General features: G+C 68.9%; 97 protein-coding genes, 5 tRNA genes, 2 pseudogenes and 1 riboswitch (2 of these 105 running past the window's edge). Of the genes and pseudogenes, 44 read left to right on the forward strand and 60 right to left on the reverse strand.

The genetic code is table 11. The annotated features are described in order from the left end of the window. Positions 1–747: the 3' portion of a serpin family protein gene (locus AC1DGE_RS14530; RefSeq protein ID WP_476917669.1), read on the forward strand. The gene continues 528 nt to the left of window position 1, outside the view; only the last 747 of its 1,275 coding nucleotides appear in the window; its start codon lies off the left edge, out of view; it ends in the stop codon at positions 745–747. 98 nt (positions 748–845) lie between these two features. On the opposite strand, the gene AC1DGE_RS14535 is transcribed toward AC1DGE_RS14530, so the two are convergent. Beyond that, positions 846–1,709, reverse strand: a complete 864-nt coding sequence (locus tag AC1DGE_RS14535; RefSeq protein ID WP_476917670.1) for a hydroxymethylpyrimidine/phosphomethylpyrimidine kinase — start codon at positions 1,707–1,709, stop codon at positions 846–848. Positions 1,710–1,851: 142 nt separating this feature from the next. Between AC1DGE_RS14535 and AC1DGE_RS14540 the strand changes: the two genes are divergently transcribed. Beyond that, the gene (locus AC1DGE_RS14540) at positions 1,852–3,243 is read left to right on the forward strand and encodes an MFS transporter (protein WP_476917671.1); all 1,392 of its coding nucleotides are present in this window, start codon (positions 1,852–1,854) and stop codon (positions 3,241–3,243) included. A gap of 184 nt (positions 3,244–3,427) precedes the next feature. After that, positions 3,428–4,126 (forward strand): queuosine precursor transporter, encoded by a 699-nt coding sequence (locus tag AC1DGE_RS14545; RefSeq protein WP_476892858.1) that lies wholly within the window; start codon positions 3,428–3,430, stop codon positions 4,124–4,126. A gap of 59 nt (positions 4,127–4,185) precedes the next feature. Here the strand turns inward: AC1DGE_RS14545 and AC1DGE_RS14550 are convergent, their stop codons facing one another. The 7 genes from AC1DGE_RS14550 to AC1DGE_RS14580 form a co-directional block, all read right to left on the reverse strand. Continuing rightward, positions 4,186–5,148: a type IV toxin-antitoxin system AbiEi family antitoxin domain-containing protein gene (locus tag AC1DGE_RS14550; RefSeq protein ID WP_476917672.1), complete on the reverse strand. Its 963-nt coding sequence runs from the start codon at positions 5,146–5,148 to the stop codon at positions 4,186–4,188. 166 nt (positions 5,149–5,314) lie between these two features. Next, a complete protein-coding gene (locus AC1DGE_RS14555; protein WP_441418956.1) occupies positions 5,315–6,064 on the reverse strand; it encodes a dienelactone hydrolase family protein in 750 nt (249 codons plus the stop codon). 123 nt (positions 6,065–6,187) lie between these two features. Continuing rightward, positions 6,188–7,486, reverse strand: a complete 1,299-nt coding sequence (tgt, locus tag AC1DGE_RS14560; protein WP_476892856.1) for a tRNA guanosine(34) transglycosylase Tgt — start codon at positions 7,484–7,486, stop codon at positions 6,188–6,190. Positions 7,487–7,519: 33 nt separating this feature from the next. Further along, complete coding sequence (locus tag AC1DGE_RS14565) at positions 7,520–8,245, reverse strand: SRPBCC family protein (RefSeq protein WP_476892855.1); 726 nt, start codon at positions 8,243–8,245, stop codon at positions 7,520–7,522. A gap of 90 nt (positions 8,246–8,335) precedes the next feature. Next, positions 8,336–9,403, reverse strand: coding sequence for a DUF6707 family protein (locus tag AC1DGE_RS14570; RefSeq protein ID WP_476892854.1), 1,068 nt, complete (start codon positions 9,401–9,403; stop codon positions 8,336–8,338). A 121-nt stretch (positions 9,404–9,524) separates the two neighbouring features. Continuing rightward, positions 9,525–10,061, reverse strand: a complete 537-nt coding sequence (locus AC1DGE_RS14575; RefSeq protein ID WP_476917673.1) for an NUDIX hydrolase family protein — start codon at positions 10,059–10,061, stop codon at positions 9,525–9,527. 46 nt (positions 10,062–10,107) lie between these two features. Next, positions 10,108–10,905 (reverse strand): VOC family protein, encoded by a 798-nt coding sequence (locus tag AC1DGE_RS14580; RefSeq protein WP_476892853.1) that lies wholly within the window; start codon positions 10,903–10,905, stop codon positions 10,108–10,110. Positions 10,906–10,948: 43 nt separating this feature from the next. Here AC1DGE_RS14580 and AC1DGE_RS14585 point away from each other — a divergent pair, with 43 nt between their 5' ends. Beyond that, positions 10,949–11,566: a YdeI/OmpD-associated family protein gene (locus AC1DGE_RS14585; RefSeq protein WP_476908999.1), complete on the forward strand. Its 618-nt coding sequence runs from the start codon at positions 10,949–10,951 to the stop codon at positions 11,564–11,566. A gap of 41 nt (positions 11,567–11,607) precedes the next feature. After that, positions 11,608–12,423 (forward strand): phosphatase PAP2 family protein, encoded by an 816-nt coding sequence (locus tag AC1DGE_RS14590; protein ID WP_476892851.1) that lies wholly within the window; start codon positions 11,608–11,610, stop codon positions 12,421–12,423. On the opposite strand, the gene AC1DGE_RS14595 is transcribed toward AC1DGE_RS14590, so the two are convergent. The 5 genes from AC1DGE_RS14595 to AC1DGE_RS14615 all read right to left on the reverse strand — a co-directional run bounded on the left by AC1DGE_RS14595 (position 12,420) and on the right by AC1DGE_RS14615 (position 19,792). Then, positions 12,420–14,339, reverse strand: a complete 1,920-nt coding sequence (locus tag AC1DGE_RS14595) for a glycogen debranching N-terminal domain-containing protein (RefSeq protein ID WP_476917674.1) — start codon at positions 14,337–14,339, stop codon at positions 12,420–12,422. The two genes, AC1DGE_RS14590 and AC1DGE_RS14595, sit on opposite strands and share 4 nt — an antisense overlap. 121 nt (positions 14,340–14,460) lie before the next feature. Next, positions 14,461–15,636, reverse strand: a complete 1,176-nt coding sequence (locus AC1DGE_RS14600) for an ABC transporter ATP-binding protein (RefSeq protein ID WP_441418964.1) — start codon at positions 15,634–15,636, stop codon at positions 14,461–14,463. Then, a complete protein-coding gene (locus AC1DGE_RS14605) occupies positions 15,633–17,225 on the reverse strand; it encodes an ABC transporter permease (protein WP_476917675.1) in 1,593 nt (530 codons plus the stop codon). Before AC1DGE_RS14605 ends, AC1DGE_RS14600 begins: the two co-directional genes overlap by 4 nt. A 3-nt stretch (positions 17,226–17,228) precedes the next feature. Next, positions 17,229–18,281, reverse strand: a complete 1,053-nt coding sequence (locus AC1DGE_RS14610) for an iron ABC transporter substrate-binding protein (protein WP_441418966.1) — start codon at positions 18,279–18,281, stop codon at positions 17,229–17,231. A gap of 164 nt (positions 18,282–18,445) precedes the next feature. Next, positions 18,446–19,792 (reverse strand): glycoside hydrolase family 76 protein, encoded by a 1,347-nt coding sequence (locus tag AC1DGE_RS14615; RefSeq protein ID WP_476917676.1) that lies wholly within the window; start codon positions 19,790–19,792, stop codon positions 18,446–18,448. Positions 19,793–19,951: 159 nt separating this feature from the next. Here AC1DGE_RS14615 and AC1DGE_RS14620 point away from each other — a divergent pair, with 159 nt between their 5' ends. Next, positions 19,952–20,776, forward strand: coding sequence for an SDR family NAD(P)-dependent oxidoreductase (locus AC1DGE_RS14620; protein WP_441418968.1), 825 nt, complete (start codon positions 19,952–19,954; stop codon positions 20,774–20,776). A gap of 80 nt (positions 20,777–20,856) precedes the next feature. After that, a complete protein-coding gene (locus AC1DGE_RS14625) occupies positions 20,857–21,990 on the forward strand; it encodes an acyl-CoA dehydrogenase family protein (RefSeq protein WP_441419057.1) in 1,134 nt (377 codons plus the stop codon). Between the two features lie 14 nt (positions 21,991–22,004). Here AC1DGE_RS14625 and AC1DGE_RS14630 read toward each other — a convergent pair whose 3' ends face one another. After that, positions 22,005–22,832 carry a DUF1684 domain-containing protein gene (locus AC1DGE_RS14630; RefSeq protein WP_441418969.1) on the reverse strand — a complete coding sequence of 276 codons (828 nt, stop codon included), beginning with the start codon at positions 22,830–22,832 and terminating at the stop codon, positions 22,005–22,007. A 79-nt stretch (positions 22,833–22,911) separates the two neighbouring features. Beyond that, the gene (locus AC1DGE_RS14635; protein ID WP_476917677.1) at positions 22,912–23,547 is read right to left on the reverse strand and encodes a TetR/AcrR family transcriptional regulator; all 636 of its coding nucleotides are present in this window, start codon (positions 23,545–23,547) and stop codon (positions 22,912–22,914) included. 209 nt (positions 23,548–23,756) lie between these two features. On the opposite strand from AC1DGE_RS14635, the gene AC1DGE_RS14640 reads away from it, so the two are divergent. From AC1DGE_RS14640 to AC1DGE_RS14650, 3 genes are all read left to right on the forward strand, one after another. Continuing rightward, positions 23,757–24,437 carry an NADPH-dependent F420 reductase gene (locus tag AC1DGE_RS14640; RefSeq protein ID WP_441418971.1) on the forward strand — a complete coding sequence of 227 codons (681 nt, stop codon included), beginning with the start codon at positions 23,757–23,759 and terminating at the stop codon, positions 24,435–24,437. Between the two features lie 242 nt (positions 24,438–24,679). After that, on the forward strand, positions 24,680–27,499 hold the full coding sequence (gene ppc / locus AC1DGE_RS14645; RefSeq protein WP_476917678.1) for a phosphoenolpyruvate carboxylase: 2,820 nt from the start codon (positions 24,680–24,682) through the stop codon (positions 27,497–27,499). Positions 27,500–27,541: 42 nt separating this feature from the next. After that, positions 27,542–27,847, forward strand: coding sequence for a hypothetical protein (locus tag AC1DGE_RS14650; protein WP_476917679.1), 306 nt, complete (start codon positions 27,542–27,544; stop codon positions 27,845–27,847). Between the two features lie 78 nt (positions 27,848–27,925). Here AC1DGE_RS14650 and AC1DGE_RS14655 read toward each other — a convergent pair whose 3' ends face one another. Beyond that, positions 27,926–28,570 carry a DedA family protein gene (locus AC1DGE_RS14655; protein ID WP_441418973.1) on the reverse strand — a complete coding sequence of 215 codons (645 nt, stop codon included), beginning with the start codon at positions 28,568–28,570 and terminating at the stop codon, positions 27,926–27,928. Between the two features lie 43 nt (positions 28,571–28,613). Continuing rightward, complete coding sequence (locus tag AC1DGE_RS14660; protein ID WP_476917722.1) at positions 28,614–29,549, reverse strand: pseudouridine synthase; 936 nt, start codon at positions 29,547–29,549, stop codon at positions 28,614–28,616. A gap of 183 nt (positions 29,550–29,732) precedes the next feature. On the opposite strand from AC1DGE_RS14660, the gene AC1DGE_RS14665 reads away from it, so the two are divergent. Next, a complete protein-coding gene (locus AC1DGE_RS14665) occupies positions 29,733–30,425 on the forward strand; it encodes a helix-turn-helix domain-containing protein (protein WP_476917680.1) in 693 nt (230 codons plus the stop codon). Further along, a pseudogene (locus AC1DGE_RS14670) lies at positions 30,418–31,092 on the forward strand (SRPBCC family protein); the annotation flags it as partial. The gene AC1DGE_RS14665 and the pseudogene AC1DGE_RS14670, both read left to right, overlap by 8 nt. Positions 31,093–31,118: 26 nt before the next feature. Here AC1DGE_RS14670 and yczR read toward each other — a convergent pair. After that, positions 31,119–32,639: a MocR-like transcription factor YczR gene (gene yczR, locus AC1DGE_RS14675; protein WP_476892842.1), complete on the reverse strand. Its 1,521-nt coding sequence runs from the start codon at positions 32,637–32,639 to the stop codon at positions 31,119–31,121. 61 nt (positions 32,640–32,700) lie between these two features. Here yczR and yczE point away from each other — a divergent pair, with 61 nt between their 5' ends. Then, positions 32,701–33,381 (forward strand): membrane protein YczE, encoded by a 681-nt coding sequence (gene yczE, locus AC1DGE_RS14680; RefSeq protein ID WP_476917681.1) that lies wholly within the window; start codon positions 32,701–32,703, stop codon positions 33,379–33,381. A gap of 43 nt (positions 33,382–33,424) precedes the next feature. Here yczE and AC1DGE_RS14685 read toward each other — a convergent pair whose 3' ends face one another. The 7 genes from AC1DGE_RS14685 to AC1DGE_RS14715 form a co-directional block, all read right to left on the reverse strand. Then, positions 33,425–34,261, reverse strand: coding sequence for a DNA-formamidopyrimidine glycosylase family protein (locus AC1DGE_RS14685; RefSeq protein WP_441418978.1), 837 nt, complete (start codon positions 34,259–34,261; stop codon positions 33,425–33,427). Then, positions 34,254–39,323, reverse strand: coding sequence for an Lhr family helicase (locus AC1DGE_RS14690; protein ID WP_476917682.1), 5,070 nt, complete (start codon positions 39,321–39,323; stop codon positions 34,254–34,256). Before AC1DGE_RS14690 ends, AC1DGE_RS14685 begins: the two co-directional genes overlap by 8 nt. 94 nt (positions 39,324–39,417) lie before the next feature. Beyond that, the gene (locus tag AC1DGE_RS14695; protein ID WP_476892839.1) at positions 39,418–40,080 is read right to left on the reverse strand and encodes a DUF4232 domain-containing protein; all 663 of its coding nucleotides are present in this window, start codon (positions 40,078–40,080) and stop codon (positions 39,418–39,420) included. Between the two features lie 103 nt (positions 40,081–40,183). Continuing rightward, complete coding sequence (locus AC1DGE_RS14700) at positions 40,184–40,861, reverse strand: YcnI family copper-binding membrane protein (RefSeq protein WP_476917723.1); 678 nt, start codon at positions 40,859–40,861, stop codon at positions 40,184–40,186. 222 nt (positions 40,862–41,083) lie between these two features. After that, positions 41,084–41,746 (reverse strand): hypothetical protein, encoded by a 663-nt coding sequence (locus tag AC1DGE_RS14705; RefSeq protein WP_476917683.1) that lies wholly within the window; start codon positions 41,744–41,746, stop codon positions 41,084–41,086. Between the two features lie 186 nt (positions 41,747–41,932). Beyond that, entirely contained in the window at positions 41,933–44,335 is a 2,403-nt protein-coding gene (gene ppsA, locus AC1DGE_RS14710; RefSeq protein ID WP_476917684.1) for a phosphoenolpyruvate synthase, read from the reverse strand. Positions 44,336–44,479: 144 nt separating this feature from the next. Then, positions 44,480–45,298, reverse strand: coding sequence for a pyruvate, water dikinase regulatory protein (locus tag AC1DGE_RS14715; RefSeq protein ID WP_441418983.1), 819 nt, complete (start codon positions 45,296–45,298; stop codon positions 44,480–44,482). 117 nt (positions 45,299–45,415) lie between these two features. Between AC1DGE_RS14715 and AC1DGE_RS14720 the strand changes: the two genes are divergently transcribed. Continuing rightward, complete coding sequence (locus AC1DGE_RS14720; protein WP_069950597.1) at positions 45,416–45,619, forward strand: hypothetical protein; 204 nt, start codon at positions 45,416–45,418, stop codon at positions 45,617–45,619. Positions 45,620–45,638: 19 nt separating this feature from the next. Here AC1DGE_RS14720 and AC1DGE_RS14725 read toward each other — a convergent pair whose 3' ends face one another. After that, complete coding sequence (locus tag AC1DGE_RS14725; protein WP_441418984.1) at positions 45,639–46,106, reverse strand: universal stress protein; 468 nt, start codon at positions 46,104–46,106, stop codon at positions 45,639–45,641. A 156-nt stretch (positions 46,107–46,262) separates the two neighbouring features. On the opposite strand from AC1DGE_RS14725, the gene AC1DGE_RS14730 reads away from it, so the two are divergent. Next, entirely contained in the window at positions 46,263–47,117 is an 855-nt protein-coding gene (locus tag AC1DGE_RS14730) for a carbohydrate kinase family protein (protein WP_441418985.1), read from the forward strand. A gap of 57 nt (positions 47,118–47,174) precedes the next feature. On the opposite strand, the gene AC1DGE_RS14735 is transcribed toward AC1DGE_RS14730, so the two are convergent. Beyond that, positions 47,175–47,795 (reverse strand): hypothetical protein, encoded by a 621-nt coding sequence (locus tag AC1DGE_RS14735; protein ID WP_476917685.1) that lies wholly within the window; start codon positions 47,793–47,795, stop codon positions 47,175–47,177. A 434-nt stretch (positions 47,796–48,229) separates the two neighbouring features. Here AC1DGE_RS14735 and AC1DGE_RS14740 point away from each other — a divergent pair, with 434 nt between their 5' ends. Then, complete coding sequence (locus AC1DGE_RS14740) at positions 48,230–48,376, forward strand: lmo0937 family membrane protein (protein ID WP_441418987.1); 147 nt, start codon at positions 48,230–48,232, stop codon at positions 48,374–48,376. Between the two features lie 200 nt (positions 48,377–48,576). Here the strand turns inward: AC1DGE_RS14740 and AC1DGE_RS14745 are convergent, their stop codons facing one another. Together AC1DGE_RS14745 and AC1DGE_RS14750 are read right to left on the reverse strand one after the other, a co-directional pair. Continuing rightward, positions 48,577–49,326: a polysaccharide deacetylase family protein gene (locus AC1DGE_RS14745; RefSeq protein WP_476917686.1), complete on the reverse strand. Its 750-nt coding sequence runs from the start codon at positions 49,324–49,326 to the stop codon at positions 48,577–48,579. A gap of 323 nt (positions 49,327–49,649) precedes the next feature. Then, positions 49,650–49,739, reverse strand: a tRNA-Ser gene (locus AC1DGE_RS14750). Positions 49,740–49,876: 137 nt separating this feature from the next. Between AC1DGE_RS14750 and AC1DGE_RS14755 the strand changes: the two genes are divergently transcribed. The 4 genes from AC1DGE_RS14755 (at position 49,877) to AC1DGE_RS14770 (ending at position 53,713) form a co-directional block, all read left to right on the forward strand. Further along, positions 49,877–50,902, forward strand: a complete 1,026-nt coding sequence (locus AC1DGE_RS14755; RefSeq protein ID WP_476917687.1) for a zinc-dependent alcohol dehydrogenase — start codon at positions 49,877–49,879, stop codon at positions 50,900–50,902. A gap of 3 nt (positions 50,903–50,905) precedes the next feature. Beyond that, a complete protein-coding gene (locus AC1DGE_RS14760; RefSeq protein ID WP_441418990.1) occupies positions 50,906–51,304 on the forward strand; it encodes a 6-pyruvoyl trahydropterin synthase family protein in 399 nt (132 codons plus the stop codon). Positions 51,305–51,311: 7 nt separating this feature from the next. After that, on the forward strand, positions 51,312–52,391 hold the full coding sequence (locus AC1DGE_RS14765) for a glycosyltransferase (RefSeq protein WP_476917688.1): 1,080 nt from the start codon (positions 51,312–51,314) through the stop codon (positions 52,389–52,391). 80 nt (positions 52,392–52,471) lie between these two features. After that, positions 52,472–53,713, forward strand: a complete 1,242-nt coding sequence (locus AC1DGE_RS14770; RefSeq protein ID WP_476917689.1) for a DNA glycosylase AlkZ-like family protein — start codon at positions 52,472–52,474, stop codon at positions 53,711–53,713. A 58-nt stretch (positions 53,714–53,771) separates the two neighbouring features. On the opposite strand, the gene AC1DGE_RS14775 is transcribed toward AC1DGE_RS14770, so the two are convergent. Next, positions 53,772–54,275, reverse strand: coding sequence for a nucleoside deaminase (locus AC1DGE_RS14775; RefSeq protein ID WP_476917690.1), 504 nt, complete (start codon positions 54,273–54,275; stop codon positions 53,772–53,774). A 99-nt stretch (positions 54,276–54,374) separates the two neighbouring features. Between AC1DGE_RS14775 and AC1DGE_RS14780 the strand changes: the two genes are divergently transcribed. The 3 genes from AC1DGE_RS14780 to AC1DGE_RS14790 all read left to right on the forward strand — a co-directional run bounded on the left by AC1DGE_RS14780 (position 54,375) and on the right by AC1DGE_RS14790 (position 56,324). Continuing rightward, positions 54,375–55,190, forward strand: a complete 816-nt coding sequence (locus tag AC1DGE_RS14780; protein WP_441419060.1) for a phosphatase PAP2 family protein — start codon at positions 54,375–54,377, stop codon at positions 55,188–55,190. A gap of 24 nt (positions 55,191–55,214) precedes the next feature. After that, positions 55,215–55,850, forward strand: a complete 636-nt coding sequence (upp, locus tag AC1DGE_RS14785) for a uracil phosphoribosyltransferase (protein WP_476917691.1) — start codon at positions 55,215–55,217, stop codon at positions 55,848–55,850. A gap of 96 nt (positions 55,851–55,946) precedes the next feature. Then, entirely contained in the window at positions 55,947–56,324 is a 378-nt protein-coding gene (locus tag AC1DGE_RS14790) for a VOC family protein (protein ID WP_476917692.1), read from the forward strand. Between the two features lie 120 nt (positions 56,325–56,444). Here AC1DGE_RS14790 and AC1DGE_RS14795 read toward each other — a convergent pair whose 3' ends face one another. The 5 genes from AC1DGE_RS14795 to AC1DGE_RS14815 form a co-directional block, all read right to left on the reverse strand. Further along, complete coding sequence (locus AC1DGE_RS14795) at positions 56,445–57,167, reverse strand: aggregation-promoting factor C-terminal-like domain-containing protein (RefSeq protein WP_476909022.1); 723 nt, start codon at positions 57,165–57,167, stop codon at positions 56,445–56,447. Then, a riboswitch (cyclic di-AMP (ydaO/yuaA leader) is annotated at positions 57,166–57,346 on the reverse strand. (Overlaps the previous gene by 2 nt.) A gap of 212 nt (positions 57,347–57,558) precedes the next feature. Continuing rightward, positions 57,559–59,595, reverse strand: a complete 2,037-nt coding sequence (locus AC1DGE_RS14800; protein WP_476892827.1) for a glycosyltransferase family 39 protein — start codon at positions 59,593–59,595, stop codon at positions 57,559–57,561. Next, positions 59,596–61,029, reverse strand: coding sequence for a bifunctional glycosyltransferase family 2/GtrA family protein (locus AC1DGE_RS14805; RefSeq protein WP_476892826.1), 1,434 nt, complete (start codon positions 61,027–61,029; stop codon positions 59,596–59,598). A 112-nt stretch (positions 61,030–61,141) separates the two neighbouring features. Then, positions 61,142–62,686 carry a HAMP domain-containing sensor histidine kinase gene (locus AC1DGE_RS14810; protein WP_476892825.1) on the reverse strand — a complete coding sequence of 515 codons (1,545 nt, stop codon included), beginning with the start codon at positions 62,684–62,686 and terminating at the stop codon, positions 61,142–61,144. A 21-nt stretch (positions 62,687–62,707) separates the two neighbouring features. Further along, entirely contained in the window at positions 62,708–63,448 is a 741-nt protein-coding gene (locus tag AC1DGE_RS14815) for a response regulator transcription factor (RefSeq protein WP_476892824.1), read from the reverse strand. A 244-nt stretch (positions 63,449–63,692) separates the two neighbouring features. On the opposite strand from AC1DGE_RS14815, the gene AC1DGE_RS14820 reads away from it, so the two are divergent. From AC1DGE_RS14820 to AC1DGE_RS14845, 6 genes and pseudogenes are all read left to right on the forward strand, one after another. After that, complete coding sequence (locus AC1DGE_RS14820) at positions 63,693–64,544, forward strand: hypothetical protein (protein ID WP_476892823.1); 852 nt, start codon at positions 63,693–63,695, stop codon at positions 64,542–64,544. Between the two features lie 550 nt (positions 64,545–65,094). Continuing rightward, positions 65,095–65,961: a winged helix-turn-helix domain-containing protein gene (locus AC1DGE_RS14825; protein WP_441419001.1), complete on the forward strand. Its 867-nt coding sequence runs from the start codon at positions 65,095–65,097 to the stop codon at positions 65,959–65,961. Between the two features lie 321 nt (positions 65,962–66,282). After that, positions 66,283–66,486, forward strand: a complete 204-nt coding sequence (locus AC1DGE_RS14830; RefSeq protein ID WP_146335814.1) for a dodecin family protein — start codon at positions 66,283–66,285, stop codon at positions 66,484–66,486. A gap of 57 nt (positions 66,487–66,543) precedes the next feature. Further along, on the forward strand, positions 66,544–67,071 hold the full coding sequence (locus AC1DGE_RS14835) for a SixA phosphatase family protein (protein ID WP_138767460.1): 528 nt from the start codon (positions 66,544–66,546) through the stop codon (positions 67,069–67,071). A 115-nt stretch (positions 67,072–67,186) separates the two neighbouring features. Continuing rightward, complete coding sequence (locus AC1DGE_RS14840) at positions 67,187–67,729, forward strand: hypothetical protein (RefSeq protein ID WP_476917693.1); 543 nt, start codon at positions 67,187–67,189, stop codon at positions 67,727–67,729. 30 nt (positions 67,730–67,759) lie between these two features. Further along, positions 67,760–68,629: pseudogene (locus AC1DGE_RS14845) on the forward strand (EamA family transporter); the annotation flags it as partial. A 725-nt stretch (positions 68,630–69,354) separates the two neighbouring features. Here AC1DGE_RS14845 and AC1DGE_RS14850 read toward each other — a convergent pair. From AC1DGE_RS14850 to AC1DGE_RS14865, 4 genes are all read right to left on the reverse strand, one after another. Next, positions 69,355–69,996, reverse strand: a complete 642-nt coding sequence (locus tag AC1DGE_RS14850; RefSeq protein WP_476917694.1) for a TetR/AcrR family transcriptional regulator — start codon at positions 69,994–69,996, stop codon at positions 69,355–69,357. Next, positions 69,993–72,038 (reverse strand): YhgE/Pip family protein, encoded by a 2,046-nt coding sequence (locus tag AC1DGE_RS14855; protein WP_476917695.1) that lies wholly within the window; start codon positions 72,036–72,038, stop codon positions 69,993–69,995. Before AC1DGE_RS14855 ends, AC1DGE_RS14850 begins: the two co-directional genes overlap by 4 nt. Continuing rightward, positions 72,035–72,712, reverse strand: a complete 678-nt coding sequence (locus tag AC1DGE_RS14860) for an ABC transporter ATP-binding protein (protein ID WP_476892819.1) — start codon at positions 72,710–72,712, stop codon at positions 72,035–72,037. Before AC1DGE_RS14860 ends, AC1DGE_RS14855 begins: the two co-directional genes overlap by 4 nt. Before the next feature lie 130 nt (positions 72,713–72,842). Beyond that, complete coding sequence (locus tag AC1DGE_RS14865; protein WP_476909033.1) at positions 72,843–74,300, reverse strand: dihydrolipoyl dehydrogenase family protein; 1,458 nt, start codon at positions 74,298–74,300, stop codon at positions 72,843–72,845. A 100-nt stretch (positions 74,301–74,400) separates the two neighbouring features. On the opposite strand from AC1DGE_RS14865, the gene AC1DGE_RS14870 reads away from it, so the two are divergent. Beyond that, positions 74,401–75,207, forward strand: coding sequence for a FadR/GntR family transcriptional regulator (locus AC1DGE_RS14870; protein ID WP_476917696.1), 807 nt, complete (start codon positions 74,401–74,403; stop codon positions 75,205–75,207). Between the two features lie 151 nt (positions 75,208–75,358). Here AC1DGE_RS14870 and AC1DGE_RS14875 read toward each other — a convergent pair. After that, positions 75,359–75,432 (reverse strand) — tRNA-Arg (locus AC1DGE_RS14875). Positions 75,433–75,710: 278 nt separating this feature from the next. Here AC1DGE_RS14875 and AC1DGE_RS14880 point away from each other — a divergent pair. After that, positions 75,711–77,543 carry a phosphoenolpyruvate carboxykinase (GTP) gene (locus AC1DGE_RS14880; protein WP_476917697.1) on the forward strand — a complete coding sequence of 611 codons (1,833 nt, stop codon included), beginning with the start codon at positions 75,711–75,713 and terminating at the stop codon, positions 77,541–77,543. Positions 77,544–77,911: 368 nt separating this feature from the next. Further along, positions 77,912–79,351, forward strand: coding sequence for an FAD-binding oxidoreductase (locus tag AC1DGE_RS14885; protein WP_441419010.1), 1,440 nt, complete (start codon positions 77,912–77,914; stop codon positions 79,349–79,351). Here AC1DGE_RS14885 and AC1DGE_RS14890 read toward each other — a convergent pair. From AC1DGE_RS14890 to AC1DGE_RS14905, 4 genes are all read right to left on the reverse strand, one after another. Then, positions 79,312–80,472: a globin domain-containing protein gene (locus AC1DGE_RS14890; RefSeq protein ID WP_476917698.1), complete on the reverse strand. Its 1,161-nt coding sequence runs from the start codon at positions 80,470–80,472 to the stop codon at positions 79,312–79,314. The two genes, AC1DGE_RS14885 and AC1DGE_RS14890, sit on opposite strands and share 40 nt — an antisense overlap. Positions 80,473–80,667: 195 nt before the next feature. Continuing rightward, complete coding sequence (locus tag AC1DGE_RS14895; protein ID WP_441419012.1) at positions 80,668–81,117, reverse strand: RrF2 family transcriptional regulator; 450 nt, start codon at positions 81,115–81,117, stop codon at positions 80,668–80,670. A 14-nt stretch (positions 81,118–81,131) separates the two neighbouring features. Then, complete coding sequence (locus AC1DGE_RS14900) at positions 81,132–81,641, reverse strand: hypothetical protein (RefSeq protein WP_476917699.1); 510 nt, start codon at positions 81,639–81,641, stop codon at positions 81,132–81,134. Between the two features lie 5 nt (positions 81,642–81,646). Next, positions 81,647–83,065, reverse strand: coding sequence for a phosphomannomutase/phosphoglucomutase (locus AC1DGE_RS14905; protein ID WP_441419014.1), 1,419 nt, complete (start codon positions 83,063–83,065; stop codon positions 81,647–81,649). 123 nt (positions 83,066–83,188) lie between these two features. Between AC1DGE_RS14905 and AC1DGE_RS14910 the strand changes: the two genes are divergently transcribed. Further along, the gene (locus AC1DGE_RS14910) at positions 83,189–85,378 is read left to right on the forward strand and encodes a RecQ family ATP-dependent DNA helicase (protein WP_476917700.1); all 2,190 of its coding nucleotides are present in this window, start codon (positions 83,189–83,191) and stop codon (positions 85,376–85,378) included. 77 nt (positions 85,379–85,455) lie between these two features. On the opposite strand, the gene AC1DGE_RS14915 is transcribed toward AC1DGE_RS14910, so the two are convergent. The 3 genes from AC1DGE_RS14915 to AC1DGE_RS14925 all read right to left on the reverse strand — a co-directional run bounded on the left by AC1DGE_RS14915 (position 85,456) and on the right by AC1DGE_RS14925 (position 89,697). Continuing rightward, positions 85,456–87,108 (reverse strand): phytoene desaturase family protein, encoded by a 1,653-nt coding sequence (locus AC1DGE_RS14915; RefSeq protein WP_476917701.1) that lies wholly within the window; start codon positions 87,106–87,108, stop codon positions 85,456–85,458. Between the two features lie 119 nt (positions 87,109–87,227). Beyond that, positions 87,228–87,315 (reverse strand) — tRNA-Ser (locus AC1DGE_RS14920). 141 nt (positions 87,316–87,456) lie between these two features. Further along, the gene (locus AC1DGE_RS14925) at positions 87,457–89,697 is read right to left on the reverse strand and encodes a prolyl oligopeptidase family serine peptidase (RefSeq protein ID WP_476917702.1); all 2,241 of its coding nucleotides are present in this window, start codon (positions 89,695–89,697) and stop codon (positions 87,457–87,459) included. A gap of 74 nt (positions 89,698–89,771) precedes the next feature. Between AC1DGE_RS14925 and AC1DGE_RS14930 the strand changes: the two genes are divergently transcribed. Beyond that, the gene (locus AC1DGE_RS14930; RefSeq protein ID WP_476917703.1) at positions 89,772–91,736 is read left to right on the forward strand and encodes an FAD/NAD(P)-binding protein; all 1,965 of its coding nucleotides are present in this window, start codon (positions 89,772–89,774) and stop codon (positions 91,734–91,736) included. A gap of 245 nt (positions 91,737–91,981) precedes the next feature. Here the strand turns inward: AC1DGE_RS14930 and AC1DGE_RS14935 are convergent, their stop codons facing one another. The 5 genes from AC1DGE_RS14935 to AC1DGE_RS14955 form a co-directional block, all read right to left on the reverse strand. Continuing rightward, a complete protein-coding gene (locus AC1DGE_RS14935; RefSeq protein WP_476917704.1) occupies positions 91,982–96,517 on the reverse strand; it encodes an ExeM/NucH family extracellular endonuclease in 4,536 nt (1,511 codons plus the stop codon). A 401-nt stretch (positions 96,518–96,918) separates the two neighbouring features. After that, complete coding sequence (locus tag AC1DGE_RS14940) at positions 96,919–97,320, reverse strand: VOC family protein (RefSeq protein WP_441419020.1); 402 nt, start codon at positions 97,318–97,320, stop codon at positions 96,919–96,921. Positions 97,321–97,330: 10 nt separating this feature from the next. After that, a complete protein-coding gene (locus AC1DGE_RS14945) occupies positions 97,331–97,768 on the reverse strand; it encodes a helix-turn-helix transcriptional regulator (protein WP_441419021.1) in 438 nt (145 codons plus the stop codon). A gap of 74 nt (positions 97,769–97,842) precedes the next feature. Beyond that, positions 97,843–98,073: a zinc-ribbon domain-containing protein gene (locus AC1DGE_RS14950; protein ID WP_441419022.1), complete on the reverse strand. Its 231-nt coding sequence runs from the start codon at positions 98,071–98,073 to the stop codon at positions 97,843–97,845. Positions 98,074–98,096: 23 nt separating this feature from the next. Further along, the gene (locus AC1DGE_RS14955; protein ID WP_441419023.1) at positions 98,097–98,789 is read right to left on the reverse strand and encodes a TetR/AcrR family transcriptional regulator C-terminal domain-containing protein; all 693 of its coding nucleotides are present in this window, start codon (positions 98,787–98,789) and stop codon (positions 98,097–98,099) included. A gap of 230 nt (positions 98,790–99,019) precedes the next feature. On the opposite strand from AC1DGE_RS14955, the gene AC1DGE_RS14960 reads away from it, so the two are divergent. Both AC1DGE_RS14960 and AC1DGE_RS14965 read left to right on the forward strand, forming a co-directional pair. Then, positions 99,020–99,277 (forward strand): hypothetical protein, encoded by a 258-nt coding sequence (locus AC1DGE_RS14960; protein ID WP_441419024.1) that lies wholly within the window; start codon positions 99,020–99,022, stop codon positions 99,275–99,277. Positions 99,278–99,282: 5 nt separating this feature from the next. Continuing rightward, the gene (locus AC1DGE_RS14965; RefSeq protein WP_441419025.1) at positions 99,283–99,519 is read left to right on the forward strand and encodes a hypothetical protein; all 237 of its coding nucleotides are present in this window, start codon (positions 99,283–99,285) and stop codon (positions 99,517–99,519) included. A gap of 66 nt (positions 99,520–99,585) precedes the next feature. Here the strand turns inward: AC1DGE_RS14965 and AC1DGE_RS14970 are convergent. After that, a tRNA-Ser gene (locus AC1DGE_RS14970) sits at positions 99,586–99,673 on the reverse strand. A 157-nt stretch (positions 99,674–99,830) separates the two neighbouring features. On the opposite strand from AC1DGE_RS14970, the gene AC1DGE_RS14975 reads away from it, so the two are divergent. The 7 genes from AC1DGE_RS14975 (at position 99,831) to AC1DGE_RS15005 (ending at position 106,327) form a co-directional block, all read left to right on the forward strand. Beyond that, positions 99,831–100,814, forward strand: a complete 984-nt coding sequence (locus AC1DGE_RS14975; RefSeq protein WP_441419026.1) for an NAD(P)H-quinone oxidoreductase — start codon at positions 99,831–99,833, stop codon at positions 100,812–100,814. Between the two features lie 141 nt (positions 100,815–100,955). Continuing rightward, a complete protein-coding gene (locus tag AC1DGE_RS14980; protein ID WP_476892805.1) occupies positions 100,956–101,489 on the forward strand; it encodes a PadR family transcriptional regulator in 534 nt (177 codons plus the stop codon). A 174-nt stretch (positions 101,490–101,663) separates the two neighbouring features. After that, positions 101,664–103,955: a carbon starvation CstA family protein gene (locus AC1DGE_RS14985; RefSeq protein WP_476893029.1), complete on the forward strand. Its 2,292-nt coding sequence runs from the start codon at positions 101,664–101,666 to the stop codon at positions 103,953–103,955. Between the two features lie 11 nt (positions 103,956–103,966). Continuing rightward, positions 103,967–104,158, forward strand: coding sequence for a YbdD/YjiX family protein (locus AC1DGE_RS14990; RefSeq protein ID WP_476917705.1), 192 nt, complete (start codon positions 103,967–103,969; stop codon positions 104,156–104,158). Positions 104,159–104,221: 63 nt separating this feature from the next. Beyond that, entirely contained in the window at positions 104,222–104,890 is a 669-nt protein-coding gene (locus AC1DGE_RS14995) for a bacterial proteasome activator family protein (protein ID WP_441419028.1), read from the forward strand. A gap of 7 nt (positions 104,891–104,897) precedes the next feature. After that, positions 104,898–105,353 carry a hypothetical protein gene (locus AC1DGE_RS15000; protein ID WP_441419029.1) on the forward strand — a complete coding sequence of 152 codons (456 nt, stop codon included), beginning with the start codon at positions 104,898–104,900 and terminating at the stop codon, positions 105,351–105,353. 128 nt (positions 105,354–105,481) lie between these two features. Next, positions 105,482–106,327 (forward strand): aldo/keto reductase, encoded by an 846-nt coding sequence (locus AC1DGE_RS15005; RefSeq protein WP_476917706.1) that lies wholly within the window; start codon positions 105,482–105,484, stop codon positions 106,325–106,327. Positions 106,328–106,448: 121 nt separating this feature from the next. Here AC1DGE_RS15005 and AC1DGE_RS15010 read toward each other — a convergent pair whose 3' ends face one another. The 3 genes from AC1DGE_RS15010 to AC1DGE_RS15020 form a co-directional block, all read right to left on the reverse strand. After that, entirely contained in the window at positions 106,449–107,528 is a 1,080-nt protein-coding gene (locus tag AC1DGE_RS15010; protein WP_476917707.1) for a TRAP transporter substrate-binding protein, read from the reverse strand. Positions 107,529–107,702: 174 nt separating this feature from the next. After that, positions 107,703–107,942: a hypothetical protein gene (locus AC1DGE_RS15015; protein WP_441419032.1), complete on the reverse strand. Its 240-nt coding sequence runs from the start codon at positions 107,940–107,942 to the stop codon at positions 107,703–107,705. A 36-nt stretch (positions 107,943–107,978) separates the two neighbouring features. Beyond that, positions 107,979–108,944, reverse strand: coding sequence for a hypothetical protein (locus AC1DGE_RS15020; RefSeq protein ID WP_476917708.1), 966 nt, complete (start codon positions 108,942–108,944; stop codon positions 107,979–107,981). 70 nt (positions 108,945–109,014) lie between these two features. On the opposite strand from AC1DGE_RS15020, the gene AC1DGE_RS15025 reads away from it, so the two are divergent. Continuing rightward, the gene (locus AC1DGE_RS15025) at positions 109,015–109,488 is read left to right on the forward strand and encodes a hypothetical protein (protein ID WP_476917709.1); all 474 of its coding nucleotides are present in this window, start codon (positions 109,015–109,017) and stop codon (positions 109,486–109,488) included. A gap of 47 nt (positions 109,489–109,535) precedes the next feature. On the opposite strand, the gene AC1DGE_RS15030 is transcribed toward AC1DGE_RS15025, so the two are convergent. The 4 genes from AC1DGE_RS15030 to AC1DGE_RS15045 form a co-directional block, all read right to left on the reverse strand. Beyond that, the gene (locus AC1DGE_RS15030; RefSeq protein WP_476917710.1) at positions 109,536–110,834 is read right to left on the reverse strand and encodes an MFS transporter; all 1,299 of its coding nucleotides are present in this window, start codon (positions 110,832–110,834) and stop codon (positions 109,536–109,538) included. Positions 110,835–111,085: 251 nt separating this feature from the next. After that, positions 111,086–111,158, reverse strand: a tRNA-Thr gene (locus AC1DGE_RS15035). Between the two features lie 103 nt (positions 111,159–111,261). Further along, positions 111,262–112,845 (reverse strand): alpha/beta hydrolase, encoded by a 1,584-nt coding sequence (locus tag AC1DGE_RS15040; RefSeq protein WP_476917711.1) that lies wholly within the window; start codon positions 112,843–112,845, stop codon positions 111,262–111,264. 61 nt (positions 112,846–112,906) lie between these two features. After that, positions 112,907–113,360: the 3' end of a DNA polymerase III subunit delta' gene (locus AC1DGE_RS15045; RefSeq protein WP_175323756.1), read on the reverse strand. Its footprint extends 689 nt past the window's final position; only the last 454 of its 1,143 coding nucleotides appear in the window; its start codon lies beyond the right edge, outside the window; the stop codon is at positions 112,907–112,909.

Raw genomic sequence — 113,360 nt, forward strand, 5'->3', positions numbered from 1 at the left:
CCGGTGGACTTTCAGGATGAGGACACCACTAAGCCGGCAATCGACGCCTGGGTGAACAAGAACACCGGAGGCCGGATCAAGAAAGCGCCTGCGGAGTACAGCAAATACAACACCTTCAGCGTGCTCAACTCGGTGTACTTCGCGTCTGCCTGGAAGGTGCCCTTCGACCCGGCGGACACCGCAGACCGTCCCTTCACGACGGCGGCCGGCCGGCAGGTATCGGTACCCACCATGTCCGGCGTCCAGGATCTCCCCTTTGCCCAGGGAAACGGCTGGCAGGCCGTCGATCTTCCCTATGCCGAGGGCTTCGTGATGCGCCTGGTACTGCCGGATTCCGGAGCTCCCGGCACCGGGGTGCCATACCTTGCCGAGGCTGCGCGGGCCCTTGACGCGGCCGCCCCGTCGCCCACCCAGCTTTCCCTCCCGCAGTGGAACCAGAAGAGCATTTTCGAGTTGCGCGAGGTCTTCGCCAGCCTCGGCCTGCGGGAGACGCTCCAAACCGAGACGGACTTCAACTCAATCCAGCGTGGCCTCAAGATCACGCAGGCCGGCCAGTCCGCCAACATCACCGTGGCGGAAAAGGGCACGATTGCCGCCGCCGTGTCCCAAGTCAACGCGGAGGCGGTGAGCGGCGCCGCTTTCACGCACACGATCCGTTTTGACCGGCCGTTCGTCTACGAAATCGTCCACGTCGAGACCGGGCTGCCGCTGTTCATGGGCCGGGTGTCCGACCCCAGCCAATCATGAGGCGCTCGCTCAGATTCTGCCGGTCAATATCGACCGACTCCTCAATCAGTGAGGGAGCGGCTGTTCGGTAGCCGCCGGACCTGAGGGAGCGTCGTCGGCTAGCGCGGGCCGCCCTGCCAGAGTGCGTCGAACGGCGCGCCCGAGGCCACCCGGTTCCGGATCCCCGCAGTGACAAAGTCTTTCGCCGTGCGGGCGGCCTCCAGCGGCGTCGCGCCCTTGGCAAGCTCCGCGGTCACGGCGGCGGCCAGCGAACAGCCGGCGCCGGAAACGGCGACCTCGCCCACCTTCGGGGCGGAGAGGACCTCCAGCGTCTCGCCGTCGTAGTAGACGTCGACGGCGTCGGGCCCGGCCAGGCGCACGCCGCCCTTGGCGAGCACCGCGGCGCCGCTGAGTTCGTGGATGCGGACGGCCGCGGCCTTGAGCGAGTCGACGTCGGTGATCTCCAGCCCGGAGAGCGACTCGGCCTCAAAGTGGTTCGGTGTGACGAAGGTGGCCAGCGGCAGGATCTGTGCCTTGAGCGCCTGGTCGGTGTCCAGGGCGTGGCCCGGCTCCTGGCCCTTGCAGATCAGCACCGGGTCCAGCACCACGTTCCGGAACGCAGAGTCGGCCAGCGCCGACGCCACCGTGGAAATCGTCGCCGGGCTGCCCAGCATGCCGATCTTCACCGTGTCCAGCACGGACGGCGCGCCGGACGCGGCGCCGTACGCCGCCGTCGTCGCCTCCAGCTGGTCGGCGATGACCTGCTGGTCCACCGCGACGAAGCGGTGGCTCCAATTGTCTTTCGGGTCGAAGGAGACGATGCAGGTCAGGTTCGCGATGCCGAAGACGCCGAGTTCCTGGAAGGTCTTCAGGTCCGCCTGCGCGCCGGCGCCGCCGGTGGCCTCGGAGCCGGCGATGGTCAGGGCGACGGCGGGGTAGGCGCTGGCGTCGGAGGTCACGTTGTCCACGGCGTAAGAAATCATGGACCCATCCTGCCACTCGGGGAAAACGGGCCGCATTGTGCGTATGACCAATATGACCAAAACCCGAGTGTTCTGGATCACGGGAACTAAGGTGGCGGACGGTGTTGCTCTCTTGCGACGCCGGATCCAGGAAGGTTCATTGATGAGCACCCAACTGTCCGAAGCGGCCCAGACCCGAAAAGCCGTCGGCAACATCCTCAAAGGCTCGGCCGGCAACCTCGTCGAGTGGTACGACCTCTACGTCTACACAGTCTTCGCGGCTTACTTCCAGTCGCACTTCTTCAATTCCAAGGACGAGCTCCAGGCCGGCCTTGAGGCGATGGCGGTCTTTTCGACGTCGTTCCTGATGCGCCCGATCGGCGCCTGGTTCTTCGGCCGCTATGCGGACCGCAAGGGCCGCAAGGCCGCGCTGACGCTGAGCGTGACGATGATGTCCGCCGGTTCCTTCGCCATTGCGGTGCTCCCCACCCAGCAGCAAATCGGCCTGTGGGCAATGATCCTGCTGGTCCTCATCCGCGTGATCCAGGGTTTCTCGGTGGGCGGCGAGTATGGCACCAGCGCCACCTACATGTCCGAGGCTGCAACCACCAAACGCCGCGGCTTCTTCTCCAGCTTCCAGTACGTCACGCTGATCGGCGGCCAGATGCTGGCCCTGCTGGTCCTGGTCATCCTGCAGAACGTTATGCCCAAGGGCGACCTGGGCGAGTGGGGCTGGCGGATCCCGTTCGCGATCGGCGGCGTCGCGGCCCTCGTGGTGCTCTGGCTCCGGCGTTCCATGGAGGAGACCGTCTCGGCCGAACAGATCGAGGCCGCAAAGGCCCCCGCGGTGGCCGGTCAGGCGCAGCCGGGCACCATGAAGCTGCTGTTCACCAGTTACTGGAAGCCGCTGATGATCTGCATCGGCATCACGCTCGGCGGCACGGTGGCGTTCTACACGTACACGAACTTCATCCTGAAGTTCATGAATGACACCTCGGGCATCGCCAAGACAGACACCTCGGTGATCAACTTCTGGGCGCTGTTCATCTTTATGCTGCTCCAGCCGGTCTACGGCATCATCTCGGACAAGGTGGGCCGCAAGCCGCTCCTGCTCTGGTTCGGCATCACCGGCGTCCTGTTCACCTGGCCGCTGCTTTCCGCCCTGGCCGGCACCAAGGATCCGCTCACGGCGTTCCTGCTGATGATGGGCGGCCTGCTGATCGTGGGCGGCTACACGTCCATCAACGCCCTGGTGAAGGCCGAGCTGTTCCCCGCGTCCATCCGCGCCCTCGGCGTCGGGCTGGGCTACGCGATCGCCAACTCGCTCTTCGGCGGCACCGTCCCGCTGATCGGCGCGGCGCTGCAGAAGGCCGGCCAGGAAGAACTGTTCTTCACCTACGTCACGGTGGCCATCGCCATCTCGCTGCTGGTCTACATCTTCGCGCTGAAGAACAAGAAGTCCACGCACCTGGACCACGAACAGGGCCACGCCTGGGAGCCCGCGGATGCCCGTGAGGACGACGGCAAGGATCTCGTGGACGCCTCGCGCCGTTAGGGTTCCGAACGCTGCCCTGGCGCCGTTTCGACGGTTCCCTGCCGATTCGATGCTACGCAGCGTCTTGTCCGCAGGGACGGGTCCGGGCCCCGTGCCGCAGGAACCCCCAGTGCTAATACAGCCGGCCGACCCGCCCGTTCACGCGAACCGGGCCGCCGAGCGAACCACTACGAATGGAACGCCCATGACTTCCGCCAAGACCTTTCCGGCTGCCGCCCCGCCGAAGTTCGCCTCGATCGGTTCCCCATACTTCGGCATCATGCTGGCCGTGATGGCCGTGGTGCTGATCCTGTCCAACATCGGCGCCTCCAAGGGCGTGGCGATCGGCCCGATCATCACCGACGGCGGGTTCTTCCTCTTCCCGCTGGCCTACATCCTGGGCGATGTCATCAGCGAGGTCTACGGCTTCAAAGTGGCGCGCAAGGCGATCATCACCAGCTTCGCACTGTCAGCTTTCGCGTCCCTCTGCTACTGGGTCATCATCGCGCTGCCCGGCTTCGATGACGAGTATGGGGCCGCCAAGCAGTCCGCGCTGGAAGGCGCCCTGGGCCCGGTCCCACAGATCGTGCTCGCCTCCCTGCTGGCCTTTTTCGCCGGTCAGACGATCAATTCCTGGATCCTGGTAAGGATGAAGGCCCGGACGGGGGAGAAGTCCCTGTGGGCCCGCATCATGGGGTCCTCCGTGGCCGGCGAGTTCGTGGACACGCTGATCTTCTGCAGCATCGCTGCCTCCGTGATTGGAATTACCGACGCTGCGATGTTCGTGAACTACGTCCTCGTTGGATTCCTCTACAAGACCCTTGTGGAGTTCGCCTTCGTGCCGCTGACCACGCTCGCCATTGGCTGGGTGAAGAAGCGCGAACCCAGCTACGGGACTGTCTAGCTCCGCCCGCAACATCCGCCGTTTCGACGGTTCCGTGCCCACTCGACGCTGAGAAGCGTCTAGCCGACAGCGGACCGTCGAAACGGCGCGGAATCAGCCCCGGCGCCGCGGTTCAGCGCCCGCAGGACCCGGTATTTGAACTCCACCTCGTTGAACAGGTGCTTCCACTCGATTCGGAGGAACGTCCAGCCCTGCTCCGTCAGCGCCTTCTCGCGCTGCCGCTCCGCGAATAGGACCTCTCCGGTGGGCCGGTAGTCGAAGTACTTGCTCTTGCCGTCGAACTCGAGGGCAACCTTGCGCTCGGGCCAGGCTAGGTCCAGCCGGTATTCCCCGAGCGGCGTCAGAACGCTGTACTGCAGCTCGGGCGGCGCAATCCCGATCCGGTGCAGCAGTTCCCTCGTCAGGCTCTCTCCGGCTGATTCGGAGCGAGGGTCGGCCAACTCGAGGGCCCGGCGCAGCGCCACCACTCCGTTACGCCCGGCTAGGGCACCACACTGGGCGCGGATCATGCCGAGATCCGCCCCCAGGCGGGCCGCATGATCGATCAGGATCACAGCCTGCGGCACGGTGAACATCAGGCAGCAATCCACGACCGTGCGTTCCAGGGACGTGCACGGCAATCCGTCCACGAAGCACATCTCGCGGCTTGTCACCCGCCTGGTGTGGGCGACGACGTCGCGCCCGTGCGAAATCCGCGAGGGGCAGCCGTTCTGCGTCAGGTGCACGCGGTAATCGACCCTCCACAGCTGGAGTTCATGGAGGCTGGCACCTGAGATGTGGCTGTACACGAAGCCTCCCGCCGACGTCGTCAGCGTTCCGAGCGCATGCGCCGAAATCAGCTGCCGACGTCGGGCCGGGGCATCAAGGCCCCGCCACCACTGCCCGCGGGCGTAGCAGCCACGGCGCAGCCGGACGAGGGTTCCGTCCCGGACGTGCCTGGCAATGGCCCGGGAATTTCGTCCGGATGCCAAAAGCTGGTCCGTGCGCCAGAGGGTCCCGTCATCGGGAAGTTTGGTGGGCATGGGACCAGCTTTGGCCAACCGCCCGGCTCGCTCCAGAGCGCCGTGGGGGTATGTGGACAATGCCGTTTCGACGGTTCCCTGCGGTAAGGCTGCTTGGTTACATCGAACACGCAGGGAACCATCGAAACGGCCAGGACCATCGAAACGGCGAAGGCCGGGCGGTCCGTCAGGCCTTGAGCGTCCCGTCGAGGAGCTCGCGAAGCTCGCGGAAATGCCGTTCGGTGGCCTCCGGGTGGAACGCAGAGGTGTCCGCCATCGAATAGCCGTGGGGTGCCCCCGCGTAGACCTCGTTGGCAGCCTTCAGGCCCGCCGCGTCCAGGGCCGCACCGAGACGGGCAACGGCGTCGGTATCCATGCTCCGATCATGATCGGCGTGGCCGAAGACGAACCGGGCACGGGCGTTGCCGAGTCCCAGGTGGGGGCTGTCGGGCTCGTCGGTCGCCAGGCCGCCGCCGTGGAAGCCGCCGCAGGCAGCCACAGCGTCCGGGTGTGCGGTGGCGGTGCGGACAGCAAGCCGGGCGCCCATGCAGTAGCCGGTGACGCCGACCGGGCCGGGGGCGACGCCGTCCAGACCGCCCAAGGCCGCCAGCCACGCGTCGATGTCCGGCAGGGCTTTGTCCGTGGTGAGGCGGCCGACCCGCGGGAAGGCGGCCGCGCCTGCCGCCTCCCGGCCTTCCGGCGTGGTCATGTCCAGGTCCGGGGCCAGCTCGGCAACCGTTCCTTCGCGGTAGAAGACGTTCGGAGCCAGGACGACGTAGCCCCAGTCGGCGATGCGCTGCGCCATGTCCTGGATGCGGGGGCGCAGGCCGAAGGCGTCCATGTACAGGATGACGCCCGGGAACGGGCCCTCACCGGTGGAGGGGCGGGCCACCAGGGCCTCGGCTGTGCCGTCTGCGGCGGGAATCTCGATAAACATCCGGCCAGCCTATCCGACGCCATTTAGACGGTTCCCTGCGCGTTCGACGTTTACCCGCGTCGAACGCGCGGGGAACCGTCGAAGCGGCCGAAGGAGAGACGGGGGCGCGGCCGGAGCGGGAGCCTAGGAGTAATACCGGCCCAGGGTCTCGGCCTTGAATTCGAAGAAGGTCCCGGCCTCGATGGCGAGGCGGGCGTCGTCGACCATTTTCACCACGAAGCGCTCGTTGTGGATCGAGATCAGGGTGGCCGAGACCATCTCCTTGGCCTTGAACAGGTGATGGATATAGGCCCGCGAGTAGTTCAGGCAGGCGTAGCAGTCGCAGCCTTCCTGCAGCGGACCAAAATCGCGTTTGTACATGGCGCCGGAGAGGTTGTACCGGCCGGTGGGGTGGTAGAACGCCGAGTTGCGGGCCACCCGGGTGGGGGAGACGCAGTCGAAGGTGTCCGCGCCGTTTTCGATCGCGGTGAAAATGTCGTCGGGCTCGGAGATGCCCAGCAGGTGCCGCGGCTTGTTCTCCGGCAGTTCCTCGTTGCACCAGCGCACGATCGTGCCCAGGTTTTCCTTCTCCAGCGCCCCGCCGATGCCGAAGCCGTCGAAGTTCATGGCGCCGAGGTCCCGGCAGGCCTTGCGGCGCAGGTCCTCGTACTGGGCGCCCTGGATCACGCCGAACAGCGCCTGGTAGGGTTTCCCGGCACGCTCGGAGGTGAGCCGGAAGTGCTCGGTGATGCAGCGTTCGGCCCAGCGGCGGGTGCGCTCCAGGGACTCCTCTTGGTAGCCGCGGGAGTTCTGCAGCGTGGTCAGCTCGTCGAAGGCGAACATGATGTCCGCGCCGATCTGGTGCTGGACGTTCATCGAGATCTCGGGGCTGAACCGGTGCCGGTCGCCGTTGAGGTGGCTCTTGAACCAGACGCCCTCCTCGTCCACGTGGGCCAGGCGTTCCTTGCCGGGCGCGACGGCGTCGTCCGGGCCGGAGTGGTCCACCGACTTCATGTCGATGACCTTCTTGAACCCGGACCCCAGGCTCATCACCTGGAAGCCGCCCGAGTCCGTGAACGTGGGGCCGCGCCAGTTCATGAAGGCGCCCAGCCCGCCGGCCTCGTCCAGGACGTCCGCGCCGGGCTGCAGGTACAGGTGGTAGGCGTTGGCCAGCACGGCCTGCGCGCCGAGATCGGCGACGGCCTCGGGCAGCACGGACTTCACCGTGGCCTTGGTTCCGACGGCGATGAACGCCGGCGTCTGGATCTCCCCGTGCGGGGTGGCGATGGTGCCGGTGCGGCCCAGGAATTCCCCGCCGTTCGCCGCCACCTGCGCGCCCGACGGCGCACACGTTTCGCTCAAGCGCTTGCCCACCCGGAAGGAAAACTCGGATTGCCGGGCAGGCAGCGGGGCGGAGGGGGCGGGTTCAGGATTCGCTGGCACCGTTCAAGTGTGCCAGCTAACACCGCGGAACCCTTAGTGCAGCGGGTCCGATGTGGGGTAGTTCTCAGCGCGCCAGCTGTCCCAGTAGTTGCGGATGGCCTCCATCTGGTGGGCGCCGAGCTCGTAGGTGGAGACGATCACCAGGGAGCCGCCGTCGGGCCGGACCTCGGGGATGGCGGGCTGGTCCGCCACGATGACGAGGCCGTCGCCGTGTTCGGCGTACCCGTGCACGGTCAGGCCCACCTGGTGGTTGCTCCGGAACCAGACCTTCCCGGCAATCTCCTCCCCGGTGGCCAGGGTCAGCGAGTACGGCTCGCCCGGCGCGGGCACATCGGCCAGGCCCAGCTTGTCGATCGCGGAGCCACCCGTCCCGGGCACCGAGAAGAAGAACGTCCGCCGGTTGCCGTGCGGGTGGCGCTCGAGGGCGAAACGGAGCTGGTGCAAAAAGGTCAGCCAGCCCTGGGTGATGTCCTCGTCCCAGGCCGCCCACTCCGAATTGTGGTCGATCGCCGCGCGCGTCACGCTGACCTCCGTGCCGGCGGGGACCGGTTTGAGGGTGAAGATGTCGCCGCCGTCGACGACGAGCGACGAGTGGTCCGCGCTCTCGACCACGTTGGGGCTGAAGTAGATCGCGTTGATCTCGGCGGCCTGGTCGTCGGCCTCCCAGCCGTGCCACTGGGCCACCTTCGCGGGTTCGCGCAGCATCGTCCAGACCTGCGGCGCGTCAGAGTTGATCACCACGCTGAGATTGTTCGTCATGGGGCTGAATTTACCCCGCCCGGCCCTGCCCGGGTAGGGCCAAACGCCCACCGATCGGCGTCCCGGGCGGGCCGCGTTCCGCCGGCGCGCTCAGCCGCGGACGGACTCGAGTTCGTTGCTGATCCGGCGTTCTATTTCCGGGCCTCCGATGGTCTGCGAGCCGCCGTGCGCGCGCAGGAAGAGGAGCGCCTCAAGCCGCAGCAAACGCCACTCCCGCTCCGCATCCGGGTTGGCGTTGTCGATGGCGCGGAAGATTTCCTTGTCGTACAGGTTTGGCTCGTTGAGTGAGCGCTGGCGCACCTTGGCGTTTATCCGCGACTTAAACGGGTCCGTCTCCATGGCGTCCGGCGCCCGCAGGAACTTCTCATAGACGGCCGCGCGTTCGTCTTCCCCGCGCTGGCGGCAAATGTAGCTGGCCAGCGCCAGAGACGCTTCCACCGACGCCCAGCGGCCCGGGTTCCCGTCGAAGGGCAACACGTTGAGCAGGTCCGCGACGGCGAGGGCGTTGTCGGCGTCCTTGAGCACGACGAACAGTTCATGCGCCAGATCGCTGAGGTCCTTGAGGCAGCTGCCGGACTTGGTGTTGATGCCCTTGGTGAGCCGGTCGCTAAGCAACAACACGCCCAGCGCATCGGGGTGCGCCTCGGCCGCGGCCTCCACTACGGACTCCGGAGTTCCCTCCGCGATCGGGATCAAGGCCAGGTCCGCCTCGCTCGGTCCACTGACGGCCGGCGGAACCACCGGCGGCGGCGGGACGACGACGGCGGACGGCGACGTCGGGCTGCCGTCCTCCGCGGGACGGGGCGGGACCACCTGCAGTTCCGGGCCGGCGTCGTCCGCGGAGGGAGCGGCGGGTTCGCCGGAGGCGGTCTCCGGAGCATCGTCGTCCTGGCGGCCGGCGTCGTCCACAGGGGACAGCTCCGCGGCCTCGGTCGGGGCGTCCCGGACCCGGACCACGGAGCCGGCGGCGATCCGCAGCACTCCGCCCCCGGTGAGGGTGGCGCGGACGATGGCGGGGGAACCGAAATCGTCGTTGTCGACGTCCACACGCTGGATTTCGGCGGTGCGCGTGGCGTCGGGCAGGAGCAGCAGATCCCCGGTCTGCAGAGATCCCGCCTGCCGTTCGCTGTAGTTCAGTGAGGCTGTGGGGTGGGTCATCTGGAGTCCTTAACTTCTCTTTCGGTCCGCTCAACAGTCTACAAAGACCGGCGCGCGAAGTCGGGGACGCCGGGGCGGCCCGGTCGTCCCGGGGGCGGTCCAGCTGCTCCGGGCAGACTCCCTAGTGGCCGACGCCCGCGAACGCCAGTGCCTGGCGGATCAGGGCGCCGCGGCCGCCGCTGAACTCCAGCTGCACGTCCGAGCTCATCACTTCCTCCGGGGTCATCCAGGTCAGTTCCAGGGCGTCCTGCCGCGGAGAGCATTCGCCGGTGACGGGGATGATGTAGGCCAGGGCGGCGTGCTGCCGGTCGTCGGTGAAGCCGGTGTGGGACGGGGACGGGAAGTATTCGGCCACCGTGAAAGGGACCGGGCTGATCGGCAGTTGCGGGAAGGCGAGCGGGCCAAGGTCCTTTTCCATGTGGCGCAACAGGGCCGCCCGGATGGTCTCGCGGTACAGCACCCGGCCGGAAACCAGGGACCGGATCATGGTGCCGTCCTCGTCGGCCTGCAGCAGGGTGCCGACCTCGTTCACGAACCCGAGCGGGTCAAGCCGGACCGGAACGGCCTCGACGTAGACCATGGGAAGCCGGCCGCGGGCCTCGAAGAGATCCTCGTCGGAAAGCCAGCCGGGATTGGGGTCGGGGGTGCGAACGTTCATGGTTAAGTTCTACCCCATCCGCGTTCCCCGGGCGTGGTCACCCTGTCTATTCGGACCCGGGGGCCGCGGCGATCCACAGGGCGTGGGGGTGGGCGGCACTGCCGTCCGCATCGGGGTTGCCCACGTGCAGCAGCGGCAGGGCGGCCTCCTCGACCGCCGCAACGTCATGCCCCGCCTCGGCGAGCCGCTCGCGCAGAGCGTCGAGGTCGCCGTCGTATTCGAAGGCCAGCCCGGCGCTCCCGGCGCCCGCCGCGGTTCCGGCAGCGGCGCCGACCATCAGGACGCCGCCGTTTTTCGCCGTGAACGCCTCCGTTTCGACGATGTCGGGGTCGGCGTAGCCGACACCGGGTGCGCCCGGCACCGGGCGGGGGCGGGCGCCGATGTCGCGCAGGGTCTGGGTCGCCGCCCGCGGATCCTGCGCGAACCAGACGCCGACGACGGCGAGACCCGGCTCCGCCTCCGCAGACGTGGACCAGGTGCCGTCGGACGCGCGCACGGCGGGATCTGCCAGGAAGCTGAACCCATCCGGCGAAGAGACCCGGCACGAGGAACCGTGGTCGGCGTCGATGAGCTCCGCCGTGGTGCCGCCGGCGGCACCGGTCGCGGCACCGGCTTCGTTGGTCCGGCGGGCAAATTCCGCCAGGTCGCCGACCTCGACGCCGAAGGAGGTGGTGCCGTCCTCCGCGGACCCCGCCTCGGCGAAGTGCAGTGCCAGGCGTCCCGCGCCGGCGTCGAACTCCCGCCAGGTGGGCTCGTCGGCGGTCTTTACCATGCCCAGGTCGGTCAGCAGCCGCTCCCACTGATCGAGCCGGGAGGTGAAATGGATGGGGCGGACACGCAGCATTGGTATCTCCCTGATGGTTCGGGGCCGGGAGCACAATGGTGCCATGGCTGCTGAGCTAAGGGAACTGCTGGTGAAAGACGCCGCCGAGTGGCGCGCGTGGCTGGAACAGCACCACGCGGAGAGCCCCGGGGTGTGGCTGGTACTGCACAAGAAGGGCGGCTCGGTTACCGAACTGGACTACGAGGCCGCCCTGCAGGAGGCGCTGTGCTTTGGCTGGATCGACGGGCAGGGCAGGCGCCGGGATGCCGAGACGTCCTTCCAGCGGATGACCCGTCGGGGGCCGAAAAGCGTCTGGTCGGCGCGGAACGTGGAGCGCGTCGGGCGCCTCGAAGCGGCCGGCCGGATGGCCCCCGCCGGGCGCGCTGCCGTCGACAGCGCCAAGGCCGACGGACGCTGGGAGGCGGCCTATGCGGGCCAGGCCGCAGCCGAGGTGCCGGAGGACCTGGCCGCGGCGATCGCGGCGGACCCCCGGGCGCAGGCGATGTTTGAGGTCCTGACGTCGGTGAACCGGTTCGCGCTGATCTACCGGACCAACTCGGTCAAGCAGGCCGCCACCCGGGAGCGGAAGATCGCCGGCTTCGTGGACATGCTCGCACGCTTTGAAACGCCGTACCCGCAAAGCCGGCGGCCGGATCCCGGACCTTCAGCGACTTCCCGGTAACCGTCCGGGAGCCCGACAGCCTGGGGTGGGAAAATAGCCCAATGCCTACCACCCAAAGCGGGCCCTCGCGCGCCGCCGCCCCCACCCAGCGTTCGCAGCGCACGCTGTTCTTTGCCGCCGCAGGCCTGTTGGTGGCCGGCGAGGCCGTGTTCTGGCTCATGCTGGCCGCAGTCCAGACGGACTCGGGGCTCGCGTTGCTCGACGGCGGAGTCCATGACGCCCTGGTGGAGGACCGGTCGCCCCTCGCCACAGGAATCCTGGCTGCCGTCAGCACGGTCACCTCGCCAAGCTGGATGACGGTCATCGGGGGCCTGCTCGCGCTCGGCTGGGCGGTCTGGAAGCGCGAAATCTGGCGGCCGGCGTTGCTCCTCGGAGCCATGGCGGCCGCCTTCGGCGTGTCCACCCTGATCAAACACGAGGTCGCGCGCGGCAGGCCCTCGGCTACGGACTTCCTGATGGGCCCCGACGATGCCCTGTCCTTCCCCTCCGGGCACACCTTTGGTACCGGCGTCTTCCTGCTGGTGCTGGTGTACCTGCTGCTGGGCAGCGCCGGCGCCCGCACGGCGCGGCGTTCGACGGCGGTGCTGGCCTTCTCGGGGGCCGCCCTCGGCACGTTGCTGGTCGCGTTCAGCCGGCTCTACCTCGGCTACCACTGGCTGACGGACGTGGTCGCCTCGCTGGGCCTGGCGGTGGCCGTCACCGGCGTCGTGGTCCTGGTCGATGGCCTGCGCGGCGCCCGGACGGCGGACCCCCGGATGGCGGACCCGGACCAGGCGCCGGCCGCGCCGGCACTTCCGGCCTACCCGGCACTTCAGGCCGAGCCGGGTCTGCCGGCCCGGGCGGAGCAGAGGCCCTAGAACGCTACGCCGAGCGCCTGGGCGAGCACCACCGCGGAGGCTGAGGACCACGCCTGCGGGTGGCAGGAGGCCGGATACGGCACCGCGCGCCCCGACTCGGCCGCGGTGACGCCGGCGAAGAGCTCCGGGAGCCGGTGCCCGAACGACCCCGCGGCGCTCAGCAGGCCCTCGGCCAGCACCCGTGCCTCGGCGGTGAATCCCTCGCTGAGCAGGCCCCTGATCGCGATGGCGGTGTCGTGGCTCCAGACCGAGCCGCAGTGGTAGCTGAAGGGCCAGAATCCCGCCGCGCGCCGGGACAGGGTGTGCAGGCCGTAGCCGGAGAACAGCTCCGGGCTGAGCAGCCGGTCCGCCACGAGCCGCGCCTCCGCGGCGTCCAGGATCCCGGTGCCCAGCAGGTGGCCCATGTTGGAGCCCGGGATGTCCAGCGGTTCGCCGTGGCCGTCGAGCGCCATGGCGGGGAACCGGCCGCCGTCGTCCTGAACCCAAAAGCGCTCGCGGAAGTTGTGTTTCAGCGCCTCGCCGAAGTCGCGCAGCTCCTGGGCCCCGGGTTCGCCGTACGAGTCGAACAGTTCTGCCGTCCCCACGGCTGCCTGGTAGGCGTAGCCCTGCACCTCGGAGAGTGCGATCGGGCCGTCGGCCTGGCGGCCGTCGCGGAACTGCATGGCGTCCCGGGAGTCCTTCCAGCCCTGGTTGCTCAGCCCGTGGCCGGAGGTGTCCTGGTAGCTGAGGAACCCGCCGTTGCCGGAGTCTGCACCGGCCATCCCGGCGGCCAGCAGCCACTGCGCGGCGCGGGCGGCGTTCGGCAGCAGGGCGCGGACCGCGGCGTCGTCGGTGCCGGCGCGGCCCAGCTCGCCGAGCAGGCACAGCCACAACGGGGTGGAGTCCACGGCGCCGAAGTACACCGGCGGCAGCCGCAGGGCCTGGCTTTCCAGCACCAGTTCCTTGGCCCGCAGTTCGTGCAGGATCTTGCCCGGCTCCTCGGCCGCTGCAGGGTCCGTTTTGGTGCCCTGGTAAGCGGCAAGGGCGCGCAGGGTCCCGGCGGCAAGGGCGGCGTCGAACGGCAGCAGCAGCCGGGCCGCCCAGAGCGAGTCCCGGCCGAACAGGGTGAAGTACCAGGGCGCCCCGGCGGCGAGGAACGGCGCCTCAGGGGCTTTCCGGGTGGCCAGCCGGAGCCCGTCGAGCTCGTCGAGGGCATTGTCCAGGAGCAGGCCGAGGTCCCCCTCCGGCTCGGTCCGGACCCGGCGGGCGGGCGGCGGCGCGGCCACCACGATGTCCTCGGTGTCGGCCAGCACGGCCTGCCACTCGGCTTCCAGCGGCCTGCCGCGGCCGGCGGTCCCGCGCCAGATCAGCCGTTCGCCGCGGGCCACCCTGCCGGGCGCGGAAACGGTCAGGGTCTTGCCGCCCTCGCTCCAGCGCAGCGAGGAATCATCCGCCGCCGCGGGCTGCAAGGGTTCGCGGTAGCGGCCGAGCCGGATGGCCGCCATGTCGGTGAAGTCCGCAGCCAGCCGCACCTCAACCTCCGCGTCCAGGGCCTCCAGCGAGGTGCTCAGCCGCAGCGAGACGCGGACAGCGCCGGGCGTGACGGTCCAGGTCTGCACAAGTTCGACGGCGGGATCCTCGGTGGGGCCCTCGATGCCGCGCACGAGTCCGCGGACGCGGAGCACCCCGCCGGGGGAGGCCTCGACCGTGGCCGGTTCCGGGGCGAAGCCGTTGACGGTCACCTCGGCCCGACACAGCATCCGGGTGTCGCCATGCAAGAGCCCGGTGAACCAGTCGCCGGCGCCTGTGGCGGTGGCTGTACCTGCGGCGCTCTCGCCGGATGCATCGCCGGCCAGCCGGCCGTCGGCGTCGAGCCACAACTGGGTGGGGGCGGCCACGGAACAGTGCTGACGGTGGAGTGCTGGCTGAACAGTCATGCGCCCCAGCCTATGCCGGAAGGCCGGGGCGGACCTAGGCCCGCCCGCGGTGCCGCCCGCCTGCAGGTCCGCCCGTCTGCAGGTCCGCCCGTCTGCGGGCACGCCGCCCGGCCGGCGGGGCTCAGTCCTGCGTGGTGTCCTCCATCGGGAAGGCCACGGCCTCACCCACCACCCTCAGGCACAGTTCGGTGCCGGGCCGGGCGATCGACGCGTTCCAGTGCCGGATGGTGATGATCTCGCCGCCGCCGGGGTAGCGGTGGTCGGCAACGGCGCCCTCGGCCAGGACCGGAGGAACGGCCAGCTTGAGCCGTACCGTGGTCTCCGGGCCGAAGTAGTCCGTGTCCACCACGGTGCCGCGGATGGGGCCGTCCTCCGCGATCCGGATCTGCTCGGGCCGGAGCATGAGCTGCACCCGTCCCTGTGCCGGCGGCCGGCGGACCGGAATGCCGCCCAGCGAGCAGGTGGCCAGGGAACCCTCCATCCAGGCGTCGAGGATCACGGCGTCGCCCAGGAACTCCGCGGTGGCCCGGTCCGCCGGGCGCGTGTAGACCACAAACGGGTTGCCGATCTGGGCGAGCTTGCCGCCGCGCATCACGGCGACCTGGTCCGCGAAGGAGAGCGCCTCGGCCTGGTCGTGGGTGACCAGGATGGTGGTCACGCCGGCGTCGTGGAGCACCTTGCCGACCGCGCGGCGGGTGGCGACGCGCAGCCCGGCGTCGAGCGCGGAGAACGGTTCGTCCAGCAGCATCAGCTCGGGCTCGCGGGCCAGGGCGCGGGCCAGCGCGACGCGCTGCTGCTGGCCGCCGGAGAGCTGGTGCGGCCGCCGCTTGGCCATGGCCGGGTCCAGGGCGACCATCTCGAGCAGCTCCGCGACGCGGGCCTTGACTCCGCGGTGGCCGCCGGGGAGCTTGCCGGCGTCCAGTCCGAAGGAGATGTTCTGGCCCACGGTCAGGTGCGGGAAGAGGGCGCCGTCCTGGGCCACGTAGCCGACGTGCCGCTTGTGCGCGGGCACCCAGAGGCCGTCGCCGGCTACCTTGCGGCCATCGAGGGAGATGCTGCCGGTGTCGGGGTGCTCAAAGCCGGCGATCAACCGCAGCAAGGTGGTCTTGCCCGAGCCGGAGGGGCCCACGATCGCCGTCGTGCCGCCCTTCGCGACGGAGAGGTTGACGCCCTTGAGGACGGCCTGGGAACCGAAGTTCTTGGTGACGGCCTCGACTTCCAGGTGGCTGTTGGTGCTGGGCGCCACGGAGGGTGCGATCCGGGGTTCCGGAAGCCGGGAGGGGTTTTGTTCGGTCACTGTCCCGCTGCTTTCTTGGACTGCTGGAAAAGAAGGTAGGTCATCGGCGCCGAGATCAGGATCATCAGCAGGGCGTAGGGGGCGGCCCCGGCGTAGTCGATTTCGCTGCTCTTGCTCCAGAACTCGGTGGCCAGGGTGCGCGTCCCGTTGGGGGAGAGCAGCAGGGTGGCCGTCAGTTCGTTCACGATCCCAAGGAACACCAGGGCAGCGCCGCCGGCCGCGGCCGGAGCCGTGAGCCGCAGGGTAACCCGGAGGAAGGCCAGCAGCGGAGGCTTGCCGAGGGCCTGGGCCGCTTCGTCGAGCTCCTTGGGGGCCTGCGAAAGCCCGGAGCGGATGTTCACCAGCGCCCGGGGCACGAACAGCAGGACGTAGGCGGAGATCAGCAGTGCCGTGGTCTGGTAGAGGTCCGGTGCCAGCCGGATGCTCACGGTGACGAAGGCCAGGCCGACGACGATCCCGGGCATGGAGCTGGTGACGTAGTTGGAGAGCTCCAGGGCCTTGCTGAACCAGCCGGGATGCCGCACGGCGAGGTACGCCATCGGGAACGCGACCACGGTGGTGGCCAGGGCGCCGGCCAGGCCGTAGCCGAGGGTCTGCAGCAGCGCGGGCAGGAACTCATCGGCGGCCCAGATGTCCGGCCCGCCGGCGAAGATCCAGCGCAGCACGAACGTCAGCGGAAGCCCGAAAGCCAGCGCGGTCAGGGCCAGCAGGGACAGCTGCGCGGGCAGCTGGTAGGCGTGCAGCGGCAGGCGCAGTGCGCGGGCCTGGGCGCCGGAGCCCACCCGGGCGTAGCGGGCGGTGCCGCGGCTGCGGACCTCCACGAGGAGCAGGATCAGGCAGAGGAACACCAGCACGCTGGCCAGCATGTTCCCGGCCGTCCCGTTGAAGGTGGACTGGTACTGGACCATGATCGCGGTGGTGAAGGTGTCGAAACGGATCATCGCGAAGGCGCCGTACTCGGCCAGCAGGTGCAGTGAGACCAGCAGCGCGCCGCCGGTCATCGCGATCCGCAGCTGCGGCAGCACCACACGGAAGAAGGCGCGCCACGCCCCAAGGCCCAGGGAGGCGGCGGACTGCTCGATGGCGGGGTCCAGGCGGCTGAGCGTCGCGGCGGCGGGGATGTAGACCAGCGGGAAGTAGGACAGGGTGGCGATCAGCACGCCGGACCAGAGCCCGCCCATCGATGGCACGGCAGAGACCCAGGCGTAGCTGTTGACGAAGGCCGGAACCGCGAGCGGCGCCGCGAGCAGCACGGCCCACCACTTGTGTCCCTTGAGGTTGGTGCGTTCCACCAGCCACGCGCCGCCCACGCCCAGGATCAGGCAGAGCGGCACGGTGATCAGCGTGAGCAGCACGGTGTTGAGCAGGAGCTCGCCTACCCGGGCGCGGAAGATCAGGCCGACGGCTGTGTCCCAGCCGGTGGAGACTGTCATGACCGCCACGTAGCCGAGCGGGATCAGCGAAAACAGGGCGATCAGGACCGCCAGGATGGCCACCACGGAAACGCCGAAAGGCGGGCGGGGGCGTTTGCCCCTGCCCGCCGTCGGCGTGCTTCCGGTGGTTCCGGGAGCCGTTAGCGTTTTTGTCACTGCTTAGAGCAGGCCTGCCTTGGTCATCAGGTCGGTGACCTTGGCGGAGTTCAGCTTGGCCGGATCGACCTTGGGTGCCTGCAGTTCCTTGAGCGGAACCAGTTTGTCGTTGGACGGGACGTCCGAGCCGACGGCGTACTCAAAGGACGTGCCCTTTTGCAGCACTTCCTGGCCCTTCTTGCCGGTGATGAACTTCAGGAAGGCCTGGGCGGCCGCCGCATTCTTCGAGGACTTGAGCACGCCGCCGCCGGAGACGGACACGAACGCGCCGGGGTCCTGGTTCTTGAAGTAGTGCGGCGTGACGTTCTTGGAGTTCTCGCCGGTCTTGGCCTGGTCGCCGTAGTAGTAGTAGTGGTAGATCAGGGCGGCGTCCACCTCGCCGGCGTTGACGGCCTTCATGGCAGTGCTGTTGCCCTTGTACGCCTTGTAGTTCTCCTTCATGCCCTTGAGCCATTCCTCAGTGGCGGCCTCGCCCTTGAGTTCGAGCAGGGCGGAGACGATCGCCTGGAAGTCGGCGCCGGACGGCGATGCCGCCCACTTGCCCTTCCACTCGGGCTTGGCCAGGTCCAGCATGGACTTGGGCAGCTTGTCCTGGCTCAGCTTGGCCTTGTCATAGACCAGCACGGTGGAGCGGGCGGCGATGCCGGTCCACTTGTTCGTCGAGGGCCGGAACTCGGCCGGAACCTGGTCGACGGTGGCCTTGTCCACGTCCGCGAACAGCCCGGCGTTTTCCACCTGGGCCATGGCGGGGGAGTTCTCGGTGAGGAACACATCGGCGCGGGAGGCCGCGCCTTCCTGGATGATCTGGTTGGACATTTCGGTGTCGTCGCCCTGGCGCAGGGTGACCTTGATGCCCGTTTCCGCGGTGAAGGCGTCAACCCATTCCTTGGTCAGGGATTCGTGCTGGGCGTTGTAGACCGTAATCTCGCCGGCCGGCTTGCCGTCGGCTCCGGTGGTGCTGCCGGAGGTCGATGCGCCGGAGCCACAGGCTGCGAGGCTGAGGGCGGCGGTGGCGGCGAGGGCGATGCCTGCCAGCGCATTATTGCGGATCTTCATGAGGCTACTTTCTGCAAGGAAAAGGTCGTAGGTGCCTAACCTCCGTGAGCGGGAAGTTAGGGCATGCTCACTACGAAAAACTGTAGGTTAGCCAAACCTAAGCAACCAAGCCGAGAGCGCCTTAAGTGAGGAGGATCACACCAATTACGAAACTATTGCGTGACCTAATTCCCTGTGGAGGCTTCCTGGGCCGCTGTGGCGCTCGGCGCGGCGTCGCCCGCGTGGGTGGCGCCGGCCTCTGGGGTGGCAACGGCCGGAGCGCCAGCGTCTTCGGCCGCGGACTCTCCGCCGGACTCCTCGGCGGAGGGCTTCCCGACGGCGGGCAGCCTCCCGGCGATCGACGCCGCTGCCTCCATGACCATCCAGGCCTGCAGCTGCGTGGACAGTTCGACGGCGGACCCCGCCGGGTAGCTCCGGCGCGCCGGCAGCTCGGGGCGGGCCGAGAAGACCAGCCGTGCCCCGTTGCGTGCCAGCGGCTCCTGCGCCGCCACCAGGCGGCGGCCCTCCCAGAACGCCTCCGCGGTATCCGTCACCAGCAGGGCCGCCTCGGCCCGGGTCTCGGCGGACAGCCGTTCATCGACGGCCGCCAGGGCCAGGTAGCGGATGAGGACACCGGTGAAGAGGCCGCCGTCGCCGGTTCCCTCGGACCGGAGCACCGTGGCCTTGCGCCCCAGCAGCGGGGCCTGGACCGTGAGGCTGCGCCCCACCGCCGCGACCAGCGCAGCCGCCCGTTCCAGGTTCGCCTCACCGCCCAGCTCCAGCAGCGCACCCAGGACCGGGCCCTGGTTGTAGGTGTAGATGGCGCTTTCCAGCACCAGCTCTCCGCCGGGGGCGATCCGGAGGCCGTCCCGGTACATGCCCTGTTCCGGGTCGTAGAGCTTGGCGTCGAGCCAGTCGAGCAGGGCCTGTGCCTTGGCCGACTGACCGGTCCGGGCGTAGTACAAGGCGATCGGGGCCGTGGCCGGGGTGTTTTTGAAGTCGCGCTTCTTGCTCCAGAACGTGCCCCCGCCCAGGTCGTCGGTCGAGGCCGAGTCGAACTGGAGGGTGAGGCTCTTGAGGACCTTGGCGTTGCGGCGCCTGCCGGAGGTCTTGCGGGTGTCTTCGGCGAGCTTCTCCAGCCGCAGGGTGGCGAGGGCCAGCCAAGCCATGTCGTCGTAGTAGCTGTTGACGACGGTCAGGAAATTGCGCAGCCGGATGCCGGTGACCAGCCGGGAAGCCAGCTTGCCGGCGCTGGGCAGGTTGTCGCCGTCGAACTTGGCCGGGGTGTGGCCCTCGACGCCGAGTTCGCGGCGGCCGGTGTCCACGAGGCAGTCCACATAGTGTGCCTGCCACCAGTAGTGCCACGGCCGGGCCAGGTTCTTGAGCCTGCCGGAGGGGCGGGAAATCGCGGCGATGTGGGTGCCGGGCAGGAAGAAGAGGCGCTGCCCGAACAGCCGGGTCACCGAACGCGCGGCCTCATCGGCGCGGAAAGACCAATTCGGGGCGGGGGAATGGGCAGGTGCTGCGGTCATGGTTCAAGCCTAGTGGCGGCGGCGGCTCCGGCGCGGAATCTCAGGGCCGAGGTGCGCAATGTTTGCATTCCAGTTAACCTGAACTAACTAATGTTCCCTGGTGCCAGTGGGCTGCGCGCAGCTCACGGCCGGGTTCCGGTTCCACATCAAGGAGGATGCATGGACGTCTTGGGTACTGTCGCACTGATCACCGGCGGCGCTTCCGGTCTGGGGGCCGCGACGGCCCGGCGGCTGTTCGATGCCGGCGCGTCCGTGGTGCTGGTGGACCTGCCGGCCTCGGCCGGGGACGCCTTAGCCGCCGAGCTCAACGCGTCTGCCGACGGCGGCGCTGCGGGCGGCGGTGCGCCGGTACCGGCGAACCGTGCCGTCTTTGTCCCGGCGGACGTCACCAGCGAGGAGCAGGTGCAGGCCGCCGTCGACGCCGCCGTCGCCCTTGGGCCGCTGCGGATCGTGGTGAACTGCGCCGGCATCGCCACGCCGGGCAAGGTGCTGGGCCGGGACGGTGTGCTGCCTCTGGAGACCTTCAGCCGGGTCATCCAGATCAACCTCATCGGCACCTTCAACGTCATCCGCCTGGCCGCCGCGGCGATGGCCGCCACCGAGCCAGTTGCAACCGAGCTGGGCGGCGAGGAGCGCGGCGTCATCATCAACACCGCCTCTGTCGCTGCGTTCGACGGACAGATCGGCCAGCCGGCCTACTCGGCTTCCAAGGGCGCCGTCGCCGCCATGACGCTGCCGATCGCCCGCGAACTGGCGCGCTCGCTGATCCGCGTCGTCACGATCGCGCCCGGCATCTTCGAAACCCCCATGATGGCCGGGCTGCCGCAGGAGGCGCAGGACTCGCTGGGTGCGCAGGTGCCGCACCCGTCCCGGCTCGGCCGGCCCGCCGAGTACGCGAACCTCGCCGCGCATATCGTGGACAACGCCATGCTTAACGGTGAGACCATCCGGCTCGACGGCGCCATCCGGATGGGACCGAAGTGACCCTCGACGTGGGCACTTCCGCTGCCGCGGACCCGGCAGTGTCCGGGCTGCCGACTGCCGATTTCTTTGACTTTGAGTCGATGCTGAGCGCTGCCGAACAGGCGAAACTGGCCGAACTCCGGGAGTTCCTGGCCCGCGAGGTGGCGCCGTTCGCCACCCAGTGGTGGAACGACGCCGAGTTCCCGGCGCATATCCTGCCCAAGCTGGCGGCGCTGGAGCTCAGCGCACCGGCCCAGCGCGGCTACAGCAACCTGTTCGCCGGCCTGGTCATCGCCGAGATGACCCGGGTGGACACCTCGCTGGCGACCTTCTTCCTGGTCCACCATGACCTGTTCGTGGAGTCGCTCTACGGCTTTGGTTCCGAGGAGCAGAAGGCCCGGCTGCTGAAGGACGCGGCCGATCTGCGCACCACCGGGGCCTTCGCACTGACCGAGCCGGACCACGGCTCCGACGTGGCCGGCGGGATGGAGACCACAGCGCGGCGCGTGTCCGGCGGGGACAGCGGCGACCACTGGGTGCTCAACGGTGCCAAGCGCTGGATCGGCAACGGGACGTTCTGCGACTACATGCTGGTCTGGGCCCGCGACGAGGCCGACGGCGGCATCCGCGGCTTCATTGTCGACGCCACGCTGCCCGGCGTGCGCCGGAGCAGGATCGAAAACAAGATCGCGCTGCGGACCGTGCAGAACGCCGACATCGTGTTCACCGACGTGCAGGTGGCCGAGGCCGACCGGTTCGCCGGGATCAACAGTTTCGAGGACACCAACGAGCTGCTGCGGGGTTCGCGGATCATGGTCGCCTGGCAGGGCGTGGGGCAACAGCTTGCCGCGTTCGACGTCGCCCGGCAGTACGCCGTCGAACGCCGCCAGTTCGGGCGGCCGCTGGCCAAGTTCCAGCTGGTCCAGCAGCAGCTGGTGACCATGCTCGGGAACGCGGTGGCCAGCATGGGCATGATGGTCCGGATTGCCCAGCTGCAGGATGCGGGCGCGGCCGACATGCCCCAGGTGGCGCTGGCGAAGTCCTATGTGAGCGCCCGGATGCGCGAAAGCGTGGCGATGGGCCGGTCCCTGCTGGGCGGCAACGGGATCGTCACCGACTACCGGATGGCGAAGATCTTCGCCGATGCCGAGGCGATCTATACCTATGAGGGCTCGTACGAGATCAACACCCTGATCGTGGGCCGCGCCGTGACCGGGGTGTCCGCGATCGTCTAGCCAGCCGGGCCCTGCTAGGCGAAGGGCTGCTTTTCGCCGGCCTCGATCCGGTAGTCCAGGCTGTTGTTCTTCACCGGCATGGGGCAGGTGCCGTACGGGGTGAAGGCGCTGGGGTAGTTGATGGCCCGGTTGAAGTCCAGGATCACGGTGTTGTCCGGCCGCGGCCGGGCCGTGGAGACCTTGCGCCATTCGTCCGTCGTGTCTCCATTGGTCTCGTCGTGGAACGTGACGGTGAGGGCGCCGAGTTTCTCCTCCTCGGCCTGCAGGTGGCACTCATGCTCCTGGCCGGGGAGCCGGAACACGAGCTCGCCGACGGAACGGTGCACGCCGTCCACCAGCGGGTTGGCGGTCCCGATGGGCACGTCCACCGGCTCGGGATAGGGCGTAAACCGCGCCTCGATGACCAGGTCCGGCCGGTAATCAAAGGTGGGTACGCCGTCGAACCCGGTGAACACCGGCGACTTCGAATCCCGGGTGCGCAGCGCGTATCTGTTGGCCCGCATGGCGAGCTCCACCCTGACCTGCCGGCCGTCCGTTCCGCCGAACTGGACCCACAGCAGCGACTCTTCATTGCTAAGCGCCGCGCTGATGGTCCCGTCCACGGGCTCGCCGGTCTCCACCAGGGTCAGCCCGTCGGCCGCGGCTGCGGTAAGGAACGCCGTCGTCCCGTCCGTGGACCAGAGGCCGGGGACGAGTTCGACGGCGGCCGGGCTCTCCGGCAGCCACTGGAAGGAGGTCAGGGTGAGCCAGCCGTAGTCACTGGCGAGGGCCTCGTTGCGGTTCTTGCGGAAGCGCTGCCAGCGGGCGAGTTGTGCGTCAGTGGGGGACGGGGCGGCGGTCAAAGGGCACCTCTGCGGGTATCAGCCCAACTAGCTCGCAGTTGTTGTCGTTCTGAGGGCTCAAAACGGCAACAACTGTCTGTCAGTTGGGGGTGGGCGGGTTGGTCAGGGCGGCCGCAACCAGTTGGGCCGCGGTGGTGCGGGCGGCGGCGGCAGCGGCGGGGTCGGCGTCGAGCACACCGCTGGCCAGGCCGCCGTCGAGGACGAGGGTCAGGCTGCGGGCCAGTCCGTCCGGATCCTGGGCGCCGGCCTGCTCCGCCAGGTCCCGAATCCACGCCAGGATGTGCTGTTTGTGGGCGACCGTCCGTTCATGCACCCGGGTGCCGGAGGCCGACTCGGCCGCGGCGTTGATGAAGGCGCAGCCGCGGTAGCCGTCCCGGCGGCAGGCGGTGGAGAGCGCGTCGAACAGGCCCACGAGTTGATCCGCGGCGTCCGGCCCGGCGGCTTCGGCGGCGGCGTGCAGCTGCCCGGTCCAGACCCCGTCAACCTGTTCCAGATAGGCCAGGATCAGGTCATCCTTGGCCGGGAAGTACTTGTAGAAGGTGGCCTTCGCGACGCCGGATTCGGCGATGATCGTGTCGATGCCGGCCGCCCGGAGTCCCTGCGCGTAGAAGAGCCGGAAGGCCGTCGCCAGGATCTTGTCCTTGGCCTGCCCTGCCGGCGTCCGGACACTGCGCGGCCCGACGGCGATTGGTGCGGTGGCTGCTGTCGGCGTCATAACTTCATGGTACACAGACCAGTCTGTCCGGGCGCGGTCCGGGGCCGTCTGACGGGGCGGCCGGCGGAGCCAGCCGAGGCCGCTCCCAAGTCACAGTCCGCCGACGGGACGCTTGCCGTAGACAGTTCTGTCTGGTAGCGTCTCGCCCAGCGGTAGACGGACTTGTCTACCCCCAATGATCCGAAAAAGTCCTACCGAATGAGGTCCCCATGAAAATTGCAGTATTCGGCACCGGCACGGTCGGCCCCGCCGTCGCAGGCGCCCTGGCAAAGCTCGGCCACGACGTCGTCATCGGAACCCGCGATCCGCAGGCCACGCTGGCCCGGACCGAGGCGGGACCGATGGGCGGCGTCCCGTTTGCCCAGTGGCACGCGGAGCACGGCGAAATTTCCCTGACCACCTTCGCCGAGGCCGCCGCCGGCAGCGAGATCGTTGTCAACGCCACCAACGGCACCGGTTCCCTCGATGCGCTGGCCGCCGCCGGCGCCGCCAACCTGGCCGGCAAGGTCATCGTCGACATCGCCAACCCGCTCGACTTCTCCCAGGGCTTCCCGCCGTCGCTGAACCCGGTGAACACCGACAGCCTCGGCGAGCAGATCCAGCGCGCCTTCCCGGACGCGCGGGTAGTCAAGACGCTCAACACGATGAACGCCGGGATCATGGTTGACCCGGCCAGCGTGGCCGGCGGTGACCACTCGGTGTTCGTCTCCGGCAACGACGCGGACGCCAAGACGGTGGTGGCGGGGCTGCTGGCGGACCTGGGCCACCGCGACATCATCGACCTGGGCGACATCACGACGGCCCGCGGCACGGAAATGCTCCTGCCGATCTGGCTGCGGCTCTGGGGTGCCTTCGGAAACGCGGACTTCAACTTCAAGATCGCCCGCTAAGACCGCCGGGCCCCGCCGGGTCCAGCCGAACTGGCTCGCAGTTGTTGCCGTTTTGAGCGCTGAAAACGGCAACAACTGCGAGTTAGTTGGGTGCAGCGGCCGTCGTCAAGGGTCCCGACACTATCTGAGACGGATTCCCCGCGTGAGCGTGAGCCGGGTAACATCCCATGGGTACAAGTAACCCGGCTCACAGTATCCAGCGCAGTGTACGAGCCAAGTCGAACCCTCGAAAGATTGTTTCCATGGCTGACACTGCATTGACTTCCGGTACGGACCTCGCCTCCGAACTGCGCGCCGACGTCCGCCGGGTGTCCACCCTCCTCGGCGAATCCCTGGTCCGCCAGCACGGCCCCGAGCTCCTCGACCTCGTCGAGCAGGTCCGGCTGCTGACCAAGGAATCGAAGGAGGCCGCCCGGGGCGGCGCCGATGCCACCGGGCCGTGGAGCTCGTACGACGTCGTCGCCCAGGTCCGCGAACTGCTCGGCTCGCTGCCGCTTGAGCAGGCAACCGACCTGGTCCGGGCCTTCGCGTTCTACTTCCACCTGGCCAACGCCGCCGAGCAGGTCCACCGGGTCCGCGGGTTGCGGAGCCGGCAGGAAAAGGACGGCTGGCTGGCCAAGGCCGTCGAGGAAATCGCCGAACAGGCCGGATCCGCCGTGCTGCAGGATGTCGTGGATGAACTCGACGTCCGGCCCATCTTCACCGCGCACCCCACCGAAGCATCCCGCCGTTCGGTGCTGGACAAGATCCGCCGGCTTTCCGACGTGCTGGCCGAATCCACCCGGGAGGGCACCTCGGCCCGCCGCCGCCAGGACCGCCAGCTGGCCGAGGTGATCGACCAGATGTGGCAGACCGACGAGCTCCGCCAGGTCCGGCCCACCCCTGTGGATGAGGCCCGGAACGCGATCTACTACCTCACCGGGATCCTCGGCGACGCCATGCCGGAGATGCTCTCGGACCTGTCCGAACTCCTCGGCGAGCACGGCGTCACCCTGCCCGTCACGAAGGCGCCGATCCGCTTCGGCTCCTGGATCGGCGGTGACCGGGACGGCAACCCCAACGTCACCGCCGGCGTCACCCGCGAAATCCTGCAGATCCAGAACCAGCACGCCGTCCGGATCAGCATCGGCCTGATCGACGGGCTCATCTCCATCCTGTCCAACTCGACCGCGCTGGCGGGGGCGGACCAGGCGCTGCTGGACTCGATCGACGTCGACCTGGGGAACCTGCCCGGACTGGACCGCCGCGTCCTGGAGCTCAACGCGCAGGAACCGTACCGGCTCAAGCTCACCTGCATCAAAGCCAAGCTGCTCAACACCGGCCGCCGGGTCGCCGCCGGCTCGGCCCACGAGCCCGGCCGCGACTACGCCGCCACCGCGGAGCTCCTGGCCGAACTGGGCCTGCTCGAGGTCTCGCTGCGGAACCACCACGCCGGCCTTGCCGCCGACGGTGCGCTGGCCCGCGTCCGGCGCGCGATCGCCTCCTTCGGGCTGCACCTCGCGACGCTGGACATCCGCGAACACGCCGACCACCACCACGACGCCGTCGGGCAGCTGATGGACCGCCTCGGCGGCCCCGGCGTGCGCTACGCCGAACTGAGCCGCGCCGAACGGCTCGAAGTGCTCGGCTCCGAGCTTGCCTCCCGCCGCCCGCTCTCCGGCCACCCGATTAAGCTCGACGGCGTCGCGGACGGCACGTACGACGTCTTCCGTGAGATCCGCCGCGCCCTGCGCACCTACGGCCCGGACGTGATCGAGACGTACATCATTTCCATGACCCGCGGCGCGGATGACGTCCTGGCCGCGGCCGTGCTGGCCCGCGAGGCCGGGCTGGTGAACCTTTTCGGCGAGGCGCCCTATGCCAAGATCGGCTTTGCCCCGCTGCTGGAAACCGTGGAGGAGCTGCGCGCCTCGGCCGAGATCGTGGACGCGCTGCTCTCGGATGCGTCCTACCGCGAGCTGGTCCGGCTGCGCGGCGACGTGCAGGAAATTATGCTCGGCTATTCGGACTCCAATAAGGAATCCGGCGTGATGACGAGCCAGTGGGAAATCCACAAGACACAGCGCAAGCTGCGCGACGTCGCGGCCAAGCACGGCGTCCGGGTGCGGCTCTTCCACGGCCGCGGCGGCTCGGTGGGCCGCGGCGGCGGCCCGACCTACGACGCGATCATGGCCCAGCCCAACGGCGTGCTCGAAGGCGAGATCAAGTTCACCGAGCAGGGCGAGGTCATCTCGGACAAGTACTCGCTGCCCGAGCTCGCGCGCGAGAACCTGGAGCTCTCCCTCGCCGCGGTGCTGCAGGGATCGGCGCTGCACCGTACCCCGCGCACCTCGGAGGACCAGCGCGAGCGTTACGGCCACGTCATGGAGACCATCTCCGATGCGGCATTTGCCCGCTACCGGACCCTGATTGACGATCCGGACCTGCCGGCCTACTTCATGGCCTCCACCCCGGTGGAGCAGCTGGGCTCGCTGAACATCGGTTCCCGCCCGTCCAAGCGCCCCGATTCCGGTGCGGGCCTCGAGGGGCTGCGGGCCATTCCGTGGGTCTTTGGCTGGACCCAGTCGCGGCAGATCGTGCCGGGCTGGTTCGGCGTCGGCTCCGGACTTAAGGCTGCGCGCGAGGCAGGCAACTCGGCCCAGCTCGTGGAGATGATGGACGGCTGGCACTTCTTCCGCTCGGTGCTCTCCAACGTCGAAATGACGCTCGCCAAGACGGACATGGACATTGCCGGCTACTACGTTTCGACCCTGGTGCCGGCCGAGCTGCACCACCTGTTCCACGCCATCCGCGCCGAATACGAGCTGACCGTGGCCGAGATCCAGAACCTGACGGGGGAGGACCTGCTGCTCGACGCGCAGCCCACGCTCAAGCGCTCGCTCGAGATCCGGGACCAGTATCTGGACCCGATCAGTTACCTGCAGGTGGAGCTGCTGCGCCGCGTCCGCGCCGAGGCCGCGGCAGGGGAGGGCACGCCCAACGCCGAGATCGACGAACGCCTCCAGCGGGCCATGCTGATCACCGTCAACGGCGTCGCGGCGGGCCTGCGCAACACCGGGTAGTCCGCGCCCCGGCTCCGGGGCGCGTCCGGCTAGGGTTGTTCCATGCCGTCGTTCCAGACCAGACTCAAAATCACCGGACTCAAGCCGGGCACCCCGCCGGAAGCCGTGATGGCGGCTGCCGTGGAGGCGCTCGGGACGCGGCACCACGTGGAGTCCAACCAGCTGGAACTCGCCGGCGGCGTCCCGCAGCTGAACCTCCGCTTCCTGGTGGACGCCACGGCCTACGCCGCGGAGAACAGCCAGGCGCTGGAGTCGGCCGCCATGATGCGTGACGCCGTCGAACGCGTGGCGGTGACCGGGAACCTGACCGTGCTGCGGCGCAACCGGGGACGCTGGGCGCCGGTGTAGCCGCGCGGGGCCCAGCAGCGCGGACCCAGCAGCGCGGGGCCCAGCAGCGCGGGCCTAGGCGGGAGCGGAAGTGCCGGTCTAGAAGTCCAGCTCCGCGTCGGGGTCCGCCTCGGGGGAGCCGGGTTGCACCACGGGGGAGCGGTTGCCGCGGCGGCGGGTGACGACCACCCCGACGACGGCGCCGATCACCAGCCCAAGGCCCACTCCGATCAGCGAGCTCGCCCAGAACGGCAGCTTGGTGGCCGAACCTGTGATGTACCCCAGGCCCACCGACCAGACCGCCCACAGGCTGCCGCCCAGCGCCGCGCAGAAACTGAAACCGCGGGTGGACACGTTGGCGATCCCCGCCGCGGCCGTGGTGGCAAGTCGGCCGCCCGGGATGAAGCGGATGCCGATGATGGCCCCGTAGGTCGACGATCGTCCGGCCCGAGCGATGGCCAGGTGCACGCCGCTGTGGAACCTGCGGCCCCAGCTCCACCGGTCCAGCACGTGGCTGAGGCGGCGCTTGAAGAGCTGGAAGACCATGATGTCCCCCAGCCAGGAGGCCAGGGCGGCGAGAATTGCCACCAGGAAAACGTTGGCCCGGCCGTCGGCAGACAGGGCTCCGGCGGTGATGACCACCATCTCGGAGGGGACCGGCGGGAAGATGGCGTCGCCGAGGACCACGGGGATGATCCAGAAATAGATCGCGGCTCCCCAGGTGTCCGCATTGGCCAGGTCCATGGGCACAAGTTACCGCATATCCGGCGGGGATCAGTGGTTGGCGCTAGTGGGCTTCGGAAAGTTCGAGCCGGCTGCGGTACTCCACCGGGCTGCCCGAGATGGGGTCCACGAAGCGGATGCCGCGGGCCAGGAGCTGAAGCGGTTTGGCGTAGTCGTCCGGCGCCTTGTCCAGCAGCTCGGGATAGAACGCGTCGTTCACAATCCCGAGTCCCAGCGACGCCATGTGCACGCGGAGTTGGTGCGTCTTCCCCGAGTGCGGCTCCAGCCGGTAGAGCGCACGGCGCGGGGCGGCGGCGTCGGGTGCGTCAAAGGTGCGCAACCGCTCGATCCGGGTCTCGGCGTTGGGCACGCCCTCGATGACCTCGGCGAGCAGGTAGCTGCGGGACTTGGTCATCCTGTTGCGCACGACTACCGGGAAGTCGACGGCGGGGTGCCCCGGGGCGGGCTCCGCGGCGGACACGCACTCGTATTCCTTCTGAACCTGGCGCTTCTCGAAGAGCACCTGGTATTTCCCGCGGGTCTCGGGGTTGGTGGAGAGCAGCAGGATGCCGGCCGTCATGCGGTCCAGGCGGTGCATCGGGATCAGGTCCGGCAGCCGCAGCTGGTTCCGCAGGCGCACCAGGGCCGACTCCTGGATGTAGGTGCCGCCCKGGGTGGTGGGCAGAAAGTGCGGCTTGTCCACGACCAGGAGGTGCTCGTCCTGGTGCAGGATGTTCAGTTCCACCGGGATGCGGGTCTCGGGGGGCAGTGAACGGTAGTACCAGATGAAGGTGTGGCGCTGCAGCGGGGTGGTGCGGTCCAGCGGTACGCCGGCCTCGCCCACGATCTCGCCGGCGTCGAAACGGTCCTCGATGCCCTGCGGGTCGATGTGCCCCCAGCGGTGCATCATGTAGTCCATGGCGGTGTCCCACGGCCCCTCGTCCGGCAGCCGCAGGCGGGTCGCGTTCACGCCGTCACGCACGGGCAGGGGGGATTGCATCACCGGTCCATTCTACTTTGCCCGCCCCGCCGCCCCGCTTGCCCGCCGTGCCCCGCCCGCCCTTTCGACGGTTCCGTGCCCGCTCGACGTTTCCAAGCACCGAATCGGCAGGGAACCGTCGAGACGGGGCCGACGACAAAAAATTTCTTGACAAATAAAACTGTCGGCAACCAAGCTTGGAGCATGTTGGACATCGAAGTGATCGAAGACCCGGCCGCGGCGGAGACATCCTTGGATCCGATCCGGACCCGCATCCTGCGCGAGCTGGCCGAGCCAGGATCGGCAACACAGCTGGCCGCGAAGGTGGGCCTGCCGCGGCAGAAAGTGAATTACCACCTGAAAGCCCTCGAGCGGCATGGGCTGGTCGAACTCATCGAGGAGCGCAGGCGCGGCAACGTCACCGAACGCATCCTGCGGGCGACGGCGGCGTCGTACCTGATTTCGCCGGCGGCGCTTGCCTCCGTGGCCCCGGACCCGCACCGGTTCTCGGACCGCTTCTCTGCGTTCTGGCTGCTGGCGCTCGCGGCCCGCATGGTCCAGGAAATGGGCCAGCTGATCGCCGGGGCCACCGCGGCCAGGCAAAAACTCGCCACCTTCGCGATCGACGGCGAGGTCACTTTCCGGTCCGCGGCCGACCGGGCGGCCTTCGCCGAAGAGCTCGGCGTCGCGGTGACCCGGCTCGTGGACAAGTATCACGACGGCGGCAGCGGCGTCCCGGCGGACGGCTCGCCAGAGTCCCCGGCAGCCCGACCGGCCGGACGCAGGCACCGGCTCGTCGTCGCACTCCATCCCTCGCTGAAGGCGACGGCACGCACAACAACCCACGCAACCCCGAAAGACACAACCACCCAAGCCAAGGAGCAGGACAATGACTGACAAGCGCGAATTCGAGATCGTTTACGACACCGAACTGCCCGGCACGCCCGAACAGGTGTGGGAGGCCGTCACCAAGGACACCCCCGCCTGGATGTTCCCCACGGACCAGTGGCCCGCGGTGCGTACTGTGGACGAGTACCCCTCGCATCTGGTCACCCGGATGGACGGCCCGGACGGCTGGTTCAACCAGCTGGAGCACGTACTGGAACCGCTAGACGGCGGCCGGGCGCGGCTCCACTACGTCCACAGCGGCATTTTTGCAGACAACTGGGATGAGCAGTACGACGGCGCCAGCAAACACACGGCCTTCTACCTCCACACCCTGGGCCAGTACCTGCAGCACTTCAACGGCCGGCCCGTCGTCTTCACGGACATCCAGGCGCCGGCCGCGTCCCAGGTCCCGGACGGCTTCGACCGGCTCAAGAAGGCCCTCGGCGTCGCCGGGTCGGCCCCCGGCGACGGGGTGGAGCTGGACGTCGACGGCGTCGGGCACCTGGCCGGCGAAGTGGACTTTGCCAACGAAAACTTCCTCGGCCTGCGGACCGCCGACGCGATGTACCGCTTCTTCGGCCGCAACAACTTCGGGGCGCCGGTGGGCATGACCGTGCACGACTTCAGCGGCAGCGGGGACACCGGGGCGACGTCGAACGCCTGGGCCGGATTCCTAACCGTCGAAACGGGCCGGGGGCCGGGTCAGGCGATGGCCGCGGCGGGCTGGGCGGGGAGGTTCCGGCGCAGCTGCGGGGAGCGGTCCAGCCGGTCCTGGGCCGCGCGCAGGGCCAGCACCGCTGACTCGAGCTGCTCCGGCGGCAGGGTGAACGGCAGCCGCAGGTAGTACTCGAAGGCGCCGCCGACGCCGAACCTGGGTCCCGCCGCGAGGCGGATGCCGAAGTCCGGGGCGAGCACCGCCAGAGCGGTACTGACGGGCGCGGGAAGACGGCACCAGACCGACAATCCGCCAACGGGCCGCTCCGGCTCCCAGTCCGGAAGATGCCCGCGGATCAGGTCCAGCAGGCAATCCCGGTTTCCGCGCAGCGCGGCGAGCCGGGCGGGCAGCGGCTCGGCCAGGTCATTGACCAGGTGCGCCGCGGCGAGCTGCTCCACCACTGGACCGCCCAGGTCCAGTGTGGTCCGCGCCGCGGCGAAGCGCTGGATCAGGGGCTCGCTGGCACGGATCCAGCCGGTGCGCAGCCCCGCCCAGTGCGACTTGCTGAGCGATCCCAGGGACACCACCGCCGGCCCGAACGCGGCCATCGGAGTGGAGCTGGCGCCGTCGAGGTTCAGCTCCCGCAGCGTCTCGTCTGCCACCAGCACGGTGCCTGACGCCACGGCGGCCGCTACCAGGCGGCGCCGCTGGGCGTCGGGCATGAGCCGGCCGGTGGGGTTGTGGAAGTCCGGCACCACGTAGGCCATCGACGGCCGCTGCTGCAGCAGCGCCGATTCCATCGCCTCCAGGTCCCAGCCTGCCTGGCCCCCGGCGCGGGCGTGCTCCGTGTGGGCGCCGCCGCCGTGGGCCGCGGGCATGGCCACCGTCACCGGGCGGCAGCCCGCGGCCCGGATCGCGTCGAGGGCATTCGGGTAGCTCGGATGTTCCACGAGCACCTTCCCGGACCGCCCGGCGAGGGTCCGGAGCACGATGTTCAGGGCGTGCTGCGCGCCGGAGGTGACCAGGATCTGCCCGGCGGTGGTGGGCACCCCGGCCGCCGTGTAGCGGGCCGCAATCGCCTCCCGGAGCGGACCCACGCCGAGCGCGTCGTACCCGAAGCCGGGCAGCAGCGCCGGCAGCTCCGTCAGTGCGGCGGCAAACGCCCGGTGCACCACTTCGCCGCTGGCTGGCAGCGAGGCGTAGGCCAGGTCGAGGATCCCGTCGGGAACCGCCAGCCCGGGGGCGCCGCTGAGCCGCAGGCCGCCGTCGTTCCCGCCGGGATGGGCCGGGCCGTGGCTCGGGATGCAGCTCCGGCTCCGGCTGCCCTGGCCGCTGCTGAGGAAGCCCTGCTCGCGCAGCAGGGCGTAGGCCGCGGTCACGGTGGTGCGGCTGATGCCGAGGGTGGCTGCCAGCGACCGCTCGCTGGGCAGTGCCACATCGAGCGGGATCCGGCCGTCGAGGATGAGCAGGCGGACGACGTCGGCCAGCTCGCGGTAGGCGGGCGAGGCGCCGACGTTCCACTTACCCAGCAGGCGGGTGAGGGAACTCGGATTCAGGGAGCCGGACATAAAGCCAGTATTCCAAACTGGCTATGGATTACAAGGCCAGTTTTCCGGCAGGATGGTGGCCATGATGACGCGCAGACTCCTCCAGCTCCTGATCGGCCTAGCCCTGTACGGCGTTTCGCTCGCCATGGTCATCCGCGCCAGCCTGGGCACAGCGCCGTGGGACGTCTTCCACCAGGGACTCGCCGGCAGGACCGGGCTGAGTCTTGGCACCGTGGTGATCATCGTCAGTTTCCTGGTCCTGCTGCTGTGGATCCCGCTCCGGCAGTGGCCCGGGGTCGGCACCGTCAGCAACGCCGTGCTGGTGGGGGTCTTCGCCGACCTCGGGCTGGCGCTGATCCCCAAGTTCTCGCACCTGGGTGGCCAGGTCGCGCTCCTGATCGGGGCCGTCCTGCTCAACGGCGTGGCCTCCGCCCTGTACATCGGTGCCCGCCTGGGGCCCGGAGCGCGGGACGGCCTGATGACCGGACTTGCACGGCGCACCGGCTGGCCGGTGCGGGGCGCGCGGACCGGCATCGAGGTGGTGGTGCTGGGCGCCGGTTGGCTGCTGGGCGGCTCGGTCGGCGTGGGGACCGTGCTCTATGCGCTGGCCATCGGACCCCTGGTCCAGCTCCTGCTGCCGCGATTCACCGTCCGCGAGCTGAAGTCCGCCGAGCTGAAGTCCCCCGGAGAGGTCCTGCCCGCTGCGGACGACCAGCCCGAAGCGGAAGCGGCCGTGGCCGGGGCCTCGACACCGGCCACCTAGATCCACGGACGGAGCCTGGCGGCCGCGCACCCGGCCGGCCGCGTCAGGCTCCGAGCAGGGGCTGGCAGCTGGGGCAGAAGTAGATGTCCCGTTCCTCGGTGCCGGTGGCCTTGGCCAGGACGCCGCGCCGGATGGGGGTGCCGCATTTGAGGCAGGGCTGGTGCTCCCGCCGGTACACCCAGTAGCCCGGCCGCCCCGCCGTCCGGCCGACCGGGACGCCGCGAGCGTTGAGCACCGTGACGCGGCGGCCCGGGCCGAGGTTGGCTGTCAGCAGGACCTTCGCGTCGGTGATCATCGCCGCCAGGTCCGGGACCGCCGAGACCGGCGACGCCGGGTGGACGCCGGACAGGAAACACGCCTCGCAGCGGTAGATGTTGCCGATGCCGGCCAGATTGCGCTGGTCCAGGAGCGCGACGCCGATCGGCACCTCGGGTGCCGCGAGCAGGCGGCGTTCGGCTTCCGCCATGTCCCAGTCCGGGCCGAGCAGATCCGGTCCGAGGTGGCCCACGACGCTGGCCTCCTCCGCCGTCGGGATGACCTCCAGCAGCCCGAGCGAAAATCCGACGGCGTCCGCCGACGCCGTGCGGAGCACACAGCGGGCGGTGAAACCGGGCTTGCGCCAGCGCCCGCCGGGGGGATAGACCTGCCAGTTCCCCTCCATCTTCAAGTGTGAGTGGATAGTGAGCCGGTCCTTCGGGGCCGGTCCCGTCACGCGCATCAGCAGGTGCTTGCCGCGGGGGACGACCTCCTGGACGGTCCAGCCGCCCAGCTTCAGCGTGGCGAAGCGCGGCACCCGGAAATCGGACGCCAGCAACTCCTTGCCGGCCAGCGCGGCGTGCAGCTGCGCCGCAGCGCGGAAAACGGAATCGCCCTCAGGCACGGATCCTCAGTCCCTTCGGGGTGGAGTAGGCGCCGGCTTGGGCCAGGGCGGCGGCAACGGGGGTGTCCAGGATGCCGTGGCCGTTGACCTTTTCCATGATGAGCTTGTCGACGGCGCCCCGGGTCACGACACCCACGAGGGCTGCGCCGGCGGCGGCCAGGACTTCGGCGTCGGTGCTGAACGCCAGCAGGGTCTTCCCGCCGCGTTCGACGTAGAGGACCAGGGCTCCGTCGACCAGCACCACCAGGGCACCTGCCTTCCGGCCCGGCCGGTGGCCGGTGCCTGCCTCCTCATTCACGGCCGGCCACGGCAGCGCGGCCCCGTACGGGTTCGCGGGGTCCGTGGCGGCGAGTGCCAGGGCGACCGGCTCGGTCTTGTTCAGCTGGGCGTCCTCGACGTAGGAGCGCAGCCGGTCCACGGTGGCCGGCACGGCGAACTGGGCTGCGCCGAGGTGCTCAATGAAGTAGCCGCGGCGGCAGCGCCCGGCTTCCTCGAGCCGGGCCAGCACCTTGTACATCAGGCCGAAGCCGCCCAGGATGTTCTCCGCCATGACCGATCCGCGGGTGACCACGCCGTACCGGTCGAGCAGGAGTTCGGCGGTGGCGCGGGCGTGGATGGTGGCGTCGAGTTCGGGGGCCGGGAGTGCGGACCAGCGCCCCGCAGCCAGGGGAGGCGTGGGGGCGGCGCCGCTGACGGAGCCGTAACGGCCGCCGGTAAGGCCCGGCGATCCGAGCAGGCCGGTCCCGTGGGCGCGTCCCAGCCGGCTGAGCCTGGGCGCACGGGCCCGCGGGGCGCGCCCGACCTGCCGGTGCGCGGTGTGCCCGCCCGCGATCAGCGCCCGGACCGGAGCGAATGTATCGCCGGTGATCCGGCCCGCCCAGGCCAAATCCCAGAGTGCGGACACGACGTCCTGGTCGCTGAGCACCGAATCCATCCCGCCGGCAATGTCGGTTAGCTGCCGGAAGAAGTAACCGCCGCCGTTGTTCCGCAGGTGGTCCAGGAGCCGCTGCTGCGCGTCGCCGGGTTCGAAGTCCAGGGCCGGGTTCAGCGTCAGTTCGGCGGAATCGGCCAGGTGCAGGCTTACCCAGCCGTCGTTGCCGGGCAGTGAGCCGGCTCCGGACCAGAGGACCTCGCCGGCGGCCATGAGCTCGTCGAGCATGGCCGGCTGGTAGTTGGAGACGCGGCTGGCCAGGACCAGCGGTTCCCAGGCGGAAGCCGGAATCGGCACGCCGGAGAGCTGGTCGATGGCGGTGATGATGCCGTCCAGCCCGCGCAGCGCCGACTGCCCCCGGGCGCCGGGTGTCCGTACGTTTTGCCAGGCCGGGAGGAACCGCCCGTAGGCGGACATATCCACGGGCTCGACCTCGGCGCGCAGCGCGGCCAGGGAGCGGCGGCGGAGCTTGCGGAGCACCTCGGCGTCGCACCATTCGCTGGCGCCTGCCGAAGGCATAACGATCGCCGGGGTCGCCGGGGTCGCCGGAGCCGTCGGTGCAGGCGCGTCCGCCGTCTCCTTGGCTGACCCGCTTTCCGGTGCCGTGACGTGGGGCCGGAACTCGCCCTCGACGGCGCGCCCATCCGCGGCCAGCCGCTTGAGCGCCGTGCCGACGACGGCGACGCCGAGTCCCAGCCGGGCGGCGGCCTCGGCGGCGGTAAATGGCCCGTGAGTCCGGGCGTACCGCGAAACGAGGTCGCCCAACGGGTCCGCGACGGGTTCGATGAACGCCAGCGGCACGCCCATCGGCAATGGAACACCGAGGGCATCGCGTAGCCTGGCGGCGTCCTCGACAGCGGCGAACCGCTCGGCGCCGCCGATGTTGACCTTGATCGCACGGTTGGCCCGCTGTAGCGCGGCCAGATGCGCCGCGGCCTCGGGGCTGCCCGCCGCGATTTTGGCGGGCTCCGGCCCCGCATCGGGCACGCCGTCGACGGCGCCCTCTCCTGCTGCAGCGTCGGCAAGCTCCGTTCCGGACGCGGCCTTGGTTGCGGCGGGCTGGATCTCGGCCTCCAGCCGGGCGGCGACTTCGTCGGGGGTGAGCGGGCCCAGCAACCGGAGCAGGTCGGCCACGCCCTCCAGCCCGCGCATTCGGCGGTCCGGCGCGAGGCGCTGGAGTTCAAGCTCGGTGGCCTCGATGACCTTCGCGTCGAGCAGTTCGCGCAACTCCACCCGGCCCAGCAGTTCGTTGAGCAGGGTGGAATCCAGCGCCAGGGCGGCGGCCCGGCGCTCGGCCAGCGGCGAATCGCCCTCGTAGAGGAACTGCGCCACGTAGCCAAAGAGCAGGGACTTCGCGAACGGCGAGGGCTGCTGCGTGGTGGTCTGCAGGATCCGCAGTTCGCGCCGCTCGATCGAGGCGGCAATGTCCTTCAGAGCCGGAAGGTCGTAGACGTCCTGCAGGCATTCGCGCACGGTTTCGAGCACGATCGGGAAGGTCGGGTACTTCCGGGCGACGTCCAGCAGCTGGGCCGAGCGTTGCCGCTGCTGCCAGAGCGGCTGCCGCTTTCCGGGGGTCTGCCGGGGCAGCAACAGGGCGCGGGCGGCGCACTCCCGGAAACGGGAGGCAAACAGAGCGCTGCCGCCGACCTCTGCGGTGACAATCTGTTCCAGCTCCTCGGGCTCGAAGAGGAACAGTTCGGCGCCGGGCGGTTCGTCCTCCATCATCGGCACCCGCAGCACGATGCCGTCGTCGGCGGCCATCGCGGAGCCGTCCATCCCGTAGCGCTGTTGCAGCCGCTGGCCCACGGCGAGGGCCCACGGCGCGTGCACCGGCATGCCGAAGGGGCTGTGCAGCACCACCCGCCAGTCGCCGAGCTCGTCGTGGAAGCGCTCGACCACGAGGGTCGTGTCGCTGGGGACCACCTCGGTGGCGAGCTTCTGCTCGGCGAGGTACTGGATCAGGTTGTTGGCGGCGAAGTCGTCCAGGCCGGTGGCCTTGCAGCGCTCGGTGGCCGGACCGACGTCGGACGCCGAAAGTTCGCGCATGAACGCGCCGAGGGCCCGGCCCAGGTCCACCGGCCGGCCGAGCGAGTCGCCCCGCCAGAACGGCAACTTGCCCGGCTGGCCGAAGGCGGGGGAGACAAGGACGCGGTCGTGCGTGATGTCCTCGATCTTCCAGCTGGTAGCGCCGAGGGCAAAGATGTCGCCAACGCGGGATTCGTAGACCATCTCCTCGTCGAGTTCACCCACCCGGCGGCCGCCCTTGGCGGTGGACGCCTGGCCCGCGGCCTTGCCGTCGCCGGTGCCGCCGGGGGAGCCGGTGCCCTCCACCTCCGTGCCGATGATGTACACCCCGAACATGCCGCGGTCCGGGATGGTGCCGCCGGAGGTCACGGCCAGCCGCTGCGAGCCGGGGCGTCCTTCGATGGTGCCGGCGTTGCGGTCCCAGACAATCCTGGGCCGCAATTCGGCGAATTCGTCGGACGGATAGCGTCCGGCCAGCAGGTCCAGCGTAGCCTCGAACGCGGAGCGCGGGAGCGAGGCGAAAGGTGCGGAGCGGCGGACGGTGGCGAACCACTCCTCGACGTCGATCGCGCCGAGCGCGGTCGCGGCAACGGTCTGCTGGGCGAGGATGTCCAGCGGGTTGGCCGGGACGTAGAGCCGTTCGATCTTGCCGTCCAGCATGCGTTCCACGGTGATGGCCGTGTGGACAAGGTCCGCCCGATGCTTGGGGAAGAGCACTCCCTGGGAGATCTCGCCGACCTGGTGGCCGGCCCGGCCCACCCGCTGCAGCCCGCTGGCCACCGAGGGCGGCGACTCGACCTGCACCACGAGGTCCACCGCGCCCATGTCGATGCCGAGTTCCAGCGAGGAGGTGGCCACAACGCAGCGCAGCCGGCCGGATTTCAGGTCGTCTTCAATCATGGCGCGCTGGTCCTTCGACACGGACCCGTGGTGTGCCCGGGCCAGGACCGGGTCGGCGCCCGCGGTGCTGCCGGCCTGGGCCATCATGTGCGCCGGCGTCGCGGTCGAGGCGGGCAGCGAACCGTCCGGCCCCGCCGCACCGCCGGCTGCCTCGTCCCAGCCGCCGCCTTCGGCCATCAGCTGGCGCTCGGCGTAGATCTCGTTGAGCCGGGCGGTGAGCCGTTCCGCGAGCCGGCGGGAGTTCGCGAACACGATGGTGGACTGGTTGGCCAGCACCAGGTCCACGATCTTCTCCTCGACGTGCGGCCAGATCGACGCGTGCGGCTGCAGCCCGGACGCCGGCCCCGAGTCGAAGGCCCCGGCGGCGCCCTGGAGATCGGACATGTCCTCGACCGGGACGGAGACGGTCAGGTCCCAGGTCTTCTTGGACGGCGGCGCGACGATCTCGACCGGTGCGGAGCCCGCCAGGAACTGCGCCACGAGTTCCTTCGGTTCCACCGTCGCGGAGAGCCCGATCCGCTGGGCCGGTTTGGGCAGCAGCGCGTCGAGGCGTTCCAGCGAGACGGCCAGGTGCGCGCCGCGCTTGGTGCCGGCCACGGCGTGGACCTCATCGACGATGATGGTGTCCACCTCGTCAAGGGTCTCGCGCGCCTTGGAGGTGAGCATCAGGAAGAGGGACTCGGGGGTGGTGATCAGGATGTCCGGCGGGTGGCTGAGCAGCGAGCGTCGGTCCGCCGCCGTCGTGTCCCCGGAGCGGACCCCCACCGTGATCAGCGGCGCGGGCAGGCCGAGGCGCTTGGCGGTCTGGGTGATGCCGATCAGCGGCGCGCGCAGGTTGCGTTCGACGTCGACGCCCAGCGCCTTGAGCGGGGAGATATACAGCACACGGGTTTTCCGCTTCGGAGCCTTCCGCCGCCCCTTGGCGGCCGCGGCATCCAGCCCGGGCAGTCCGGGAAGTTCCTCGGGGGCCGGCGGTGCGGAGACCAGCAGCCGGTCCAGTGCCCAGAGGAACGCCGCGAGGGTCTTGCCGGAGCCGGTCGGCGCCACCACCAGGGCGTGCGCTCCTGAGGAAATGGCATTCCAGGCGCCGTTCTGCGCCGGCGTGGGCGCGGAGAAAGCGCCCAGGAACCACTCCCGGGTCGGCCGGCTGAACCGGTCCATGGCCTCGGCCGCAAGTGTGCCGCCGGCGAGCTCCTGCCCCTTCATTCCTCCATCATGCCTTAAGGCACCGACACTATTTTGCGGCGCGATTTGGCGGTGGGGTCCGTTGATGGGGTCCGGCGGTGCCCTGGGGCGGACGCTACATCGCGGTGAAGGCCGAGACGGTCAGGAGCTTGATCGCCGACTCGCGGCAGGCGTCCTTGGGTGCGGCGATGAACAGCGACGCCGTGTCTTCCGGCGGGTACACCCGGAAGCCGGCAGCCGGGGTGTGGGTGCAGCTGGGGTAGTTGCCGGCCTGCGTGTAGCGCAGGGTGGCTTTTCCGGACTTGCCCGGGGCGAGCAGCACGTCGGCAACGGGCGCCGAGTCGTCGCGTGTCGCCGCGGCACCGATGGGGGCGCCGCTGGCGCCGGCGGTGAGCGATACTCCGGCGAAGCCCTTCAACAGGCACGGCTCAGCGCCGGAGTTCTTCAGGATCAGCTGCATATAGACGCTTCCGGCCGCGCCCCCGCCCCGGGCGTCGAGGGACCCCTTGAGGTTGGCGGCCTTGCAGAGGGCAGGACCGGTCGCGGTGGATGTGGTGGCAGTTGCGGGCGATGCCGTAGCAGTTCCGCCGGACGCCGTCGTGGCAGGGCTGGCGGAAGCCGTCTCGCTGGCGGAGGCCGACGGCGACGTGGCGGTCGTGGCGCCCTGGGACTGGCTTTGGGGCTGGCTTTGGCCGCAGCCGCTGAGCAGCAGCGCAACCGCGGCGGCCGCCGTCACGGAAGTAATTACCAGTTTGTTCTTCATCTGCTGAGGCCTCATGGCACAACTTTGATGTTCCACGGTTGCCTTAGTCAACGACGCCACGACGAAGGGCCCGGATTGATGCCCGGATTGTGATTTCCGGGCATCAACCGGGGGTGCGTTACTTCGCGGGTGCTGGCTTGCGGCTGCGGAGCAGGGCGATGCCGCCCAGGACCAGGCCACCGACGCCAGCGACGAGGCCCGCCCAGCTTCTGGCCTGGCCGCCGTCGTCGTTTGTCGCGGCCGCGCGGGCCGCGGGGGAGGACCCCGCCGGCTCGGCGCCGTGTGCGTCATGCCCGTCCGCCTCCGTGGCGGCTGCCGCGGCGCTCACCGTCAGCGACGGCGCCGGGGACTTCAGCGCATCGGCGTCCTGGCCCGCTGCCGGGACCTGCGACCAGTCCACCCGGCCGACTTCGCAGCTCTGCAGGGTCGGGAAATAGAGGGTCTTTCCGGCAGTATCCGGCAGCTTCACCGACAGCACCAGCGCGTCGCGGAGCTCCGGGCTCAGCGGCGCCTTGGCGGTGTAGACGATCTGGCTGGTGCGCTTGGTGATCGATGAGCCGTCGGCCAGCTTCTTCGGCGCCGCCAGCTTTTCGGTGACCTTGGCCGCCGTCCAGTTGGGGTTCACGGTGGGCTGGGCGTCGTCGAGCTCCGGCGGCAGGGTGATGGCCACCTTGGTGGTGGCGGATTCCGCGCAGCCGTGCGGGATGGCGAAGGACAGCAGGGCATAGGAGTTAGCGGTGGTCTTGTCCGGGGAGACGCCGACGTGGGCCGAGGCGCCGCTGATGCCGGCGAGCATCAGGGCGGCGGTGGCTCCGGCGGTTGCGGTGCCGGAGAGGGTGCGGCGGAGGGCGGTGTGTCGCTGTGTGGTGGTCAAAACAGGTGCCTTTCAGGCGTGCGCGCGGCACTCAGTGCGGCACTCAATGCGGCGCGCGGAAACGGGGGAGGCGCGGGGCAGCTGCCCGCCGTGCCGGGGGCACGGAGACTTTGCGGGCAGGAACGGCCGCAGCCGGAAGGAAAGTTAGGAGGAAAAGACGACGACGGCGGGCGGCCCGCGGCGGCAATCGCGCCGGAGGTTGCGCCACGGCAGCGGGACGGCGCCGACGGACCGGCGCGGCAGGACGCGCGTGAGGGCCGGACGCGGCAAGACCGCCGCGGGGAGCTGGACGAGCGGGCGGAGCCACGCGGCGAGTGACCAGAGCGCATCCTCGCCCTTGGCCAGGATCAGGGCGCAGGCAACGGTTGCCAGGGCGTGGCCGGCGAGCATGGACAGGGCCAAGGCGGAGTCCAGCTCGTGGAGCCGGAGGTGGTCCGCCGGGACCGGAATCGTGGCCAGGCCCGCGTGGTGCGCCGGCGCGGCAATTCCGCCGATTACGGTGCCGGACGCTGGCCCTGACCCTGACCCTGACCCTGTCCAGCCGGCCGGCGTGCTGAACGCGGCGAAAGCCTCATGCAGCACCACCTGCCCCGCGCCGAGCAGGCCGGTCATCGCGGGCAGGTTGAGCTTCAGCCTGGTGGCCGTGGTGGAAACCAGTCCGGTGAGGGCCAGGAAAGCGAACAGGATGGCGGGGGCGGGAAGCTGGCCTCCGGCGACAACGTGCGCTGCGGCGGCGAGCGTCACGATCGTCGTGGCGACGATGGCCGAGCGCAACGCGTGGAAGGGTGCTCTGGCGGCGGTGCGCATGGAACACTCCCTTCACCGGCGGCGGTCATGGTTGCTCCCGCGGGCGTCCTGCCGGCAGCGGGTTGTCCCTTGATTCTAGCGGCGATTTCTACAGGGCTACGAAAAAAGACTGTCTGCTACGAAGCGGACACCCCGGTCCGGGGACCGGGGTGTCGTTGTCATGACTTCCGGCGGGTGCGGCGGGACTCAGTTGCCGACGGCGGCTGCCGACGCTTCTGCGGCCCCGGCGAGCCGGATCCAGGTTTCCACCACGGTGTCGGGGTTCAGCGACACGGAGTCGATGCCTTCCTCGACCAGCCATTCGGCGAAGTCCGGGTGGTCGCTCGGGCCCTGCCCGCAGATGCCCACGTATTTTCCGCGCGCCTTGCACGCCTTGATGGCCATGCTCAGGAGCTTCTTGACGGCAGGGTTGCGCTCGTCGAAGCTGCCGGCGACGATCGAGGAATCCCGGTCCAGGCCCAGCGTCAGCTGCGTCATGTCATTGGAGCCGATGGAGAAGCCGTCGAAGTAGTCCAGGAACTCGTCCGCGAGCAGCGCGTTGGACGGAAGTTCGCACATCATGATGACCTCGAGGCCGTTTTCGCCGCGGCGCAGCCCGTTTTCCGCGAGCAGGTCGATGACGCCGCCGGCTTCGTCCAAGGTGCGCACGAACGGGATCATCAGCTTGACGTTGGTCAGGCCCATCTCGTTCCGCACGAAGGACAGGGCCTCGCACTCCAGGTCGAAGCAGTCCCGGAAGGATGGTTCCAGGTACCGCGAAGCGCCACGGAAGCCGATCATCGGGTTCTCTTCGTGCGGCTCGTAAGCGGGCCCGCCGAGCAGGTTGGCGTACTCGTTGGACTTGAAGTCGGACATCCGCACAATCACCGGCTCCGGCGCGAAGGCCGCGGCGATGGTTGCCACCCCTTCGGCCAGGCGCTTGATGTAGTAATCGCGCGGACTGTCATAGGCGGCAATGCGTTCCCGGATCTCGGCGAGCACGTCCGCGGGCTGATCGTCCATGTTCAGCAGCGCCTTCGGGTGGATGCCGATCTGCCGGTTGATGATGAATTCCAGCCGGGCCAAGCCCACGCCGTGGTTGGGGAGCTGGGCGAACGTAAAGGCCTGCTCGGGGGTGCCGACGTTCATCATGACCTTCACCGGCGCCTCGGGCAGCTGGGTGATTTCGGTTTCCTCGACGCTGAAGTCCAGGATCCCTTCGTAGATCAGGCCGGTCTCGCCGTCGGCGCAGGAGACCGTCACGTCGAGGCCGTCGGAGAGGACGTCGGTGGCGTCCCCGGTGCCGACGACGGCGGGAATCCCCAGCTCCCGGGCGATGATGGCCGCGTGGCAGGTGCGTCCGCCACGGTTGGTCACGATCGCGGAGGCGCGCTTCATGATCGGTTCCCAGTCCGGGTCGGTCATGTCCGCGACCAGGACGTCGCCGGTCTTGAACGCGGCCATCTGGTCGATCGCGGTGAGGATCCGGACGCTGCCGGCGCCGATCCGCTGGCCGATGGCGCGGCCCTCCACCAGGACCCGGCCGGAGTCGTTCAGGCGGAAGCGGCTCAGGCTGCCGGAGGCCCTGCGGGACTGCACGGTTTCCGGGCGCGCCTGCAGGATGTACAGGCCGCCGTCGAGCCCGTCCTTGCCCCATTCGATGTCCATCGGGCGTCCGTAATGGTTTTCGATGGCGACGGCGTGCCGGGCGAGCTGCTCGACGTCGTCGTCGGTCAGGCTGAAGCGGTTCCGCAGGGACGCCTCGACCGGGACGAAGTCGATGGTGTGGCCAATTTCGCGGTTGCTGGTGTACGACATCTGGAGCGCTTTTTCGCCGAGTCCGCGCTTGAGGATGGCCGGGCGGCCTGCCGCCAGGGCGGGCTTGTAGACGTAGAACTCGTCCGGGTTGACTGCGCCCTGGACTACGGCCTCGCCGAGGCCGTAGGAGGAGGTGACGAAGACGGCGTCCTTGAAGCCGGATTCGGTGTCCATGGTGAACATGACGCCGGATGCGCCGACGTCGGAGCGGACCATGCGCTGGACGCCTGCGGAGAGTGCCACCTCGGCGTGCTCGAACTTGTGGTGCACGCGGTAGGCGATGGCCCGGTCGTTGTAGAGGGATGCGAAAACGTCCTTGATGGCGGTCAGGATGTTCTCGATGCCGCGAACGTTCAGGAAGGTTTCCTGCTGCCCGGCGAAGGAGGCGTCAGGAAGGTCCTCGGCCGTCGCGCTGGAGCGGACAGCCCACGAGAGGTCCTCGGAGCCGCCGTGCTTGTCCACCAGTTTCTGGTAGGAGTCGCGGATCTGCGCTTCGAAGTGCGGCAGGAAGGGCGTCTCGCGCATCAGGGTGCGGATCTCCTGGCCCGCTGCGGCAAGGGCCGTCACGTCGTCGGTATCCAGGCCCACCAGCCGATCGGCAATCTTCTGGTCCAGTCCGGAGTCGGCCAGGAAGCTGCGGTAGGCGTCCGCTGTCGTGGCGAAGCCGTCAGGAACCTGGACGCCGGCAGAGGTGAGGTTCTGCACCATCTCGCCGAGGGAGGCGTTCTTGCCGCCTACCCTGTCCAGGTCCTTGAGTCCGAGTTCTGAGAACCACAGGATGTCCGTCGTCATGGTTGCTGCTCCTTTGCAGATGATGCCTTAATGCCGCCTGCGTGGGCGGCCGCCGTTTGCTGGGCGCAAGTCCTGTCCACAGTGACAGGTCGGCGCCGGTGATTCCACACGATGTGGTCCACGCAACAGTTGTGAAGCGTGGCCTCAGTGCTTGAGGTTCATCTTCTGGAGGATGGTGGCTGCCATTTCCTCCACGGACACGCTGGCCGAATTGAGGTACGGGATCCCGTGGGACACGTACAGCCGTTCGGCGCTGCGCAGTTCGAAGCCGCACTGCCGCAGTGACGCGTAGGGCGAGCCGCGGCGGCGTTCGGTGCGGACCTGACTCAGGCGCAGGGGATTGGTGGTGAGGCCGAAACACTTGGAAACGAAAGGCCGCAGGGGCTTGGGGAGTCCCTCGCGTTCAAAGTCCTCGTCCACCAGCGGGAAGTTCGCGGCGAAGATGCCGTGCTGCAGCGCCAGGTACATGGTGGTGGGCGTCTTACCGCAGCGGGACGGGGCCACCAGGATGACCTGCGCCTTCTCAAGCGCGCGCAGGCTCTGCCCGTCGTCGTGCTCCATGGCGTATTCGACGGCGGCCATCCGGGACTGGTAGCGGGCTGCGTTGCCCAGGCCGTGGGCCCGGCCGGGTTCCCCGCTGGCTTGCGTCCCCAAGGCCTGCTCCAACTGCCCGACGTGGGTCCCGATCAGATCCACGATGATCCCCTTGCAGGTGCCCAGCGTCTGCCGGATGTCGCTGCCGACGGCGGTGGAGAAGACGATCGGCTGCTGGCCCGTGGCCGCGAGGTTGTCGATGACCCTGACGACGGCGCGCGCCTGGTCGACGGTGGTGATGAAGGGGACCGTGATGCGGTCATATTCGTTTGCGGGGAACTGCGTCAGCAGGGTGTTGCCGAGCGTTTCCGCGGTGATGCCCGTACTGTCCGAAAGGAAGTAGACCGGGCGGGGAGCGTCATTGGTCATGAACGCATTGTGCACCAGCGGGGGCCGCGCGGTCTTCCATGACGCATGCGCCCGCCGCCGGGGTGCCGGCCGGACTGCGGGGAGTAGGCTGTGACCCACATCCCCAAAGGAGGCCGCATGAGCTACAAATACCGGACCGTCAGGGTCCGCGGTACGGACCTGGTCGGCACCATTGCGCGCAGGCACGGGGGCGCGCCCGAAATCTACGAGACCTCGAAGGACCCGAGTACTTCTGTGGTTCCCGTGTTCTTTCCGGAAACCGGCGAGATCCGCTTCTTCGACCGGTCGGTGCTGGAGGACGTTGTCAGCCCCGCGGGCTAGGAGCAGCGGCTGGCGTGACCTAGTGCGCGTTGTCCGCCCCTGGGTCGGGCTGGTCCGCTGTGGACTCGCGGAAGACCAGAACGGGGCAGTGGGCATGGTGGACCGCCTGGGTGGACACGGAACCAAGCAACAGCCCCGTGAATCCGCCGTGGCCGCGTGAGCCAACGGCAACGACGTCGGCGTCCCGCGAAGCGTCCACGAGCACCGCGGCGGCGCTGCCCTGCACAATGCGTCCGTTGATCTGAACGCCCTGGCCCCGGACCCGGGCAAGTTCCTCATCGAGAATTGACTGGGCGTCGGTCTGGAACACCTCGTAGTCCCAGGCCTGGCCGAGGGCGTCGGTGACGTAAGGGAAGTGCCAGGCCGTGAGGGCCAGCACTTCACCGCCGCGAGCCTTGGCTTCCTCGACAGCCCAGTCCATTGCCGCCCGGGACTGCTCGGAACCGTCCACGCCAACCACGATTCTGTAGCTCTCGTTTCCGGCCATATGCCTTCCTTCCGAATGCCAGGCCCGATGCCGGGCGGTGCAGTGATTCCTCATCCTGACAGCGCCGCACCCGGGCCGGGAGTGCCATTGGGCAGGGATCCCGCACGCGGTCCCGGTCCCGGGTGACAGTGGAGGCCGGCCGGATAGGCTGAGGACATGCCCGCTTCTCCGCTGGTCGCTGTCTGTGGCCCCGCCTCGTGGAACCACCTCATCCTCCTCGACCACCTCCCGGACCCTGTTCCGCACATGCAGTTCGCCCGCCGCGCCTGGCACACGGTGGGAGGCACCTCGGCGGGCAAGGCCTTGCACCTGGCGGAACTTGGCGTCCAGGTGCGCTTGTGTTCGCCCTTGGGCGCGGATGACGCCGGCGGCCGGGTGCGCGACGCCCTCGCCACAGCCGGCGTCACCATCGAAGCGATTACGTCGGACCGCACCGAGCGTCACGTCAACCTCATGACCGACGGCGGCGGCCGGGTATCGCTCTACGTTTCGGTGCCCTCGCCGCCGGCGGACGACGACCTTGACGCTGCCGCGGCAGTAGTGGCTGCAGCAGATGTTGCCGTGATTGACCTGAGCGAACTTGGCTTGTTGTTGCTCGAACGCGACGAGGTCCGGCAAACACCGTTGTGGGTGGACCTTCATGACTTCGACGGATCGTCCGCGTTCCATCAGCCGTTCCTGCGGGCGGCCGACACCGTCTTCATGAACGACGACCGGACCGACGATCCCTGGGAGCTGATGCGCTCCTGCCTCGCCCGGGGCCCCCGTCTGGCTGTGTGCACCCGCGGGGCAGAGGGTGCGGTAGCGCTGGAAGCGGACGGGACGCGGCATGAGGTCGCTGCTGTTCCCGCGGATGTGGTGGACACCAACGGTGCCGGCGATGCGTTCATGGCCGGGTTCCTGGGCGCGAGCCTGCAGGGCGCGTCCGTGACTGAGTCCCTCAAGGCGGCGGCCGTCCAGGCCCGCGTCGCCATTGAGAGTGAGCATCTGCACCCCGTCCTCGGGGGCTGATCCGCTGGCGCCCGATCCCGGGTTGGCAGCGGCCAGATGCCTGCCAGCGGGACCGGCTTAGAGGCCGGTCGGGAACTTAAACGTTGTGGGCATCGGCTCCGGGGCCGTCCCGTGGAACAGGACGACTTCATCGTGGGCTTTCAGGACGACAGCTTGGGCCGGCCCCGCCTGCTTGGCGCCGTTCACAGCGACGGACCAATCCGAGATGGGTGAATGCGCGGTCCCGGGCTTGCCGGTGCCGTCCAGGACACCCCATTCGGTCAAGAGCTGGCCAAGCGTGTAGGTAGCCCCGGCGACCGGCGCCTCAACGTGGATGATGCCGGTCTCGTCATGTGTGTGCAGCGCCGAGATGCCGTTGGGTTGGCCGGCCGCGGTGAAGCTGAAGCCGATGTCCGCCGGGACAGGAACAGGCTTGCCGTCCACGAAAACGTCCAGATGGGCGTGGAAGTGCTCGGCTGCGCCCTCCTCGTTGAGGACCGCCAGGCCTGCCGCTTTGATCCGTTCGGCTCCGCCCTTGGGGTTCAGCTCCCAGCCCGTGGTCGGAGCCGCGGCTGCGGCGGATGAGGTGGCGCTCGCGGCCGGGGCGGTCGGGCTCGGAGCAGGGGCGGCGGTCGAACATCCCGAGACGGACAGGCATGCAGCGCCCAGCATCACGGAAAGCGGGAGGAGCTTCTTCACAAGGGCTTCCTTCATTCGGGAGCAGGGGCAACTGTGGATCTGTGCGGGGGAGGCGAGAGGTGTTCGTGACTCCTAAGCCTACGTGGCAGGATCTTCCAGTCGTTTGCCATGGCAGGGGGCGGCCCCCCGGGACGGGGTCTGGCCGGACGAGGCTGGACAACTCGACGCTGGTGCCTCTGTCAGTCACGTTGTCGAGGTCCGGAACGGTGACGCCAACGAGGTCGAACCGCACGATTCGTGTCATGAGCGGCACCCCCAAATGATCGTTTCTGGATGGTCTAGGCCGGCGTCTACGGTGAACTTTGCGGCGGAGTCGCGGTGCGAGGAAAGGCCCTATTGCGGGGGTGAGGTTATCCCTTGCCTTGGGCCGCGGGAGGTACGAAGATGAGCGCAGAATCAGCATTTCATCCGCAATCGATTCAAGGGAGATTCTCATGTTGCTTTGGATAGCCATCATTATTGCTGTTCTCTGGCTTCTGGGCTTGATCGGGAACATTGGCGGCGGGTTCATTCACCTGCTTCTGGTGATCGCCGTCGTGGTCCTGATCTTCCACTTCATCCGCGGAAGGTCGCGCACATAGAGGCCGATCCCGAGCAATCCTGCCCACGGCGTCTTGCTGCCCGCAAATTCAACAGGCCTCACGTCTACGTCAGCCGTGGGCAGGTCCACGCACCTGCCACACCAGCAAGTACGCCGCGGCTGATCCTGGTATTGGCGCTGCTCGGCCACAGGCGTCGCCGGAAAGTCGCAGGCAATATTGAGAGCCTGCCGGGCGGCCATCTAGTGGATATGGAACGTGGCGAGTCTCCAGTAGATGAGGGCGTTGCGAACGCCGGTCAGGGCCTGGAGCGTATGGGGTCCGGTTCCGTGCATCAGGATGACGCCGCCCGCACGAACCCGCGGGGTGGTGCGGTCGCCGAATTGCACGCGGCGGATGATGGTGCCGGCTGATGAGCCGTCCCAATCGCGCGTGTCAACGGTCCAATAGGCGGGGCGGCATCCTGCACGGGCCAGGGCGTTGTAAACCCTGAGGCTGAACGCGCCGGCACCGTAAGGTGGCCGACAGAGCTTGGGTGACGTGGTGGGTATGACGCTGCCGTGCCGGCGGACCTCGGTATAGATCTGGTTGGCGGTCATGCGTGAGTATTCGCGGTGGTCAAAGCTGTGATTGCCCAGCAGTTGACCGGCCCTGGATATCTGCGTGCGATAGGTCGGGTGGGCGAGCATGCATTGGCCGGTGAAAAAGAATATGGCTTGGACGTTATAGTGACGCAGCCAGTTCAGGAGTCCGGTGAGACGAACCTGGGTGGCGCAGTCGTCGAAGGTAAGTCGCACTCTTGGCCCGTGATAGTACAGATGCAGGATCTCGGAACGCTCGGCAGATGACATCTGGGATGCAAATGGTGCCGGCGGCATGGGGTTGATGACTTTCTGGATCACATCCGGTTGTGCCGCGGCCCAGCTCGGCGCCGGAGCGCTGAAGCCGACAATGACCAGTAGGGCTACGACGATCGGTCGCCAAACCTTCATTGGGCAGTCCCCTTTTCCGCAACTGGGAATGAACTGCGATGAGCACGAGGCAGAGACCGGAGCATTCCCGGATTTGAGTGTCCCCCCGTCACCGACGCCGCAATAGGGTCAAGGGTCCTTTCCCAGGAACTGAGGCCCGGGTAGCGCCGAAGCGACGGCGGCCCGGTGATCGGCTTTTGAGGCGGAGCTGAAGCGCAAAGTCGGTGTGCGGCCCGGGCCTGCGGAATCAAGTTTTGGCCTAATCATTGCCAATGAGCCAGTCGCGGGAAAGCAAAAGGCCCCTGCTTCCCTTGTAAGTAAAGGGAAGCAGGGGCCTAGCTACGTGGCGGTGACGGTGGGATTTGAACCCACGTTGGCTTTTACACCAAACAACATTTCGAGTGTTGCACCTTCGGCCGCTCGGACACGTCACCAACCTGACTAGGGTACCGGAGCAAGCCGCCCAACCCCAAAACGGCGCCCAGATGGTCTCGCAAAACGCCTCGCCGCGCCCCGCCCGCGGCCCCGAAGCTTCCCCCTGTCCCTCCCCGGCACTAGATTCGTAAGCAAGATGAGCAACTCGAACAAGGTCAACCAGGCAACAACCACCGCAACCGCATATTGGACCGTCGGCCCGGAGCAGGGCGAACTCCGGCGCGAGCAATTGCCGGCACCCGGACCCGGCGAAGCGCTCGTGCGCTCGCTCTACTCCGGCATCAGCAAGGGCACCGAGATGGTGGTGCACAACGCCCGCGTGCCGGAATGCATCGCCGAGGAAATGGCCGCACCGCATCAGGAAGGCAGCTTCCCGTCGCCGGTGAAGTTCGGCTACCTTTCCGTCGGCGTCGTCGAGGAGGGCCCGGCCGAGTGGCAGGGCAAGACGGTCTTCTGCCTCTACCCGCACCAGGACCGCTACATCGTCCCGGTCGACTCGCTCACCCAGGTCCCGGACGACGTTCCCGCCCGCCGCGCCGTCCTCACCGGCACCGTGGAAACCGCGGTCAACGCCCTCTGGGAGGCCGGTCCCCGTCTCGGCGACCGCGTGGCCGTGATCGGCGCCGGACTGGTCGGCGGCATGGTCGCCAAGCTCCTCGGGTCCTTCCCGCTCGGCCGGCTGCAGTTGATCGACGTCGACCCCGCTAAGCGCGCCTTCGCCGACACCCTCGACGTCGACTTCTGCCACCCCGACGACGCACTGCCGGACTGCGACATCGTGATCCACTGCTCCGCCGCGCAGGCCGGACTGCAACGCGCCCTGCAGCTGGTGGGCGACGAAGGCGAGATCATCGAGATGTCCTGGTACGCGGACCGCCTGGTCACTTTGCCGCTGGGGGAGGACTTCCACGCCCGGCGGCTCTCCATCCGCGCCAGCCAGGTGGGCGTGGTGGCCCGCGCCCGCCGCCATCGGCGCACCAACGCCGACCGGCTCCAGCTCGCCGTCTCGCTGCTGGCCGACCCAGTCTTCGACACCTTCCTCACCGGCACGTCCGACTTCAGCGAGCTGCCCGACGTCGTCCAGCGCGTCTCCGACGGCAGCCTGGACGCGCTCTGCCACGTCATTCAATACCCCGCCCCTGCAACAGAAACCACGAGGTAATCCGTGTTCAGCCTGACCGTCCGCCGCAATTTCATGATCGCCCACAGCTTGCCGCGCCCTGCCTTCGGCCCTGCCCAGGGCCTGCACGGGGCCACTTTTGTCACGGAAGTGACTTTCCGCCGTCGGACGCTGAACGACGACGCGATCGTGCTGGACATCGGTGAGGCCGGCGACGTGCTGGACGCCGTCCTGGCGGGCCTGAACTACAAGAACCTCGACGAGCACCCGGACTTTACCGGCAAACTCAGCACCACCGAAGCCCTGGCCCAGTACATCGCCGACGCCGTGGCCGGCCAGATCCGCGGCGGCCAGGACGGGAAGGCCCTTGCCGGCATCGAGGTCACCCTGCGCGAAACTCCCGACGCCTGGGCCAGCTACTCGCTCGAGTTCGACGCCGGCTAGCAGCCCCGTGGATGCCCCCGGCCTCCGCCTCCTGGTGCCCGGCAACGTGCGCCACAACTCCGGCGGCAACGCCTACAACGCCGCGCTGCTCCGCGCCCTCGCAGACCTCGGGGTCGCGGCGTTGTCCTGCGAGGTCGACGGCGACTGGCCGGTCGGCAGCCCAGCGGACCGGCAGCGGTTCGGCCGCCTGCTTGCCGAGTCCGACGCCGGCCATGTCACGCTCGTGGACGGTCTGGTGGCCTGCGGGGCGCCGGACGAGCTCGAAGCCGCGGCGGCTGCCGGGGCGCCGGCCTGGATCCTGCTGCACATGCCGCTGGGGACGCATCCGGAACTGGAACACCGCGCGCTGCAGGCCGCGGCCGGCGTTATCTTCACCAGCACCTCCGCCGCGGCGGCCCTGCAGGAACGGCACGGCCTGGGCGGCTTGGCTCGAATCAGCGTCGCGCTTCCCGGCACCGAGCCGGCACCGTCCGCGGCCGGTTCCGAGCCGCCTCACCTCCTCGCACTGGCCGCGCTGCTGCCCAACAAGGACCAGCTGCTGCTGCTGCGCGCCCTCTCGGAGCTCATGGACCTGGCCTGGACAGCATCCCTTGCCGGTTCGGACACCGCGGATCCCGCCTACGCCGCCCTGCTCCGGCAGGAATCGGAGCGCCTCGGCCTGACGGACCGCGTCCGGCTACCCGGCGAGCTGCGCGGAGCCGACCTGGCCGCCGAATGGGACGCCGCTGACCTCAGCCTGCTCATTTCCCGGGCCGAGACCTATGGGCTGGTGGTCACCGAATCCCTGGCCCGCGGCGTGCCGGTGATCGTCCGGGAGGGAACCGGCGCCGTGGAGGCGCTCGCGGCCGGCACTCCCGGAGCAGCAGGCACTCCCGCAGCCGCAGCGCCGGCGCTGCCGGGCGCCGCCGTCGCACTCGGCGAAGATCCGGCACCGCTGGCAGCCCTGCTGCGCCGCTGGCTCACCGAACCGGCCCTCCGCGCCGAATGGCGGGCCGCCGCCCGGGCCGCACGGGAGCACCTTCCCGGCTGGGACGCCACGGCGCGGGCCGTGCTGGCCGTCCTGGCCGCGGCCGGCCCACCTAACTAACCCGCGCTAGTTGTCGTTTTGAGGGCTCATAACGACAACTATTGCGAGCTAGTTGGGCCAAGCGGGTGGAGAATGACCCCATGACTACCGAGCCCATGACCGTGCAACTGCCGCCCGCGGAAAGCCTCACGCCCGAGCGGCTCCGCGCCTGGTCGTGGCACCGGCAGGGCCTGGACGGCTCGCTGGCGGGGTGCACTGCGGAACAGGTGTTCGCCCGGGCCGGCTGGGCACGGTCCGTTGGCGGGGCCAACCCGTACCTCACGCTCTTCGCCCGGGCCGGCATCCGGCGCTCTCAAGTGGACCGGGACGTCCTGGCGCACCGGATCCTGGAACTCCCGACGGCGCGCGGCTGCACCTACGTGCTGGGCGCGGACGACTTCGCCTGGGCGCTGCGGCTGGGACGGGACGCCGCCGAGGCCGGCTTCAAGGTCGTCGGCCGGCTCGGCGTGGACCGCGGCGAAATTGCCCTGCTTGAGGAGCAAGTGCTGCACGCCCTTGCCGAGGCCGGGGTGCCGCTGGACCCGCGGCAGCTCAAGGATGAACTCGGCGATTCGGTCCGCAACCTCGGCGAGGAGGGCAAGAAAAAGGGCGTCACCACCACGCTGCCCACGGCGCTGGGCATCCTGCAAGCGGACGGGCGGATCCGCCGGGTCCCCGCCAATGGCCGGCTGGACCAGCAGCGCTACGCCTACGAGCCCTGGGGGCTGCCGCCGAGCACGCTCAGTGACGATGAAGTCCGCGCCGAGCTGATCCGGCGGTACCTTGGCTGGACCGGAGGAGCCACCTTCAAACAGTCGCAGTGGTTCACCGGCTTTACGGTCGCGCAGAGCAAGGCGGCGCTCGCCGCCGTCGACGCCGTCGAGGTTCCCACCGCCGCCGGCGGAGACCCGCTCTGGATGCTGCCCGACGACGTCGAACGACTCGCCGCCTTCGATGAACCGGCCGAGGAACAGATCCAGCTGCTCGCCGGAACTGATTCGCTGGTGCTGCTGCGCCGGAACGCGGGGGAGCTGCTGGCCGCGGAGGACCAGGACAAAAAGGCGCTAGGTTCGCTTGCGCTGCAGGCCGACCTGCCGGACCATCCCATCTTCGACCGCGGCCGGATCATCGGTTTGTGGCAGTACGACCCGGGCCGGGAGAAGATCGCCGCCTGGGTGTTCGGCACGCCCACGCCGGCCGTGACCCGGCGGATCGCCGAGGTGGAGGCCTGGATCAAGGAGGACCTGGGCGATTTCCGCGCCTTCAGCCTGGACTCGCCCGCCTCCCGGCAGAAGCGGATCGACGCGCTGCGGGCGTCCACGACGGCCACCGCCGAGCGGTAGCTCACCGCCGCGTTGAGGGGGCCGGCGCCCTATGGGGGCCGGCGCCCGAAAGGCAGCGTCAGGCGCCGCGGTGGCCGGCGAAGAATTCCCGCAGCAACCCGCCGCACTCCTGCTCCCGGACCCCGGCGTACACCTCCACCCAATGGTTCAACCGGCGCTCGCGGAGTATGTCGAACACGGACCCGGCGGCCCCGGCTTTCTCGTCCCACGCGCCGAAGACCACCCGCGGAATCCGCGCCAGCACCACGGCGCCGGCGCACATGGCGCACGGCTCCAACGTCACCACCAGGGTGCAGTCTTCCAGCCGCCAGCCCTCGTCGGCTGCGCCCTCCAGCGCCCGCCGCTCGCGCAGCCGGGCCGCGGCCTCCCGGATCGCCACCATCTCGGCGTGCGCCGTCGGGTCCCCGAGTGCCTCCCGCTCGTTGCGCCCGGCACCGAGCACCGAGCCGTCCGGTCCGATCACGACGGCGCCGATCGGCACGTCCTCGGTGGCCAGCGCCCGGCGCGCCTCGGCAAGGGCCAGGCCCATCCATTCCGCATGGCGTGGCTCGGGGGTAGTCATGGCTCAATGATAGTTTCGACCCTAAGCAAGCTGTGCACTTAAGCGGGTGCACCGGGAAGTCGGGAGAGGGCATTGAGCACCAAGACTGAGAGCTGGCTGATGCGGCGCTGGGGAAAGTGGGTGGTGCCCTATGCCGCACTCTGGATCACCATGCTGATCGGCGGCGTCGTCGTCGTCGCCCTGGCGCTGACGAGCGCGGAAGTCTACGACAACGTCGTGGACGACGCCGGCCTGGCAAGCCTCGACAAGCCCACGCTGGGGTTCATGCAACAGCTGCGCAGTCCCGGCCTGGACGCGTTCGTCACCGGGTTCACCAATATTGGCGGTGGAATCGGCATGCCGATCCTGGCCAGCATCCTGACGGCATGGCTGATCTGGGTCTCGCGGACCTGGCGGCCGCTCATCCTGATCGGCGGAGCCGCCGCGGTGTCGATCACCGCTACGACGGTGGGCAAGAAACTGATCGGCCGGGCCCGCCCCGACTTCGCGGACGCGGTGCCGCCTTACGAGACGTCGCCGTCGTTCCCCAGCGGCCACACGCTGAACACCACCGTGGTAATCGGGCTGGTGGTCTACCTCGCCTGCCTGCAAGTCAGACGCACCATAGCCCGCGTCGGTTTGATCACCGCGGGTGCGATCTTCATCCTTGCGATGGGCATGAGCCGCGTCTTCCTGGGCCATCACTGGATGACCGATGTGATCTTCGGCTGGGCCCTGGGGCTGGGCTGGGTGGGGATCGTGATCCTGGCCCACAGGCTGTTCCATGTGCTGCGGCACCGGGAACACACCGGCCCCGCGCCGACGTTCGACAACGATGCGCACCTGCGCGACGGCGCCCCCGCCCGCGGCCGCAAGGGCAGCACCGCGGAGCGGACCGCCGACGCCGATACCCCGGACCCCGCGGGACGGTCCTGAAGGTCCGGGTGGTAGTTTTGACCCATGCGCACTCTCGTTGTCGACCACCCGCTGGTCGCCCATAAACTCACCGTTCTGCGGGACAAGAACACCCYGTCCCCGGTCTTCCGCCAGCTCACCGAGGAGCTCGTCACGCTCCTGGCCTATGAGGCAACCCGGGACGTCCGCACCGAGCCGGTGACCATCGAGACGCCGGTCAGCACCACCGTCGGCACGGCTTTCACCAAGCCCACCCCGCTGGTGGTTCCGATCCTGCGCGCCGGTCTCGGCATGCTGGAGGGCATGACCAAGCTGGTGCCCACCGCCGAGGTCGGCTTCCTGGGCATGGCCCGGGACGAAGAGACCCTGGACATCATCACCTACGCCGAGCGCCTCCCGGAGAACCTGACAGACCGGCAGATCTTCGTCCTGGACCCGATGCTCGCCACCGGCGGCACCCTGCGCGAGGCGATCAAGTTCCTCTTCAAGCGCGGCGCGTCGGACGTCACCTGCATCTGCCTGCTGGCCGCCCCGGAGGGCCTGGCCAAGCTGGAAGAAGAGCTCTCGGACGCCAACGTGACCATCGTGCTGGCCTCCATCGACGAGAAGCTCAACGAAAAGTCGTACATTGTGCCCGGGCTGGGCGACGCCGGAGACCGCCTGTACGGCATCGCGGTCTAGCCGCCGGCATGCACTGCTGCCCTCGCGGGTAGGGCGGTTGAAACGTCCCCGCGGTCAAGGGTTCCGGCGTAAGGCGTCCGGGACTAGCCTGTGCCCATGGACTGGAAACTTGAACTCGTGTTTGTCCCCGTGTCGGATGTGGACCGGGCCAAGGACTTCTATGTGAACAAGGTCGGCTTCAACGCCGACTACGACGAACGGCCCACGCCAGGCATCCGTTTCGTCCAGCTGACCCCGCCGGGTTCCGGGTGCTCGATCGCGATTGGCGAAGGCCTCAACGACGCCCCGCCCGGCACCGCCCCCGGCCTGCAGCTGGTCGTCAGCGACATCCAGGCGGCGCACCAGCAACTCAAGGCCAACGGTGTGGACGTCAGCGACATCGATGTCCAGGACTGGGGGCATTTCGTCTACTTCGCCGATCCCGACGGCAACAAATGGGGGGTGCAGTACATTCCCAACCGTCCGAACGGCTAGCGCGGCGGCGCGGTTCCGTAGCGCGGCCCGTATTCCGCAGGCGGCGCGGCGGCAGGCGCACGTGAGGCCCCGGATCCAAGGATCCGGGGCCTCACTCATGGCATGCAGCCTCGGCCGCGCTTAGTACCAGTTGTTCGCGTAGTGGAAGTTCAGGGCGCCGCACGGTGAACCGTAGCGGTCCTGCACGTACTGCAGTCCCCAGTTGATCTGGGTCCGGTAGTTGGTCCGGTAATCGGCGCCGGCGCTGGCCATCTTTTCGGCGGGCAACGATTGGACCACGCCGTAAGCGCCGCTGCTGGCGTTGGTAGCCGTGGTCTTCCAGTCGGACTCCCTGGTCCACAACTTCATCAGGCATTGCATCTCGCTCGGGGCCCAGCCGTGGGCGGGCAGCTGAGAGGCGGCGTAGGCCTGCGCACCGGCGGGGTCGTCAATGGCGACCGGCTTCGCGGGAGCAGGCGCCTTGGCAGCCGGAGCCGGCGCCTTGGCCGCCGGGGCCTTAGCGGGCTTGATTTTGGAGGCCTGGGCCTCCACGCTCATCGGGGCGGGCGAGGTGGGCGTGTTGCTGCCGACGCGTTCGAAGTCCAGGGTCTGCAGGGACGCGGCCGTGTCTTTCGACGCTTCGGCCGTATGCGCTGCAGTGCCGGAGGCCTGGCCCGCGGCCCCTGCCCCCAGCAGGACGGCGAAAGCGGTGGCTACGACGGCGGCGCGCTTGCCGTTGGTCCGGGCACGGGGCCTGGACGGGCTCGAAGTGTGCTTCGCCGGCTCGGCGCGGTGGCGCGCGCGCTCGGCGTCGGACGTGCGTTTAGCGCCTTCTGGGCGCGTGGGTGCCTTGATTTCAGTCATGTTCGCCTCTCAACGCCTACGGAGTTAGCTGTCGGGTTCGGATGCGAAATCCGGCCGCACGGAATATCGACGTGGCGGCTTAACCCCAAGGGTGCATGGATGCAGAATGCCCGGGAACTCTGGGTTCCCCGTCTCTGCCTGGTCCATGGGAATCCGGGTAGCGGCAGAGTTTGGCGTCAGCCCGGACACGCGGCCAGATCGATGGCCGCACCCTAAAACGGTACCGGACTTTCAATCAGATGTCACATTTAGGTAACGGCGGCCCCCTGCTGCGGAGCGGCGTCTTGCCTTCACGACCGCCGCGTGGGTGCCCGTTTCGACGGTTCCGTGCCCGCTCGACGCCGGTAAGCATCGAGCGCGGCGGAGACGGAGGCAAGCGGGGGAGAGGAGCCTACTTCGCCAGCTTGTACACGGTGGCGTTCCCCACGGTCTGGGCCTGGTAGTTGGCCGCGACCCAGCTGGCGACCTCGGAGTTGCCGCCGCGGCCCCCGCCCAGGCCGCCCATGCCGCCGGAGATGAAGTAGCCGATCTCGCCGCGGTCCACCATCGCTTGGAACTGCTCGAGCGTGGGGTACGGGTCGCCGCCGTTCCAGCCGCCCAGCGCGATCACATTGGTGCCGGTGGCGAGTTCCAGGCTGGCGGCCTGGGTGGCGCCGGAGACAATCCCGGACCATTTGGCGCCGGAGGACTTCAGCAACGCTGTCAGCTCGGCCGACGCCGTATCCGCGCCGGGTCCGCCGGGCCCGCCGGCGGCCGCCCCGCTGGAACCGAGGATCCCGCCGTCCGGCCTGCCCGCCGCCCCGAAGCCGCCGCCCATCGCGGACGCGGTGGGCCCGGAGGTGGGGATTGACCCCGAATGCGCCTGGGCCGCCGTCGCCAGCGTCCAGGCGGTGGTCCCGAGCCCGCCGGCCAGCAGTGAAAGGACCACGACGCCGGCCGCAGCGGCTTTGCGGAGCCGGGCCGGGAGCGCCGCCAGGCTGTCCACCCGGAGCAGCAGCGCCGCGGCGGCCAGCACGCCCAGGACGACGGCGATCACCCGGAGCCCGGGCAGCCATGCCGGGTCGCGGCCCAGGAGCACGGCGGACCAGACCGAGGCAGCCAACACCGTCACGGCCAGGACCATCCGAGCGGGCCAGTGGGTCCGGCCGCGCCACAGTTCCGCCGAGCCGATGCCCACCAGGGCCGCGACGGCGGGGGCCAGTGCCACGGCATAGTACGGATGCACGGTGCCGCTCATGAAGCTGAAGATGCCTGCCGTGATCAGCAGCCAGCCGCCCCAGAGCAGGAGCGCGGCACGGGTGGCGGAGCTCCGGGCCTCGCGCCGGGTGAACCACAAACCTGCCACCAGCAGAACCAGGGCCGCCGGCAATAGCCAGGACACTTCGCCGCCGAAACTGGTCCCGAACATCCGGGTGATCCCGGCCGCGCCGCCGAAGCCCACGTTGCCGTTTCCGCCCGGGCCGCCGGCATTTCCGAAAGCATTTCCACCGGGCATCCCGCCGCCGGACCCGGTGATCCGGCCCAGGCCGTTGTAGCCGAAGGTGAGTTCCAGGAAGCTGTTGGTCTCCGACCCCGCCATGTACGGCCGGGCCGAGGCGGGAGTGAGCTGGAACAGCGCCAGGTAGCTGCCGGCCACGACGGCGATCCCCGCCGCGGCGGCGAGGAGGTGCAGGAGCCGGCGGCCGAGGGTGGTGGGTGCCGCCCACAGGTAGGCTAGGGCCAGTCCGGGCACTATCAGGAAGCCCTGCAGCATCTTGATCAGGAACGCCAGGCCGATTACCGCGCCGGCTGCGGCGAGCCATTTCCAGCCGGCCTTTTCGATGGCGCGGGTGGTGAGGTAGGCGGCCAGCACCAGGCACAGGGTGAGCATGGCGTCGGGGTTGTTGAAGCGGAACATCAGGGCTGCCACTGGGGTCAGCGCCAGGGCGCCGCCGGCCAGTAGGCCCGCCGCGGGACCGGACACGCGCTTGACGGTCAGGTACAGAAGTCCAACGGCGGCCACCCCCATCAGCGCCTGGGGAATGAGCATGCTCAGTGCCGAGAAACCGAAGATCCGCCCGGCGAGGGCCGGGATCCAGAGCGCGGCCGGTGGCTTGTCCACCGTGATGGCGTTGCCCGCGTCGAGGGAACCGAACAGCAGCGCGGTCCAGTCCTTGGTGCCGGCCTGGATCGCTGCGGCGTAGAAGGAGTTGGCGTAGCCGGTGGCTTCCAGGTTCCACAGGTACATCACTGCGGTGAAGACCAGCAGCAGGGCCGCCGAGGGCCGCACCCACCACCGCTGTGGTCCGAACAGCAGGCGTGCCCGGCGGTCCTGCGCGGCGGGCGCTCGAGGAGCTGCCGGGCGGGTCGCCGTCGTCGGGTGTGCGGGCGCCGATGCGGGCGTGCTGCCGGCCGGGCCGCCGGTGGCGGGGTCGAGGGTTGCGGTCATTTACTTGGCCGTTTCTGTGTGGGGGAGGGCTGAGGCGTTGGCGTTGGCGTCGGACGCCGGAGCATAGGGAACGGCGCCGGGGGCCGGAGGAATGGGGGCGCCCCGACGGCGGAAGACCACGTGCCGGAACAGCAGGAATTTGATGGCGGTGGCGGCCAGGTTGGCGGCGGTCACTGTGACCAGTTCCAGCCAGCGGTCAGGGGTTCCGCCGGACGTGCCGTGGACGAAGGCGAGCGCACCGGAGGTCAGGGCCAGCCCGATCCCGAAGACCAGCAGCCCCTCGAAATGGTGGCGGGCCGCCTGGCTGCTGCCTTGGATGCCGAAGGTGAAGCGCCGGTTCGCCGCGGTGTTGGCCACCGCGGTAGTGAGCAAGGCAAGGAAGTTGGCCAGCTGCGGGTCAATGATTCCCCGGCAGAGCACGAAGATCAGCAAGTACGCGAGGGTCGAAGCCACCCCGATGCTGCCGAAGCGCACGAGCTGGCCGAAGAGGCTTCCGCCGGGGCTTTGTTCCTGGGCCCGGGACGAAGCCGGCAGCGGTCCGCGGGCCAGGGCGGACCGGAGTTCGGGAACCGGGATCCGGCCCGAGAGCAGGTCCCGGCTCAGCCGGGCCATGCCGCGCAGGTCCGCGATGGCCGTCTGGACGATGTCCACGCTGGAGTCCGGGTCGTCGGTCCAATCGACCGGGACTTCGTGGACGCGCAGGCCGCACCTCTCGGCGAGTACCAGCAGCTCGGTGTCGAAGAACCAGGCGTTGTCCAGCGTGTGCGGGAGAAGCTGCCGGGCCACGTCCGCCCGGATGGCCTTGAAGCCGCACTGGGCGTCGCTGAAGTGGGCGCCCAGGCACGACTGCAGCAGCAGGTTGTAGCTGCGCGAGATGAATTCCCGTTTGGGTCCGCGGACCACATGCGAGTTGTGGGTCAGCCGGGTCCCGATCGCGAGGTCCGAGTGCCCCGAAATGAGCGGGGCCAGCAGGGGGCCGAGCGCCGCCAGGTCGGTGGACAGGTCCACGTCCATGTACGCCAGGAGCGGCGACGGCGAGGCAAGCCACACCTTGCGCAGCGCATTCCCGCGGCCTTTTTCGGCCATGTGGACGACGTTGATCTCCCGGAGCTCACGGGCGACGCGTTCCGCCGTCTGGAGTGTTCCGTCGGTGCTGGCGTTGTCCGCCACCGTGATCCGAAAGGAATGCGGGAAGCAGCCGACAAGGTAGGCGTGCAGCCGGCGTAGGCACGCTTCGAGGTCACGTTCCTCGTTGAACACCGGAATGGTGATATCCAGGACCGGTGTGGTGGTGCGGGTGTCGATGGCTGAACGCAGCCTCCCGGGGCCGGTGAACGCCGGGGTCAACGGGCCCGGCCCGGGCGGCGCGGCCGGGCCGGGCGGCGTCGCCGTGGAGTGGGGCTGTGGTCCTGGGGCCTGGTCTGTGAACGTCATGGCTCAACTTTCCCGGCGCCCCATATGAGGGCTTTAGGGTCAAGCTGTGCGGGGGCTGTGGAAGTGAGGACCGGCGCCGCCGTGCCGGCGTCCGGACCAGAGCGGCGGCCCGCTACGCCAGCGGAGGCGCCGCGGGCAGCCGGACGGCGAACTCTGTCCGGCCCGGCCGGGACGTGACCTCGACGGTCCCGCCGTGCGCCTCCACAATTGACTGCACAATCGACAAGCCCAGGCCGCTGGTGCCCTCGGAAGCCGCGGCCGCTGTCGCGACCGCCGACGTGCCCTCACGGCTTCGCACCGGACGGGCCGCGGGACCGGCGGCCGGGTTGGTGCGCGCGGCGTCGGCCCGGGCGAACCGGGCGAAGACCCGGCCGAGGAATTCGGGAGCGATGCCGCTGCCGTTGTCCGTCACGGTGACCACGGCGCTGCCGTCAGCCGAACGCGTGACGCCCGTGACCACCTTCGTCCCGGGGGCCGTGTGTTTGCGGGCATTGGACAGGAGGTTGGCGAGGACCTGGTGAAGCTGGGTCGCGTCCCCGCGCACCACCACGGGTTCGTCCGGGAGCTCCAGCTGCCAGAGGCGGTCGGGTGCCATGACTTTCTCGTCGCTCACCGTTTCGACGGCCAGCTGGGTGAGGTCGACGTCGGTGACCTTGAGCGGCTGCCCCTCGTCCAGCCGTGCCAGCAGCAGCAGGTCCTCCACCAGGGTGGTCATCCGCTCGGACTGGCTTTGGACGCGGGCTAGTGACTTCTCGCCGTCGGGCGTGAAATGCTCGGTCATCCGCATCAGCTCCGTGTAGCCGCGGATCGCGGTGAGCGGGGTGCGGAGCTCGTGCGAGGCATCGGCGACAAACTGCCGCACCTTCATCTCGCTCTCCTGCCGCGCCTCGAGGGCGTTGGAGACGTTGTCCAGCATCTGGTTCAGCGCGTAGCCCACGCTGCCCACCTCGGTGCCCGGATGGGCAGCCGACGCCGGGACCCGCACGCCCAGCGCCACCTCGCCGGCGTCCAGCGGCAAACGCGAGACCTTGGTGGCCACCTCGGAGAGCTGTTCCAGCGGCTTCATGGTCCGCCGGATGAGAGCGGTGCCGGCGAGGCCGATCAGCACGAGGCCGCCCGCCGATACCACCCCCAGGGTCCAGACGAGCGAGGCCAGCGTGTTCTGCTTTTCGTCCAGTGGGAGGCCGGTGACGATCACGTCGCCATAGGGTGCGCGCACAGCCGTCAGTCGGTAGTCGCCGGCCGAGAGCGTCCGGTCCACGGGCACGCCGTTCGGGGTCAGGGCCAGGAGGACGGCGTTGTCATCGGAGGACAGGCTCTTTCTGGTGGCGTCCCCGGCCAGGAAGCCTGCGCTGGCCACCGTGCCGGCCAGCAGCCGGGCGTTGAGCGTCCCGATGCCCTGACCCCGGGCTTCGAGCGGGTCAGGGCGCCTTCCCGCATCGTCCGGGGAGGGCCTGCCGAACTCGCTCGACCGGTGGGATGCCTGCTCCAGCTGGGTGTCGAGCTGCCGGGTGAGGAAAGCGTCCATGGAGGCGTAGCTGAAGACTCCCACGGCGCCGCAGATGGCCACGAGCAGCGCCATGGCGACGAGGACCAGCCGGGTACGCAAATGCCACGTGGCCGGGTTGCGCCAGTCGCGCCCGGGTACGGGTGTCACGCCGGAAAGAGCGGGCACGGATCAGTCCGCCGGTTTCAGCACGTAGCCGGCGCCGCGCACCGTGTGGATCATCGGTGCGCGGTTGGCGTCGATCTTCTTGCGGAGGTAGGAAATGTAGAGTTCCACGATGTTCGCCTGGCCGCCGAAATCGTAGTCCCAGACCCGGTCCAGGATCTGGGCCTTGCTGATGACCCGTTTGGGGTTTTCCATGAGGTAGCGCAGCAGCTCGAACTGGGTGGCGGTCAGATGGATATCCTCACCGGCCCGGGTAACGTCCCGGGTGTCGACGTTGAGCACCAGGTCACCCACCACGAGTTCGGCGGTGTCCATGGCGGCCACCCCGGAGCGCTGGACCAGCCGGTGGAGCCGGAGCAGCACCTCTTCCATACTGAAGGGCTTCGTGACGTAGTCATCGCCGCCGGCCGCCAGCCCGGTAATGCGGTCCTGGACGGCGTCTTTGGCCGTGAGGAACAGCGCGGGAACTTCCGGCGCGAACGCGCGGATCCGGCTGAGCAGTTCGACGCCGTCGAACCCGGGGAGCATCACGTCCAGCACGAGCACGTCGGGGCGGAAATCCTTGGCAAGCTTGACCGCTCCGGGGCCATCCGCCGCCACAGCCACGGACCAGCCAGCCATCCGGAGCCCCATGCTCATGAGCTCCGACAGGCTGGGCTCATCGTCCACCACCAGCGCGCGGATGGGCGAGCCGTCCGGATGCGTGAGCTGGGGCAGGATATTGGTCATGGAGTGCGAAGTGGCCATGGGACGACTCTCCGATCTGCCGTTGAGGCGCGGCTTTGGGGACCCTGTGCGGCACCTGTGAATCTCAGACTACCGAGCTGGAAGCCGCCCCGGGAGCGGGAGGCCTGGTTCGGTACGGCTGCCGACCGGACGCCCGGTCCCGCTGAAAGGTCACAGGCGCGGCTGTTGGCCCGCACAGCCCCGGCACAGGACCGCTTACCACGCTGGGGTGGACACAAATCCGCACCCCGACAGGAGAAACACCATGAGCGGTCAGCAGCCCGAATCCGGTTCCCGCCCGATCCCCGAACCCGTCTCCGACGCCCCCACCCCGGCGGCGCCCGCGCCCGTCACCACGCCCTATGCCGCCGCGCAGCCTGCCGCCGGGCAGCCGGCGGCCTCGCCGGCGGAAGCCGGACAGCCAGCTGACGGTGGGGCCCCCGGCTGGGGTGCGCCGGCCGCCCCGGGCTGGGGTGCGCCGTCGGCCGCAGCCCGGCAGACCTCGGCGGGGAAGCCGTGGACCCTCAAGCGGGGACTCGCCGTCGCGGGCGCTGCTGTTGTGCTGGCAGCCGGCGCCGGCGTCGGCGTGTATGCGCTCAGCTCAAGTTCGGCGGCGGCCAGCGGGACCGGGGTCGGGGCAGCCGGCGGGCCCGGCAGCGCCAGCCAAGGCTCCTTCCCGGGGATGCCGGACGCCCCGCAAGGAGGGGTCGCGGGAGGCGGAATGTCCGGGCAGGGCGGTCATGACGACTTCGCAGCGGGCATGGGCGGCCTGGCCGGCGGGCTGTCCGCAGCTGTGCACGCCGAATACGTCGTGCTGAACGGAAGCGAGTACACCGCCATGGCCGAGCAGCTGGGAACAGTGAGCCAGGTCAGCGCGTCCTCCGTCACGGTCAAGAGCAGTGACGGGTTCACCCGGAGCTATGCCCTCGGCAGCAACCCGGTGGTGAGCAACATGGAACAGCGGCGCCAGCAGGCCGGCGGCACAGGCTCCCAGATGAGCGTTGCGGACATTGTCGCCGGCGGGACCGTGCGGGTCGTCGCCGCGAAGGACGGATCCGGTTACACGGCCTCGTCGGTCCAGATTGTGGCGGCCACCGCCACCGGCCAGACCAACTGACTTCCGCAAACTTCCGCACCGGGCACACTGCCGGGCCACGCGGCCCGGCAGCGTGCCCACTCCTTGGACTACTGGCGGTGGCGGAACTCTTCCGGATGGATTCCGCCATTGATGCCTAAAGTGAACGTTTTCCGGCCTGAGGGCCAGAATGGCGAAGAATCTTCGGCAAGGAGCGCCAAAGAGCCGTTCGGTCGGCAAAACACATATTGATTCGCCTGCTTATCAAAATTGTGATTTACACTACAATCGCCATTTTCGTCTCACGATGCGGACTTTGGAGTCCATTGTTACTTGCTAGTTCTTATTGTTACGTTGCACACTTCAATTGTGAACAAGAACTCAACAGCACCTGCAGCCGCAGCTTCCTGGATCAGCGCACCAGCTGGTACTGAGATGCCCTGTTGTCGAATGCACGCCTAACTTCTACACCCCAGAACGTTTCTAGGCATTCGCCCCCAGCCCAGCGTCGGGCGCCCCTCCCCAGTTCTCATTGCGGGGAAATTAGCATTCGAGCCGCGATGACGGCCATTCACATTGAGGTAAGCATTCCATGTCAGTTGCATCCGGATACGTCCACATCTCCGTCCGTAACGCCAACAAGGCCGGCCAGAACGGCCTCCGCCAGGGCTTCGGCGGCCGTCCGAGCTTCCCCGCCGGATCCGGCAACAGCTTCCCCGCCCCCGGCTATGCCGCGCAGGGCTACAACCCCAGCTCCTACGGCCAGCTCCGAGCCGTCCCCGCCGCCGAGCCGGCCCCGGCCACCGCACCGACCCCGGTGATCGCCTCCGGCAACGGCAGCCCGGTCCGCCCCGTGCCCAACGACAACGTGGCCCGCGGCTTCGTGCTCTACATGGGTATTGACGAGGAGACTGCAGCCGCTGCCGGCACCTCGATTGCCAAGCTGGCCCAGGAAATCCGCGCCTACGCCCAGTCGCTTGTGGCCGGCGCCGAAAGCTATGCCGCCGTCGCCGTCGCCCCGGCGTCCGCGCCGGGTTCCGCGCTCGACGTCGTCCGGTCCACCTTCGGCGATCCCACCGCCGGTGCCCGCCAGCGCGCCGAGAACGCCCGGCTGCAGCAGCCCCAGGACCCGCGCCCGTCCGGCGTGCTGATCGACCTCGCCCGCCGCGAAGTGGCGCTCGACGGCGAATCGCTGAACCTCACGTTCAAGGAATTCGAGCTGCTCAACTACCTCGTGGAGAACGGCACCCGCACCGTGGGCCGCGACGAACTCCTTGAGGGCCTGTGGCGCAATGCCGAAGAGGTCCCCAACGAGCGGACCATCGACGTGCACATCCGCCGGCTGCGCTCCAAGCTTGGCCGCCTGGCCAATACCGTGCGGACGGTGCGCGGCCAGGGCTACCGGTTCTACGAGCACCCCGAAGTCGTAGTCTGGGCCGCTCCGGAATACTCCATCTAGCTCTTAGCTTCACGCAAAGCGCCCGCCCCTCCTTTGGGGCGGGCGCTTCCGCTTTCGCGGCACGATAGTCACGCGCGCCCGACGGCATTTTGCCGTGCCTTAGACACCTCCCTCGTTCCTCGGTCGGCGATGCGGCACTACGCAAAACGCCGCCGTCCGCGCTGTCGGGATGCGCCGCTGCGCTGCAGCGCCCTCGCAACACGAACTGACATTCCGGAGCACGGATCGACGGAGTATGTGCCTCCGCGGGGTTTGGACTCTGTTGCGTTTGGGGGCTTCGGCGTAGTCTCGGTCCCGTCGATCCGACTATTGGGAGGAAACATGTCCGTTGCACGCATTACTACCCTGAGCTCCAACTCCAAAACCTCGTTTGACGCCGCCATCAAGGAAGGCGTCGACCGGGCCAACAAGACCTTGAGGAATGTCACCGGGGCATGGGTCAAGGAGCAGAAAGTTGAAATCAGCGACGGCGCCGTCGTGGCCTGGCATGTGGTGCTGGAAGTGACCTTCGTCCTGGACGACTGACAGGTCGCCCGCTGTGGAGCGCGCTCGTGGCCAAGCCGGCCGCACTAGGATTGAGCCATGAGCGCGCATCACATCAAACGTCTGGTGCTCATGCGGCACGCCAAGGCGGACTGGCCGGGCGGCGTCGCCGACCACGAGCGGCCGCTCGAAGAGCGCGGGCACCGGGAAGCGCCGCTGGCCGGGAAGTGGCTCCTTAAACACGGTGTGGTCCCCGACTTCATCCTCTGCTCCAGCGCCCTGCGGACGCGGCAGACCTGCACCTGGGTGTGCAGCGAACTGGGGGACAAGGCCCCGACGCCGAAACTCGAGGACGGCCTTTACGGCGCCTCGGCCCTGCGCATGTTGGCGGTTATTAACCATGTCCCGGACACCGTCACGACGCTCATGGTGATCTCGCACATGCCCGGTGTGCAGGACCTGGCCATGCATCTGGCCTCCCGGGACTCCAACCATGACGCCTACATGGACGCGGCCACGCGCTATCCCACCAGCGGCCTAACGGTCTTCGAGACTGAGAAGTCCTGGGCAGAGCTGGACGGCCAGGACGCACGGCTGACCCACTTCAAGGTGCCCCGCGCGAAGTAGCAGGCCAGTGCACCGGCCAGCCGATGGTCAGCACTCTCATTGTGTTGTTTACTGATGCTGTTATTGCTTTTACTGCCGGTGTTTTCTTAGCGACCGAGGGAAAAGGTGGATCACCGTGGATTCAGGACAGCTCGTAGGAATCATCGTCGGCATCGTAGTGGTGCTCGCGATCATCGCCGTGGCAATGTATCTCAGCCGCAAGCGCAAGACGGAGGCTGACCGGAACCGGGCCGCCGAGATGCGCGAAAAAGCGGAGGCCGACCAGCTGGCTGCGAGGGACCATGAGGCCAAGGCGGCGCGGGCGGAAGCCGACGCAAAGGCCGCCGAAGTCGAAGCCGAGCGCCTCCGCATGCAGGCCCGCGGCACACAGCAGGAGGCAGAGACCGTCCGTGCCGGTGCCGAGGAGCAGCTCCGCCGGGCCGACGATGTCGACCCGGATGTCGTAACGACCGAACGCGGCGATGACCAGGCCCAGGAGACACGCACCCACGATGCCCACCCGCACGAGGGACTTCACCCGCACGAGGAACTGCGCCGGGACCGGGGCGAGCGCGATCGCGCGGCAGGAACCGGCGACGCCGCAGGGTTCCGCGAGGAAACGGTGGCGGAGCGCCGCGACACCGAGGACCCGCACGGCGAACGGCCGCGCAATCTCTGAGGCGCGGCAACGGCGACGGCCGCGGGTGCGATGACCCCTCGACATTCCGGGCTTGCCCTGCTCGTCGCCGTCTTGTGGGGCGTCAACTTCGTTGCCATTGACCTTGGCCTGCACCCCGACGGCGCGCAGATGCCGCCGCTGCCGTTCGTGGCCATGCGCTTCGCCCTCGTGGTGTTTCCCTGCATCTTCTTCATCCGCAAGCCGGACGTCAGCTGGAACGCCATCATCGGCGTCGGGCTGCTGATGAGCGCAGGCCAGTTCGGCCTGCTCTACCTGGCCATGGCCCTCGGCATGCCCGCGGGCCTGGCCTCGCTCGTTCTTCAGGCCCAGGTCCTGCTGACGGTCCTGCTGGCGGCGGGAATCCTGGCCGAACGGCCAACCCGGAGGCAACTCGCCGGCGTCGTGCTGGGGATTGCCGGGCTCGCCGTGGTGGCCGTAGGCCGCAGCCTCGTGGCCCCGCTGCTGCCCCTGCTGATCGTGCTGGCCGCGGCTCTGTCCTGGGCCGGGGGCAATATCGTGGCGCGGAAAGCGAAGGCCGCCTCCGGGCTCGGGCTGGTGGTGTGGTCCGGCGCGGTGGTCCCGTTGCCGCTGGCCGGACTCTCACTGCTGGTGGACGGGCCGGCGGCGGTGTCGGATGCCCTGGTGCAGCTGCAGCCGGTGACGATGCTCAGCGCGCTCTACACTGCCGTGTTCGGCTCCCTCGTCGGGTACGGCATCTGGAACCGCCTGCTGGGGCTCTACCCGTCCTCCGCCGTCGTTCCCTTCACCCTGCTGGTCCCGGTGGTCGGCATGACAACGGCCTGGCTGGTGCTGGCCGAGGTGCCCTCGGCGGCGGAAGTTGCCGGCGGACTGCTGCTCCTGGCCGGCGTGGCGATCGCCGTGCTGCGGGGTGGTCAGCGCCGGGTGGGGGCTTTGGCGGCGGGGCGGGCCGGGGCCTTGACCGCCGGTTTCGCCGGCGCCTTGGCAGCCGGCTTGGACCCCGACGACGCCGCCGGTGACACCGGCCGCTTGCCGGCCGGCACGGCGGAACGTGGCGCCGAAGCCCGCGGAGCGGCGGAGCGCGGAGTTGCGGGCCGTGCCGCGGAGGCGCGCGGCGTCGCGGACCGTGGCATCGACGCCCGGGCGGCAGGGCGGGCAGCGGGTCTGCGGGGCGCCGCCCCACTGGACGCCGAAGCCGGGCGCCGGGACGCATAAGGGGCGCGGGGTGCGGGTCGGCGGCCGGGCAGGACGGTGCCGGCGAGCAACAGGACCAGCGTGAGCGCTCCGGCGGCTGCCGAGAGGTAGAAGTACAGGTCCGGATGCTCGGTATCAACGTTGGTGGACAACGCGTTCGGATCCGGGTTGAAGGCCAGCCCCCACTGGCGCAGGAACGCGATGCCAAAGGCGATGAAGAGGATGCTGCCGACGCCGCTTGCCAGCAGTGTCTTGTACCGCCGTCGGACCAGCACCTCGGCCACGGACGCCACATAGGCGACGGCGGAGGCGGCGAGGAACCAGAGCCCCACCGTTTCGTGCAAGGTGACGCCGGTCAGGGCCAGCAAGGCCAGAGCGGCAAGGGATGCTCCGATGGCAGTCTTGCCGCTGTTACCCATGTGGTGCATGTGACTAATCATCCCCGAGCGCGACTACTTCACAACGTAGCCACGCATGATCGCCATGATTGCGGCGACACTTTGCGCCCGGGTGCGTTCGGGGTTGTAGGTCTGCCGGTCCAGCCCCACGACAAAGCATGCCCCGAAGATGGCCGTCTCCAGGCTGCCGCGGGACAGCTCGGGATCCACCGGGTACTTGGTGGCCACGGCCTCGATAGCGGCGCCAATCACCCCGAGCAGCCGGCCGCGGAGCTCGGTGAAGGTGTCCTGCCACTCGCTGGGCGTCCGCCAGTTCTCGCTGACCCACAGCCGGGCGAAGGAAGGGTATTCGGCCATGAAGTCCATCGCCTGGCCGATCATCTCGTCCATCGCCTCCAGCGGGTCCGCGGACCCGTCCTTGACGCTCAGCAGCCGTGCCATCAGGATGTCCACACCGTGCCGCAGCAGTTGGGCGATCAGATCCGACTTGCTGCCAAAGTTGTAGTACACCGTACCCTTGGAGACCCCCGCGGCCGCGGCGATCTCGTCGACCGTCACGCCGGCGGCCCCGCGCTCGCCGATCAGCTCCATCGACGCCTCGAACAGCTTCTGCTTGGTGGCGTTGGTGCGTCCGGGCCGCAGCTTCTTCCCTGCGTCGGCGGCGGTCGCCACGTCCACGCGGGGCTTGGTGCTCATACGGCGATCTCCGGCTTCAGGGTCTTGAGGGTCCAGAACTTGTGTTTCCGGACGGCGACGGCGGACATGGCCAGTCCCAGCAAAGTGTAGCCAACCAGGCCCAGCATGGTGGGCAGGATGCTGGCCAGATCGGCTCCGTAGATCAGGTGCCGCATGCCATTGACCACATAGCCCATTGGCAGCAGCTGGTGCACCACGTGCAGTGGCTCCGGTGTGGTCTGCCAGGGGAAGGTGCCGCCGGAGGAGACCAGCTGCAGGACCAGCAGGATCAGCACCACCAGCTTGCCGGGCGAGCCGAGCAGCGCCACCACACCCTGGATGATCGCACTGAAGGCCATGGCAGCTGCCAGCATCAGGACCCACATCAGCACGGGATGGGCGGGATCGAGGCCCAGCCCCACATCCACCACGAGGGTCAGCAGGCTGGCCTGGACCGCGGCAACCGCCAGGAACGGCAGCCAGCCCCCGACGGCGATCTTCCACGTCGGAGCGTTGGACGCCAGGGCGCGCTGGGTGACCGGCCGCATGGCCTGGATCAACATGAAGACACCGATCCACAGGGCCAGGGTCAGGAAGAACGGAGCCAGTCCGGCCCCATAGGAACCCGCCTTGGCCTGCGAGACGTTGCTGACGGCCACGGGGTCCGCCATGACCTTGGCGAGGCTGTCCTTCTTTGCATCGTTCGGGTTGGGTACCTTGCCCGCGCCCTTGGCCAATTCGGTTGCGAGGGTCCCGGCGCCGTCGGACGCTTTCGCCGAACCGCTCTCGAGCCGCGCTGCGCCGTCGTCGAGCTGCTGGGCGCCCTGGGCGAGTTTTTCCGCGCCGGCCAGGGCGTTTTGCTGACCGGCGGCGAGTTCCGCGGTGCCGCCGGCGAGCTGATCCGCCCCGGCGGAGGCCTTCCCGACGGCGTCGCTCAGGGCCGGGGCCGCGCCCGCCAGCTGCGCGGCACCCGCGCTGACTGCGGCGGAACCGTCCGCCAGCTGCTGCACCTGGGCCGCCGCGCCTTGGAAAGCGCCCGCCGCTCCGGAAGGCGCCGGCGCGGTGTTGGCGTCGTAGTCGGCCAGGATGGCATCGGCCTGGGCCTGGGTAATGACGCCGGCGGCGACCAGGCGGCCATTGGAGGCCACGACCCGGCCGCGCTGGGCCTGCGCCGCGGCCTGTTCCGCGGACGCGAGCTGGCCCGCCATGCCTTGCAGCTTCGTGTTCAGTGCGGCGTTTCCGGCGGCCACCTGGGCGGCGCCGTCGGCCAGCCGCTGCGTATCCGCGGGCAGCGTGGATGTCTTGCTGTTGAGCTCGCGCAGGCCGCCGGCGAGCCGCCCGGCCCCGGCGTTCAGGGTGTTGGCCCCGTCGAGGAGTTTGCGCTGCCCGGCCACCAGTTCGCCGGTCCCGTTCCTGAGGGAGGAGGTGCCCTGGTGCAGGCTGGCCGCGCCGTCGTGCAGCGAGGACACCCCGCCGGCGAGGTCCCGCGCGCCGTCGGCGGCTTTGAGCATCTGGGAGTGGATGGTGCCGAAGCCGGTGAGGAGCTGGTTGGCGGTCTCCTGGCCCACTTCTTTCGCCACGGTCGAGTGGACGGCGGTGGTGAGCTTGTCCACGATCGTGCCGAGCAGGTAGTTGTTGGCGTCGTTGGTGGTGACGTTCAGCATGGCCTGGTTGGCGGCGTCGAAGCTGCCCGGCGAGACCAGGTTCGCGGAGAAGTCCCGGGGGATCTTGAGCGCGAACGCGTACTGGCCGCTGCTCACGCCCTGGTCCGCTGCCTCCGCGCTGGAGACGGTCTGCCAGTTGAAGACGTGGCCCTCGACGAGGCTGTCGGCGACCTTCCGGCCGGCCTCCAGCCGGGTGCCGTCGGCGGAGCTGGCGCCGGTGTCCTCCACCACCAGGGCGGCGTCGATCTGGTTCAGCTTGCCGTAGGGATCCCAGTTGGCGTAGAGGTACACCGCCCCGTAGAGCAGCGGCACCAGGGTTAGCGCCAGGATGGTCAGCTTCGGCAGCAGGCCGCCGGTCATGCGTTTGAGTTCGGAACGGGCCAGCCGCAGCACGGTCATCGGGCATCCTCGGTTTCGCGGTCGTGGTGGACATCCGCCGTTTCCGGCGCGGGGACGGCGTTGCCGATCTCCGCGACTGGACCGGTCCAGTCCGGCGGGAGGCTGCCGATGGTGGCGACGACGGCGAGCGGACGGCCGCCGTCGTACGCCAACTCCTGAAGCCGCGGCAGCCAGTCGGCCGGATCGCCGCTGTGGCGGTCCGGGGAATCGACCACCAGCAGGTCGGTGTGCGGATTGGCCAGGGCCAGCGCCGTCAGCAGCTCGAGACGGCGGTCGGCGGGCAGCTCCTCGGCCCAGCGCCCGGCGATGTCCTCGAAGCGGTTGACCTTAAGCCACGGCGTGCTGAGCAGCGCGCCGCGGTAGCGGCGGGGGATCAGGGCGAGGTCCTCGGTGACCAGGTCGCGCACGCTCAGGTGCTGCTCCGGCTCGTTCACCCCGGGGGCGTCGACGACGGCGCTCGCCTGCCGCAGCTGCTTGATCCGGCCGCCGCCGTCCCACTCGAGGCTTCCGGCCGAGGGCTTCATCCGGCCGCTCAGGGTCAGGGCCAGGGCGGTGCGCTGGTCCTGGCGTTGGCCGGTGACGAGCAGGAGTTCACCCCGGGCCGCCTGCAGCGAGGTGGGCGGGAGCAGGTAGTCCCGCCGGCCCTTCACGTGAAGCTGTTGAACGCAGAGCAAGGAAAGCCTTTCGCAGAAATGATCTACTCCAAGGCTAACTAAACTGACCGGTCAGTTCAAATAGATGTGGGCAAACAGACACCGGGGCCCCGAAACCGACGGTTCCGGGGCCCCAAGTGTCTGTTCGCGCTTAGAGGCCGTACTCCTCGAGAAGCCGCAGCCACACCTCGCTGATCGTGGGATAGGACGGGACGGCGTGCCAGAGCCGGTCCAGCGGGACTTCGCCGACGACGGCGATGGTCGCCGCGTGCAACAGCTCGGCAACATCCGGCCCGGCGAAGGTGGCGCCCAGCAGCACTTTGCGGTCCTCATCGACCACCAGCTGGGCCCAGCCCTTGTAATGCTCGGAATGCAGCGAGGAGCCGGCCACCTGGATGGGGAGCTGCACGGAGGTGGCCCGGTAGCCGTCCCTCTCGGCCTGTTCCAGGCTGCGCCCGACATTTGCCAGCTCGGGGTCGGTGAAGACCACATTGGGGACGGCGTGCTCGTCCGCGGTGTGGGCGTAGCGGCTCCACGGGGCCGGCTCGCCGGTGAGCGTGCCCTTGGCGCGGGCGGCAATCGCGTCGCCGGTGGCCCGCGCCTCGTATTTGCCCTGGTGGGTGAGCAGGACCTTGCCTGCGGCGTCGCCGACGGCGTAGAGCCACGGGCTACTGTCGTTGCCGTCGGCTCCCCGGACGAGCCCGCTCGCGTCCGTCTCGAGCCGCGGGGCCTTCCCGTCGTCGGCGGACAGGCCCACGCTCTCCAACCCGATGCCCTCCACGGCGGGGTGCCTGCCGGTGGCGACCAGGAGCTTGTCCACCGTGACGCTGCCGCCGCCGTCGAGCGTCAGGGTCAGGGAGCCGTCGTCGTTCTCATGGACGCCTTGGGTGCCGGTGCGGAGGTGGAGTTCGACGCCGTCGGCGCGCAGCCCCGCCTGGACCAGCTCGGCCGCCGGGGCCGGAAAAGCTCCCAGCAGCCCGCCGCGGGCCACGACCGTCACGGTCGACCCGAGCCGGGCGAAGGCCTGGGCGAGCTCCGTGCCGGCCACGCCGCCGCCGAGCACACCGAGCCGCGCCGGGATCTCGTGCGCGGAGGTGGCCTCCCGGGTGGTCCAGAAGTCGACTTCCTCGAGGCCTTCGATGGGCGGGATGGTGGGGCGCGACCCGGTGGCCAGCACGATGGCGTGGCGCGCCACGAGCTTGTAGCTGTTGCCGTCCACGCCGGCCACCTCTGCCCGGCGGGCCCCGGTGATCCAGCCGTGGCCGCGGAGCAACTCGATCCCGGTGTCCTCGACCCATTTGACCTGGCTGTCGTCCTGCCAATTGGAGGTGAAGTAGTCCCGCCGCTTCAGCACGGCCGCGGCGTCGAGCACCCTGGTGACCGCCTCCCCGGCGCCCGGCACGGTCTGGGCGCCATGGAGTGCGGTGCCGGGCCGGAGCAACGCCTTCGATGGCATGCAGGCCCAGTACGAACACTCGCCGCCCACCAGCTCCGCCTCCACCAGGACGGCCGTCAATCCGCCCCGGACCACGCGCTCGGCCACGTTCTCGCCCACCGCGCCTGCCCCGATCACGATGACATCGAATTCACGCTCAAAGTGTGCCGTCATGGCAACAGCCTAACCCCGCCGGGAGGGGCTTTGACGGGACACTGGGCAGGAGGTGGGACGTCCGCTACCCTGAGGATCACCTTTGGGGAGGAGTCCAGCCGTGTGCGCAGCCAATTCGGACGCGGGCGACGCCGGGCCGCCGCGCCGGTTTGGCGCGCAGGCCCGGCTGCGCGCCCTGCAGGCCGACATCATCGAGCTGATCCTCGAGCGGGAGCTGGAACCCGGCGACCCGCTGCCCACCGAAAACGAACTGGCGGCGCTGCTGGGGATCGGCCGGAACACGCTGCGGGAGACGCTGAAGGTGCTCCAGGCCCTGGGCGTGATCGAGATCCGGCACGGCTTCGGCATGTTCGTGGCCGCGAGCAACTTGGAGGCTCTGGTTGGCGGGCTCAGCTTCCGGGCGCGGATGTCGCTGCGGCACCGGGGGCGGGAGGCGCTCGAGCTGATCGAGGCGCGGCGGCTGCTGGAGTCGGGGCTGATCGGCGCGTCCATGGCGCGCATGACGGCGGACCACCTGACGGGACTCGAGGCGGCGGTGCTGCGGATGGAAGAGCTGGCCGGGTCCGGGGAACACTTTGTCGAAGCCGACGCCGACTTCCACCGCAAACTGTTCGAGCCGCTGGGCAATGAGCTGCTGCTGGGCTTGGTGGACGCATTCCAGGCGGTCTACCGCCGGATCCAGCTTGAACTGGGCGGCGACGCCCGGCCGGCTGCCGCCGACGTCGAACCTGTCCGAGCCGACACCGCCGACGTTGGCACCGCCGACGTCGGCATTGCCGCGGGGGCTGCGCTGCACCGGGGCATCTACGCGGCTGTGGCGGCGGGCGACGCCGTCCTCGCCGCGGAACGGCTGGGCAGCCACTTTGACGGGATACGCCGGCGTATCGCGGCTGCCGTGGGGGAGTAAGTCGCCGGCCGTGGCCCGGTTTCCGCTACCGTTTGAGACCGGTGCGGCCCGGATCGGACCTGCCTCTGTCCGGAACCGCCGCGGATTTCTGAAACAAGCCGGGAAAGCAAAAGATCCGCACCGGCGGACCGGTGCGGATCTTTTCTATCTGTGCGCCCAAAGGGATTCGAACCCCTGACCTTCTGTTCCGTAGACAGACGCTCTATCCAGCTGAGCTATGGGCGCATTCTCGGCTCTTCGGGAACTTCTCGCTCCCCGAACCTCGAATTACTTTACGCGAGAGGGGCCCAGAGTTCCAAATCGAGAGCCATGTAATCTGCCCGACTAGACCGGTCTACGTGACCTTGATCACAAAAAGACCAGCGCTCGGAGATATTAAACCTTGATTTTCCGGGGATTTTGGATCTCGGCTCCATCGTCAACCCGTATTTGGGCCTGAAACTGAATCACCCGCGAGACCTAGCATTTAGGACACACCACTGAACCCGAGGAAGGGAACCGTAATGGGCGATCTGGCGCGACTGCCGCTGCTTGAGAAAGCACCCACCACACATGCTCGACTGCTGGCATGGGTTGAAGAGGTTGCTGAACTGACCCAGCCGGACCGGATCCACTGGGTTGATGGCTCGGAAGAAGAGAACACCCGGCTCACGGACGAGCTCGTGGCGGCCGGCACCCTGACCCGGCTGAATGAGAAGCTGTTCCCGAATTCCTTCGCGGCATTCTCAGATCCCGCCGACGTCGCCCGCGTCGAGGAGCAGACCTTCATCTGTTCCGAGAACGAACGCGATGCGGGCTTCACCAACAACTGGATGGCTCCGGCGGAGATGAAGGAGAAGCTGCGCGGCCTGTTCAGCGGCTCCATGCGCGGCCGCACCATGTACGTCATCCCCTTCGTCATGGGCCACCTCGACGCCGAGGACCCGAAGTTCGGCGTGGAGATCACGGACAGCGCCTACGTTGTCGCCTCCATGCGCATCATGGCCACGATCGGCACCGACGTGCTGAACAAGATCACCGCCACCAACGCCTTCTTCGTCCCGGCCCTGCACTCCCTGGGCGCCCCCCTGGCCCCGGGGCAGGCTGACGTCGCCTGGCCGTGCAACCCGGACAAGTGGATCGTGCACTTCCCGGAGGAGCGTTCCATCTGGTCCTTCGGCTCCGGTTACGGCGGCAACGCCCTGCTCGGCAAGAAGTGCTACGCCCTGCGCATCGCCTCGGTCATGGCCCGCGACGAGGGCTGGCTGGCCGAGCACATGCTCATCCTCAAGCTGACTTCGCCGGAGAAGAAGAACTACTACATTTCCGCGGCGTTCCCCTCCGCCTGCGGCAAGACCAACCTCGCCCTGCTCGACCCCACGATCGAGGGCTGGGACGTCGAAACCCTCGGCGACGACATCACCTGGATGCGGATCGGCAAGGAAGGCGAACTGCGCGCCACCAACCCCGAGGCCGGCCTGTTCGGCGTCGCCCCGGGCACCGGCTGGGGCACCAACCCCAACGCCATGCGTGCCATCGCCAAGGGCCACAGCATCTTCACGAACGTTGCCCTCACGGACGACGGCGGCGTGTGGTGGGAAGGCATGACCGACGAGGTCCCCGCGCACCTGACCGACTGGCAGGGCAACGACTGGACCCCGGCGTCGGACCAGCCTGCCGCGCACCCGAACTCCCGCTTCTGCACCCCGATTTCGCAGGTCGACATGCTGGCCGAGGAGTACTACAGCCCGGAGGGTGTGGAGCTCTCCGCGATCCTCTTCGGCGGCCGGCGCAAGACCACGGTGCCGCTGGTGACCCAGGCCCGCAGCTGGACCAACGGCATCTTCATGGGCTCGACGCTCTCCTCGGAGACCACGGCCGCCGCGGCCGGACAGGTCGGTGTGCTTCGCCGTGACCCGATGGCCATGCTGCCGTTCATCGGCTACGACGCCGGCGACTACCTGAAGCACTGGATCAGCGTCTCCGGCAAGGCCAACCCGGAGCGGCTGCCGCACATTTTCCTGGTGAACTGGTTCCGCCGCACGGCTGACGGCGGTTTCGCGTGGCCCGGCTTCGGCGACAATGCCCGTGTCCTCAAGTGGGCCATTGAGCGCATCGAGGGTAAGGCCGACGCGGTGGAGACTCCCATCGGCTTCGTTCCGACCGGCCATTCGCTGGACCTCACCGGCCTGGACCTGACCCACGCCCACGTCGAGGACGCCGTCCGCGTGGACCGCGAGGAATGGGACGCCGAGCTGGCCTCCATCGAGGAGTGGTACGCAAAGTTTGGCGACTCGCTGCCGGACGCGCTGCGCGCCGAGCTCGACTCGCTCAAGGAACGGATGTCCGCGCACTAGCAGGCGGCTGATCCAACGACGGCGGCCCCGCACCTTGTATATGGTGGGGGGCCGCCGTCGTTCCCTCATCGATTGTCCCCACCGGTTCCCTAGCCCCACAAGTTCGGCTGGGGAACCCTCCCGGCGTGGCCCCACCGCGGATGCCCTTTTGAGGCCTCAGAACGGCCGTTGCGGAGCAGCCGATGAGTCATGGCGGGGCCCCGGTGGCTGCCGGGACCAAGGCCCCTAGCCTGTAGTCGGGAGCGGCCGTAGGCTCGTCGCATTCATCAGCCGGGCCTGACGCTGACTGCCAGGGATGCGGGGAACATCCCGGGCGCGCGGCGGCGTGCCCTCCGCCTGCCCCGGCAGGCGAAACCCCAGGAGCACTCATGCTTGTCACCGAGGATATCCAGGCCCTGTCCGAAGCTGTCAGCGGAACGGTCGCTTTGCCGGACAGCCCAGAATTCGCGGCCGAGACGTTCGCGTTCAACGCCGCTACCGTCCACCGGCCCGACGTCGTCCTGGGCGCCAGCACCGCCCAGGACGTCGCGGCCGGGGTCAAATGGGCGGCGGAACGCCGGCTGCCGGTGGCGGTCCAGTCCACCGGGCACGGCGCCGACTCAGTGGTCGAGGGCGGCCTGCTGATTAACACCAGGCGGTTGCAGGAGCTGCACATCGACCCGGTGGAGCGCACCGCGAGGGTGGGGGCAGGAGTGAAGTGGCGCAGCGTCCTGGAAGCGAGCGTTCCGCTCGGGCTGGTGGGACTGCACGGCTCGAGTACCGACGTCGGCGTCGTGGGATACACCGTCGGCGGCGGGCTTCCAGTGCTGGGCCGCGCCCACGGCTTTGCCGCTGATCATGTCCGGAGCATGGAAGTGGTCACCGCGGACGGTGCGTTGCGCCGGATTGACGCCGAGGCCGAAGCCGAGCTGTTCGCGATGATGCTCGGCGGCAAGGGCAACTTCGGGATCGTGACCGAACTCGAATTCAGCCTCTTTCCGCTGGGCGAGTTCTACGGCGGCGGCATCATCTATCCGGGTGCCGATGCCGGCCTCATCCTGGCGGCGTTCCGGGAGTGGTTGCCTACGCTGCCGGAAGACGCCTCGCCCTCGATTTCGCTGCTGCGGCTGCCCGACATGGAGTTCGTCCCCGCGCCGCTGCGGGGCCAGTTTGTGGTGCACCTCCGCTTCGCCTTTCTGGGGAACCGCGAGGCCGGCGATGCGCTGCTGGCCCCGATGCGCGCCGTTTCGAGCCCGTTGATGGATACGGCCGGCCCCATGAGCTACCTGGACGTTGACCAGATCCACATGGATCCGGCGGATCCGCTCCCTTTCACAGCCGGCGGAGCGCTGCTGAAGGATCTCGGCGACAGTACCCTGGCGGAGTTGCTGAACCACACCGGCGAAGGCTCGGACTGTCCGCTCCTCCTGGTCGAAATCCGGCCGCTGGGTGGCGCCTTGGCCCGTGCCGGGGCGCTGCCGAACGCCGTGTCGGGGCGGGACGCGGCATTCCTGCTCTTCCTGCTCGGGTTCAAGATGCCCCCGGTCGCCGAGGCCGTCTCGGCAGCCATCCGCACGGTCCTGGCCGCGATGGCTCCGCACTCGACGGGTTTTACCCTGGTCAACTTCCACGGCGAACCCGGCGATGAGGCTGACCGTTCCAGGGCATGGTCGCCCGCCGTCTATGAACGGATGAGGGCCGTGAAGTCCAGCTACGACCCCGGCAATCTCCTGCGGTTCGGCCACGCGATCACCGGTGTGCCGTCGTTCTTTCATCGATTGCTAGGGAGTCAGTTGGCGAGCCAGATGTCCGGCCCGAAGACCTCGTAGTGGATCTTGGTGGCGGGGATGCCCGCATTGATGGCCTCGTTGCGGATGTTCTTCATGAACGGCAGCGGACCGCACAGGTACAGCGAGGCGTTGGCCGGCAGGTCCACGTCGCGCAGCGACATGAAGCCTTCCTTCGCCCCCGCCTCCGGCCGCTCGAGCCAGAGCTGCAACTCGGCCGCTTCCAGGCGCTCGACGTCGTCCGTCATCTGGGAGCGCAGCGCCCAGCTGTCCAGGGTGCTTTCCGCGTGCAGGACCAGCACCTGTCGGTCCGAACCGGCCTCGGCAAGGGCGCGCAGGATCGAAGCCGACGGCGTGCAGCCGATGCCGGCCGACGCCAGGACCACGGGGCCCTCGCTCTCCTTGAGGGTGATTTCGCCGTAGGGGTTGGAGATCTCGAGGATGTCCCCGACCTCGACGTGGTGGTGCAGCACGGGGGAGACCTCGCCGCCGTCGTCGAGCTTGGTGGTGAAGCTACGGCTGGTGCCGGCGTCGCCGGAGAGCGAGTACTGGCGGACCTGGCGCAAGCCCTCCGGCAGGGTGACCTTGACGCTGACGTACTGGCCGGGGAGGGCCGGGGTGATGGGGGTGTCGTTGGCCGGTTCCAGGGTGAACGTCATGGAGCCGGTGCCGGCGGGGGTCTTCGCGGCGACCTTCCACGGGGACCACATCTTGCCGTTGGCCTGGCCGGCGTAGAGGCCCTTCTCGAGCTTGATCAGCGCGTCGGCCATAAGCCAGTAGACCTCGGTCCAGGCCTCGGCGATTTCCGGGGTGATGACCTCGGCCAGGTCTTCGGCGATGGCGGCGAAGAGGTGCTCGTAGACCACCTGGTACTGCGGCTCGGTGATGCCGAGCGAGGCGTGGCGGTGCGCGATGCGCGACAGCACGGTCTCCGGCAGGGTGCCCGGGTTGCTGACGAGGTGGCTGGCGAAAGCGGCGATGCTCCCGGCCAGGGCCTGCTGCTGGTTGCCGGAGCGCTGGTTGGAGCGGCTGAACAGCCCGTCCAGCAGCTCGGGGTGGGCGCCGAAGAGCCGGGCGTAGAACTTGGGGGTGATATCGCCGATCCGGGAACCGACCAGCGGCAGGGTGGCCTCGATGACGGGGAAGGACTTGTCCGAGAGCATGCTGACTCCTGAGATAGTGGCCCGGGGTCTTCAACCGGACCGTTTCTGAAATACCTGCATTTGAAATACGAGTATTTATGCCTCAGTTCTACACGGCGTAGAAAACGGTTGCAAATCGGGTGACGCCCGGGCGGGGCGGACTCCGGAGGGGGATCGCGGCCTCGGATGCCGGGGCCGCGCCTGGTTAGAGGCTGGCTACAGGCCCGGGCGCAGGCCGATGGCCTGGAAGACTGGATTCATTTGCCGGGAGGTCGGCAGCGAAGCGACGACAATGTCATCAAGCTCACGGTAGAACGCCTCACGCGCGCGGCCCAGGGCGCTGCGCAGCCGGCACTCGTTGATGAGCGGGCAGGCGCCCGCGGCAGCCACGCAGTCCGCCGGGTCGGTCCGGGTGTCCAGTGCGCGCAGCAGCTGCCCGACGGTGGCGGCCCGGCCGGCGCCGCTGAGCCGGGACCCGCCATTGCGGCCGCGTTCGACGTCGATCAGGCCGAGTTCGCGCAGCTTTGCCATTGCCTTGCTGACGTGGTTGTAGGGCGTGCCGACGGCGTCCGCGATGCTCTGGGTGGTGAGCAGTTCGCCGTCGGCTGCGGCCGCGAGCACCATCATCGCGCGCAGGCTCACGTCCGCGAAGGCGTTGATCTTCATGGCACCGGCTTGGTCTAGTCCACCCAGACGGCGGGTTCGTTGGTGTCGGCGGAAAGCTCGCCAAACTCCAGCTCGTGCGTCGCCGGGTTCGCGCCGTAGGGCAGTACCGCTGCGAAGACGGAGCCGTCCTGGTGCTCGGCGGCCACGTGGATCGCGTCCGAGTCCTCTTCCAGCAGGGTGATGTCACAGACGATCGCGGCGGCGCGGAACTCGTCCCGGTGCTGCCGGAGCAGCTCGGTGAGGTCGTTGATCATGCCGTCGGCGTCGAAATCGGCGTCGCTGTCCCCGGCTGCGTCTGCCGGGGTGACAGCCACCAGGCGGACTTCGCCGTCGTTCTCCACCACCAGGGCGAAGGGCAGGAAGCCGCCGTTGCGCTCGAGCTGCTCCTGGGCCGCCCCCACTCCGGTGCCGAGCAGGTTCTCCAGGTCGGTGGCGATGGCATCCGGCACCGAGCCGCGCCAGGAGTCCTCAGCCGGATCCGCCGGCTGCAGGACGGCCCCCTGGGTCTCCGGTGAATCGGTCATGGCGATCAGCCCCGGACCAGGGCCAGGACCCGGTCGCGGACGCGTTCCATGGTTTCCTGGTCCGTGGCCTCGACGTTCAGGCGGAGGAACGGCTCGGTATTGGACGGGCGCAGGTTGAACCAGTAGCTTCCGTCGGCGGCGATGAAAGTGCTGCCGTCGAGGTAGTCCACCTCAACGTCTTCGTCGTAGAAGTCCACGCGGACACGCTCCACGGCGGCGGCCTTGTCCTCGATTTCCGAGTTGATCTCGCCGGAGGACTTGTAGGGCTCGTATTCGCGGCCGAGCTCCGACAGCGGGCCGTCCTGCTCGCCGAGGGCAGCCAGGACGTGCATGGCGGCCAGCATGCCGGTGTCCGCATTCCAGAAATCGCGGAAGTAGAAGTGGGCGGAGTGCTCGCCCCCGAAGATCGCACCTTCGGCCGCCATCACGGCCTTGATGAAGGAGTGTCCCACCCGGGTGCGGAACGCGCGGCCGCCGTCGTTGACCACCAGTTCGGGCACCGCCCGCGAGGTCAGCAGGTTGTGGATAATCGTCGGCGTTTCCTCGCCGTTGGCCTTGGCGCGGGCGATCTCGCGGCGCGCCACCATGCCGGTGACGGCCGACGGCGAGACCGGCTCGCCCTTTTCGTCGATCACGAAGCAGCGGTCGGCGTCGCCGTCGAACGCCAGGCCGATGTCCGCGCCGTGCTCGACGACGGCGGCCTGCAGGTCGCGCAGGTTTTCCGGCTCCAGCGGGTTGGCCGGGTGGTTCGGGAAAGATCCGTCGAGCTCGAAGTAGAGCGGGATGATCTCGAGCGGCAGCTTGGGCAGCAGCGTGTCACCCAGCACGGCGGGGGTCGTCATGCCGGCCATGCCGTTGCCGGCGTCCACCACGACCTTGAGCGGTCGGGATCCGCTGAGGTCAACGAGGCTGCGCAGGTACTCGGAGTAGTCCTTGAGGACGTCCCGCACGCTGATCAGGCCGCGGGGGCCGTTCGCGGGGATGGTGCCGGCGTTGAGGTATTCCTCGGCCAGGGCCTGGATCTCCTTCAAACCGGTTTCGGAGGAGATCGGCACGGCGCCGGCCTTGGCCATCTTGATGCCGTTGTACTCGGCCGGGTTGTGGCTTGCGGTGAACGTGGCGCCGGCAGCGTTCAGGGCGCCGCAAGCGTAGTACAGCTCGTCCGTGGAGATCAGGTCGAGCAGCTGGACGTTGGCGCCGCGGGTTGCCGCGCCGTTGGCGAAGGCCCGGCTGAACTCGGGGGAGGAGGGGCGCATGTCGCCGCCGACCAGTACTGTCTGCCCGGCCAGGTCCAGGACGTCCACGAAGGCAGCCCCGACGGCTTCGACGATTTCCGCGGTGATGGATTCGCCCACAATTCCGCGCACGTCGTAGGCCTTGAAGGAAGCCGAGAGGTCAAAAGTCTTCGTCTGGTCGCTAGTCACGGCTCCCATCTTACGTGGAAGCTGCCGCGGACCGTCCGCGCCGGCCGCGTATGTGGATACGGATTGTCCACATACGACTCCGCCCGCTTCGTGGCTGTCGGAGGGGACTGGGATACTGAAGCAATGGCCAATAACCAGAACGCTGCAGTCCTTTCCGCCCCCGAGTCACCCTCCGCCGGGGGTACTGGGACGCGTGAGCAGGCCCAGACGGTGCTGCGCGAACTTGTGGGGCACCCGGATGCTGAGTTCCACGACGGCCAGTTCGAGGCTATCGAGGCCCTCGTGGACGGCGGCCGGCGCGCCCTTGTCGTGCAGCGCACCGGCTGGGGCAAGTCGGCCGTGTACTTCGTCGCGTCCTTGCTGCTGCGCCGCCGCGGAGCGGGCCCGACGCTGATCGTGTCCCCGCTGCTGGCGTTGATGCGGGACCAGGTCGCCGCCGCCGCGCGGGCCGGGGTCCGGGCCGTGGCCATCAACTCGGCAAACCAGCTCGACTGGGACACCGTCCGCGAACAGCTCGCGGCCGACGAGGTGGACGTGCTCCTCGTGTCCCCGGAGCGGCTCACCAACCCGTCGTTCCGGGAGAACCAGCTGCCTGAGCTGGTCCGCCGGACCGGGCTGCTGGTGATCGATGAGGCGCACTGCATCTCGGACTGGGGCCACGACTTCCGGCCGGACTACCGGCGGATCGCCGACCTGATCACCCAGTTGCCGGACAGCGTCCCGGTCCTGGCCACCACCGCCACCGCCAACTCGCGGGTGGTGCACGACATCGAGGAACAGCTCGGTGAGGGCGTGCTGACCATCCGCGGCGCCCTGGGCCGTGAGTCCCTGCGGCTGGGCGTGCTGCGGCTGCCCGACTCCCGGGAGCGGCTGGGCTGGCTGCTTACCCACCTGAAGGACCTTCCCGGCAGCGGCATCATCTACACCCTCACCGTGTCGGCGGCGGAGGACACCGCCCGGCTCCTGGCCGAGGCCGGCCACGAAGTGCTCGCCTACACCGGCCGGACCGACCCCGCGGACCGGGAACGCGCCGAGCAGCTGCTCAAGGACAACCAGGTGAAGGCGCTGGTGGCCACCTCCGCCCTCGGCATGGGCTTCGATAAGCCGGACCTTGGCTTCGTGGTGCACCTCGGGGCGCCGTCGTCCCCGGTGGCCTACTACCAGCAGGTCGGCCGTGCCGGCCGCGGCGCGGCAAACGCCGACGTGCTGCTCCTGCCCGGCTCCGAGGACCGGGACATCTGGCAGTATTTCGCCACCGCGTCGATGCCCTCGGAAGAAAAGGCCTCTGCGGTCCTGACCGCGCTGGCCGAGGCCGGCACCGCGGTGTCCACCGTGGCGCTTGAGGCCCGGGTGGACCTGCGCCGGACGCCGCTGGAGCTTTTGCTGAAGGTGCTGGCCGTGGACGGGGCCGTCGAGCGCGTGGGCGGCGGGTGGCGTTCCACCGGCCAGCCGTGGACCTACGACGCCGAGCGGTACCGCCGGATTGCGGAGGCACGCGTTGACGAGCAGGACTCCATGGTGATCTACCAGGACACCGCCGGCTGCCGGATGGAGTACATCACCTCGGTGCTCGACGACGAGACCGCCACCGCCTGCGGCCGCTGCGACAACTGCGCCGGCCGGTGGTTCCCCGCCGACATTGCCGCCGACGCCACCGAAACGGCGGGCGCGACACTGAACCGGGCCGGCATGGTGCTGGAACCGCGGCTGCAGTGGCCCAGCGGTATGGACCGCCTCGGCGTGAACGTAAAGGGCAAGATCAAGCCGGAGGAAAGCCTGGCCAATGGACGGGTGCTGGCGCGGCTGACAGATCTGGGCTGGGGCGGCGCGCTGCGCGAGACCTTCGCCGCGGGTGCCCCCGACCGGGCCGTGGACCCCGGCATGCTGCGGGCCTGCGTGCAGGTCCTCCGCGAATGGGGCAGCGGCGACGCGCGCAACCCCGGCTGGAGCGGCGCTGGCCGTCCGGCCGCGATCGTCAGCGTCCCGTCCCGGGGCAAGCCCGAATTGGTGGAGTCGCTGGCGCGCGGTATCTCCGAGATCGGCCGCATCCCGTACCTGGGCCAGCTGCAGCTTGCCCACGGCGGCCCCACGGGCGGCCGCGGCGGAAACAGCGCCTACCGTCTCGCCGGGGTCTGGGACCGGGTCGTGGTGGGGCCCGAGCTGGCCGCGGCGCTGGACGGCATCCAGGGCCAGAGCGTCATGCTGGTGGACGATCTGGTGGACAGCCGCTGGACCGTCACCGTGGCCGGACGTGCCCTGCGGCTCGCAGGCGCCGGGGCAGTGCTGCCGCTCGTGCTCGGCCAGGCGGGCTGAGCCGAGGCCATCCCGGGCAGGGCTTTTAGCAGCGCTTTTAGCCGCGTGCTTAGCTGCGCGCGCTTCGTTGCGCGCGCTCAGCTGCTGCGCGGCCGCCCGGACTCCAGCACGGCCATGGCGGCGTTGTGGCCGCCGATGGCGCTGACGGCCCCGCCGCGGCGGGCCCCGGAACCGCAAAGCAGGAGTTGCGGATCGTCCGTAGCGACGCCCCAGCGCTGCGCCGGGGTGTCCAGGGGTGCGTCGTCGTCCACGAAAGGCCAGTCGAGGCCGCCGTGGAAGATGTTGCCGCGCGGCATGCCGACGGCGCGTTCGATATCCAGGGTGGTCTTGGTTTCGATGCACGGGCGGCCGTCCGGACCTGTCAGCAGCAGCTCCTCGACCGGCTCGGCGAGGACACTGTTGAGCGAACGCAGCACCGCGGCCTGCAACTCCGCCCGCCGGGCGTCGTTGTTCTGCGCGGTGACCAGCCGGTCCGGGACATGAAGGCCGAACACTGTGAGGGTATGCGCGCCGGCCGCCTGCAGCTCCGCGGACAGGATGCTTGGATCGGTCAACGAATGGCAGTAGATCTCGCACGGCAGGGGATCCGGAACAGCCCCTCCCGCGGCGGAGACGTACGCCGCATCCAGCTGGGACCACGTCTCGTTGATGTGGAACGTGCCGCCGAAAGCCGCTTCCGGACTGACGGCGTCGTCCAGCAGCCGGGGCAGCCGCTTGAGCAGCAGGTTCACCTTGACCTGGGCGCCCTCGCGGAGATGGTTCGGGTTCTGCGTGGCGTGCTTGGCGGGTGCAGTCCCGCCCTGCGCGGCCGCAATCGGACCGCCCGACGCAGCGTTGCGCAAGCGGTCCAGGACCACGGGGGCCACATTGGACAGGACCCACGGGGCGGAGACGGTGTGGTGGGCGCCGTCGTGCAGGTAGCTGACGACGCCGCCCGGGCGGACGGAGGTGGCCTCCGCAGAGGTGAGGATGGTCGCGCCCGCGACCCTGGCCGCACGTTCCAGCTCCCCGGACACCGCGCCCATCCCGCCCACGGGCACGTCCCAGTCACCGGTCCCGCCGCCGATCAGGTGGTACAGGAAACAGATGTTCTGCTGGAGGTCGGCGTCGTCGGCGCGGGCAAAGGTGCCGATCAGGGCGTCGGTCAGGACCACGCCGCGGACCAGGTCGTGCCGGAGTGCCTCGGCGATGGCGTGCCCGACCGGCTGCTCAACCATGGCCTCCCACGCCTCCGCGGCGCCGGCCAGGCGGGCGAGTGACTTCGCCGCCGACCGGGTGGGCAGCGGGGCCGTCATGGTGGGCCAGAGCGCCCGGGTGAGCCTCCCGCAGCTGGCGTAAAACTCGTTGAAGGCGCGGAACTCGTCGTCGGACGCCCCGATCGCACCGAACGAGGCGGCCGTGGACTCGGCGTCCTCATTGTCGATCAGGAGCGCCCGTCCGGGATTGGCCGGGTCCGGGGTGTACGAGGAGTACCGCCGCCGCGCCAGCGTGATCCTCAGACCAAGGTCGTCGATGATCTGCTGCGGCAGCAGGCTCACGAGGTAGGAATAACGCGAGAGCCGTGCCCCGACGCCGTCGAACGCCTGCGCGGACACCGCGGCGCCGCCGGGCTGGTCGAGCCTTTCGAGCAGCAGGACCTTCCGGCCGGCCTTGGCCAGGTACGCCGCCGCGGCCAGGCCGTTGTGGCCGCCGCCTACGATGATCGCGTCAAACGCGTGGTTGGTCGACATGCGCCCATCCTGCCATCCGGCCGGCCCGTCACGGACGAAGCTCGCCCGGGTGGAGGCGCAGAGCGGGACCAAGGGCCCCGGGAACGCAAAAGGCCCCGGTCCAGGACCGGGGCCAAACGCGGAGACGGGGGGATTTGAACCCCCGGTGGAGTTGTGCCCCACACTTCATTAGCAGTGAAGCCCATTCGGCCGCTCTGGCACGTCTCCAATTGCTATTACTAGCCAACCAAGGATACGCAGAAGGGGCCATGCAGTGCAAAACGGTCGACGCGGGGTCACTTACGGCCGGTCCAAGCGCCCGGGATGGGTCGTAAGTGACCCCGCGTTGCCCGTCCGTGGGAATTACACCTAGGCCGCCCGGCCCGCCAGGGCGCGCCAGAGGAAATGCTGGCTGCGGCTCTGCAGGGCTGCGGCCTGGCGGTTGTCCGAGGCGCCGGCGTGGCCGCCCTCGAGCGCTTCGTGGAACCAGACATTGGGGATGCCCATGGCCTGCATCCGGGCGGCCATCTTGCGGGCCTGCACGGGACCCACACGGTCATCCGAGGTGGCGGTCCAGATGAAGGTCTCCGGGTACTCCACCCCGTCGCGGAGCAGGTGGTAGGGCGAGAAGGTCCGGATGAACTCCCACTGCTCGGGCACATCGGGGTCGCCGTATTCGGCAATCCAGGAGTACCCCGCGGAGAGCTTGCTGTACCGGCGCATGTCCAGCAGCGGCACCCCGCAGGAGACGGCGCCGAACAGGTCCGGGTACTGGGTGAGCATGTTCCCCACCAGCAGGCCGCCATTGGAGCCGCCCACGCAGCCCAGCCGCTGGCGGGACGTCACGCCACGCGCGATCAGGTCCTGCGCCACGGCGGCGAAGTCCTCGTAGGCGCGGTGCCGCTTGTCCTGCAGCGCGGCGCGGTGCCACGACGGCCCGTACTCGCCGCCGCCGCGGATGTTCGCCACCACGTAAACGCCGCCCCGGCTGTGCGGCACGTCGCCCACGGCGCCCGCTGATTCCTCCGTGCGCCGCTCCAGCCAGGCCCGACCGACGGCGCCGCTGTAGGCAGGGGTGCGGGAAATCTCGAATCCGCCGTAGCCGGAGAGCTGCGTAGGGTTCTGCCCGTCCAGCACCAGGTCCTTCGCGGCGATCTGGAAGTAGGGCACACGCGTGCCGTCCGTGGACACGGCGAAGTGCTGCTGGACCTCGTAGGCGTCCTCGTCGAAGAACGACGGCGCGGTCCGGACCACCTCGTGCGTGCTGACGACGCCGTCCGCGCCGGCGCGCGTGAGCGTGCCGCGGGTCAGCGTGCTCGGCGTCGTAAACCCGGTGGCGACCAGCCAAAAGTCGTTCCCGGCCCCGCCACTCCCGTCGCCGTCGTCGTCGCTGCCGTCTTCATCGTCCACGGCGTAGGCGTTGACGTCATGCAGCGGCGGGCAGGCATCAAGCACGCTGGAGGCCCAGGCGACGTCCGCCCCGGGCCGTTGCGGATCGAGCACCCGGATCTCGGAGGAGACGTCGCGGAGCAGGTTCAACAGCAGGAAGTCCCGGGTCCAGCTCCAGGACTGCAGGGAGGTTTGCGCATCCGGGGTGAACAGCACGGACAGTTCCCGGCTGCCGGCCAGGAAGTCATCGAAGCGCGCCGCCAGCAGGGACCCGGCCGGGTAGCTCGTTCCGTCCAGGGTCCACTCGCCCTGCGGACGGAAAAGCAGCCATTCCCGGTGCGAGCTAAGGTTCACGTCCTCGGGCACGTCCAGCTCGACCCAGACGCCGTCGCGCAATACCGAGGTGCGCTTTTCGAAGAAGCTGATCCAGTCCACCGCGAAAGTCCGCTCGAAGCCGGGGGTGGAGTCGTGCGCCAGGAGCGCCATCATGTGATCTTCCGGAATTTCGAACAGCCGCTCGGCCGAGGCCAGGGACTCGCCGCGGCGCAGGACCACTCCGGTCCGGGCGTAGGAAGAGGTGGTGGTCGGCAGTCCCGCGGCCGTGCTGGCGACCAGCAGGGTGTCCGCGTCCAGCCACGAAACGTTGCCCTTCGCGGTCGGGAGGTCAAAGCCGCCCTCGGCCGGGTCGACAAAGCTGCGGGTCTCGACGTCGAACTCCCGGTAGCGGTTCGCGTCGCCGCCGTCGGGGGAGAGCGCCAGCAGGGCCAGCCGGTGCGGCTGCCCGGCCGCGGGGCGGAGGAAGCTGGCGCCGTGGAAGACCCATTCCTCGCCTTCGGCTGCGGCCAGGGCGTCGACATCGAGCAGGGTTTCCCACGCAGGGGAACCCGCCCGGTAGCTCTCCCAGTCCGTGCGCCGCCACAGGCCCTTGGGATTCTCGCGGTCCTTCCAGAAGTTGTAGTACCACTGGCCGTGCTTGCCCACCATGGCGATCCGGTCGGTGGAGTCCAGCACCTCCAGGATCCGGTCTTCGAGTTCGCCGTACTCGGCATCCTCCAGCAGTTCCTCGGTGCGGGCATTTTGTTCCCGGACCCAGGCCAGTTGTTCCTCGCCGTAGATTTCCTCCAGCCAGATGTTCTCATCGACGGGTTCGGGGGCGGTCCCGGAAAGCGCGCCGGAGGGCTCGCCGGGCGCGGTGGGGTACTCAGCTGAAGTGGTGGTCATGGGCCCATCCAAGCAACACCGGTGCCGGGCAGGCAAGTCAAGGCGGCAGCGCGGATGCGGATACGCTGGATGCCGTGGGTAAATCGCAGAGCATCCGGACGGCACTGATTGGCGCCGGTCCCCGGGGTACCAGCGCGCTGGAGCGGTTGCTCGCCAACTGGGCCCCGACCACCCCTGAAGCCTGCCTGCACATCGACGTGATCGACCCTTATCCCGCGGGCCCCGGCCACGTCTGGCAGCCCGGACAGTCCCGTCTCTACCTGATGAACACCCAGTCCTTCTATCCCACGGTGGTCCCGGAGGATCCGGAGCTTGCGGTGCCGCTGGCCGGGCGCACCTTTGACCAGTGGCGGGAGCTGCAGCGGAAGGATCCGGACCCGGCATTGTCGGCCGATGAACGCACCGAGTTGTCCGGCCTGGGTTCCGCCGGCTTCCCCAGCCGTGCGCTGTACGGCCGCTACCTGAGGTCCACGCTCGAGGAGCTGCTGGAGAAGCTGCCCGCCGGGGTCACCGTGGATTTCCATCAGACCACCGCGACGTCGGTCCGGCCGGCCGCGGGCCCCGGGAACGCGGGGTTCGACGTCGCACTCGCCGACGGGACCGAGCTCACCGTCGGGTCCGTGGTGCTGGCGCTCGGCCACCTGGACTCCCGTCTCAACCCGGAGCAGCGTGAGCTCCAGGCGGCGGCGGACGAACTCGGGCTGAAGTACCTGCCGCCGGCCGCCCCGGCCGACGTTGATTGGTCCGGAATTCCCGCCGTCCAGCCGGTGCTGGTGCGGGGCATGGGCCTGAACTTCTTCGACGTGATGGGCCAGCTGACCGAGGGTCGCGGCGGCAAATTCCTGCCCGCACCGGACGGGGCGGGGCTGACGTACCTGCCGTCCGGCCGGGAACCGTCCATCATCGCCGCCTCGCGCCGCGGAACCCCGTACCGGGCGAAGGCGACCCTGGCCGGCTACTACCCGGCAGCGGTGTCGCTGAGGTACTGCACCGAGGATGCGCTCGCCAAGTTTGCCGCCGCCGGTATCCTGCCCGCTTTCGACCACGACCTGTGGCCGCTGCTGCACCGGGATGTCGTGTGGGCCTACTACTCCACCCTGGCGCGCACGCACCCGGACGCCGTGGGCGCGGACCCGGCCGGCTTCCTGGCCGGACTGGAGGAGGCGCTGCAGCCGCACGCCCACTCCACCGTGAAGTGGGAAGAGGCCGCCGGCGCGGTGATCGACGCCCACGTCCGCCCTGCCTACCGGCTGGACCTGCTGGGACTTGCCGCGCCGCTGGCGGGCCGCAGCTTCGCGTCCCGGGCGGAACTGGATGCCGCCGTCGTCGACTATCTGCTCGACGACGCGAGGCGCTCCGCGCTCGGTGAGGACGATCCGGTGAAGATGGCGATCGGCGCCCTGCATCACGGCCGGGCAGTGCTGAAGACGGCCGTGGCCGACGGCGGCATCACCGAACAGTCCTGGGTCGCCGGCCTGCGCGGCTGGTTTGAGTCCTTCGTGGAAGGGCTCGCGAGCGGCCCGCCGGCCCTCCGTGCCGAGCAGCTTGCGGCCCTGGCCCGCGCCGGCGTGGTCAGCTTCGTGGGACCGGACCCCAAGTTCGGCGTCGACCGCAAGGCCAGGGCGTTCACGGCCGCCTCCCCATGGGTGGCCGGGCGGGACGGCGGCGGCGGTGAGGCAGTACAGGCCGCGGTGCTGATTGAGGCGCTGGCCCCTGCCAACCGGGTGGCGATCAACGCGTCGCCGCTGCTGGAGCAGTTGCTCGCGGACGGCCTGGTGCGCCCGCGCCTCATGATGAGCGTGGAAGGCACGCCCGTGCAGAGTTCCGGGCTGGAGGTGCTCCCGCATCCCTACCGGCCCGTCGGTGCGAACGGATCGGTCACGGAGGGGATCTACGTGCTGGGCCTGCAGCTCTCCGCCGCGCAATGGGGCACCGCCATCGCCGCGGAGGCGCGGCAGCAGCAGGGGCCGGTCTACCGCAGCGGACAGCGCACGCTGCGCGACGCTGACGAGATTGCCCGGGACATCCTCGGCCGGTAGCGCCCTGGTTCTCGGCGCCGGGGTGGATGCCGCGGGTTTCGGAGCGTTCATCCGGGTCCGGATCCAGTCCGAGGGATAGTGCCTCATCCGCCACAGCAGCCCCGCCCGGGTTTGTGAAGTGGGCGACCTCAGGGCCAACGAAAAATGAGCATGTCCCCTCCCCGGGCCGGGCAGTGGACACTTGCACAATATGTCCACCGCTCCGGCCGGGGGAGGGGCATGCTCACTGAGGCTGGGCTACGGAACTAGCCCTTCAGGCATTTCCGGTACGCGGCCATTGCCGTGCCGTAGTTGGCCTGACCCACGAGGTCCGCGGGCCGCTTCGGTTTGACCGGCGCGGTGCACTGCGGCGGGACCGGCACGCTGGCCGCGACCAGCACGTCCGCCTTCACCACAGTGCCGGACTCGACGGCGGTGAGCACCAGGGTGCCCGTGCCCGCAACAGCGCCGGCCGGCACCAGCACGCTCACGGTGGCCGCGCCGGCGGAAACCGGCACCGTCCCGAGCGCGGTCACGGTGCCCGCGGCGTCGGCGAACTCGGCCCGCAGCGAGGTGTTGGCCGGGCTGCCGAGCGAGGTGAGGTCCAGCTTGGAGACCGCCAGGGTGATCGGCTCCCCGCTCTTGACCTCGGCCGCGGTGGTGTTCACCACGGCCACGGAACGGCGCGCGAAGTCCGGCGAGACGGGCGTGTGCGTCTGCAGGTACTTGATCCACGCGTCGCGGTCTACCAGCCCTGAGTCCTTGGTGCCGGTGCCGGACTTGAAGATGCGGAAGTTGTCGCCGCCGGTGGCCAGGAAGCTGAACGTGCCGATCCGGTAGGACTTCGCCGGATCGATCAGCGCACCGTTGACCCGGATCGCGGTGATCCGGTCACCCGCGGCGCGGGCTGCGTCGTAGGTGTAGTTGACGTTCTTGGACAGGCCCAGCTGCTGGTAGGCGCGGCTGGGGACCGTGCCGTCCGGGTTGGTCTGCCACTGCTGCTCCAGCAACGTCTTGAACTGCGCGCCCGTGAGCGTGGTGGTCCAAAGGTTGTTCACGAACGGCAAGACCGCGTTGGCCTCGGCGTAGGTGATGGTGCCGTCCGGGGCGTAGTAGAGCTCGTTGCGCAGGCCGCCCGGGTTGACGACGCCGATTTCTGCGGCGCCGAGCTCCGGTGCCTTGAGCGCGTCCACGAGCGAGTCCGCCACGAGGTTGCCCAGCGTGGATTCGCTCGCGCGGTCGTCACGCACGGCGGGGGTTCCGCCGAACGCCGTCGTGATGTCCGCGGTGACCTTGCCGACCGGCTGGTTGCCGATCACGGCGGCGTCGGCGACGGCCTTGTCCACGATGGCCTTGACCGCGGCCACCCGCGGGTACGCGGCGACCAGGTCGGCCGCCGGGTCCGTGGTGCGCTTGACGTTGGCCGCCTTGTAGCCGGTGACGGACATGGTCTTGGTGTCGATGGTGAGCTGGATCTGTCCGATGAACTCGCCGTAGTTGCCGGTCTGGACGATCGGACGGGTCTTGCCCGTGGGCTGCCCGGCAGAATCCAGCACGGGTGCGTCCCAGGCGTACTGCTTGTGGGTGTGGCCGTTGAAGATCGCGGCGACATCCGGGGTGACTTCCTGGACCATCTTGGCGAAGGGGCCGCCCGCGGCGACCTCCTGCTCCAGGGTGGCGCCCTCGGGAGTGCCGGAACCGGCGCCGTCGTGGTTCTCCACGATGATCACGTCGGCGAGCTTGCCCGCCTTGATCTTCGCGGCGACCCGGTTGATGGCATCGACGGGATCACCGAACTCAAGGTCCGCGATCCCGGCAGGGGTGACCAGGGACGGCACTTCCTGCGTGACTGTGCCGATCACGGCGACCTTGATCCCGTTCATGTCCAGAACGGTGTATTCGGGCAGCGCCGGCTCGGTGGTGCCCTTCTGGTAGACGTTGGCGCCGAGGTACGGGAACTTTGCGTTGCCGCCGCCGGCGATGACCCGGTCGCGCAGGTCGGCCCAGCCGCCGTCGAACTCGTGGTTGCCCACGGCCGAGGTGCGGAGGTCCAGGGCGTTAAGGACATCGATGGTCGGCTGGTCCTTGGCGACGGCCGAGGCAAACAGCGAGGCGCCGATGTTGTCGCCGGCGGAGAGGAACGCGGTGGCGCCGGGGGCCGCGGCGGCCCGGAGCTTCTCGATCGTTCCGGCGAACAGCACCGTGTTGGAATCGATGCGGCCATGGAAATCGTTGATGCCCAGGAAGTTCAGGTCAACGCTGGCCGGGGTGGTGGGCAGGTCCAGTCCGACGACGACCGGATCGTGGTCGCTGGCGCGGAACTGGTTCGGAGCGTAGTAGTCGGTGACGTTGTTGTTGTAGCGGCTGTATTCCAGCGCCACCGACTCCACCGAGTTGATGTTCCAGATGTCCGCGCCGGTGACGACGGCGTTGGCCGCCGGCGAGGCGAGGATGTGGTCCAGTGAGCCCACCAGGCCGCCGAAGAGGTAGGAGTGCTTGGCGCTGCCGTCGGCGTTCTTGGCCTTTTCGTCCTGGTTGACGTACCCGGCTGCCGTGAGGACGTTGATCGGGTCCTCCTTGGCGTAGGAGTTGAAGTCGCCGATCAGGAAGACCTTGTTCGTGCCCTTGGACTTCTGCAGCTCGTCGGAGAAGGCCAGCAGGGACTGCGCCTGGGCGGTGCGGGCGAGGTTCGAGGCGCCCTGGCCCTTGTCGGTGTCGTCCGGCGTTGCAGCCGAGCCCTTGGACTTGAAGTGGTTGGCGATCGCGATGAACTTCTTGTCATCGGCCGCGCCGACCGGCTTGAAGACCTGGGCCAGCGGCTTGCGGGCACTGGCGAAGGCAACTGTGTCGTTGTGGATGATGGATTCGCCCAGCGGCTCCGCCGCGGCCTTCTTGTAAATGAAGGCGGTGCGGATCATGTCCTCATCGGCCAGTGGGGGTGCGTTGGCGGGGGTGCGGACGTAGTCCCAGATGCCGGGGGTGGCGACGTTCAGGGCGTCGACCAGCTTGGCCAGGGCGTCGTCCCGGTTCTTGCCGAACTGGGCCGAGTTCTCGACCTCCATCAGGGTGACGACGTCGGCGCCGGACTTGGAGATGGCGGCAACAATCTTGTCCTGCTGGCGCTTGAGGTTTTCGGCGTTCGCGGCGCCGCGGACGTTGCAGCCGCCGCTGACGGTGATGGGGTTGCCCGCCCGGTCCGTGTAGAACTTGCAGCCGGCGACCTGGTCGCCGGTGGTGGGGAAGTAGTTGAGCACGTTGAACGAGGCAAGCTTGAGGTTGCCGCCCACCGCCGTCGGGGCCTCGGCGCGGGTGGCGCCGAAGCCGGCCGGCTGGACCGTGTCCGCGTTGGCGGCGGTCAGCTGGGTCAGCGGCTGGAACTTCCAGGCGCTGTTGGCGTAGCTGAGCACCACGTTGGTCTTGAACGTCACCGGCGCGCCCACCCGGACGTGATCCGCGGTGGTCAGGTACGGCAGCGTCAGTGCCTTGTTGGTGGCGTCCTTGAGGAAGTTGGTGCTGGCGCCGTCGTCGAGCTTGATGCCGCGGGCGGCGTTGGCCGCGACGGTGGCGGTGTATTCGGCGGAGCCGTAGGGGGCGACGGCGGTGGGCTGCTCCAGCGGGGTGGTGCCGCCGGCCAGGCCGATTTCGCCGTACTGGTTCAGCGAGTAGTTGTCCGCAACCGTGACCGGCCCCTGCGGCGTCAGCAGCATGGCCTCGAGGGATTCGCGGAACGCCTCGTCGGCCGGAAGGGCGAAGCCGGTGGCCTTGACCTCGGGGGCGGCGTCCGTCAGCTTAGTGACTCCGGCGGCGCCGGCGACGTTGAGCTGGGTCATGCCGTAGTACTCGGCAACGTCGCCGGTGACCTCGACGTAATCGCCGATCTGCACTCCGGCGACGGCGGACGGCGCGTAGACGAAGATGGCGTCCGACGCCGTGTGGTTGGCCGGGGCCAGATCGCCGCCGGTTCCGGGCGTCTGGATGTAGAAGCCTGCGAAGCCGCCTGTCGGGAAGGTCGCCGTGACCTTTCCGCGGGTGGTGACGGGGGTGCCGGCGAGCGGGCTGGCCGCGCCGGTGCCCTGGATTTCCGCGATGCTCTTGGCCGTCGGGGGAGTGACCGGTCCCGGATCGACCGGGGCGGTTTCACCGTTGGCCGCCTTGGGCGTGATGGCGCCGTTAAGCGTGAAGTCAGCGGCGTTGTTGTTGCTGTCCGCACCGCCGCTGCGGTTCATGCTCTTGACATCGGTGTTGCCCGACGGCGCCGTTGCCGCCTGGGTTTCGAAGGTGTTGGAGCTGCCGTAGCCGAGCAGATCGGCGACGTTCGTGGGTTCGACGACGGAGCCGGTGGCCAGCGTAGTCAGGGCGGTGGCCTGCTTGGCCAGGACGATCGTTCCGCCGGCGCCGGCCGGGTTGAAGCCGGTGGCGGTGACGTCCGCGGCGGGCAGATCAAGTCCGGCGGTGCCGTTGCTGCCACCCTTGAGCAGGTAGTACCCCTTGGCGGCGACGGTGCCGGACAGGGGCACCGTGGTGCTCGGGGCGGTGGTGCCCGTGGCGGAGCGGTACTGGATGGACCAACCGTCCAGCGCGACCGGGGCGTCCGAGGTGTTGTACAGCTCCACGAACTTGTTCTTGTAGGCCGCTCCGGCGCTGCCGCCGCTGAGGTAGGCCTCGTTGACGATGACTGGCGAAGTTCCGGCGGCTGCCGGTGAGACCTCCAGTGCGGCGGCGGGCAAAGCGGTCAGCGGCGCTGCGATGAGCCCCGCGGACAGTGCTGTGCCCAGCGCTGTTTTCCAAGGTGTGATTTTCATCCGCTCTAACTCTCATTAGGGTGCCCGGGTAAGGGCTGGGTGCGATGTCCGGGTAGGTGGCCCGCGGCCCGGCCGGTCTGCTCCTGGTCAAGCAGATCCCGGCACAGCAAAACAGGGGTGAATGAACACAGGGTGGATTGAGTGTGCATTCGGCGAGACGGCCCCCAGCGGAACGCCTCACAGCCGGCACGGAACCCCAACAAGGTGCCCCAGCGACGGTGTTGGTAGAGCTTTTTTGACTGCCCGGCCGTCCCCCTGGCCCGGGCACTCAAAAGAATACCGGCCAGTAGGCGCTTGGGAAGCGGCTGGCCGGTATTTCTTGTGGCAATTTTTCCAAAGGATTTAGTTGGCCCTGGCTCAGGCGTTAGGGGCGGCGGAAAGGCTCCGCCCGGAGCGCCGGTTCAGGCCTGGTTGAAGCGGACCATGTTGCCGGACGGGTCGCGGAAGGCGCAATCCCGCGGTCCCCACGGTTGCACGATGGGTTCCTGGAGGACTTCCGCGCCGGCGCCGCGGACAGCCTCGAAGGTGGCATCGAGATCGTCCGTGCGGAACACGATCACGGGCAGGACGCCCTTGGTGAGCAGTTGCTGGAGCGCGTCGCCGTCGTCCTTGGAACGGCCGGCGTGCGGGGGAGAGAGCACGATCTCCAGATCAGGCTGTGCGGCGCTGCCGAGGGTGACCCAGCGGTGGCCGTCCGAGCCGACGTCGTTGCGTACCTCCAGGCCCAGCACGTCGCGGTAGAAGGCGAGCGACTCGTCGACGTCGTTGACGGTGATTTGTGCGTACTGCAGTGAAATGTTCATGACTCACACGCTACGACGGCGGGAGCGGGGGCGCTTCTTCAATCCTGCTCGGCTTCCGCGACGGCCGCGTGTGCTGCCGGGCGACGCAGGACGGCATGGCCTTCACGGCACGGTGTTCCCGGTCGCGGTACGCGCTGGGGGCCATCCCGACGATCTCTGTGAACCGGGAACTGAAGGAGCCCAGCGAGGTGCAGCCGACTTCCATGCAGGCGTCGGTCACGCTGGCACCGGCTCGCAGCAGCGCCATGGCGCGTTCGATCCGCCGGGTCATGAGGTAGTTATAGGGCGTCTCGCCGTAGGCCGCCTTGAACTGGCGGGAAAAGTGCGCGGGGGACATGAGGGCGCCGGCGGCCATGGTGGGCACGTCGAGCGGCCGGGCGTAGTCGCGGTCAATCAGGTCCCGGGCCCGGCGCAGGTGGCCCAGGTTGGCCAGCTCCTGCGGTGTCATGCCGCCATCTTAGCGCTGGTCAGGACCCGTGCGGGATGCTTCGCCCGGCCGGCTATCTGCTCGGCCCCGGTCTTTCACCAGGCCAGAGATTTTGCCTGTCGCGACTTGATTGCCGAAATCTGGCCGCAGTTCGAGCACGTGATCCGGTAGGTCTTGGAGGTGGTGAAGATGGGGATGAAAAACAGCGTGAACTTGGTGGCGCGTTGCTGCAGGTGGTGGTGAACGAACTGGCCGCAGTGCTGGCAGGTGGCCAACCGTCCGGGCAGGTCGTTGAGGACAGTCTTAAGGCCGAAAAGGAGGAACATTGCGTGGCACCTTTCGAAAGAGGTTAGGCCGTGGGCGACAGGCGGGCTGCAAGGCCCGTCAGCAGGATGGTGATGCCTTCGTCCAGCTCGGCCATTCCGTCGTAATCGGCGAGGACCGGCGCCAGGGCCCGGAGTCGGGGAAATTCCTTCGGCGGCAGCCGGTGCAGGCCCAGGCGGAGAAGAGCCTCATTTTCCTCGGGATCCACGATGAATTCCTGCAGTTCATTGAGGATGTGGCCGTACAGGTAGCCGTAGTAGGCGCGATAGACGTGCAGGGCGTCGGCCGGCGCGAATCCGGCGTCGATCAGCAGCGCGAGAATCTGTTCCAGCGGACGCAGGGTCCCCAGCGGCCGGAGTCCCAAGGGCGTGGACAGGGGGCGTGTTACGAGCAACGGCACAACGTTCGGGTGCCGGAGCGCGAGCTCGCGCAGACAGTGCGCGATGCGCCGGAGCTGGGCCTGCCAGTCCGGGTCGTCGGGGACGATTTCGAGTTCGTTGAGGACTAGTTCGGAGACGCCGTCAAGCAGGGCGGCGCGGTTTTCGGCGTAGCGGTACAGGCTCATGGGGTCCCGGCCGAGTTCCTGCCCGAGCCGGCGCATGGTGAGCGCGTCCAGTCCTTCGGAGTCAACCAGCGTCAGGGCCGCGGACAGCACAAGCTCCCGGCTGAGGCGGCTCTTGGGAGCCGGGGCGGGCGCCGGCTTTTCTGCGGGGGACATGGAATCCGATCCTGTCGGGAGGGGCCAGTCCCACAACGGGGCCGTCCCTGGAAATTGATCAACAAGCTTGCTTACAGTGAAGTCTACGCCTATTGTCTACATTGTAGATACATCCTGGATCTTGCCGTACTGCGGCATCCGGACCCGCTTGGCGCCCCGTGCATGGCGTTCAAGTACCAGCTGCTGTAGCCCTCGGCGGCGCCCTGTGCACCCGGCGGAAACGAGCCACCATGGCAGATTCGCAATATGACCAGTTCCTTCAAGAAGCCACCACCTCCGACGCCGCATCCGGTTCCGTCCTCGGACGGGATTGCCTTTACGGGGTCTACACCAGCTGGTGTTTCCTGTCCCGGAGTGCGCCCCGGCCCGAAGATGCCTTCTGGGCGGCCATGAAGGAGAAAAAGATCCGTCCCGGGCATACGCCGCTGCGCATGAAGGGCCCGGCCGCCGCGGATTACATTCTCTCCAGCTTTCCCGGCCTGGTGTGAGTCGGATGGCCGCCACTTCGGGCACCTACCGGCCGGTCAGCGCCAACCAGCCCCGTGGCCGCCGTCCCTGGTGCGCTGACTGCCGCAGCGACCGGCACCTCCTCGCCGGTTCCGCTGCCGTTCTGGATGCCGGGGACGAAACCCTCGCCCTGGCTGTCACCTGCACGCGCTGCGGTCTTTCCAGGGTGCTGGCGACCACTGCAACATTTGCCGCCGCCATTGCCCGTCGGCGGAACAGGTAAGGCCGGTGGTGGCAATCTTTCGATCGCCGCCACCGGCCTCTGAACCGCGCAAAATCTGCGCTCCCGCGGAAGGTAAGAGATTCGAACTCTTGGTACGGGGTTACCGCACACTGGTTTTCAAGACCAGCTCCATCGGCCGCTCGGACAACCTTCCCTGAAGAGTAGTGTTTCATAGCCGGTAGGCAGCCACAAAAGTGGCGGCGCTCGCAGACGACGCCGGTTTGGCCACCTACTCTGGAAACGGGAGTTGCCCGCGCCGCGTGCGCGGACGCCCCGCCCGCACGAAATCAGTAAGGAATCGGGAGTTCTCCATGAAGGCTGTCTACATCTCAGAGCCCGGCGGTCCGGAGGTCCTGGAGGTCCACGAGGTCCCGGCACCCGTTCCCGGCCAGGGCGAGGTGCTGATCGATGTGGTTGCTGCCGGGCTCAACCGGGCGGACGTCCAGCAGCGCATGGGGTTCTATCCGCCGCCCCCGGGCGCCTCGGAAATTCCCGGACTCGAAGTCTCCGGGCGAATCGCGGGCTTCGGCCCCGGTGTCACCAAGCCCTTCTCCGTCGGGGACAAAGTCGTCGCGCTGCTGGCCGGCGGGGGCTACGCCGAGCAGGTGGCCGTTCCGGCCGGGCAGGTCCTGAGGATTCCCGACGGCGTGGACCTGGTCACCGCCGCGTCGCTGCCGGAAGTCGCGGCCACGGTCTATTCGAACCTTGTCATGACGGCCCAGCTGCAGGCCGGGGAAACGGTGCTCATCCACGGGGCCACCGGCGGCATCGGCACCATGGCCATCCAGCTGGCGAAGGCCCTCGGCGCTCGGGTGGCGACCACCGCGGGCACCGCGGAGAAAGTCGGCACCGCGAAAGCCTTCCTCGGTGCCGACATTGCCATCAATTACGCCGAGGAGCACTTCCCCGAGAGCCTCCGTGCCCAGAACGGCGGGAAGGGCGCCGACGTCATTCTCGACGTCGTGGGCGCCAAGTACCTCGGACAGAACGTGGACGCCCTGGCGGAATATGGCCGGCTCGTCGTCATCGGGCTGCAGGGCGGCACGAAGGGCGAACTGGACCTCGGACAGCTGCTGCGGAAACGGGCGGCCATCATCGCCACCTCGCTCCGTCCCCGCCCGGTGGAGGAAAAGACGGTCATCATGAACGCGGTCCGCGACGCCGTGTGGCCGCTGCTCGCCGACGGCCGGATCCGGCCGCTCGTGGCGAAGACCTTTCCCCTCGACCAGGTCCAGGCAGCCCACCGGTACTTCGACTCCGGTGAGCACGTGGGCAAGGTCCTGCTCGTCACCTAGCCCCCTGTGACGGACAGCATACGCGGATTGGCATATGCGAAGTGGCTGTCCCGGGTAAACGACGATAATGTAATTCCATACGCGGTATACACGCGTCTTGGGGCGCGTGTATGCTGTCGTCCTGCTACCGTCGGGGGCACCATGTCTATCCGCCACAGCCTTCTCGCGCTGCTGCAGGACCGGCCGCGCTACGGGTATCAGCTCAGGACCGAGTTCGAGGATCGCACCGGCTCCTCCTGGCCCCTCAACATCGGGCAGGTTTACACCACCCTCGACCGCCTCGAACGTGATGGACTCGTTCAAAAAGACGGCGCAGACGGTGAAGGCCACATCGTCTACAGCATTACCCCGGCTGGCCTCGCCGAGGTCCGGGACTGGTTCCACGCTCCCGTGGGCCGTTCCAATCCGCCGCGCAACGAACTGGCCATCAAGCTCGCCCTCGCGCTGACGCTGCCCGCCGTCGACGTCGGCGGACTCATCCAGGCACAGCGCGCCGTCTCCATCCGGGCGCTGCAGGAGTACACCAAGTCCCGGCGCGAGGCCGTGGCGCATCCTCGCCCCGCGGACACGGCCAGGCTGCTGGTCCTCGACTCGCTGATCTTCCAGACCGAGGCGGAGGTCCGCTGGCTGGACCTCTGCGAAGCCCGCCTCATGCAGCTGGCCGGGCCGGCCTGACAAGCACCCCCGTTGTGACGCCGTTAACCGCGGACTCTGCACCGCTTGGCGAGCCGCCGGGCGTCCCTGCCCCGGGTCCATGTCCATTCGGATGCCGCGTTGATAGGGTGCCATGGGGCAGATCTGACTGCTGATCTGTCAGATGGGGTTTCTCAAGGAGGAGACATGGGCACAATGCCAGATGGCGGGCCAAACACCGCACGAGTCGACGACGGCATCACGCCGGTTCCGGGCCTTCCGGCCACGGCCGTCGACGAATCCGTCCGCGAAGCGGAAGAGCGCAAATGGACACCGGCGAAAATCGCGCTCTGGGCGGCGATCGCACTGCTGGGCGGCGTCGCCTGGTTCATGCTCGCGATCGTCCGCGGTGAGACGGTCAACGCGATCTGGTTCGTGTTCGCCTCGGTCTGCACATACCTGATCGGCTACCGCTTCTATTCCAAGGTCATCGAGCGGTACATCACCAAGCCGAACGACCGCCGCGCCACCCCTGCCGAATACAAGGCGGACGGCAAGGACTACGTCCGGACCGACCGCAACGTGCTGTTCGGCCACCACTTCGCCGCCATCGCAGGCGCCGGCCCGCTCGTCGGCCCGGTCATCGCGGCCCAGATGGGCTACCTGCCCGGCACCATCTGGATCATCATCGGCGTCGTCCTCGCCGGCGCCGTCCAGGACTACCTGGTGCTCTTCTTCTCCATGCGCCGCGGCGGACGGTCGCTCGGCCAGATGGCGCGCGAGGAACTCGGCGTAATCGGCGGCACCGCCGCCCTCGTCGCCACCCTGCTGATCATGGTGATCATCGTGGCCATCCTGGCCCTCGTCGTCGTCAACGCCCTCGGCGAAAGCCCATGGGGTGTGTTCTCCGTCGGCATGACGATCCCGATCGCCCTCTTCATGGGCGTCTACCTGCGCTACCTCCGCCCCGGCAAGGTCATGGAAGTCTCGCTCATCGGCTTCGTGCTGCTGATGGCCGCCATCATCGGCGGCGGCGCCGTGGCCGGCACCGAGTGGGGTGCCGCGTTCTTCCACCTGGACAAGGTCACCATCGCCTGGGGCCTGATCATCTACGGCTTCATCGCCGCGATCCTGCCCGTGTGGCTGCTGCTGGCACCGCGCGACTACCTCTCCACATTCATGAAGATCGGCGTGATCGTGATGCTGGCCCTGGCCATCATCGTGGTGCGGCCCGAAATCACGGTCCCGGCGTTCAGTGAGTTCGCCTCGCGCGACAACGGCCCGGTCTTCTCCGGGGCCGTGTTCCCGTTCCTGTTCGTGACCATCGCCTGCGGCGCCCTCTCCGGCTTCCACGCCCTGATTTCCTCCGGCACGACGCCGAAGCTCATCGAAAAGGAACGCCAGACCCGCCTGATCGGCTACGGCGGCATGCTGATGGAATCCTTCGTCGCCATCATGGCGCTCGTGGCGGCGATCTCGATCGACCGCGGTATCTACTTCGCCATGAACGCCCCGGTCGCCCTGACCGGCGGCACCGTCGAATCGGCCGCGCAGTGGGTCAACAGCCTGGGCCTGGCCGGAGTCAACATGACCCCGGATGTACTCGCCCAGACCGCCAAGGACGTCGGCGAGCAAAGCATCATCTCCCGCTCCGGCGGCGCTCCCACGCTCGCCGTGGGCCTGGCGCACATCATGCAGCAGTTCATCGGCGGCACCGCGATGATGGCCTTCTGGTACCACTTCGCCATCATGTTCGAGGCGCTCTTCATCCTCACGGCGGTCGACGCCGGCACCCGCGTCGCGCGGTTCATGCTGCAGGACTCGATCGGCAACTTCGTGCCGAAGTTCAAGGACCACTCCTGGCGGCCGGGGGCCTGGCTCGCCACTGCGGTGATGGTCGCCGCGTGGGGCCTGGTGCTGCTGATGGGCGTCACCGACCCGCTGGGCGGCATCAACACGCTGTTCCCGCTGTTCGGCATCGCCAACCAGCTGCTGGCGGCCATTGCCCTGTCGGTGGTGCTCGCCATCGTTGCCAAGCGCGGCACCTTCAAGTACCTCTGGATCGTGGCGCTGCCGCTGGCCTTCGCGTCCGTCGTCACCATCACCGCGAGCTTCTACAAGATTTTCTCGCCGGTCCCCGCCGTCGGGTACTTCGCCAACAATGCGGCGTTCGCCAAGGCACTGGCCGACGGAAAGACCTCCTTCGGCACGGCCAAGACGCAGGCCGCCATGGAAGCCGTCGTCCGCAACACGATGATCCAGGGCTGGCTTTCGATCATCTTCGTGGTGCTGAGCATCATCGTCATCATCACGGCCCTGATCGCGACGGCAAAGGCCTTCCGCAATGCCTCCGCCGGCATCGCCAACGTCGAATACGAGGACCCGGCCCAGCCGTCCCGCGTGTTCGCGCCGGCCGGGCTGTTCCCGACCGCGGCCGAGCGGGAGCTGGACGCGGAGTGGAAGAAGCTGCCCGCAGACCAGCGGCTCGAACACGCCGCACGGCACTGACGGTTGCTGCCATGAATGCATTCGTAGCGGGATTCCGGGGCTTTGCTGAGTACTTCAGCGGTGTCCTCGGTGCCGATGCCTACAAGAAGTACCTGGAGCACCATGAGGCCTCCGGCCACGACGGTCCGCCGATGTGTGAACGGGACTTCTGGCGCGACCACACGGACCGCCAGGACAGCAATCCGCAAGGCCGTTGCTGCTGACACCGCTGTCGCAATCCGGAAGGCGCCGTCGGGAACACCCGTTCCCGACGAGAGTATGAAGCCATGAGCGATCCGATCGACACTCAGTCCGGCGACGACACTCCGGTGGAGGGCATCACCACGTCCGCCCCGCCGCAGGACGCACCCGACACCGAAGCGGCGGCCACGGGCCCGGCCCAGGGCCCCTCGGATTCCCGCGGGCCGGGCGTGCGCAACCGGGCCAGCCACCTGCAGGACCTGGTGGACGAACCCGCCAAGGTCATGCGGATCGGCACCATGTTGAAGCAGCTGCTCGACGAGGTGAAGTCCGCCCCGCTGGACGACGCGGCTCGGATCCGGCTGGCAGAAATCCACGAACGCTCGATCAAGGAACTGGAAGACGGGCTCGCGCCCGAGCTGGTGCAGGAACTCGAGCGGATCCATCTGCCGTTCCCCGAGGACGGCACCCCTTCCGACGCGGAATTGCGCATCGCCCAGGCCCAGCTGGTCGGTTGGCTGGAGGGACTCTTCCACGGCATCCAGACCGCGATCGCGGCCCAGCATGCCGCCCGGGAGCACGCGGCCGCGCAGCTGCAACTCCGCCAGCTGCCGCCCGGCACCATGATCGCGCCCGGCGTCATCATTGGGGAAAACGGCGAACCGCAACGCGCCGCCGAGCCCCAGCCCGGCGCGGATCCCACGCAGCCGGTCCGACCCGCCGACCCGGACCACGGTCCCGGCCAGTACCTCTAGGCCACCGTTGGGTTTCTTTAGCGCGGCACGGCAGGGACGCAAGGACGACGCCGAACTCGGCAAGGGCCTGTGGCGGCGCGCCCACGACCGGTTTGTCCGGGGACTGGACCGTTACCACCAGGTCCTCGAAGGCGTCGAGGATGAGGCCCTCTACGCGGAGCTGGTCGAGATCGCCAACGAACTGTCCGCCCTGGCCGGGCGGGTCCGGCAGATCTGCGTGGAGGCTCAACGCCGCTCGCCCAGCGACGGCCTCGACATCCCTGGAGCCCTGGCCGGCGTGCACCGTTCCCTGTCCACGGCCGGCAACTCGCTGGCCATGACCGCGGAAGCAGCGGCGATGCTGCGCCTCGCCGTCGGGCCGGTCCCGGTCGGTGCGGCGTCCGTGCGCCGCCGCGCGGAGTCCGTCGTGGAACACATCGACGACGCCGAACGGCGGCTCGCGGACGCAGCAACGCAAGGCTGATGTTGCGCCCACATCGCGGCGGGTGACCGGGTCGAAACACCGGGTGCTAAGGATATTCCGGGTTAAGCGCCTAGCTTAGCGGCGTCAAAACACTGGCCTGAGGGGCAGCCGCTTGGCAGGATGGACGAATGACTTCTTCACCCGAACTGACATTCAATGACGGCAACACCATCCCGCAGCTCGGCTACGGCGTGTGGCAAGTTGAGGACGACATCGCCGAGAAGGTCGTCGTCCAGGCGTTCGAGGCCGGCTACCGGCACATCGACACCGCCAAGATCTACGGAAATGAAGCCGGGGTAGGCCGCGCGATCCAGCGTTCGGGCCTGAAGCCGGAGGAAATCTTCATCACCACCAAGCTGTGGAACGCGGACCAGGGCTACGAGTCCACCCTGAAGGCGTTCGAGGAATCCATGGAACGCCTTGGCCTCGAGACCCTGGACCTCTACCTCATCCACTGGATGCAGCCCAAGCAGGACAAGTACGTTGACACCTGGAAGGCCCTCATCGAGCTGCAGAAGCAGGGCCGCGTGAAGACCATCGGCGTCTCCAACTTCACCAAGGAGGGGCTGCAGCGCCTGATCGACGAAACCGGCGTGGTTCCGGCGATCCACCAGATCGAGCTGCACCCGTTCTTCAACCAGGCGGAGCTGCGTGAATTCAACGCATCCAACGGCATTCTCACCGAGGCATGGTCGCCGCTGGGCCAGGGCGGCGAGCTGCTGGAAAGCCCGGTCATCGCCCAGATCGCGGCCAAGCACAACGCCACGCCGGCGCAGGTGGTCATCGCCTGGCACCTCGCGATCGGCAACGTCGTGATCCCCAAGTCCGTCACCGAATCGCGGATCCGCGAGAACTACGCGGCCCTGGACGTCACCCTCGACGAGACGGACGTGCAGGCCATCAACGGTCTGGACCGCTCCGCAGAGGGCGCCGGCCGCATCGGTGCAGACCCGGCGGTCTCAGACTTCGCCTAGCCATCCCGGTGAATTAGGGGTTCCTCCCAGGAGGTAAGAAGTGAGCGGTCCAGGGCTATTGGCCCTGGACCGCTCTTTTCGTCGGTCTTCTTTGCATCGGCTACAGGTGGTCTTCGCGCAGTCAGGCGCCGGGACTGCAGGGGGCGACGTCGAAGGCCCCGTCCGGAGCGTCGGCGAAGGCGCGGATCTTTGCGATAAGTGCCCGCGTGGCGGAATCCTTTTCAAGCTGGGCGTAGACCGGGGCCGCCGCAGCTTCGAATGCTGCGATCTGCTCGTCCGTGGCTGCGACGATCGTGCCGCCGCTTCGGCAGTAGGCTGCCGCCTCGTCGGCGGTGTGGACCATGGAGCTCGTTACTGCTTCCCGGGTCTTCGCGGCCGCCTCCATCAGGATCCGCCGGTCGTCTGCGGCCAGGTGCGAATAGGTCTTGGTGTTAATGGCCAGCGAGTTGACCTTTACGTACAACGGCAGATTCCCCGTGGTTGTGCTGGGCCGGGGAAAGGTTCCGGCCCGGGTGAAGGATGACTCGGCGGCCTTAACCGTGCCTTTGTTCAGCGCGTCGGCGAACAGTTCCCCCGCCAGTGACTGCGGGCTGGCCCCCAAGGCCTTCAGGGTCGCGTATCCCGTGCTGGAGCCGGGGGCGCGGACAACTTTTCCGGCCAGGTCCGCCGGTGCCGTTACGGGTCCGTCGAAGGAAAAGAGCATCCGCGGCCGGTCGGGCAGCAGGGCGAGCCCGGTGAGTCCGATCGGCCTCAGCCCTGCCATCATGCCGCCGGCGATCTCCGGCGCGACGATCTTCGCCACCACCTGATCCGAGGCCCGGAGGAAAGGTGCCGAGAGTGCCGTGAAGGACAGGACACCCTCCGACTCCCAAGTCCGGGTGGGGACCAGCGCCATGTCGAAGTCGCCGCCTTCGGTGGATTGGGCCACGGCCTGGTCCCATGCGCCTGCTTCGTCGGCGGCCGCCCTGAGCACGAGTTCGATCCGGATCGACCCGCCGGAGAGTTCCTTCACCTGGCTGGCGAATTCCCGGACTTGCGCTGCGGAATGACCGTCGGGACCGCCAGCGGTGGCCAGGGTCAGGACCATCGCGTCAGCGGACTGCTGATCAGCCTGGGCAAGTCCGCTGGCCCCGCATCCGGCCGCCGCCAGGACAAGGGCTGCCGCCGCCATGATCGCCGCACCACGCATCCGTGCTTGCATGCTGGCCTCTTTCCGGGTCCAAGGCGAAGCTCCCAACGTAGCTGACACCAGAAGAGGAAGCCTCCACTCCGAAAGTTACTCCTTCGGGACGTCCGCCAACAGGCCATCCGGACGGACTTCCGGGCTCCCTGACGAGCCAGGACCTTCGCACGAGGTCCGAGGTTGCCCTCCCGTCTACGCTGCGGCCCGGCCCTGACGCGGCAGCACGGCGTCGATGACCGCCCAGCCGTGTTCGTCCTGGATGCGCCGGCTGGCAAAGCGCTCGGCCGCAGCGGCGTCGTCGAACGCTTCGGTGCGGATCCGGCCGCACTCGGTGTCCAGGTAGGTGACTTCCCAATGCTCTGCCGCGGACGGGGCTGCTGCCTGCCGGGCTGCCGTGAACTCCTGATGTTGGAAATCCTGATGCTGTTCCATGAATTAAGTCTGCAACCGCCCTCTGACAGTAAGTGGTCATCCGCCCGGCGTGTTGCCCAGCCGCAGCACCCGTTCCCGGGCCAGGTCCTCCCGGCGGCGGTCTTTCTCCGCCGTCCGGGCTGCCTGCTGCGCGGCAGCCGAGGCCAGTTCGAGCCGCTTTCGGGCCTGCCGCAGCCCGGCCTCGGCACGCGCCAGCTGTTCCCTGAGCCCGGCAGCCTCCTCCGTCAGTGCAGCCGCAGCGTCCGTCGCGTCCTCTAGTTCCCCGGATGCGCGTTCTGCTTCGGCGGCGCTGGAAAGGGCGGCGTCGGTGGCTTGCCGGAGGGCGGCCTGGGCGCGCTCCCTGGCCGAGGGGGTGGGCGCCGGCCGTTCCTGCTGGACGGCCCGCAGGCGCGGCTGGCCGGTTGCCGGGGGCGTGCCCGGTGCCGGGGGCGCAGCGTTCTCCGGGGGAGCGGCCGGCGGCCTTGCCCCGATCGCATCCGGGACGGCGACGGCGCCGTCGAGGTCAACGACGTCGACGCCATCGGCGGAGAGCGTCCGGAGCAGCCGCCCGCTCCGGACGGCGGCAGCGGCGCCCTCGTCAGCCGTGGCCGCACGCAGGGTCTGTTCCACTTCCGCCGCGACGGTGCCGCTGATTTTCCGCCCCTGTTGCTCCGCCACGGCGCGGGCTGCGTCGACCGCGCCGGCCAGCATGGTCCGCCGTTCGCGGGAGAGGCTGCGGAGCGTTGCCGCGTCGAGGGAGGCCTGGGCCTGGCGCATTGCGAGTCCCAGCTCGGCCAGGTCACGGAGTGTTTCCGGCCGCCGCCAGGCGAGCATGTTGACGGCCCAGGCGCTCACTGAGGGTTTGGGCAGGGAGCGCACCTCCGCCGCGCGGGAGCGTAGCTCCGGCGTCGCGCGCGTTGCGGAGAGCAGTTCCTTGGCCGCGGCATTGCGTCCTGCGACAAAGCTGTCGAACGGCATCCCATAGAGCTGCGCCGCAATGTCCGCGAGCTCACGTTTTGCCATGCAAGAATCATAGAAGCTCCGGCCCCCACGCCGGGGGCGCGCAGCACACGTCCACCGTAGGAGATTCCACGTGATTGAAATAGGCGGCCTCCCGGCCCACATCCTTCTGGTCCACGCCGTCGTTGTGCTTGGCCCGATCGCCGGCCTCGCCGCCATCGCCTACGCTGCCGTAACCCGCTGGCGGCGGTACCTGGCCTGGCCGCTGGGTGTTCTCTCGCTGGGGCTGGTTCCGGTCGCGCTCATCACCGCGCAGGCGGGGGAGCAGCTGCAGAAGGCCCGTCCGTCGACGGAATTGGTCCGGGAACATGCCGAACAAGGTGACGTGCTGAAGGTGGTGTCGATCATCTTCTTCGTGATCGTCGCGGCGATGATTATCGTGAGCTTCGAACCGATCGGCCAGCGCTTCGCCTTCCTCGGCGGCCTGCGCGAAAACCGGGTCCTGCGGACCGTCTTGCTGGTTGCAGGAGCCTTGGCCGGCGCCTTCTTCCTGTACCAGAGCATCATCACCGGGCACTCCGGCGCCGCGTCCGTGTGGGCACGCTGACGGTGCGCTGACGGTGCACTGACCATTCCGAGGGGCGCGCCCGGGCCTCAGGCCCGGCGCGCCCTTCGCACTGTCATGAGCAGCAGCACCAGGGCAGCCGCCTGCAGCGCGGCGACCGCTGCGATCAGCGCGGGCCACGCCCCGTAGAGGGCGCCATAGAGCGCGCCGCCGGCCAGCGCGCCGGCTCCCTCGAAAGCCGCGAAGACCCCGTACGCCGATCCCTGCCGCGGCTCCGGCACGAGGTCCGCCACGAGCGCCTTGACCGTCGAGTCCTGGATTCCGGTGGCGGCGCCCCAGCTGGCCACGCCAGCCACCACCAGGGCCACGCCGGTGGAGAATGCCAGTACGGGCACGGCCGCAATCAGCACCGGCAGCGCCAGCAATACGGCCGGGCCCGCGCGGTCGTAGAGGAAGCCGCTCCCCAGCGCGCCGAGTGCCGCCGCGCCCATGGCCGCGGCGTAGAGCAGCGGCACCACGGGCGCCGGAACCGCCACAGTAGCGGTCAAATGGTAGGAAATCACGCCGAAAGCCACCAGACCCGCACTCCAGAAGAAGGCGCACACCGCGAACAGCAGGAAAACGCCGGTGAACAACGACGGCGGTTTGCCCGCCGTTCCAGGCGGCGCCGGAGTGCCGCCGGGCTCCGCGACGCGGCGGCGCAACCAGAGCAACAGCGCGAGCGCCACCACAGCGGGAACAGCCAGGACCGCAAAAGCGGCCGAGATGAGGCCGGTGGCCGCCAGCACGGCCGCCACGATCAGCGGACCGAGGAGCGCGCCGGTGAGATCCAGGGACTTGTGCACGGCGAAGCCGCGGCCGCGCCCCACCCGCTTGGCCACTGAGGCGAGCAGCACGGTCTTTGCCGGGCTCCGCACGGCCTTGCCCACCCGGTCCCCGATGATCAGCGCCGACGCCAGGACCAGCCCGGCGGCACCCGCGGCCGGGGCGACGGCCAGCAGCGGCACGCAGAGCGCCGTCAGGGCGTAGCCCGCCAGCGTGAAGGTCCAGTACCGGCGGGTGCGGTCCGCCCAGGGCCCAAAGACCAAGCGCAGGCCCTGCGCCGCTGCCTCGGCCCCGCCGGTGACAAGCCCCACGATGAGCGCGGAGGCGCCGAGCTGCGCCAGCAGCGGTCCGGCGAGCGGGCGGGCGCCGTCCGAGACGACGTCGGTCGCCAGGCTGACCAGCCCGAAGCCCACCACCGTGCCCCACGGCCGGCGGCCGCCTGCCCGTGATGCAGTGGGGGACGCGGCCGGTGCCGGTCCCGGTGCTGCCATCCCGGGTCCGGTCGGCGTCGCGGCGGGGTCCGGCCCGGGAGGGGCGGGCACCTCGCGCTCAGGCCGGTCCATTTCCCAAGGGTCGCGGACGGGGGCGTGAATGACAAGAGCAGCCGGGGTCCGGGCCGTGCATGCCGCGGCCGCAGCCCCGGGCACTATTGGACCAAACGCGGGCACGCCGGCCGCTACGTGCCCGGCGTGCCCGTGTCGAAGTCCCCCCGGACCCGGACCCGGACCCGCATCCCGGGCCGGACCGCGTGGGCGGACAGCAAAGAACCCCTGGAAATCAATGATTTCCAGGGGTTCTTTGCTTCGAACTTCCGAGCTTCCTATCAGAATCGAACTGATGACCTTCTCATTACGAGTGAGACGCTCTACCGACTGAGCTAAGGAAGCAACCGCGTGAAACCCTGGCGAACCGGGCGGATCATGCAAGAGACAACTGTAATGGAGTCCCCGCGCCCGGGTCAAAATGAGCCGCGAGGGTGCCGTGGACCGGTCAGCAGACGGTGTTGTCCGCCGGTGTCTTGCCGTCCACGAGGTACCCGTCCACGGCCTTCTCAACGCAGCTGTTGGAACGGCCGTAGGCGGTGTGGCCCTCGCCCTTCCAGGTCAGCAGCGCGGCGGTGCCCAGTTGCTTGCGCAGGGCGACGGCCCATTCGTACGGTGTGGCGGGGTCGCCGGTGGTGCCCACGACCAGGATGTCGGCCGTGCCCTTGTACTGGGCCGGAGCCGGGGTGCGGAGGCTCTTGTAGGGCCAGTCCTTGCAGCTCGTGCCGCCGTACGCAAAGTAGTAGCCCAGAGTGGGGGAAAGTTGGCGGAGCCGCTTCTCCTCGGTCCGCATCGCCGCCGTGCCGGTTTCCATCGAGTAGTCGAGGCAGTTGATGGCATTGAAGGCGAACGCGGAGTTTGCCGAGTAGGTGCCGTTCGGCTCGCGGTCCGCGCCGAAGTCGGACAGCCGGAGCATCGGGGACAGATCGCCCTTCATCGCGCTGTCCAGGGCCTGGGTCAGCACGGGCCAGTTGTCGTCGTTGTAGAACGGCAGGATGAAGCCGCTGACGAACATGGACGCGTTGACCAGCCGGCCGTCCTTGGCCGGCTGCGGGTTGGCTTCCACAGCCGCGATGAGGTCCTGGATCTGCCGGACGGCCTCGTCCGGGGTTCCGCTCAACGGGCAGCCGCTGTTTTGGAGGCAACTGGTCGCATAGGCGTGGATGGCCTTCTCGAAAGCCTTCGCCTGGCCTGCGGTCAGCTCCTCATTGCTCAGGGAGGGGTCCAGGGCGCCGTCCAGGACCATCCGGCCCACGTTGTCCGGGAAAAGCGAGGCGTAGGTCGAGCCGAGGAAGGTGCCGTACGAGTAGCCCAGGTAGTTCAGCTTGGTGTCGTTGAGGACGCCGCGGAGGACGTCGAGGTCCTTGGCGGCGCTGACGGTGTCGACGTGGCCCAGGACCGGCCCGGTCTTCTCGGCACACTTGGCGGCGATGGCTTTGTTGTCGGCGAAGGCTTCGGCCAGTCCTGCGTCGGTGTCCAGCTTGTAGATCTTGGCGCGGTTGGCGTCGCGTTCCCGGTCGGTGAGGCAGGTGACCGGAGCGGAGCGCTTCACCCCGCGCGGATCGAAGCCGACGACGTCGTAGTTCGAGCGCACCTTCTCGGAAATGTTCGTAGAGCCGGCGTCCCTGACGAAGTCGTAGCCGGAACCGCCGGGACCGCCCGGGTTAACCAGCAGGCTGCCCTTCTTGCTGCCGCCCTTCGATGCCAGTTTGATGACGGCAAGTTCGATCGTGTCGCCGTCGGGCTTGCTGTAGTCCAGCGGAACCTTGACCTTGGCGCACTGGAAGTCCCCCTCGCAGGCCGACCATTTGAGCTGTTGGGAGTAGAAGCTCCGCAGCTCGGCCGGGGCGGCTGCGGCGATCGAAGGGTCGGCCGTTGCGGAGGAGCTCTTTGGGCCGCCGTCGCCGGAGCCGAAAAGCGTGCAGGAAGACAGCACCAGGGACAGCACCAGGCCCAGCGCCAAGGCGCCGGCAGCCCGCACCCCGAGCCCCAAGGTTCGGCTGCCTGCCGGGGGTGGTGGTGCTGACGTCATGCGGTTCTCCTTGGGGATGTGGAACTGGGCGGATCGAAGCGGGTGGAGCGTTGCTGACGGGTCAGATCAGGCTGGCGGCCATGGACTCGATGGCCAGCAGCGGGGCCACATTGGTCGTCGTGATCCGTTTGCGGGCCTTGTTGATGGCATCCATCCGGGCAAGCGTCACCTCGGCCGTTGAGCGCCCGGCGAATTCCTGCAGCTCGCTCCTCAGCTCAACGTTGACCAGTTCCACGGCGTTCCCCATCTGGATGATCAGCACATCCCGGTAAAAGGACAGCAGGTCGGTCAGGGTACGGTCAAGCGAGTCGGTGACGGAGCGCTTGGCACGCCGCTTCTGGTCGTCCTCGAGTTGCTTGACCTGCCCGCGCATGGCCGGCGGGAGCGGCCCGCTTTCGGGTGCCCCCAGCGTGGCGAGCAGCGCTGCCTTTTCGGCGGCGTCGCGCTCGTCGTTGGAGCTGTTGGCTTCCTCCGTGGCGATCTTGACGAGCTTGTCCGCCATCATCACGGCCGCG

Source organism: Arthrobacter sp. 05N425, assembly GCF_056397125.1.

Coding starts and splice junctions, on each gene's coding strand:
- AC1DGE_RS14720 (WP_069950597.1), top strand. CDS start 45,416: ATGAGCTACAAATACCGGACCGTCAGGGTCCGCGGTACGGACCTGGTC.
- AC1DGE_RS14700 (WP_476917723.1), bottom strand. CDS start 40,861: ATGCTCGCCGGCATCAGCGGCGCCTCGGCCCACGTCGGCGTCTCCCCG.
- AC1DGE_RS14945 (WP_441419021.1), bottom strand. CDS start 97,768: ATGACACCGCAGGAGCTGGCCAACCTGGGCCACCTGCGCCGGGCCCGG.
- AC1DGE_RS14550 (WP_476917672.1), bottom strand. CDS start 5,148: ATGCCCACCAAACTTCCCGATGACGGGACCCTCTGGCGCACGGACCAG.
- yczE (WP_476917681.1), top strand. CDS start 32,701: ATGATGACGCGCAGACTCCTCCAGCTCCTGATCGGCCTAGCCCTGTAC.
- AC1DGE_RS14725 (WP_441418984.1), bottom strand. CDS start 46,106: ATGGCCGGAAACGAGAGCTACAGAATCGTGGTTGGCGTGGACGGTTCC.
- AC1DGE_RS14555 (WP_441418956.1), bottom strand. CDS start 6,064: ATGTTTATCGAGATTCCCGCCGCAGACGGCACAGCCGAGGCCCTGGTG.
- AC1DGE_RS14775 (WP_476917690.1), bottom strand. CDS start 54,275: ATGACTACCCCCGAGCCACGCCATGCGGAATGGATGGGCCTGGCCCTT.
- AC1DGE_RS14915 (WP_476917701.1), bottom strand. CDS start 87,108: ATGTCGACCAACCACGCGTTTGACGCGATCATCGTAGGCGGCGGCCAC.
- AC1DGE_RS14975 (WP_441419026.1), top strand. CDS start 99,831: ATGAAGGCTGTCTACATCTCAGAGCCCGGCGGTCCGGAGGTCCTGGAG.
- AC1DGE_RS14805 (WP_476892826.1), bottom strand. CDS start 61,029: ATGACGTTCACAGACCAGGCCCCAGGACCACAGCCCCACTCCACGGCG.
- AC1DGE_RS14855 (WP_476917695.1), bottom strand. CDS start 72,038: ATGACCGTGCTGCGGCTGGCCCGTTCCGAACTCAAACGCATGACCGGC.
- AC1DGE_RS15005 (WP_476917706.1), top strand. CDS start 105,482: ATGACTTCTTCACCCGAACTGACATTCAATGACGGCAACACCATCCCG.
- AC1DGE_RS15030 (WP_476917710.1), bottom strand. CDS start 110,834: ATGGACCGGCCTGAGCGCGAGGTGCCCGCCCCTCCCGGGCCGGACCCC.
- AC1DGE_RS14570 (WP_476892854.1), bottom strand. CDS start 9,403: ATGACCCACCCCACAGCCTCACTGAACTACAGCGAACGGCAGGCGGGA.
- AC1DGE_RS14950 (WP_441419022.1), bottom strand. CDS start 98,073: ATGTTCCTCCTTTTCGGCCTTAAGACTGTCCTCAACGACCTGCCCGGA.
- AC1DGE_RS14580 (WP_476892853.1), bottom strand. CDS start 10,905: ATGCTGCGTGTCCGCCCCATCCATTTCACCTCCCGGCTCGATCAGTGG.
- yczR (WP_476892842.1), bottom strand. CDS start 32,639: ATGTCCGGCTCCCTGAATCCGAGTTCCCTCACCCGCCTGCTGGGTAAG.
- AC1DGE_RS14865 (WP_476909033.1), bottom strand. CDS start 74,300: ATGACGGCACACTTTGAGCGTGAATTCGATGTCATCGTGATCGGGGCA.
- AC1DGE_RS14575 (WP_476917673.1), bottom strand. CDS start 10,061: ATGAACGTTCGCACCCCCGACCCCAATCCCGGCTGGCTTTCCGACGAG.
- AC1DGE_RS15010 (WP_476917707.1), bottom strand. CDS start 107,528: ATGCAAGCACGGATGCGTGGTGCGGCGATCATGGCGGCGGCAGCCCTT.
- AC1DGE_RS14895 (WP_441419012.1), bottom strand. CDS start 81,117: ATGAAGATCAACGCCTTCGCGGACGTGAGCCTGCGCGCGATGATGGTG.
- AC1DGE_RS15040 (WP_476917711.1), bottom strand. CDS start 112,845: ATGACGTCAGCACCACCACCCCCGGCAGGCAGCCGAACCTTGGGGCTC.
- AC1DGE_RS14825 (WP_441419001.1), top strand. CDS start 65,095: ATGTCAGTTGCATCCGGATACGTCCACATCTCCGTCCGTAACGCCAAC.
- AC1DGE_RS14890 (WP_476917698.1), bottom strand. CDS start 80,472: ATGCTCTCGGACAAGTCCTTCCCCGTCATCGAGGCCACCCTGCCGCTG.
- AC1DGE_RS14770 (WP_476917689.1), top strand. CDS start 52,472: ATGACTACCGAGCCCATGACCGTGCAACTGCCGCCCGCGGAAAGCCTC.
- AC1DGE_RS14835 (WP_138767460.1), top strand. CDS start 66,544: ATGAGCGCGCATCACATCAAACGTCTGGTGCTCATGCGGCACGCCAAG.
- AC1DGE_RS14995 (WP_441419028.1), top strand. CDS start 104,222: ATGAGCGATCCGATCGACACTCAGTCCGGCGACGACACTCCGGTGGAG.
- ppc (WP_476917678.1), top strand. CDS start 24,680: ATGGCTGACACTGCATTGACTTCCGGTACGGACCTCGCCTCCGAACTG.
- AC1DGE_RS14625 (WP_441419057.1), top strand. CDS start 20,857: ATGCTGAGCGCTGCCGAACAGGCGAAACTGGCCGAACTCCGGGAGTTC.
- AC1DGE_RS14935 (WP_476917704.1), bottom strand. CDS start 96,517: ATGAAAATCACACCTTGGAAAACAGCGCTGGGCACAGCACTGTCCGCG.
- AC1DGE_RS14940 (WP_441419020.1), bottom strand. CDS start 97,320: ATGAACATTTCACTGCAGTACGCACAAATCACCGTCAACGACGTCGAC.
- ppsA (WP_476917684.1), bottom strand. CDS start 44,335: ATGACGACGGACATCCTGTGGTTCTCAGAACTCGGACTCAAGGACCTG.
- AC1DGE_RS14800 (WP_476892827.1), bottom strand. CDS start 59,595: ATGACCGCAACCCTCGACCCCGCCACCGGCGGCCCGGCCGGCAGCACG.
- AC1DGE_RS14695 (WP_476892839.1), bottom strand. CDS start 40,080: ATGAGGCCTCAGCAGATGAAGAACAAACTGGTAATTACTTCCGTGACG.
- AC1DGE_RS14830 (WP_146335814.1), top strand. CDS start 66,283: ATGTCCGTTGCACGCATTACTACCCTGAGCTCCAACTCCAAAACCTCG.
- AC1DGE_RS14620 (WP_441418968.1), top strand. CDS start 19,952: ATGGACGTCTTGGGTACTGTCGCACTGATCACCGGCGGCGCTTCCGGT.
- AC1DGE_RS14910 (WP_476917700.1), top strand. CDS start 83,189: ATGGCCAATAACCAGAACGCTGCAGTCCTTTCCGCCCCCGAGTCACCC.
- AC1DGE_RS14965 (WP_441419025.1), top strand. CDS start 99,283: ATGGCCGCCACTTCGGGCACCTACCGGCCGGTCAGCGCCAACCAGCCC.
- AC1DGE_RS14665 (WP_476917680.1), top strand. CDS start 29,733: ATGTTGGACATCGAAGTGATCGAAGACCCGGCCGCGGCGGAGACATCC.
- AC1DGE_RS15020 (WP_476917708.1), bottom strand. CDS start 108,944: ATGGCAAAACGTGAGCTCGCGGACATTGCGGCGCAGCTCTATGGGATG.
- AC1DGE_RS14885 (WP_441419010.1), top strand. CDS start 77,912: ATGCTTGTCACCGAGGATATCCAGGCCCTGTCCGAAGCTGTCAGCGGA.
- AC1DGE_RS14590 (WP_476892851.1), top strand. CDS start 11,608: ATGCCTACCACCCAAAGCGGGCCCTCGCGCGCCGCCGCCCCCACCCAG.
- AC1DGE_RS14815 (WP_476892824.1), bottom strand. CDS start 63,448: ATGGCCACTTCGCACTCCATGACCAATATCCTGCCCCAGCTCACGCAT.
- AC1DGE_RS14540 (WP_476917671.1), top strand. CDS start 1,852: ATGAGCACCCAACTGTCCGAAGCGGCCCAGACCCGAAAAGCCGTCGGC.
- AC1DGE_RS14795 (WP_476909022.1), bottom strand. CDS start 57,167: ATGACTGAAATCAAGGCACCCACGCGCCCAGAAGGCGCTAAACGCACG.
- AC1DGE_RS14745 (WP_476917686.1), bottom strand. CDS start 49,326: ATGAAGGTTTGGCGACCGATCGTCGTAGCCCTACTGGTCATTGTCGGC.
- AC1DGE_RS14585 (WP_476908999.1), top strand. CDS start 10,949: ATGGCTGCTGAGCTAAGGGAACTGCTGGTGAAAGACGCCGCCGAGTGG.
- AC1DGE_RS14925 (WP_476917702.1), bottom strand. CDS start 89,697: ATGACCACCACTTCAGCTGAGTACCCCACCGCGCCCGGCGAGCCCTCC.
- AC1DGE_RS15015 (WP_441419032.1), bottom strand. CDS start 107,942: ATGGAACAGCATCAGGATTTCCAACATCAGGAGTTCACGGCAGCCCGG.
- AC1DGE_RS14610 (WP_441418966.1), bottom strand. CDS start 18,281: ATGAAGATCCGCAATAATGCGCTGGCAGGCATCGCCCTCGCCGCCACC.
- AC1DGE_RS14985 (WP_476893029.1), top strand. CDS start 101,664: ATGCCAGATGGCGGGCCAAACACCGCACGAGTCGACGACGGCATCACG.
- AC1DGE_RS14820 (WP_476892823.1), top strand. CDS start 63,693: ATGAGCGGTCAGCAGCCCGAATCCGGTTCCCGCCCGATCCCCGAACCC.
- AC1DGE_RS14595 (WP_476917674.1), bottom strand. CDS start 14,339: ATGACTGTTCAGCCAGCACTCCACCGTCAGCACTGTTCCGTGGCCGCC.
- AC1DGE_RS14740 (WP_441418987.1), top strand. CDS start 48,230: ATGTTGCTTTGGATAGCCATCATTATTGCTGTTCTCTGGCTTCTGGGC.
- AC1DGE_RS14535 (WP_476917670.1), bottom strand. CDS start 1,709: ATGATTTCTTACGCCGTGGACAACGTGACCTCCGACGCCAGCGCCTAC.
- AC1DGE_RS14715 (WP_441418983.1), bottom strand. CDS start 45,298: ATGACCAATGACGCTCCCCGCCCGGTCTACTTCCTTTCGGACAGTACG.
- AC1DGE_RS14790 (WP_476917692.1), top strand. CDS start 55,947: ATGGACTGGAAACTTGAACTCGTGTTTGTCCCCGTGTCGGATGTGGAC.
- AC1DGE_RS14705 (WP_476917683.1), bottom strand. CDS start 41,746: ATGCGCACCGCCGCCAGAGCACCCTTCCACGCGTTGCGCTCGGCCATC.
- AC1DGE_RS14690 (WP_476917682.1), bottom strand. CDS start 39,323: ATGAAGGGGCAGGAGCTCGCCGGCGGCACACTTGCGGCCGAGGCCATG.
- AC1DGE_RS14650 (WP_476917679.1), top strand. CDS start 27,542: ATGCCGTCGTTCCAGACCAGACTCAAAATCACCGGACTCAAGCCGGGC.
- AC1DGE_RS14990 (WP_476917705.1), top strand. CDS start 103,967: ATGAATGCATTCGTAGCGGGATTCCGGGGCTTTGCTGAGTACTTCAGC.
- AC1DGE_RS14955 (WP_441419023.1), bottom strand. CDS start 98,789: ATGTCCCCCGCAGAAAAGCCGGCGCCCGCCCCGGCTCCCAAGAGCCGC.
- AC1DGE_RS14900 (WP_476917699.1), bottom strand. CDS start 81,641: ATGACCGATTCACCGGAGACCCAGGGGGCCGTCCTGCAGCCGGCGGAT.
- AC1DGE_RS14565 (WP_476892855.1), bottom strand. CDS start 8,245: ATGACGAACAATCTCAGCGTGGTGATCAACTCTGACGCGCCGCAGGTC.
- AC1DGE_RS14635 (WP_476917677.1), bottom strand. CDS start 23,547: ATGACGCCGACAGCAGCCACCGCACCAATCGCCGTCGGGCCGCGCAGT.
- AC1DGE_RS14880 (WP_476917697.1), top strand. CDS start 75,711: ATGGGCGATCTGGCGCGACTGCCGCTGCTTGAGAAAGCACCCACCACA.
- AC1DGE_RS14755 (WP_476917687.1), top strand. CDS start 49,877: ATGAGCAACTCGAACAAGGTCAACCAGGCAACAACCACCGCAACCGCA.
- AC1DGE_RS14545 (WP_476892858.1), top strand. CDS start 3,428: ATGACTTCCGCCAAGACCTTTCCGGCTGCCGCCCCGCCGAAGTTCGCC.
- AC1DGE_RS14655 (WP_441418973.1), bottom strand. CDS start 28,570: ATGGACCTGGCCAATGCGGACACCTGGGGAGCCGCGATCTATTTCTGG.
- AC1DGE_RS14960 (WP_441419024.1), top strand. CDS start 99,020: ATGGCAGATTCGCAATATGACCAGTTCCTTCAAGAAGCCACCACCTCC.
- AC1DGE_RS14780 (WP_441419060.1), top strand. CDS start 54,375: ATGCGGCGCTGGGGAAAGTGGGTGGTGCCCTATGCCGCACTCTGGATC.
- AC1DGE_RS14980 (WP_476892805.1), top strand. CDS start 100,956: ATGTCTATCCGCCACAGCCTTCTCGCGCTGCTGCAGGACCGGCCGCGC.
- AC1DGE_RS14640 (WP_441418971.1), top strand. CDS start 23,757: ATGAAAATTGCAGTATTCGGCACCGGCACGGTCGGCCCCGCCGTCGCA.
- AC1DGE_RS14850 (WP_476917694.1), bottom strand. CDS start 69,996: ATGAGCACCAAGCCCCGCGTGGACGTGGCGACCGCCGCCGACGCAGGG.
- AC1DGE_RS14615 (WP_476917676.1), bottom strand. CDS start 19,792: ATGACCGCAGCACCTGCCCATTCCCCCGCCCCGAATTGGTCTTTCCGC.
- AC1DGE_RS14730 (WP_441418985.1), top strand. CDS start 46,263: ATGCCCGCTTCTCCGCTGGTCGCTGTCTGTGGCCCCGCCTCGTGGAAC.